The sequence below is a fragment of the Streptomyces sp. RG80 genome, assembly GCF_040446465.1.
Taxonomy (GTDB): Bacteria; Actinomycetota; Actinomycetes; order Streptomycetales; family Streptomycetaceae; genus Streptomyces.
Genome location: NZ_JBEAAJ010000010.1, coordinates 56,432 through 169,718, shown reverse-complemented (window position 1 = coordinate 169,718; position 113,287 = coordinate 56,432). Strand labels below are relative to the sequence as shown.

Here is a 113,287-nt window from a genome sequence, read left to right as displayed (position 1 = left end):
CCATGAATTCGGGGGAATTCACCATGTCGCGATTCAACAAGCGAGCCGCCAAGGCGCAGCCCACCTCGCGTATCACCTCGACGGGTCGTGTACTCCGTACCTTCGAGGGCGGCCGCGGTCACGAGCGGGACAAGCGCTCCGAGCTTTTCCTGCTCGCCGTCGCCAACTTCGTCTCGCAGCAGACCTTCTACGAGACCGGCGCCGACCGCGACGACCGCTTCGCCAAGCTCGTACGTGAGCTCGCCGTCACCGATCCGGAGTGGACGGCCGGTCTGCTCGGCTGGCTGCGCGGCGAGGGCAACCTGCGGACGGCCTCGATCGTGGGTGCCGCCGAGTACGTGCACGCCCGTCTCGAGGCCGGCGCCACCGGTGGTCCGTCCAACCGCCAGGTCGTGGACTCCGTGCTCCGGCGGCCGGACGAGCCCGGCGAGCTGCTCGCGTACTGGACGGCGACGTACGGCCGCGCGGTGCCCAAGCCCGTCAAGCGCGGTGTCGCCGACGCCGTACGGCGTCTCTACAGCGGCAAGTCGCTGCTGAAGTACGACACCGCGTCCAAGGGTTACCGCTTCGGCGACATCCTCAACCTGGTGCACGCGGTGCCGGACCCCGACAAGGCGTGGCAGGGCGAGCTGTTCCGGTACGCCCTCGACCGCCGGCACAATCCGGAGACCGCGGTGCCGCCGGCGTCGAACCGGACGCTGGTCGCGCACCGTGAGCTGATGGCGCTGCCGGTCGAGCAGCGGCGTGCGGTCGTCACGTCCGAGGGCGGCGCCGAGCGGCTCGCCGCGGCCGGGATGACCTGGGAGGCGCTGGCCGGCTGGCTCCAGGGCCCGATGGACAAGGCGGCCTGGGAGGCCGTCATCCCGTCCATGGGTGCCATGGCGCTGGTCCGCAACCTGCGCAACTTCGACCAGGCCGGAGTCTGTGACGAGGTCGCGGCGCAGGTCGCGGCGCGGATCAGCGACCCGGCCGAGGTCGCGCGGTCGCGGCAGTTCCCCTTCCGGTACCTCGCCGCGTACCAGCACGCGCCGTCGCTGCGCTGGGCGTACCCGCTGGAGCAGGCGCTCGGTCACTCGCTGGCCAACGTGCCCGCGCTGCCCGGCCGGACGCTGGTCCTCGTCGACCGTTCGGGCTCCATGTGGGCGCGGCTGTCGGACCGCTCGCAGCTCAACCGGGCGGACGCCGCGGCGATCTTCGGTACCGCGCTGGCGCTGCGGGCCGAGCGGGCGGACCTCGTCGAGTTCGGCACCACGAGCCGGAACCTGGCGTACGACAAGGGCGAGTCGGTGCTGAAGATCCTGGGCCGTTTCGGCGACCTGGGCGGCACCGACACCACCTCGGCGGTCCGGGCGCACTACCGGGGGCAGGACCGGGTGCTGATCGTCACCGACGAGCAGTACGCCTTCAACCACCGCGGTGGTCCGACCGAGCAGGTCCCGGCCCATGTGCCGGTCTACACCTGGAACCTCGCCGGCTACCGCGCGGGCCACGGCCCGTCCGGCAAGGCGAACCGGCACACCTTCGGTGGCCTCTCGGACGCGGCCTTCCGGATGGTCCCGCTGCTGGAGAGCGCTCGCGACGCCGACTGGCCCTGGGCTGCCTGAGCCCTGAAGACGTGGCCCGCACTTTCACGGGGAGTGCGGGCCACACCCCTGTTCACGAACGAGGTTGACATCTAACATTTCAGTTGTGGATGCCATACCGCGTACGTTGCTCAGGGACCGCGCCTACGCATCGATCCGGGACGCCATCGTCGCCGGTGAGCTGGAGCCCGGTGCCGCGGTGCGGGACGCCGATCTCGCCGAGCGGCTCGGGCTGTCCCGGGCGCCGGTGCGGGAGGCGTTCGCGCGGCTCGTGGACGAGGGGCTGCTGGAGAGCAAGCCGCAGAGCTACACGCGGGTGACGCGGGTGCTGGCCGCCGAGGTGCGGGACGCCGCGGCGGTCGTCGGCGCGATGCACGAGCTGGTGACCCGGGTCGCCGTGCCCCGGCTCTTCGCCGCCGACGTCGAGACCATGCGCGCGGCCAACGAGCGGTTCGCGGCGGCGGTCGCCGCGGGGGACGTGGACGCCGCCCTCCAGGCCGACGACGAGCTCCACGACGTCCTGGTCCGGGTCAGCGGCAACCGCGCGGCGGCCGCCACCGCCGCCCGCTACACCCCGCTCATCCGCCGGCTCGAGCGCCGCCGTTTCGGCGAGGGCGGCACCTGCCGTTCCGCCGGGCAGCACGAACGGCTCATCGCGGCCTGCGCGGCCGGTGACGTGGACGAGGCGGTCCGGGTCACCGCGGAGATCTGGCGGGGCCTGGCGGAACTCGCCGACAGCGACTGACCCAGCACCGACCCGGGAGGCTCCTCATGTCCCTTTCCTCGTACGAGCGTTATCCGCTGCTCTTCGGCCCGTCGCCGGTGCACTCGCTGGACCGTCTCACCGCTCGTCTCGGGGGCGCGGCGATCTGGGCCAAGCGTGAGGACTGCAACTCCGGTGTGGCGTACGGCGGGAACAAGACCCGCAAGCTGGAGTACCTGGTCGCCGATGCCCTCGCGCAGGGCTGCGACACGCTGGTCTCGATCGGTGGGGTGCAGTCCAACCACACCCGTCAGGTCGCGGCCTGTGCCGCCCGCGCGGGGCTCAAGTGCGTGCTGGTGCAGGAGAGTTGGGTGGACTGGCCGGACTCCGTGTACGACAAGGTCGGCAACATCCTGATCAGCCGGCTCGCCGGGGCCGATGTGCGGCTCGTGCGGGCCGGGTTCGGGATCGGGTTCAAGGAGAGCTGGGAGCAGGCGCTCAGGGAGGTCGAGGAGTCCGGCGGCAAGCCGTACGCCATCCCGGCCGGCGCCTCCGACCACCCGCTCGGCGGACTCGGCTTCGCCGGATGGGCGTACGAGGTCGCCGAGCAGGAGCGGGACCTGGGCGTCTTCTTCGACACGGTCGTGGTGTGCTCGGTGACCGGCTCCACCCAGGCCGGCATGGTCGCCGGGTTCGCCGCGCTGGAGGAGGCGGGCGGACGGCCGCGCCGGGTGCTCGGCATCGACGCGTCGGCGAAACCCGCCGCCACCCGTGAGCAGATCGCCCGGATCGCGCACAACACCGGTCAACTCATCGGCGTCAAGCGGGAGTTGACCCTGGACGACGTGGAACTGGACGAGCGGTACCACGCGGGCGTCTACGGCATCCCCGACGAGCCCACCCTGGCCGCGATGCGGCTCGCCGCCCGCACCGAGGGCATGGTCACCGACCCCGTGTACGAGGGGAAGTCGATGGCCGGGATGATCGATCTGGTGGAGCGCGGGGAGATCGGCCGGGACTCCACCGTGCTCTACGCACACCTCGGCGGACAGCCGGCGCTGAACGCGTACAGCGCGCTGTTCTAACCTCCGTCGGGCCACAGGAGGTAGAGGCGTAGGGCGGGCCGGCCGGGTGGGAACCCCGGCCGGACCCGATACGGCTACAGCGCCTGGGCGGCGGGCTTCACCATGCCGCGCACCGTGCGGGACTTCACGAAGTCGCCCATCGCAGTCATCTCCCACTCGCCGGAGAACTGCTTGATCAGCTTGGCCATCATCACGCCGGTCTGCGGCTCCGCGCTGGTGAGGTCGAAGCGGACGAGCTCCTCGCCGGTCGTGCCGTCCAGCAGCCGGCAGTAGGCCTTGGCGACCTCGGTGAACTTCTGCCCGGAGAAGGAGTTGACGGTGAACACCAGTCCGGTGACCTCCTGCGGCAGCTGCCCGAGGTCGACGGTGATGACCTCGTCGTCGCCGCCGCCCTCGCCGGTGAGGTTGTCGCCGGAGTGCCGGATGGCGCCGCCCACGATCTGGAGCTTGCCGAAGTAGCAGCTGTCGACGTGGTTGCGCTGCGGGCCGTAGGCGATGACCGAGGCGTCCAGGTCGATGTCCTTGCCGCGGTACGCCGGCTCCCAGCCGAGGCCCATCTTGACCGAGGACAGCAGCGGGCGGCCGCCCTTGACCAGGGACACCGTCTGGTTCTTCTGGAGGCTGACGCGGCCCTTGTCGAGGTTGATCTTCCCGGCGCCGGGGGCGTGCGCGGGCGGCGGGGGAGTGGCCATCGGCGGGGCGGGCGGGGTGACCGGCGTCTGGAGGGTGGGCTGCGGCGGGGCGGCGGCCGGCTGCGGCGGGGCGACGGGGGCCGGAGCCGGTTCCTCGACCGAGACGCCGAAGTCGGTGGCGATGCCTGCCAGGCCGTTGGCGTAGCCCTGGCCCACCGCGCGGGCCTTCCACGCGCCGTTGCGCAGGTAGATCTCCACGATCACCAGCGCCGTCTCGGTGCCGAGCTGCGGGGGCGTGAAGGAGGCCAGGACGGAGTTGTCGGCGGCGTTGCGGATCGTCGCCGTCGGTTCGATGCCCTGGAAGGTCTGGCCCGCGGCGTCCGGGCTGGCCGTGACGACGATCTTCTCGATGCCGGGCGGGATCGCGGCCGTGTCGACGACGATCGCGTCGGGGGCGGAGCCGCCGCCTCCGCGGTAGGTCACGCCCGGGCCGTTGGGCTGGTTGTAGAAGATGAAGTCGTCGTCCGAGCGCACCTTGCCGTCGGCGGTGAGCAGCAGGCTCGATACGTCGAGCCGCACCGGAGCGGCGACGTCCACCGTCACGCGCGCGGCGGAGAGAGGGATGTTCGAGCCGGGGGTCATAGCTGTCATGCCCGGTGAACGAGCGAGCCCGCTTTACCGTTCCCTTACCCGGGATCGTTCGGCTCAGTGGCGGTTGCGGGGGTGGTTGCGGGCCGTGCGTTCGTTGCCGCGCTTGTAGTTTCCGGTCCAGCGGGCCATGACGAGCTGGGGGTCGGGGGCGGTCTCCACCTCGGCGAGGAACTGTTGGGCTCGGGGGCCGTGGAGGGTGGTCGCGGGGCGGTTGTGGTGGGTGATGTGGACGGTTTCGTTCGCGTGGGATTCGTAGTGGAATCCGTTGGGTTTCGGCATGGGGCGAGGACAGCTCTACGGCACCACCACGATCTTGCGGCCCACCCCCGCCGCGAACTGGTCCAGTGCCTCCGGGTACCGGTCCAACGGGATGCGGTCGCTGATGAAGACGGCCGGGTCAAGGACGCCGTTCGCGAAGAGTTCCGCCGCACGTTCGAAGCTGTGGAGGACGGCCATGGAGCCGGTGATCGTGATCTCCTGGTTGTAGATGCGGTACGGGTCGATCGTCACCCGTGTCGCGTAGTCCGCCACGCCGAACTGGAGGAAGGTGCCGGCCTTCGCGACCCGGTCCAGGCCGTCCTGGATCGCCGCCGCGTTGCCCGTGGCGTCGACGACCAGGTCCCAGCCCTGTGGGCGGTCCAGCTCGTCCGGGTTCGCCGCGGACCCGGAGACGCCGAGGTGGCGGGCGGTCTCCAGGCGGGCGGGGTTCACATCGACCACGTCCACGCTCGCCGCGCCGGTCCGCTTGGCGAGCTCCAGCATCATCAGGCCCATCGTTCCGGAGCCGTAGATCAGGACGTGCGCGCCGAGCCGGGACCGCAGCACGTCGTAGCCGCGTACCGCGCACGACAGGGGTTCCACCAGGGCCGCGTCCTCGGTGCGGACGTGCTCGGGGAGCCGTACGCAGTTCGCCACCGGCGCCACCGCGTACTGCGCCGCGCCGCCGGCCGTGGTCACGCCGATCGCCGCCCAGCGTTCACAGAGGTTGTTGTGGCCCGTACGGCAGTAGCGGCACTCGTAGCAGTACAGCGACGGGTCCACCGCCACCCGGTCGCCCACCGACAGCTCCGTGACCTGGGTGCCGACGCCGACCACCTCGCCCGCGAACTCGTGCCCCGGCACGATCGGCAGCTTGGGCGCGAACTCGCCCTGGAGGATGTGCAGGTCGGTGCCGCACAGGCCGCAGGCCGCGACCTCGACCACCACCTCGCGCGGTCCTGGCGTCGGGTCCGGGACCTCGGCCACGACGGCACGGCCCGCGGACTCGATGACGGCGGCCTTCATTTCACGGCTCCCAAGGACAGGCCCTGGACCAGTTTGTCCTGGGCGGCGAACCCCGCGGCGAGCACCGGCAGGGAGATGACGAGCGACGCGGCGCACACCTTCGCCAGGAACAGGCCCTGGCTGGTGATGAAGCCGGTCAGGAAGACAGGGGCGGTCTCGGCCACCACTCCGGTCAGGACCCGGGCGAACAGCAGTTCGTTCCAGCTGAAGATGAAGCAGATCAGGGCCGTCGCCGCGATGCCGGGGAGGGCGATCGGGGCCACCACGCGCGCCAGGATCGTCGGCAGGCGCGCCCCGTCCACCCTCGCCGCCTCGATGATCGCCACCGGGACCTCGGCCAGGAAGGACTGCATCATCCACACCGCGATCGGCAGGTTCATGGAGGTGTAGAGGATGACCAGCAGCCAGATGTTGTCGAGCATGTCCGTGTTCTTCGCGAACAGGTAGATCGGCAGCAGGCCCGCCACCACCGGCAGCATCTTCGTCGACAGGAAGAAGAACAGGACGTCCGTCCACTTGCGGACGCGGTTGATCGACAGCGCGTACGCCGCGGGCAGCGCCAGCAGCAGCACGAACAGCGTCGACGCCAGTGACGCCACCGTCGAGTTGATCAGCGCCGGCCAGGGGCTCGCGCCGCCTCCCGTGCCGAAGAACTCGCGGTAGCCGTCCAGGGTGAGGGCGGCGCCGAAGGAGGGCGGGTTGGTCGCCGCGTCCGTCTCGGAGTGGAAGGACGTCAGGGCCATCCACGCGATGGGGAGGAAGAACACCACTCCCAGCAGCCAGGCCAGCAGACCCAGGCCGACGCCCTTGCGGCGGGCGGTTGTTGCGGTCCTCGTGGTTGTCGTGCTCGTTGCGCTCATGCCCGGCCCGCCTCCTCACGGAACAGGGACGACACCACGCGCAGGGCGAAGGTCGCGATGACGATCGAGCCGATGACCACCAGGACGCCCGCGGCCGAGGCGAGGCCGTTCTCATGGGCCTGGTAGAAGCTCTGGTAGACGGTGTAGGGCAGGTTCGCCGTGCCCAGGCCGCCGGACGTGATCGTGAAGACCGCGTCGAAGTTCTGGACGATGTAGATCGAGCCCAGCAGCGCGCCCAGTTCGAGGTAGCGGCGCAGGTGGGGCAGGGTGAGGTGGCGGAAGATCTGCCAGTCGCTCGCGCCGTCCACCTTGGCGGCCTCGATCTGCTGGGGGTCGCGGCTCTGCAGGCCCGCGAGCAGGATCAGCATCATGAACGGGGTCCACTGCCAGACCAGGGACGCCTCCACCGCGAGCAGTGGGGTGTTGGAGATCCAGTCGGGCTGTGGGCCGCCCACATAGTGCAACAGACCGTTGAGCAGGCCGTATTCGGGGTTGTAGAGCACATGCTTCCAGAGCAGGGCCGCCGCCACGGGGACCACGAGGAAGGGGGCGATCAGGAGGGTGCGGACCACGCCCCGGCCACGGAACCGGCGGTCCAGCAGGAGTGCCAGGACCAGGCCCAGCACCAGGCTGACCAGGACCACCGTCGCGGTCAGCAGGACCGTCGTCCAGACGGAGTGGCGCAGGTCGGCGTCGGTCAGGACCTGCTGGTAGTTGTCCAGGCCGGTGAAGTGGCGGGCCTTGGGGTAGAGGGCGTTCCAGTCGAAGAACGAGATCACCAGCGTGGCCACGAACGGGAGTTGGGTGACCACGATCATGAAGACCAGGGCGGGCAGGAGCGGGGCTCGGGTGGCCCAGTTGCGCAGACGGGCCGACGGTGGGCGGGCGGTGCGTACGTCGGGCGCGGCCACGGGGGCCGTCGTGGTGGCTGTCATCGTCCCTCGTACTCCTCGGCAATCTTCTCGGCGAGCCGCTGGGACTTGTTCAGCGCCGACTCGACGGACTGGCGTCCGGCGATGGCCGCGCTGATCTCCTGGGAGACCTTGGTGCCGAGATCGGTGAACTCGGGGATGCCGACGAACTGGATGCCGGGCGCGGGGCGCGGCTGCACCCCCGGGTCGTCGGGCCGGGCGCCCTCGATGGCCTCCTTGGTCATCTCCTGGAACGCGGCGGCCTCTTTGACGTACGCCGGGTTGGTGTACGTCGACGCGCGCTTGCCGGCCGGGACGTTGGCCCAGCCGATCTCGTCGCCGACCAACTGCTCGTACTGCTTGCCGGAGGCCCAGGAGACGAACTGCCAGGCCTTGTCGGGGTTGCGGGAGGCGTCCTGGATGCCCCAGGCCCAGGTGTAGAGCCAGCCGGAGGACTTCGTCTCCTCGACGGGGGCGGGGGCGTAGCCGACCTTGCCCTTGACCGGGGAGCCGGACGCCTCCAGGGAACCGGCCGCGGAGGTGGCGTCGTACCACATGGCGACCTTGCCCTGGGTCATGTTGTTGAGGCACTCGGCGAAGCCGGACTGGGGGGCGCCGGACTCGCCGTGCTCACGGACGAGGTCGACGTAGAACTTCGTCGCCCTCTCCCACTCGGGAGAGTCCAGCCGGGCCTTCCAGTCCTTGTCGAACCAGGTCCCGCCGAAGGTGTTCACGACTGTGGTGAGCGGGGCCATCACCTCGCCCCAGCCGGGGAGTCCGCGCAGACAGATGCCCTTCATCCCGGACTCGGCGCCGTCCAGTTTCGCGGCCAGATCGGCCACCTGGGTCCAGGTGGGGTGGGCCGGCATGGTCAGACCCGCCTTGGCGAACACGTCCTTGCGGTACATCAGGAAGGACGACTCGCCGTAGAAGGGCTGGCCGTAGAGCTTGCCGTCGTCGCCGGTCAGCGACTGGCGCATGGGCGTGAGGACGTCCCGCTCGTCGTACGCCGGGTCCTTGGCGACGTACGAGTCCATCTCGTGCAGCCAGCCGTTGCGGGCGTAGATCGGGATCTCGTAGTTGGAGAGGGTGGCCACGTCGTACTGGCCCGCCTGGTTGGCGAAGTCCTGGCTGATCTTGTCGCGGACGTCGTTCTCGGGCAGGACGGTGAAGTTGACCTTGATGCCGGTCTCTTCGGTGAAGCGGGGGGCGAGCTTCTGGAGCTCGGTCATCTGGGGGTTGTTGACCATCAGGACGTTGATGGCATCGCCGCCCGATCCCGCCCCGCCGGCTCCGGCCCAGCAGCCGGAGAGCAGCGGGGCGAGCAGCGTCCCTGCGGCGGCCAGGGCGAGCGTCGCTCGCGGTGGTCGCCGTCGGCTCTGGGTTCGCATGGATCGCTCCTGGACGTATGGGGAGACAGACGTATGGGGAGATAAAGGGCGCGTCAAGGCATGGCGTGCCGCATTAAGTGGTGAGTTGGGTTTTCGGACGCGCACCGGCGGGTGCGTTGGTTTTTCAGACGCGGATGACCTGGGGCCCCAGCAGCGAGTAGCGGTGGGCCTCGGACGTGGGGAGCAGGGTGCTCGTGACGATCGTCTCCAGTACGCCGATCTCCGCGAACCGGCAGAAGCTGACCGCCCCGAACTTGGTGTGGACGCCCGCGAACACCGTGCGGCGCGCGGCCCGGATCGCCTGCGCCTTGACCTCGCTGACCGCGGGGTCGGGGGTGGTGAGGCCGTGTTCGCGGGAGATGCCGTTGGCGCCGATGTAGGCGAGGTCGATGACGAAGCCGGCCAGCATCTTCGTCGTCCAGTGGTCGACGGTGGCGAGGGTGCCGGGGCGGACCCGGCCGCCGAGGAGGAGGACGCTGGTGTGCTCGGCCTCGGCGAGGGCGCCCGCGACCGGGAGGGAGGCGGTCACCACCGTCAGGGGGCGGTCCCTGGGCAGGGCCTCGGCGATGAGCTGTGGGGTGAAGCCCTCGTCGACGAAGACCGTCTCGGCGTCCCCGAGCAGGTCCGCCGCCGCGGTGGCGATCCGGCGCTTCTCGGGGACGTGGCTGGTGGCGCGGAAGGCGAGGGTCGTCTCGAAGCCGGCGCTCTCCACGGGGTAGGCGCCGCCATGGGTGCGGCGGACCAGACCGTGGTCCTCCAGGGCGCGGAGGTCCCGTCGGACGGTTTCCTTGGCCACGCCGAGCTGGGCGGCGAGGGTGTTGACGTCGACGGCGCCGGTGGTGCGGGCGGTGTGCACGATGTGCCGGTGGCGTTCTTCCGCGGTGCCGGTCAATGTCGTCACCCGCTTCCTTCGCTGAGCCGCGGTGCCCGTTCGGGCCCTCTGGAGGAAGTTCTACAGCGGGTGGGGGGTGGTGACCAGGTCTGTTGCGTGAGTGATAGTGACCGTGTGTGCCCGTTCGGGCAGGGGGCGCCCAAGAGCTCGGGGGGCGCGGTTGCGTTGCGGCTGCCTGAGCGTCGTGGCTGGTCGCGCAGTTCCCCGCGCCCCTGGAAGGGCGCTCGCGCGCCGCTTCCAGAGCCATGACCGCGTGCCCGAACACCATGACGGGCGGGCCCGTTCGGTGCCCGCCCGTCCTGTGGTCACGTCACGTCAGTACGGCCAGATCGGCGGGTCGCTCACGAAGTGGCCGCCCAGGTGGGCGTGGGCGATGTTGTCGGGGTCCAGTTCGCCCTGTTCGGCGATCAGCTTCTCGGCGTACGGCTCGGAGTCGTCCTGCGGGTCGTAGCCGAGGGCCCGCGCGGTGGTGAGGTCCCACCACAGGCGGGTGTTGGCGGAGGAGCCGTAGACCACGGTGTGCTGGACGTCCTCGGCGGTGAGGGCCGCGTGCAGGAGGCGGGCGCCGTCCGCCGGGCTCATCCACACCGACAGCATGCGGACGCTGGTGGGCTCCGGGAAGCAGGAGCCGATGCGCACCGACACCGTCTCCAGGCCGTGCTTGTCCCAGTAGAGCTGGGCGAGGTCCTCGCCGAAGCACTTGGACAGACCGTAGAAGGTGTCCGGGCGGCGCGGGGTGTCGATCGGGACCAGGGGGTCCCCGTCCTGGGGGCGGGGGGTGAAGCCCACCGCGTGGTTGGAGGAGGCGAAGACGATCCGCGGCACGCCTTCCTCGCGGGCGGCCTCGTACAGGTTGTAGGTGCCCTCGATGTTCGCCTTGAGGATCTTGTCGAAGGACGCTTCCAGGGAGATGCCCGCGAGGTGGATGATCGCGTCGACGCCCCGCACGGCCTCGCGTACGGCGTCCCGGTCGGCGAGGTCGGCGACGATCGCGTCCGGCTCGCCCTCGACGGGGGCCAGGTCGAGCAGACGCAGCTCGTAGCCGTACGCGGGGAGGAGCTCGCGCATCAGGGTGCCGACCCCGCCTGCGGCGCCGGTGAGCAGGACGGTGCGGGGCGCTGGCATCCTCGGTTCTCCTTGGGTCGGCGGCCGCGAGGGCGCACGGCATTCACATTCGTGGACAAGTTAAGGATCATTGCCTCGCCTCGTCAAGGGTGGTGCGACCCTCGTTCATAAATGTAAACTCCGATCATAATTCCGTACGCTGCTACTTGTCCGTACGCTTCCGCTTCTCGTCCCAGGGAGAGCCCGTGACGTCTGCCGACCTCGCCACCCGACTCGGCATCCCCAGCGGCCCGCTGTTCTTCCCCGTCACCGCCTACGCCCCCGACGGCTCGGTCGACCTCGACACCTACCGCACGCACGTGCGCCGCGGGGTCGACGCCGGGGCGGCCGCGGTCTTCGCGTGCTGCGGCACCGGGGAGTTCCACGCGCTGACGCCCGAGGAGTTCGAGCGGTGCGTACGGGCCGCGGTCGAGGCGACGGAGGGGCGGGTGCCGGTCGTCGCGGGCGCCGGGTACGGCACCGCGCTCGCCGTGCGGTACGCGCAGCTCGCCGAGGCGGCCGGCGCGGACGGGCTGCTCGCGCTGCCGCCGTATCTCGTGATCGCCGGGCAGGAGGGGCTGCTGCGGCACTACCGGGAGATCGCGGCGGCCACCGCGCTGCCCGTCATCGTCTACCAGCGTGACAACGCCGTGTTCACGCCGGAGACCGTGGTCGGACTGGCCCGCACCGACGGGATCATCGGCCTCAAGGACGGGCTCGGCGACCTGGACCTCGTCCAGCGGATCGTCAGCGCCGTGCGCACCGAGGTCCCCGGCGACTTCCTCTACTTCAACGGCCTGCCGACCGCCGAGCAGACCCAGCTCGCCTACCGAGCCGTCGGCGTCCCGCTCTACTCCTCCGCCGTGTTCTGCTTCGCCCCCGAGATCGCCCTCGCCTTCCACCGGGCGCTGGAGACCGGCGACTCGGCGACGGCACACCGTCTCCTGGACGGCTTCTACCGTCCGTTCGTCGAACTGCGCGCCCAGGGCCGCGGTTACGCCGTCGCCCTGGTCAAGGCGGGCGTACGGCTGCGCGGACTGGACGTGGGGGAGGTCCGGCCGCCGCTGCACGAGCCGACCGAGGATCATGTCAAGCAGCTCGCTCAGATCATCGAGCACGGGTACACGCTGCTGGAGGAGGGCACCAAGTGAAGGCGTCGACATTCGTCTACCCCTGGGACGTCAACGGGGACCCGGAGGCAGCGACGCGCATCGCCTCCCTCGGCGTCGAGCAGGTGACGCTCGCCGCCGCCTACCACTCCACGCGCGCGTTGACGCCCCGCCACCCGCGCCACCGCATCGTCACCGCCGAGCACGCCTCCGTGCTCTACCCCACCGACGACCGCTGGCAGGGACGCGAACTTCGCCCCTACGCGGCCGGCGACTGGGCACCCGGCGACGCGTTCGGCGAGGCGGCCGGCGCGCTGATCGAGGCCGGCCTGGAGGTGCACACCTGGGTGGTCCTCGCTCACAACTCCCGCCTGGGCGCCGAACACCCGGACACCTCCGTCGTCAACGCCTACGGCGACCGCTACCCCTGGGCCCCGTGCATCGCCCAGCCCGCCACGCGCGCGTACCTCGTCGACCTGGCCGCCGAGGCGGCGGTACGGCCCGGCGCGCGCGGCACCGAACTGGAGTCCCTCGGCTGGTACGGCCTCCAGCATCTGCACGCCCACGACAAGACCGGCGGGGTCGGCCTCGGCGACGCCGGGATGTACCTGATGGCGCTCTGCTTCTGCGTGGTCTGCCGCGAGGGCTACGGCGCCCAGGGCCTGGACGCCGACGAACTGGCGGCCGCCGTGCGGGCCGCGCTGGAGCCGCTGTGGCAGGGGGCGCCGGAGGACGAGGGCTGGGCGGGCGTCGAGAAGCTGCTCGGCCCCGGGACCGCGGCGGCCACGCGCGCGTGGCGCGACGAGACCGCCCGCACGCTCCAGGAGGCGGCGGTCGGGGCGGTGCGTACGGCGGCACCGGAGGGCTTCCAGATCCTGCTGCACGCCGACCCGGTGACCTACCACGTCGGCGCCAACCCGGGAGTGGACCCCGCGCACATCCTGTCCGTGGCGGACGGCGTGGTCGTGCCGTGCGCGGGCGGCCCCGGCCTGCTGACGCCGTTCGCCGAACAGGGACGCGAGGGCGCGGTGATCGCCGCGAACTTCGGAGTCGTCTCCGGGATGGGCGGCAGCCCCGGCACCCTCGCGGCGGACGCGGCACGCGCGCGTGAGCTGGGCGCCACGGAGATGCGGCTGTATCACGCGGGGTTGGCATCGGACGGGGATCTGGCGGCGGTGCGGGTGGCACTCGCCGACCGCTGAAGCGGCGGGACCGGGGAAGGCGACGGGTTCCCTGGCCGGGACGGGCTCCCCGGCCGGGACGGGCTCCCCGGACGGGAACGGGCTCCTGGTCGGGGACGGGTTTCCGGTGGGCCGATGAGTTTCGGGAGCGCCGTGGGTCCACCCCTCGTAGGGAACCCACCCCAAGGAGCGCGCATGAGTCTCGACCTCGGCCCCCAGACCCGCACCGTGGCCCGCCTCGCCCAGGCCGTGCGGGACGAACAGCTGGCGGATCCGACGCCCTGTCCGGACCTGGCGGTCCGCAATCTGCTGGGGCACCTGCTGGGCCTGTCCGTCGCCTTCCGCGACGCGGCCCGCAAGGACCTCGGGCCGACGACCGACACCGATCCGGCGTCGGCCGTACCGGACATCGGCCCCGGCTGGCGCGAGGAGCTGCCCAAGGTCCTCGACGAACTCGCCGAGGCCTGGCGCGACCCGGCCGCCTGGACCGGCATGACCCGCGCGGGCGGCGTCGACCTGCCCGGCGAGATCGCCGGTGCCGTAGCGGTGGACGAGCTGGTCGTCCACGCCTGGGACCTGGCCCGCGCGACCGGCCTCCCGTACGAACCGGACCCGGCGGCGCTCCAGGTCTCGTACGACTTCCTCCTCGCGTCCGCCAAGGAGGACGACCAGGGCGGCGGCATCTTCGGCCCGGTCGTGCCGGTACCGGACGGTGCGCCGCTCCTCGACCGCGCGGTCGGGCTGAGCGGTCGGGACCCGGAATGGCGGCCGTAGACGCTTAAACAGAGGCGTGCCGGTGAGCCGACACCTACGCTCCCCGCATGTCACTCACCCTCACCGTCCTCGGCACCGCCTCTCCGCACCCCGGCCCGGACACCCCGTGCTCCGGCTATCTGGTGCGGGGAGGCGGTGCCGAGGTATGGGTGGACGCCGGAACCGGGACCTTCGCCGAATTGCAGCGGCACACGGATCCGACACGCCTCAGCGCGATCTGGATCTCCCATCTCCACGCCGACCACTACGCCGACCTGACCGCCGCCTTCTACGCCTTCGCGTACGGCGGACTCACCCTCCCCGCGCCCGTCCCCGTGTACGCGCCCCGCGACTGCGCCCAACGGCTCGCCGGGTTCTTCGGGCGGCCTGACACCGCCTTCCTGAGCGGCGTCTTCGACTTCCAGCCCCTGCACAACGGGCATGGTGTCCGGCACGGCGACCTGACGCTCACCGCCCGTGCCGTCGAGCACGACGTCGAGTCCTACGGCCTGTGGGCCGAGAGCGGCGGACGCGCGCTGGCGTACTCCGGGGACACCGGGCCGTGCGACGGGCTGCTGCATCTCGCCGCCGGGGCGGACCTGTTCCTCTGCGAGGCCGATGTCGACGCGCATCGCGAAGGCGAAGTCGATCCGGTGCATCTGACACCGGAGGAGGTCGGCGCCTGCGCCAGCATGGCAGGCGGCGTACGGAAGGTGCTGGTCACCCACGTCGGCCCCACCCTCGCCCCCGAGGACGCCACCGCGCGTGCCGCCGCCGTCTTCGGCGGTCCCACGGCGCTCGCCCGCGTCGGCGAGACGCACACCGTCTGATCGGAAACCTCAACTTCCTTTGCCAGAAGCATTGACGAAACCCTTACCCCCTCCTACCTTCAACGCGTCGTACTTCGTACGTCATATATGAGACGCGATACGCGAGATCCCATACGCGAGATACGCCCGCGAAGATCCGAGAGGCGCGCATGACCTCTGTGCCCACGCCGATCCCCTCCCGCACGCAGTTCGTGCTGGAGGAGATCAAACGCCGCATACTCACCGGCCAGTTGACGCCGGGGCAGGCTCTGGTCGAGACCGAGCTCGCCGCACAGTTCGGGGTGTCCAAGACCCCGGTGCGTGAGGCGCTCAAGACCCTGGCCGGCACCGGGCTCGTCGTGATGAACCAGTACAAGGGCGTCACGGTGCGCATGGTGGACGCGGACATGGCGCGCGAGGTCTACGACGTCCGGCTGCTCCTCGAACCCGAGGCCCTGAAGCGGGCGGTGCAGCGCGGCGCCTCCCTGGACGAGGCCCGCGAGGCGCTCACCCGGGCCGACGGGGCCACCGACACCGCCGAACGCTCCCTGGCCAACCGGGAGTTCCACCGCTCCCTGTACCTGCCGTGCGGCAACCCGCTGCTCGGCCGGATGCTCGACGAGGTCCGCGACCAGGCGGCGCTCGTCTCGGCGGTCGCCTGGGCGGCCTCGCCCTCCTGGGAGCGGGAGGCCGGTGAGCACCGGGAGATCCTGCGGCTCGCCCTCGCCGGAGACGCCGACGGCGCGGCCCGCGCCCTCCACGCGCACATCGCGTCGTTCGTGCAACGGGCCTTCCCGGACGCCGGGTCCGAGGCCCAGGGAGAGGACGGTCAGGCATGACAGCGACGTTCGAGACCCAGCGGGCGGCCCTGGCCGACGTGGTCGCGATCCCGGTGACACCGTTCGCCGAGGACGGCTCCGTCGACCAGGACACCCACCGGGCCCTGTTGCGTCGTCTCCTCGACGGAGGGATCACGACCCTCACTCCCAACGGGAACACCGGCGAGTTCTACGCCCTCACCCCCCAAGAGCGCCAGCTCGTCACCGAGTTGACGATCGACGAGGCCGGCGACCGTGCCGTGATCCTCGTCGGCGTCGGCCACGACGTGCCGACCGCCGTCGCCACCGCCCGGCACGCCCGCGAGCTCGGCGCGCAGATGGTGATGGTCCACCAGCCCGTCCACCCCTACGTCTCCCAGGCCGGCTGGGTCGACTACCACCGTGCGATCGCCGAGGCCGTGCCCGAGCTGGGCGTCGTCCCCTACATCCGCAACGCGCAGCTCACCGGCGCCCGCCTCGCCGAACTCGCCGACGCCTGCCCGAACGTCGTCGGCGTCAAGTACGCGGTGCCGGACGCGGCCAGATTCGCCGCCTTCGCCCGGGACGCGGGCCTCGAGCGGTTCGTCTGGGTCGCGGGGCTCGCCGAGCCCTACGCCCCCTCGTACTTCTCCGCGGGCGCCACCGGCTTCACCTCGGGGCTCGTGAACGTCGCCCCGGCCGTCTCGCTGAACATGATCGAAGCGCTTCGATCTGGCGACTTCCCGGCCGCTATGAAGGTCTGGGAGCAGATTCGCCGCTTCGAGGAACTGCGCGCCGCCAACGGCTCCGCCAACAACGTCACCGTCGTCAAGGAGGCCCTCGCCTCCCTCGGCCTGTGCCGTCGCGACGTCCGGCCGCCCAGCAAGCCGCTGCCCGAGGACGAACGCGCCGAGGTCGCCGAGATAGCCGCCGGGTGGTCGATATGACCGACAGACAGCGCAAGCTCCCCGAGGAACTCCGCAGCCACCAGTGGTACGGCACCGAGGGCCAGCTGCGCACCTGGTCGCACAACGCCCGGATGCGCCAGCTGGGTTACGAGTCCGAGGAGTACCGGGGCCGCCCGGTGATCGCCGTCCTCAACACCTGGTCCGACATCAACCCCTGCCACGTCCACCTGCGCGAACGCGCCGAGGCGGTCAAGCGGGGTGTGTGGCAGGCGGGCGGCTTCCCGCTGGAGTTCCCCGTCTCCACACTCTCGGAGACCTACCAGAAGCCGACCCCGATGCTCTACCGCAACCTCCTCGCGATGGAGACCGAGGAACTGCTGCGGTCGTATCCGATCGACGCGGCGGTGCTGCTCGGCGGCTGCGACAAGTCGACGCCGGCGCTGCTCATGGGCGCGGCCTCGGCCGACGTGGCGTCGATCTTCGTGCCCGCGGGGCCGATGCTGCCCGGTCACTGGCGCGGGGAGACCCTCGGGTCCGGCACCGACATGTGGAAGTACTGGGACGAGCACCGCGCGGGCAACCTCACGGACTGCGAACTCCGTGAACTCCAGGGCGGGTTGGCGCGTTCTCCCGGGCACTGCATGACCATGGGCACCGCGTCCACCATGACCGCGGCGGCGGAAGCCCTCGGTATGACCCTGCCGGGCGCCTCCTCGATCCCGGCCGTGGAGTCCGGGCACGAGCGGATGGCCGCCGCCTCCGGGCGCCGCGCCGTGGAGCTCGCCTGGACGGGGCTCAAGCCCTCCGAGATCCTCACCCGGGACGCCTTCGAGGACGCCGTCACCACGGTGCTCGGGCTCGGCGGCTCCACCAACGCGGTGATCCATCTGATCGCGATGGCGGGCCGGGCCGGGATCAAGCTCACCCTGGACGACTTCGACCGCGTGGCCCGTACCGTCCCGGTGCTGGCGAACGTACGGCCCGGCGGACAGACGTACCTCATGGAGGACTTCTACTTCGCCGGCGGGCTGCCCGCCTTCCTCTCCCGGATCACCGACCTGCTGCACCTGGATCGGCCGACCGTGGGCGGCACCCTCCGGGAACAGCTCGACGGCGCCGTCGTGCACAACGACGACGTCATCCGCACCCGCGAGAACCCGGTCGCCGCCGAGGGCGGGGTCGCCGTCCTGCGCGGCAACCTCTGCCCGGACGGGGCGGTGATCAAGCACATCTCCGCCGAGCCGCATCTGCTCAAGCACACCGGTCCCGCGGTCGTCTTCGACGACTACAAGACCATGCAACGCACCATCAACGACCCGGAGTTGAACATCACCGCCGACAGCGTGGTGGTGCTGCGCAACGCCGGACCCAAGGGCGGCCCGGGCATGCCCGAGTACGGCATGCTGCCCATCCCCGACCATCTGCTCAAGCAGGGCGTGCGGGACATGGTCCGGATCTCCGACGCCCGCATGAGCGGCACGAGTTACGGCGCGTGTGTCCTGCACGTCGCGCCCGAGTCGTACATCGGCGGACCCCTCGCGCTCGTCCGCACCGGCGACCGGATCACCCTGGACGTCGAGGCCCGCTCCCTGCATCTCCACGTGGACGACGAGGAGTTGGAGCAGCGCCGGGCCGAGTGGACGCCGCCGCCCGTCCGTTACGAGCGGGGCTACGGCGCCCTCTACAACGAACAGATCACCCAGGCCGACACCGGCTGCGACTTCGAGTTCTTGGCGAGACAAGGCAAGGTCTCAGATCCGTATGCAGGCTGACTGAACCCACCTGAAGGGGCGCGGGGAACTGCGCGACCAGCCACAACGCACGCCGCACCCGCCACACAACCGTAAGTGGCACGCACGCACATCGAGAAAGCGCTTCCCGTACGACGTAACGAGAACGGAGACCCTGTCATGGCCCAAGCCGCAGCCGTGGCGAAACCGCCCGCGCCAGCCCGGCGGCGTGCCTCAGCCACCCCGCGCAGGCTTCCCTATCTGCTGATCGCACCGGCCGCCCTGCTCATGCTGGGCTTCATCGCCTACCCGGTCATCAGCGTCTTCTACTACAGCCTGCAGAACTACAACCCCACCAAGCCCTGGCGGAACGGATACGCGGGCTTCGACAACTTCGTCCACGCCTTCACCGAGGACCCGGTCTTCTGGGACACGCTGACCTTCAGCGCCAAGTGGGTCTTCGTCGAGGTGGGCCTCCAGCTGCTCTTCGGTCTCGCGCTGGCGCTCATCGTCAACCAGAGCTTCGTGGGACGCGCCATGGGACGCGCCATGGTCTTCTCCCCGTGGGCCGTCTCCGGCGTGCTGACCTCCGCGATCTGGGTGCTCCTCTACAACTCCCAGACCGGCATCACCCGTTACCTCGCGGACATGGGCATCGGCTCGTACGGCACCAGCTGGCTGTCGGACACCTCCACCGTCTTCCCAGCGGCGATCGTCGCCGACCTGTGGCGAGGCGTCCCCTTCTTCGCGATCCTCATCCTCGCCGACCTCCAGTCCGTCTCGAAGGACCTGTACGAGGCCGCCGAGGTCGACGGCGCCAGCCGGATCAAGCAGTTCTGGCACATCACGCTGCCGCACCTGAAGGACGCGATCATCCTGTCCACGCTGCTGCGCGCGGTCTGGGAGTTCAACAACGTCGACCTGCTCTACACCCTCACCGGCGGCGGACCGGCCGGCGAGACGACGACACTCCCGCTCTACATCGCCAACACATCGGTCGACGCCCACAACTTCGGCTACGCATCGGCCCTGACCACGGTGGCGTTCGTGATTCTGCTCTTCTGCTCGATGGTCTATCTGCGCCTGAGCAAGTTCGGAGGCGACGACAAGTGATCACCAAGGAAGCCACCCCGCTCGCCCCCGCCCCGCAGGCGGAGCAGCCCGCACCCCCGCGTCCGAAGAAGCGCCAGCGCTCCTGGGACGAGGTGCCCCGCTGGCACATCTACCTGCCGCTGTCGATCTACCTGCTCTTCACCCTGATCCCGTTCTACTGGATCCTGCTCTTCGCGCTCCGCCCGGCCGGCTCGACCTCGCTCGTGCCCTGGCCGATCACCTTCGACCACTTCGAGAAGGTCTGGACGGAACGGCAGTTCGGCACCTACTTCGAGAACAGCGTCCTGGTCGGTCTCGCCACCCTGGTGATGACCACCCTGGTCGCGCTGGCCGGCGGTTACGCGCTCGCCCGGTTCAACTTCAAGGTCAAGCGGGCCTTCATGCTCGGCCTGCTGTGCTCCCAGTTCGTGCCGGGCGCGCTCCTCCTGGTGCCGCTGTTCGAGATCTTCGCCGAGCTCCAGATGATCAACTCGCTGGGCAGTGTCATCCTCGCCGAGACGGTCTTCCAGCTGCCGCTGTCGATCATCCTGATCAGCAACTTCATCAAGAACGTGCCGTACTCCCTGGAGGAGGCGGCCTGGGTCGACGGCTGCAACCGCTTCACCGCGTTCCGCATCGTCGTCCTCCCGCTGCTGCGGCCGGGTCTGATCGCGGTGGGCTCCTTCGCCTTCGTGCACTCCTGGAACCACTTCCTGTTCGCCCTGATGTTCCTCAACAACCAGGACAAGCAGACCATCCCGGTCGGCCTCAACACCCTGATGGGCGCGGACAGCGTCGACTACGGCGCGCTCGCCGCGGGCGGCATCATCGCGGCCGTACCCGTCGTGATCGTGTTCGCCTTCATCCAGAAGTGGCTGATCACCGGCTTCAGTGCGGGGGCGGTGAAGGGATGAGGCACCGCCGGAGCGTGGTGGGGGGCGCGCGGCCGGATTCCGTCCGGGCATGTGAAGGAAGCGCTGCGCCGGGTCTCTTTCGGTCCGCCGAGCGCGTAGCCGGCCGAGGCATCCGCCGTGGCATCCCGGCGGCAGCCGACCGCCGGTGGGCCGCAGGCGAGAGTGCGGCCGGCGACAGTCCTGCCGAAGCGGCCGTCGACCGGGGCGGCCGGGCCCGGACGAGGGTGACATCCGCTACCAGCACGAAGGCAAGGGGGGTACGAGCATGAGGCTCCGTCATATCGCGGTCGGCGCGGGCGCGTTGGCACTGCTCTGCGTCCCCGCGCACGCCGAGGCCCGGGACATCAGCCGCGACCCGCTGCCCGCGAACGACGGCTGGGCCTCCGAGGGTGCGGGCACCACCGGTGGCGCCGCCGCCGACGAGGCGCACGTCTTCACGGTCACCGACCGCGCCGAACTGGTCGCCGCCCTCGACGCAGGCAGTGCCACCCCGAAGATCATCAAGGTGGCCGGGACGATCGACGCCAACACCGACGCCGACGGCGAGCACCTGGACTGCGCGGACTACGCCACCGACGGGTACTCGACCAAGAAGTACCTCTCCGCCTACGACCCGCGCACCTGGGGCTCCGCCAAGCCCAGCGGCCCGCAGGAGGAGGCCCGCCAGGCCTCCGCCGCCCGGCAGGCCGAGCGGGTCACGCTCACCGTCGGCTCCAACACCACGCTCGTCGGCCTCAAGGGAGCCGTCCTCAAGGGCGCGAGCCTCCAGGTCAGGAACGCCTCCAACGTCATCGTCCGCAACCTCGACCTGCGCGACGCCTACGACTGCTTCCCCGTCTGGCAGCCCAACACCGGCGGCCTCGGCGACTGGAAGACGGCGTACGACAACATCTGGCTGACCGGCTCCCACCACGTCTGGGTCGACCACGTCACCCTCGGCGACAAGGGACACCCGGACGAGAAGGAGCCGACGTACTTCGGCCGCAACTACCTGCGCCACGACGGCCTGCTGGACATCACCAACGGCTCCGACCTGGTCACCGTCTCCTGGAGCCGGTTCACGGGCCACGACAAGGCGATGCTCATCGGCAGCGGCGACGCGGCCACCGGCGACCGCGGCAAGCTCCGGGTGACCCTGCACCACAACGAGTTCGACTCCGTCGTCCAGCGTGCGCCCCGGGTCCGCTTCGGCCAGGTGCACGTCTACAACAACCGCTACGTCGTCCCCGAGGACGCGGCCGACCACCGCTACTCGATCGGCGTCTCCACCGAGTCCGGCGTGTACGCCCAGAACAACGCCTTCGACACGCCCGGCCATGTGGAGGTCGCCGACCTGGTCAAGAGCTGGAACGGCACCGCCCTGCACGACGAGGGCACGCTCTTCAACGGCTTCCCGGTCGACCTGCTGCCCATCTACAACGCCTACAACTCCGGCAGCGAGCGCGACCTCACGGCCGACGTCGGCTGGACGCCTACCCTGCACACAAAGATCGACAGCGCCGAGAGGGCCGACCAAGAGGTGGCACGCGGCGCGGGCGCAGGGAGGATCCCATGAGCACCGTAGACATCGTCCTGGCGGGTGCGCGCGGCCACGGCCGCTGGCACCTGGAGAACATCCGCCGGCTCCAGGACAAGGGCATCGTCCGCCTCGCGGGCATCTGCGAGCTGAACCCGCTGACCAGGGACGAGATCCCCGAGGGGCTCGGCACGCCCGAGCAGTCCGCCGACTTCGGCGCGCTCCTGGACTCCACGGGCGCCCGGATCGCGGTGATCTGCACGCCGATCCCGACCCACACGGACCTGGCGCTCGTCGCGGCGGCCAAGGGCGTGCACATCCTGCTGGAGAAGCCGCCCGCCCCGTCGTACGCCGAGTTCCGGCGCATGGCCGACGGGGTCGCCGCGGCCGGGGTCGTCTGCCAGATCGGCTTCCAGTCGCTCGGCTCGCACGCCGTGCCCGCGATCCGGCAGCTCATCGCCGACGGCGCGATCGGCGAGCTGGTCGGCGTCGGCGGCGCCGGTGCCTGGGCCCGCCCGGAGGCCTACTACACCCGGGCCCCCTGGGCGGGCAAGCGGCGCCTGAACGGCGTCGACGTGATCGACGGCGCGCTCACCAACCCGCTCGCGCACGCCGTCGCCACCGGTCTCGCCCTGAACGGCTCCATCCGCGCCGAGGACGTCACCGGCATCGAGACCGAGCTGCTGCGCGCCAACGACATCGAGTCGGACGACACCTCCTGCGTCCGCGTGACCACCGCTCAGGGCCGCCCGGTCACGGTCGCCGCGACCCTGTGCGCCGAGCACCCGGACGACCCGTACGTCCTGGTGCACGGCACCCGCGGCCGGATCACCTTCTGGTACAAGCAGGACCGCGTCCTGCTCCAGCGCGCGGACCACGGCCCCGAGGAGTACGACCACGGCCGCACCGACCTGCTGGAGAACCTGGTCGACCACCTGACCGACGGCACCGACCTGCTGGTCCCGCCGGACGCGACCGGCGCCTTCATGAAGGTCGTCGAGGCCATCCGGACGGCCCCCGACCCGGCTCCGCTGCCCGAGAACGTCTGGCATCTGATCCCCGGCGAGGACCGCAGGGTCGTGCCCGGCGTCGAAGGGCTCGTCGCGGCCTCCGCGGACACCCTCGCCCTCTACTCCGAGCTCGGCGCGCCCTGGGTCGCGGACGCCCTACCGAAAGAGGTGAGCACCTGATGATGACGACCACCGACTCACCGGTCCTGCGCGTCGCGGGCCGCCCGGTCGGCCGCTATGTCACCCGGCCCGAGCTGCCCGCGCGGCTCTCCCCGCGCCCCTATGTCCACCCCGTCACCACCCTGGCCGGCACCGCTGTGACCGAACTCAGCCCCGCCGACCACCTTCACCACCTCGGCGTCGGTGTCGCTGTTCCCGACGTCGAGGGGTTCAACTTCTGGGGCGGACGCACCTACGTCCGCGACCAGGGCCCGACCGAGCTCGACAACCACGGCGCCCAGCGCCACAGCTCCTTCCAGCTCCGCGACCCCGACGGCTTCGTGGAGGAGCTGCGCTGGATCGCCGCGGGAGCGGAGCTGCTGCGCGAACGCCGTACCGTGGCGGCGACCGAACTCACGGACGCCGCCTGGGCGTTGGACTTCACGTTCTCGCTCACCAACGTCACCTCCGACCCGCTGTCCATCGGCAGCCCGGCCACCAACGGCCGCCCGGGCGCCGCGTACGGCGGCTTCTTCTGGCGGGCCCGCAAGGAGGACCGGTCCCCGGACGTCTTCACCGCGGGCGCCGAAGGCGAGGAGCACGTCCACGGCCACCGCGCCGACTGGCTCGCCCTCGCCGGCTCCACCTGGACGCTGGTCTTCGCCGGCGCCACCGAACAGACCCGCCGCGACCCGTGGTTCGTACGCACCGGCGAATACCCGGGCGTGGGCTCCTCGTTGGCCCACGACGAGCGGGTGCCGATCGCCCCGGGCGACACCCTCGTACGCCGTGTCGTCACCGTCGTCGCCGACGGCCGGCTCGACCGGCACGGGGCCGCGGCCCTGATACGCAAGGCGGTGAGCCTGTGACCGCCGCGACGCACACGAAGACGGCCGCGACGCACCCGAAGAAGGCCGGGACGTACACCAACCCGGTCCTGAACGCCGACTGGTCCGACCCGGACGTGCTCCGCGTCGGCGACGACTTCTACCTCACCGCCTCCAGCTTCGGCCGCGCCCCCGGCCTGCCGCTGCTGCACTCCCGCGACCTCGTCAACTGGACCCTGGTCGGCCACGCGCTCGAACGCCTGGAGCCCGCCGCCGAGTTCAAGGCTCCCAGGCACGACTGCGGGGTCTGGGCCCCGTCGTTGCGCCACCACGACGACCGGTTCTGGATCTTCTGGGGCGACCCCGACCAGGGCATCTTCCAGATCAACGCCCCCGCGATCAGGGGCCCTTGGACCCGCCCGCACCTCCTGAAGGCGGGCAAGGGACTCATCGACGCCTGCCCTCTGTGGGACGAGGAGAGCGGCGAGGCCTATCTGGTGCACGCCTGGGCCAAGTCCCGCTCCGGCGTCAAGAACCGGCTCACCGGCCACCGGATGAACCCCGACGGCACCGAACTCCTCGACGACGGCAAGCTGATCGTCGACGGCGACCGGATCCCCGGCTGGTTCACCCTGGAGGGCCCCAAGCTCTACAAGCACGACGGCTGGTTCTGGATCCTCGCCCCCGCCGGGGGAGTGGAGACCGGCTGGCAGGGCGCCTTCCGCTCCCGCGAGTTCTTCGGGCCGTACGAGGAGCGGATCGTCCTCGAACAGAAGGACACCGACGTCAACGGCCCCCACCAGGGCGGCTGGGTGCGCACCCCGTCCGGCGAGGACTGGTTCCTGCACTTCCAGCAGAAGGGCGCCTACGGCAGGGTCGTCCACCTCCAGCCGATGAGCTGGGGCGAGGACGGCTGGCCGGTGCTCGGCGACGACGGCGCCCCCGTCGCCGTACACACCAGGCCCGGGCTGCCGCCGCAGCCGGACACCGCGCCCGCCACCGACGACGACTTCCCCGGCGGACGGTACGGCCGCCAGTGGAGCTGGACCGCCAACCCGCGCGACGGCTGGGCCACCCACCACTCCGGCGACGGGCTCCGGCTGACCTGCGTCCGCTCGGCCGACGCGCACGACCTGCGCCGACTGCCGAACGTCCTCACCCAGCGGCTGCCCGGCACGCCGTCCGCCGTCGAGGTGGAGCTGCGCCTCGACAGCGAGGAGCCCGGCGCCCGGGCCGGACTCGCGGTCCTCGGGGACGCCTTCGGCTGGATCGGACTCCAGCGGGAGACGGACGGAACGGTCCAGGTCGTGCACCGGTTCGCGGAAGCGGTTGCCGAGCGGGAGCGCGACGCCGCGCACCCCGTACCGGCCCCCGAGGGACGGGTCCGGCTGCGCATCGAGATCGGCGCCGGCGCACGCTGCCGCTTCTTCTACGACGTCGGCGACGGCCCGCGTCCCTCCGGTCCGGTCTTCGCGGCCACCCCGTGGCGCTGGGTCGGTGCCCTGCTCGGCCTCGTCGCCCTCGCACCCAGCGGTCAGGGGCACGCCGGCGCGGCAACCTTCACGCGGTTCAGGATCGACCAGCTGTAACACACCCCTCTCGCCTCTCTCTTGTCACGCCTGTTGGGAGCCGCAATGACGCACCTCCATAGCAAGCGCTTGTCGGGACTCGGTCCCGGCAGAGTCCTGGCCACCGTCGTGGGCCTGCTGGCCGCCCTCGTGCTGGGGTCGGCCGGGGAGGCCGACGCCTCCACCACGGGATCCTCGCCGGTGGCCGCCTCCCGCTGGACCGACCAGCCGCACGGCTTCGCCTCCCTCGCCGGCGGCACCACCGGCGGGGCGGGCGGCAAGGTCGTCACCGTCACCGACCAGGCCTCGCTGGTGCGGTACGCGGCGGCCGAGGAGCCGTACGTCATCCGGGTGTCGGGGGCGATCGCCGTCGAGCCCTTCGGCTCGGACATCGTCGTCGGCTCGAACAAGACGATCATCGGCGTCGGCGACACCGGCGAGATCGTCCACGGCGAGCTGCACCTCAACCCCGGTACCAGCAACGTCGTCATCCGCAACCTGACGATCCGCGACTCCTATGTCGAGGGCGACTGGGACGGCAAGACCACCGACTTCGACGCCATCCAGATGGACACCGTCGACCACGTCTGGATCGACCACAACCGCTTCACGCACATGGGCGACGGGCTGCTCGACATCCGCAAGGACAGCCGCTACATCACCGTCTCCTACAACCGGTTCGACCATCACAACAAGGCGTTCGGGATCGGCTGGACGACGAACGTCCTCACCGAGATCACGATCGACCACAACTGGTTCACGGGCACCAAACAGCGCAACCCGTCCGCCGACAACTGCGCCTACGCGCACCTCTACAACAACTACCTGTCGGCCCAGGTCGCCGACGGCGACCCGACGTGGACGTACGGGAACTGGTCGCGCGGCAGGACCAGGATGGTCATCGAGAACAGCTACTACGACGGCGTCCAGCATCCCTACCAGGCCGATGCCACCGCCGAGTTGGTGCAGCGCGGGTCGATCCTGCGGAACACGAGCGGGCGAACCGACGCGTGGGGTACCGCATTCGACCCCCGGGAGTTCTACGCCTACCGGCTGGACCCGGCCGCCGCCGTGCCGGCGCTGGTGAAGAGGTTCTCCGGGCCGCAGCGGCAGATCGGGGTGACCCTGCACGTCCCGGCCGACCACCCGACCGTGCAGGCCGCCGTGGACGCCGTGCCGGACGGCAACACCGTGCCCGTGACGATCGCCGTCGCTCCCGGGACGTACCGCGCCAAGGTCCACATCCCGGCGACCAAGCCGAACATCGTGCTGCAGGGGACTGGACAAGATCGGTCCGACACCGTCATCGTCTACGACACGCCCGCCGAGTACGGCGGTTCGACCGGCAGCGCCACCGTGCGGATCGCCGCGAACGACGTCACGGCGCGCAACCTCACCTTCAGCAACGACTTCGACGAGGCCGCGGTCGAGCTGAAGGGCGAGCAGGCGCTCGCGATGAAGACGACCGGTGACCGGATCGTCTTCGAGGACACCGCCTTCCTGGGCAACCAGGACACCCTGATGACCGACAGCCCCAAGCTGACCACCGTCAGCCGGGTCTACATCCGGAACTCGTACATCGAGGGCGACGTCGACTTCGTCTACGGCCGGGCGACGACCGTGATCGAGCGGTCGGTCATCAAGGCGCTGAGCCGGGGCTCGGAGACCAACAACGGCTACATCACGGCGGCTTCGACCTGGACCGGGAACCCGTACGGGTTCCTGATCACCGGCTCCAGGATCGTGAGCGACGCGCCGGCCGGGAGCTTCCACCTCGGCAGGCCCTGGCATCCGGGCGGGGAACCGGAGGCCGTCGCGCAGGTCCTGATCCGCGACACGAAGCTGCCGGCCGCGATCAAGGCCTCCCCGTGGACCGACATGAGCGGCTTCTCGTGGAAGGACGCCCGCTTCACCGAGTACCGCAACTACGGGCCCGGCGCCGAAGTCACCACGGACCGGCCGCAGATGAGCGAGGCCGACGCCCGCGACCACACCGTCGCCGACTACCTCCACGGCACGGACGGCTGGGCGCCGTATGCCCGCCACTGACCCCCACAACTTCATATCCAGTGTTTTTGATCCAGAAGAAGAGAGCCGACCAATGAAGATCAGCATCCGTAGAAGCAGGCGCGCCGCCGTGGCCGTCGCCCTGGGTTCCGTGCTCGCGCTGACCGCCACCGCCTGCGGTGACGACGGCAGCGGCAGCGGCGACAAGGGCGACGAGGGCAGCGGCAAGGGCAAGATCGTCTTCTGGGACAACAACGGTGGTGTGCGCACCGACATCTGGAAGGAGATCATCGCCGACTTCGAGAAGGCGAACCCGGACATCGAGGTCGAGTACATCGGCATCGCCTCCACCGACTACCAGTCCAAGGTCGACACCGCCATCCAGGCCAAGAGCCTGCCCGACGTCGGCGGCGTCGGCGCGGCCATGCTCGCGAGCTTCTCCGCGCAGGACGCGCTGGAGCCGCTGGACACCCGGCTCGCCAAGTCCTCCCTCAACGGCAAGCTCAACGAGGACATGGTCGAGTCGCTGACCGCCGCGGGTGGCGGTGACGGCCGGCTGTACTCGATCCCGACCTCCGCGAACAACGGTGTGCTGTACTACCGCACCGACCTGTTCAAGAAGGCGGGCCTGGACGCGCCGACGACCTGGGACAAGTTCTACGACGCCGCTGACAAGCTCACCGACGCCAAGAAGAACGAGTTCGGTTACACCATCCGCGGTGGCGCCGGTTCCATCGCGCAGGCGCTGGACGCGATGTACGGCCAGTCCCAGCTCACGTCGTTCTGGAACGGCGACAAGACCACGGTCAACGACCCGAAGAACGTCGAGGCGCTGGAGAAGTACGCGGCGCTCTTCAAGAAGGACACCCCGTCCGCCGACCTCAACAACGACTTCACCAAAATGGTGGCGCAGTGGGATTCCGGCACGATCGGAATGCTGAACCACAACCTGGGGTCCTACCAGGACCATGTGAAGGCGCTGGGCGTGGAGAAGTTCCGGGGCATTCCGCAGCCGACGGGCGCCGACGGCAAGCGGGTCCAGGTCTCCAACCCCGTGGACGGCCTCGGCCTGTTCAAGAGCTCCAAGAACAAGGACGCGGCCTGGAAGTTCATCGAGTTCGCGCTCTCGCACGCGGAGAACTCGAAGTTCAACGAGTCCGCGGGGCAGGTGCCCGCGAACAACGAGGCCGCGCAGGACCCGTGGATCTCCAAGGCCGAGCCCACGAAGCTGGCGGCCGCGGCGCTGACCGACGGTTCCACGAGCATTGTTCAGCTGCCGTACTACCTGCCTGACTGGGGCACCATCTCGAAGGCCGACAACGAGCCGAACTTCCAGAAGGTGCTGCTCGGGAAGATGAGTGCGAAGGACTTCCTGGACACGTTGGCCGAGCAGCTGAACGAGGCTCAGGCGGAGTGGAAGTCGCAGAACGGCTAAGAGCCGAGAGCACGGGTGGTTCGGGTTTGTGGGGAGCTGCCGGCCGGTTGGGGCTGGTCGCGCAGTTCCCCGCGCCCCTGGGTTGGTCAACGAAAGGCTTTCCTGTGTCACTTACCCGCAGACAGATCACCACAGCGGCCCTCGCCGCTGTTCCCCTCACCTTCGCGGCCACCGGTACCGCTTCCGCCGGTAGCCGTCGCCCCCGGACGGTTTACATCGCCGGTGATTCCACCGCCGCCCAGAAATACGCCGACGCGGCCCCCGAGACCGGGTGGGGTATGGCGTTGCCGTTCTTTCTGCACAAGGAGCGGCCCGTTTCCAATCACGCGGTGAACGGGCGGAGTTCCAAGAGTTTTGTCGACGAGGGTCGGCTCGAGGTGATTCTCGGGGCGATCAAGCCCGGTGACTTCCTGCTCATCCAGTTCGCGCACAACGACGAGAAGGTCGCCGACCCGACCCGGTACACCGAGCCCTGGACGACGTACCAGGACTATCTGCGGCTCTACATCGACGGGGCCCGCGCCCGTGGCGCCCGGCCCGTGCTGGCGACCTCCGTGGAGCGCAGGAAGTTCGACGCGGGCGGCAACGCTCTGCCGACCCACGGCGACTACCCGGCGGCGATGCGCGCGCTCGCCGAGGAGGAGCGGGTCGCGCTGCTCGACGTCCAGGCGCTGTCTCTCGCGCTGTGGCAGAAGCTCGGGGTCGAGGAGACGAAGACCTACTTCAACTGGACCGCGACCGAGCAGGACAACACGCACTTCAATCCGCCCGGCGCGATCGCCGTGGCGCGGCTCGTGGCGCAGGAGCTGCTGCGTACCCGGGTGCTGAGCCCACGGGACGTGCGGCGGATCGACGACGAGATCCCCGTCTCGTGGATCACGTGGCCCGAGGCCACCGCGTAACGACGAATCGACCGCGCAACCCCCCTGAACCGGAAGAGAGAGCCGCACAATGAGCACACAGGTATGGCATGGACATGGCATAGCGAAGGCCGCCGCGCTGATCGGTTGCACCGCGCTCGTCCTCGGCGTCACCGGCACCAGCGCCCAGGCCGGACCCCGTGACCTCGGCCGCCAGGTCCTCGGCGCGAACGACGGCTGGGGCTCCGAAGGGGCCGGGACGACCGGTGGGTCCGCCGCCGACGCCGAGCACGTCTACACCGTCAGCACCTGGGCCGAGTTCAAGGCCGCGCTGAAGGCCGGCGGCGACGCACCCAAGATCATCAGAGTGAACGGCATGATCGACGCCGTCTCCGAGGGCTGCGAGGCCTTCGTCACCGGCGGCTACGACCTCCAGCAGTACCTCAAGGACTACGACCCGGCCGTCTACGGCAACGACAAGGTCGCCATGGGGCCGCAGGAGGACGCGCGGGTCGCCTCCGCCGCCAAGCAGGACACGGAGATCAAGGCCAACGTCCCGAGCAACACCACCATCGTCGGCGTCGGCAAGAAGTCCGGCATCCTCGGCGGCAGCCTCCAGATCAAGGGCGTCTCGAACGTCATCATGCGCAACCTCACCATCGAGGCCCCGCTCGACTGCTTCCCCAAGTGGGACCCGACCGACGACAAGAACACGGGCAACTGGAACTCCGAGTACGACGCCGTGGTCGTCTACGGCACCGACCATGTGTGGCTCGACCACAACACGTTCACCGACGGCCGCTACCCCGACAGCGAGCGGCCGGTCTACTTCGGCAAGGTCTTCCAGCAGCACGACGGACTGACGGACATCGTGCGCGGATCCAACTACGTGACCGTGTCCTGGAACCGCTTCCAGGACCACGACAAGAACATGCTGATCGGCAACGGCGACGGCCTCGCCACCACCGACGGCGGCAAGCTCAAGGTCACCATGCACCACAATCGCTTCGAGGGCATCCTCCAGCGCTCCCCGCGTGTGCGGTTCGGACAGGTCGACGTCTACAACAACCACTACGTGGTCAACGAGGAGCAGAAGGACGACTACTACATCTTCGGTGTCGGCATCTCCTCGCAGCTCCACGCCACCGACAACGCCATCTCGCTGCCGGCCGGCGCCGGCATCGGCAAGGCGCTGAAGAAGTGGAACGAGTCCCCGCTGACGGCCGAGCGCAACTACGTCAACGGCAAGCTGACCGACCTCATCGCGGTGCACAACGCGGAGATCCCCGCCGAGACCCTCCAGTCCGGCGCCGGCTGGACCCCGACCCTGCGCACCAAGGTCGACCGGCCGCAGGCGGTCCCCGGCATCGTGGGCCAGGGCGCGGGCGCCGGCCGCATCTGCTGACACCCGCCCGCTGACCGGCCGGGGCGGCCCGCACCGCACTCACCACCCGGAGTGCGCCCGCCCCGGCCCACACCCCCCACGGCGAGGAAGTACCGCAAGACATCACCGCAGAGCCGCACCTCCAAGGAGCATCCCCATGCCCTCGCCCCACCGCCAACTCCCCCTGTCCAGAAGGGGATTCCTCATCGCGGGGGCCGGCGCCGCCGCCGCGCTCGGCCTCGCCGCCGCCCCCGCCTCGGCCGGCGGTCGGCGGCCCTTCGGCCGGTTCGGTTCACCGGCCGCCCGCCTCACCCCGACCACCCTGTACGTCGACACCCAGGGCCGCGGCGACTTCACCAGCGTCCAGGCCGCGGTCACCACGGTCACCACCACCGGGTACACCCTCGTCATCGCCCCCGGCGAGTACCGGGAGACGGTGGCCGTCGCCGCCACCGCCACCGAGATGACCTGGATCGGCGCGAGCGAGAACCCGCGTGACGTCGTCATCGTCTACGACAACGCGGCCGGCACCCCCAAGCCCGACGGTTCCGGCACCTACGGCACCACCGGCTCGGCCACCACCCTGGTCCGCCCCGCCGGTTTCACCGCCCGCTGGATCACCTTCGCCAACGACTGGCTGCGCGCCGACCACCCCGGCGTCTCCGGCACCCAGGCCGTCGCCATCAAGGTCCTCGGCGACCGCTCGGCCTTCCACCACTGCCGCTTCCTGGGCCACCAGGACACCCTGTACGCGGACTCCGCCGCGCTCACCGTCTTCGCCCGCCAGTACTTCGCGCACTGCTACGTCGAGGGCGACGTCGACTTCGTCTTCGGCCGGGGCACCGCCGTCTTCGAGCACTGCCACTTCCGCACCCTGACCCGCACCGACCTGTCCGGCGCCCCGTACGGTTTCGTCTTCGCGCCGTCCACCGCGGGTGCCAACCCGCTCGGCTACCTGGTCACCAGGAGCCGCGTGAGCAGCGAGGCCCCCGACGCGTACTACAAGCTGGCCCGCCCCTGGGTGCCCAGCTCCGACACCACCGCCCGGCCCAGCCTCACCGTCCGGGACACCTGGATGGGCACCGGCATCGACGCGGTCGCGCCCTACGCCAACATGTCGGACTCCTTCCCCTGGCAGAGCCAGCGCTTCGCCGAGTACCGCAACACCGGCCCCGGCGCCGAGATCACCGTCCCGGCGAACCGGCCCCAACTCACCGACGCACAGGCCGAGTCGGCGACCCGCGCGACCTATCTGGGGGACTGGCGGCCGTGGAAGGAGTCGTGCTGACATGCGCAGACGCACCCTGCTGACCGGGATGGCGGGAATGGCCGGAGGCCTGGTCGTCGCCGGTGCCGCACCGGCCCTCGCGAGCGGTGGCCGCCGGGTCCTGCACGTCCGCCCCGGCGACTCCGTCCAGGCGGCCGTGGACGCGGTGACCGGGCCCGGCTGGACGATCGTCGTGCACCCGGGGACGTACCGCGAGGTCGTCGACATTCCGGCGGACAAGGCGGAGTTGACCGTGCGCGGCGCCTCCTGCGACCCGCGTGACGCCGTGATCGTCTACAACAACGCCAACGGCACGAAGAAGCCCGACGGGACGACCTACGGCACCGCCGGCTCCGCCACCTTCACCTCCGCCGCCCCCGGTCTCACCGTCCGTGATCTGACCCTCGCCAACGACTGGCTGCGCGCCGACCACCCCGACATCACCGGCACCCAGGCGGTCGCGGCGTACACCTACGGCGACCGCACGCACTTCGAGAACGTCCGGCTCCTCGCCCACCAGGACACCCTGTTCGTCGAGACGACCGCGCTCACCTCCTTCGACCGGCAGTACTTCCGCCGCTGCTACATCGAGGGCGACGTCGACTTCGTCTTCGGCCGGGCCACCGCCGTGTTCGAGGAGTGCCACTTCCACACCCTCCAGCGCGATGTCACCTTCACCCCGAAGGGCATGGTCTTCGCCCCGTCCACCGCCCGCGCCAACCCCCACGGCATCCTCGCGGTCCGCTCCCGCATCACCTCCGGCGCCGAGGACTCGGCGTACAAGCTGGCACGGCCGTGGGTGCCCTCGTACGAGACGACCGCCTGGCCGTCCCTCGTCGTACGGGACACCCGGATCGGGTCCGGGATCGACCCGGTGACGCCCTACACCAACATGCGGGAGCAGTACCCCTGGCAGACCATGCGGTTCAGGGAGCACGGGAACAGCGGGCCGGGCGCGGTGATCACCGTTCCGGAGAACCGGCCCCAACTGCCCGCCGACGAAGCCCGGTTGCACACCCGAGCGACCTACCTGGGTGACTGGCGGCCCCGTGCGTAGAGCTGCCGCCGCCCTCCTCGCCGGTGCCTGTCTGCTGCTGGGGACGCCGGACGCCTCCGCCACCGAGCGCGGCCCCGTCGGCTGGGCCGCCACCGGCACCGGTACCACCGGCGGGGCGGGCGGCACCACCTGGACCGTGCGCACCCGCGCCGAGCTCAAGGAGGCACTCGCCAACTCCGGCGACCCCGCCGCGCCCAAGGTGATCCGGGTCGTCGGGGACGTCAACGGCCATGAGGCGGACGACGGTTCACTGCTCGGCGAGCAGGACTACGCGCCCGGATACGACCTCGGCAAGTACATGTCCTGCTTCGGCGAGGACGGCACCACCTGGTCCGACACCCGCCACGACTACTGCAAGCAGCAGCGGCAGCTCCGGCAGACCGGGTCGAACAAGGAGAAGGCACAGATCCAGCTGACCGTGCCGAGCAACACGACCCTCGTCGGGGTCGGCCGTGACGCACGGCTGCTGGGTGTGTTCCTGACGGTCAACACCGGCACGAACATCATCGTGCGGAACCTCCGGCTGGAGGCCCCCGTCGACCACTTCACCAGCTGGTCGCCCGGGGACGGCGCACAGGGCAACTGGAACGCCCGCTTCGACGCGATGACCGTGATCACCGGCAAGCACATCTGGGTCGATCACTGCACCTTCACCGACGGCCGATTCCCGGACCGCGAGGCACCCCTCGGCTTCCACGGCGAGCACGTCCAGCGGCACGACGGGCTGCTCGACATCGAGGACGGCTCGGACTTCGTCACCGTCTCCGACAGCCGGTTCACCGACCACGACAAGGCGCTCCTCATCGGCTCGGGCGACGGACGGGGCGACCGCGACCGGGGGCACCTGAAGGTGACGTTCGCGCGGAACCTGTTCACCGACATCGTGCAGCGCGGGCCACGCGTCCGCTTCGGTCAGGTGCACGTTGTCAACAACGTGTACCGGGGGCGGACCCAGCCGCTCTACGCCCTGGGCGTGGGCATCGAGTCCGCGATCTACTCCGAGCGCAACGTCTTCCGCTACGATCCGAGCTCCGCCCTGGCCGGGTACGGAGGCGAGCACTTCCACGACACCGGGTCCTGGGCCGACGGCCGCCCGGCCCGGCTGAACGCGGTGGCGGCCGGGCTCGGGCTGACCGACGACGTCGGCTGGGATCCGGCCGACGTCTACGACTACCGGGCCCTGAAGTCGCCCGCCGCGGTGGAGCGTCATGTCCTGGCCCACGCCGGCGCGGGGAGGCCGCATGACTGACGCGATCGGCCGCCGGACCTTCATGGTGGGGACAGGAGCGGCGGCCATGACACTCGCGGCCGGAGGCGGCAGCGCGGAGGCGGCCGGGTTGGTCGGCGGCAACCTCCCCGACTTCCACGGCGCGTTGAAGGCCGAGCTGAACTTCCCGGCGGCCTGGGGGAGTTCACCCGTCCGTGACTTCCGGGCCTGGCGGCGAACCGCCCGGGCCAAGGTCGAGGAGCACCTCCTCGTCGACCGCCAGGACGGCACGCCGTACGAGCCGGAGTTCACGCCCGGACCCGAAGGGGAGGGCTACACAAGGGAGTTGGTCACCCTCTCCCTCACTCGCTACGAACGAGTCCGCGGTGCCCTGCTCACCCCGCAGGGGCCAGGGCCCTTCCCCGCGGTGCTTCTGCTCCACGACCACGGGGCCAAGTTCGACATCGGCAAGGAGAAACTGGTCCGGCCCTGGTACGACGAGACCCGGCTCGCCTCCGCACAGGTGTGGGCGGACAAGTACTTCAGCGGCCGGTTCGTCGGCGACGAACTCGCCCGGCGCGGCTATGTCGTGCTGTGCCTGGACGCCCTCGGCTGGGGCGACCGCGGCCCCCTCGTCTACGACCAACAGCAGGCCCTGGCCTCCAACTTCTACAACCTGGGCTCCTCCCTCGCCGGTCTCATGGCCCGCGAGGACGCCCGCGCGGCAGGGTTCCTGGCCGGCCTGGAGCGGGTGGACACCCGGCGGGTCGCGGCGCTCGGCTTCTCCATGGGCGCCTACCGCGCCTGGCAGACGGCGGCGCTCACCGACGCCGTCTGCGCCACCGCCGCCGTCTGCTGGATGACCGGCCTGAAGGACATGATGGTGCCAGGCAACAACACGCTGCGCGGGCAGTCCTCGTACTACATGCTCCACCCCGGGCTCTCCCGGTTCCTCGACTTCCCCGACGTGGCGAGCATCGCCGCACCCAGGCCGATGCTCTTCTTCGACGGCGGGCTCGACCCGCTGTTCCCCGCCGACGGCGTCCAGGTCGCTCACGACAAGCTGCGCGCCGTCTGGCACTCCCGCCACGCCGAGGAGCGGTTGCACCTCAAGACCTGGCCCGAGCTCGGCCATGTCTTCGTCGACCGCATGCAGGACGAGGTCTTCAGCTGGCTCGACCACGTCCTGTGAACCCCCCATCCCCATCCCCGTTCCCCACCCGCACGAGAAGGGACCCGCACTCCATGTCTCGTCGTACCGCTCTGATCACGGCGACCGCCCTGGCCCTCGGCACGGGCATCGCCGTCCTCCCCACCCAGGCGCAGGCCGCGACCGTCGTCGTCAGCAACTCGACCGACCTGTCCAACGCCATCAAGAACGCCACCGCCGGAACCGTCATCCAGGTCCGCGGCGGCACCTACTACCCGACGGCCACCCTCCAGTCCACGGCCAACGGCACCTCGTCCGCGCCCGTCCAGCTCACCGCGTACGGCTCGGAGACCGTCAAGATCGACGGCTCGAACCTCCCCGACGGCGACTGGATCTTCAAGCTGACCGCGGACTACTGGAACGTCTCCAACATCACCTTCCAGAACTCCCCGGACAGCGCGGTCGTCTGCCAGTCCTGCACCGGCACGGTCTGGAACAACATCAAGACCATCAACGGCGGCGACTCCGGCTTCACGCTCACCGGCGACGGCACCGTCAACAACACGGTCAGGAACATCGACTCCTACGGCCACTACGACCCGGCCAACCACGGCGAGAACGCCGACGGCATCGCCGTGAAGTTCGGCTCCGGCACCGGCAACCTGATCACCGGCGCCCGCCTCTACAACAACTCGGACGACGGTCTGGACTTCTGGTCCTTCTCCTCCCCGGTCACCGTCGAGCACACCTGGGCCATGGGCAACGGCGTCAACCGCTGGTCCGACTCGGCCTTCGCGGGCGACGGCAACGGCTACAAGCTGGGCGGCGACGGCGAGGTCGTCGCGCATGTCATCAACAACTCGGCGGCCTGGGGCAACGCCGGCAACGGATTCACCGAGAACTCCAACAAGGGCGCCATCGTCATCAACCGCACCACCTCCTACGCCAACAGCAAGTGGGGCTACTACCTCGCCACCGGCGCGGCCAAGCTCGGCAAGAACCTCGCTGTCGGCAACGGCGGCGGCTCGGTGAACAAGGGCTCCTCGGTCACCTCGTCCGGCAACAACTGGGACTCCGGCATCTCGACACCGTCGTTCGTCTCCACGGACGCCTCGTCGACGTACAACGCCCGCAGCTCCAGCGGCACCCTGCCCACGACGAACTTCCTCAAGACGGGCTCGACGACCATCGGCGCCACGATGGACTGAGCGGGGACCGACTCCCGGGGCGCTTGACCCGTTTTTTGCCCGGTGGGTCTCGCGCTCACCCGGGTGACGCGCGTAGAACGTCTGTCATGCATAAGCCACTGCGCATCGCGGCCATCGCCGCCGCCTGTGCCGTCGCCGGCGCCGGCCTCTACGGCGCCGGCGCGGCCACGGCCGGCCAGTCCACCGCGAACAGCACCCACGAGCCGTACAACATCGGCGTCCTGGTCAAGGACATCGACACCTACTACGGCACCACGCTGGACGCCAACGGCGTCTACCAGGCGTCGGCGAGCAGCCAGTACGCCAAGGACCTCGCGGCCATCGACCGCGCGGCGAGGAAGCAGATCGACAAGGCCGCCAAGAAGGGCCAGAAGAAGGGCCAGAAGGGCCACAAGCCCGCGGTCGTCTTCGACATCGACGACACGCTGCTGCTCAGCCTCGACTACGAGAAGAAGACCAACTACACGTACAACGCCACCACTTGGGCCGACTACGTGAACAAGGCCGACCGCCCGGGCGTCTTCGGAAGCGCCGAACTCGTCCGGTACGCCGAGGCCCGGGGCGTCGAGGTCTTCTACAACTCCGGTCTCTCCGAGGCGCAGCGCACCGCCGCCGTCGAGAACCTGAAGAAGATCGGCGCCGATGTGAACCTCGACGCCGACCACATGTTCCTCAAGGACAAGGCCGCCCCGCCGTCCTACCTGAGCGCGTGCGCCACTCCGGGCACCTGGACCTGCACCACCGTGCAGTACAAGTCCGGCACCCGGAAGCACATCGAGCAGGACCTCGGGTACGACATCGTCGCCAACTTCGGCGACCAGTACTCGGACCTCGAGGGCGGGTACGCGGACAAGACGTACAAGCTCCCGAACCCGACGTACTACGTCAGCTGAGCCCGCTCAGCGGCGTACGGGCTTGATGCCCTCCAGGGTCGGCACCACCGGCAGGATCGATCCGTCGGCCGCGAACTCCATTCGGTCGACGGTCGTCTCCCGGTGCATGCCGTCGCCGCCCGCCCTGCCGGGCCCGTTCAGGGCGAACCGGTGGTAGACGATGTACCAGTCGTCGGTGCCGGGCGTGTTCACCACGGAGTGGTGACCGGTGGCGAGGATGCCGTACTCAGGACGCTTGGACAGGATCGTCCCCTTCTTGGTCCACGGACCGAGCGGGGACGGTCCCGTCGCGTAGGCGACGTGGTAGTTCTCGCTGCGGGTGTCGTCCTCGGACCACATGAAGTAGTACGTGCCCTTCCGCTTGATCACGAAGGACCCCTCGCGGAAGTTGTCCGGGGTGATGTCCCGCACCTTCGAGGCGTCGAACGACACCATGTCGTTGTTCAACGGCACGACGTACCCATGGCCGTTGCCCCAGTAGAGATACGACGTCCCGTCGTCGTCCGTGAAGACGGCCGGGTCGATCATCTGGCCCTGGAACGCTCCGCCCTTGGCCACCAGCGGCTTGCCCAGCGCGTCCTTGAACGGGCCGGCCGGGGAGTCGGCGACCGCGACACCGATCTGCTGCTCGGCGCAGAAGTAGAAGTAGTACTTCCCGTCCCGCTCGGCGATCGCCGGCGCCCACGCGTACTTGTCCGCCCAGCCGACGTCCGCTCCGAGGTCCAGGATCACCCCGTGGTCCTTCCAGTGGACCAGGTCCTTCGACGAGTACGCCTTGAACTTGGTGCCGCCCCAGCCCTGGAAGCCGTCCGTGGTCGGGTAGATCCAGTACTCGCCGTCCAGATAGTGCACATCCGGGTCGGCGTTGAGGCCGGGCAGCACGGGACTGCCGGTGCGCACCGCCTCGACGGTCCAGGCGCGCTTCGTGCCGTCGGCGCCCGTCACGGTGTACGTCTGCGGCTTGCGGAAGTCCCGGCGGGTGCCGGACCTCGGGGTGACGGAGGCGCCTTCACCGAGCGCCAGTCGTGGGGCCAGGCGCGAGAGGTCCGTGCCGGGCCGCATCGGCAGCACGACCTTCGAGGCGGCCTCCGTGACGACGGCGTACCCCTTCTGGTCCTTCGCCGTCGCGTCCACGACCGAGGTGGGGGTCGACGGGTAGGCCGCCAGCAGCCGGTCGTACTCCTTCTGTGTCACCGGAAGTACCGTGCCGTGCCGGGGACTTGCCGGGAGCTGGTAGTTCGTGGACGGGGTCCACTTGCCCGAGTCGAGGTCGGTGGTCTCGAAGGGGACATAGCCCCGGCCGCCGTACTCGTCGATGAACAGGTACCACTTCTCTTCGGTGTTCGACTTGAACACCGTCGGGCCCTCGCCGCGGTCCATCGCGCCGCTGCCCACGCAGTCGGCCACGAAGTCGTACTTGGTCGAGGTCAGGGACGTCGACTTCTCCGCGGTGATGAACTTCGAGCAGGGGCTGGAGGAGCCGGGGTCCCGCTCGTCCTTGGTGTAGCGGTAGTAAGTGCCCTTGTGCTGCACGACAGTCGAGTCGATGACCGAGTAGCCCGGGTCGTCCCAGACCTTCGGCTCACTGAAGGTGCGGAAGTCCTTGGTCGTCGCGTACAGCATCTTGTTGTACGTCGATCCCGTGTGGTCGGGGTCGTCGTCGGCGTACAGCTTCGACGCCCAGAAGACGACGAACTCGCCGAGGGAGTCGTCCCAGTAGGCCTCCGGCGCCCAGGTGTTGCCGGCCGCGTCGGGGGAGACCTTCACCAGCCGCTGGTCGGTCCAGTGGACCAGGTCGGTGGACTCCCAGACCATGATCGACTTGCTGCCGTGCCGCTGGACCTGGTCCCAACTGCCGCTGCTGTTCTTGTACATGCGCAGATCGGTGGCGATCATGTAGAACTTGTCGCCTTCGGGGGAGCGGATCACGAACGGATCGCGCAGCCCCTTCTCGCCGATGGTGGAGCTCAGGACCGGCTTGCCCTGGTTCAGCTCACGCCAGTGCAGCGGGTCGTTGCCGCGGCTGAGGGCGTAGCGGATCTGCTCGCCGTCGGCGGTGCCCTCGCCGGTGAAGTAGGCGAAGAGATAACCGGCGTACTTGGGCTTGTTCACGGGTGGTGCTCCGGAGTTCGCGGTACTGGGCGGGGCGGACAGCAGGCCGAGGAGAAGGGCGATGAGGGGGAGCAGGAGCGTGCGAGCGGTGCGGGGGCGCATGACACATCCTGTGTGAGTGTGGGGGTTTGTGTTCGATCGGAGTGTCATCGGTGGGGCGGGACGCGTCAATCGGTGGGCGGGGGATGGGTGGTACCGAAACTTTCGACGGATCTTCATGGGTTCCGGCAACCTTTTCCGTCCGCGGCGGCGACCTGCTTGCAGAAACGGGCCGGGGCGGCCCCTCCGGCCCGTTTCCTCCTCATCGCCTAGGAAAGGAACGCCCCGTGCGTCAGAGCACCGGACGCCACCGCAGGACCCGCACGCTCTCCATCGCCGCCGCGGTGGCCGTCGCCGCGGGGGCGGGCGGCGTCTACCTCGGACTGTCCAACGGTGGCGCCCAGGCCGCGTCCTCGACGGTGACCGTGACCAGCACCGCGCAGCTGGAGTCGGCCGTGAAGAACGCGGCGGCGGGCACCACCATCCAGCTCCGTGCCGGCACGTACTACCCGACAGCCACCCTCAAGTCGACGGCGAACGGCACGAGTTCGGCGCACATCACGCTCCAGGCGTACGGCGCGGAGAAGGTCAGGATCGACGGCTCCAAGCTGCCCGACGGGTCCTGGCTGGCCGGGATCTACGGCGACCACTGGACCGTGCAGAACCTCACCTTCCAGAACTCCCCGGCCCAGGGCCTCGTCGTGACCTCGTCGGTGGGCGGCGTCTTCAAGAACCTCGTCACCGCGAACAACGGCGACTCCGGGTTCACGCTGCGCGGCGACGGCACGACGAACAACCTCGTGCAGAACCTGGACAGCTACGGCAACTACGACCCGGCCGGACACGGGCAGAACGCCGACGGGATCGCGGTGAAGTTCGGCTCCGGCACCGGCAACAAGATCACCGGCGCCCGCCTCTACAACAACTCGGACGACGGCCTGGACCTCTGGCAGTTCTCCTCGCCGGTCACCATCGAGCACTCCTGGGCCTTCGGCAACGGCAAGAACCGCTGGAACGACTCCGCCTTCGAGGGCAACGGCAACGGCTACAAGCTGGGCGGCGGGGGCGTCACGGTCGCGCACGTCGTCAACAACAACGCGGCCTGGGACAACACCCTCAACGGCTTCACCGAGAACTCCAACCCGGGCGCGATCGTCCTGAACCGCAACACGGCCTACTCCAACGCCGAGGCGGGCTTCTACTTCGCCACCGGCAAGGCCCGGCTGGCGCGGAACCTGTCGGTGAGCAACAAGGGCGGGCTGTCCAAGCTGGGCTCGTCCACGGTGTCCGCGGCGAACAACTGGGACAGCGGGGTCTCGACGCCCTCCTTCAAGTCCAAGGACGCGACGACGGCGTACGGCGCGCGGAAGTCCGACGGTGCACTTCCGGCCACGACCTTCCTCACCACCGGTTCGACCGCCATCGGTTCGACGATGAACTGACTCAACGCGCGAACAAGAACCGCCCCGCCTGTCGTCACAGGCGGGGCGTTCTCGTCGCCGGCCCGAGGGGGGCTCCAGCCGGCGGCTGCTGACCGAGGGGGGCTCAGGTCAGCAGGTCTATGCAGTCGAACGACGCGCCCGGGCTCAGATAGCCCGTACCGCTCGAACCACTGACGATGTCGATCTTCAGCACGTTGTACTGCGAGGTGTCCGTGCGCCACGCACTACTAGGGACGTTGAAGGTGAACGAATGGTTGTTCCCCCGGTACGAACCCGTGGTGAGAGAGCGGGTGTTGGGCTGGGTGGGGGCCGTGGGGACGGCCGAAACCCAGTCGTTCACGGTGACCCTCGGACGGCCGTTGAGGAAGGCGTCCGTGACCCCGACCCTCAGAGTGTGCGCCGCGGCCGCTTGCGCCTTGGTCAACTTGAAGTAGACCAGGATCCCGTCGTTGACGTCCTTCCACAGGTACGCCGGGAAGGACGCCGCCTCGCTCCCGCCGCCGATCGTCACGTTCCCGGTCCACTTCGCCGCGCGGGCGTCGGAGGGATGGGCGTACGTCATCAGCTTGGCGTTCTTGAACTCGCCGGGGGTGCCGTCCCAGTCGCCGAGCCGCCAGACGGCCTTGGCGGTGGCCGGGTCGCCGGTGATGGTGAGGCTGTTGAGGGACGTCGTACCGCCCGCCGTGACCTTCACCGAGGCGGTGTGCACGGCGAGTTCGCCCTTGTAGACGGTCAGCTTGTACGTCCCCGGCAGCATCCCCTTGCAGGAGAAGCCCCCGGTGCCCGCCGCGGCCTTCGCCCAGTACTGGGCGTCCGCGTTGGCGAAGCCCACGGTGTACGCGTACTTGGCGTCCATCCCCTTCAGACCGACGCCGGCCACCTTGCCGCGGCCGGCCGCGCCGACCCAGCCGGTGATGCCGAGGCCGTCCACCCAGGAGGTGTCGAGCCTGGCGTGGGAGAGGGACGAGGAGGGCGCGCCGCCGTCCGTGAAGGAGAGCACGTAGGGGCCCTGGAGGCCGAAGCGCTCCGGCTCGGTCTGGGCCTGGTTGTAGTGCAGGATCTCGTAGAGCCCGGCGCCCTTGTCGTTGGAGTGGCGCAGCAGCGAGCGGTAGAAGGGGCCGCCCGAGGCCTTCTCGTGGTTGGAGCGCACCAGCCACAGACCGACCGAGCCGGTGGTGAAGCCGATGTGGTCGTAGTCGATGACGCGCTTGCCCGAGTAGTGCTTGGAGTGGGTCGTGCCGTCGCCGCGCCGCCAGACGTCACCGGCCTCGATGATCTTGTCCGAGGCCTCGATCCAGGAGTCCGGGCCCTCGTTGGGGAACATCCCGGGCTTGAGGCGGACGAGATAACGGGTCGCGGTGAAGGAGGCGTCCTTCTTGTTCGTCCACAGGTAGACGTTGTTCTGGCCGTTGCGGGCCGCGTACCACTGGGTGATCGCGCCGTGCGCGACCTTCACCAGGATCGTCGCCCCGGACTGCTTGATCGTCACCGTGGAGGCACCCAGGCCGGACTCGACGTGCGAGTGCCTGCCGCCGTAGCCCTCGTACTCCTTGCCCCGGTGGACGAGGGACGTGATGTCGCCCGTCGACTTGGAGACCTTGAAGACGAGCGAGGACCCGGTGTCGATGACGTAGTTCGTGCCGTCGTCCCGGTAGCCGAAGGTGGCGGCGGACGCGGACGACAGCAGACCGGTGCCGCCCGCCACGGCGGCGCCGGTGGCGGCGACGCCGATCGCGGAGGCCCCGAGCACCCGCCTGCGGGTGAGGTGTCTCTTGTGCGTGCTCAAGGGCGGAACTCCGTCATGATTGAAGGTTCACTCACTCGTACGTGATGTCAGAGGAGGTGAACCGGCAGAAGGTTCCGTCCGCCCCGGTACCGATCTGGGTCGGTTCGGCACCGGTGTTGTTGCCCTTGAAGCGGACACAGGTCTTGATCTTCTTGCCGCTGTCGCCGTGGACGCGGACGTTGCGCAGCGCGGCGGTGTCGCCGTAGTTCTGGTTGATGCCCACGATCGAGTTCATCGGCGCGGTGACGTCCACGTCGTTGATGATGATCGTGCGCTTGTACTGCGTGGAGCAGTTGCCGCAACTGCGCACCAGCTTGCCCGAGTTGGCCACCTGGAACTTGGTGACCACCAGCTTGCCGGCGCCGTTGAACTGAAGGACCTTGTCCGAGCCGTTCTTCGCGCCGCCGCCGTAGACCGTGTAGACGGACGAGGAGGACTTGCCCTTGAAGGTGGCCGCGTCCTCGCCGACATCCGTCCACCACACGTTCTGGAGCGTGCAGCTGCCCAGGCAGTGGACGCCGTCCGCGGCCGGTGTGCCGATGATCACGTTCTTCAGGACGGCACCGTCCGCCAGCTGGAAGATCGGGTCCTGGCCCTCCTCCTGGCCGCTGCCGCCGAGCGCGCCACTGCCGTAGAACTGCTTGTAGCCGCCGTTGTAGGTGCCCGTGACCTTGATCGTGCTGCTCACGGCCTGCTTGCCGGTGGCGGTCGGCCAGGAGGACGCGGCGCTCGCGGAGGACAGCATCGTCGTCGTGACGATCGCCGCGCCCGTGATGCCGAGGGCCGAGGCTCCGGCGATCACCGCCCGACGCCTGGTGACCGGACGGCGGTGGCGGACGCGCTGTTCAGCTCGTGCAGTCATGCCCGTTCCTTGCGTGGGAGAGGATCCTTGCGTCTCCTGGTCGCCACGGGGTGGGGAAAGGGTTGCCGCCCCTCCGGATTTTCTTTACGAATCTCCCTCGGACGACCCGTCGTCGCCGTCGTGAGCCGCGAAGTCGCCCTTCACCGCGAGCTGTTCGCCGCCCGCCGTACCGGTCGCGGTGTAGCTGTCGTCCGCCGCGTCACGGCCGCCGCGCTCATGGTCGTACTGCCCCGCGAACACCCACTCGCCCTTGGCGACCTTGCGGCCCTCCTTCAGCGTCCAGGTGTAGACGAGGAAGCCGTCCTTCTCCTCGGTCGTCAGCGTGAAGTCGGCCTCCGGCAGCGAGCGCCAGGCGCCGGCCGAGTTGACCCCGCCGGTCTGCGCGATCCTCAACTGCACGGTGAGCGCGGTCAGTTCCTCGGAGGTCTTGAGGGTGATGTTGCTCTGCGCCCAGAAGTCGTTGCTGTGCGGGTCGACCGAGCCGTCCGACCAGAGCGGGCCGTCCTCCTCGCCGTCGGCGGTGACCGGGGGCTTGGCGGTGGGGGTCGCGGAGGGCCGCTGCGGCGAGGGCGTGCCGCTGGGCTTCCTCGTCTCCCGGTCCTCGCCCGGGGAGGGGTCGGCGGGCTTGATCGGGGCCCGGCTCGTCGCGTCCGGCGAGGGCTCGGGCGTCGCCGTGGTCGCCACGGTCTGCTGCGGGGTGTCGTCCTTGACGGCCGAGGCCACCGCGTAGCCGCCGATGCCGAGCACACACGCGACCGCCGCCGTGGCACTGACCACCCGCACCCAGCCGAACACCGGCGGGCGGGTGGCCCGGTGGTCCGGGCGGGTCTCCTCGGCCATGCCGCGCTCGATCCGTGCCAGGATGCGCGCGCGGTCGGGTTCGTGCTGTCCGGCCGCCTCGTGCAGCCGGGCGCGCAGCTCGTCGTGCACGTCCTGCTGCCTCATCGGGTCCGTCCTCCGCTCTCGCCGCCGCGCGCCATGGCCGCCGCCATCTTCCGGGGTACGCCCTGGGAGCCGAGCAGCCGTTGCAGTTCGGCCATCCCCTTGGACGTCTGGGACTTAACCGTACCCACGGAAACACCCAGGGCGAGAGCGGTGTCCTTTTCCGACAGGTCGAACGCGTGCCGCAGCACCACGCACGCCCGCTTGCGGAACGGCAGCCTGCGCAGCGCGTCCTGGACGTCGACGACACCCGCTATGTCCGGGTTCTCCGTCTTCTCCTCGCGCTGCGACCAGAACAGGGCGATCCGGCGGCGCTCACGGACCGCGCTGCGGATACGGGTGCGGGCCAGATTGGCGACAACACCACGGGCGTACGCTGCCGGGTGGTCGGCCGCGCGCACTCGGTCCCAGCGGTTCCAGAGCGCGAGCAGCGCGTCCGCCGCGAGATCGTCGGCGGCGTCCGACTCGCCGGTCAACAGATGGGCGAGACGGGACAGTTCGGCGTAGTGACGCTCGAAGAAGGCATGGAACTCCACGGAGGCTGCGTCGTCGACGACCGTGCCCACGGGCGAAACCTCCCTGTGACTGTCATGTGAATGACATGTGATCATCCGGAGGTGGCCCGGATGAGATCCGGAAGCGTAGCAGTGATCATCGGCGTGGTTCGTACGGGGCTTCGAACGCAGTCTGGTCCATCGACCCCGATTCCGTAACACGGAGAAAACCTGAAACGCGTTCAACGCGGGAACAATCCAGCCAGCATCCGCACACCGATCAACCAGGCAACAAGGAGCAACAGCCATGTCCGACACGCAGAAGGTGGCCGACCGGCCGAGCGTCCCGCCACCGGCGGCGAACAGCGTCGACCGGTACTTCAAGATCTCCGAACGGGGCTCCACCTTCGCCCGGGAGATACGCGGCGGCTTCGCCACGTTCTTCACGATGGCTTACATCCTTGTCCTGAATCCCATCATCCTGGGCAGCGCCAAGGACAAGTTCGGCGACACCCTCGACCCCGTCCAACTCACCACCGCCACCGCCCTGGTGGCCGCGGTGATGACGATCATCATGGGCGTCGGCGGCAACCTGCCCCTCGCGCTCGCCGCCGGCCTCGGATTGAATGCAGTCGTCGCCTTCCAGATCGCCCCGCTGATGAGCTGGGACGACGCGATGGGCCTGGTCGTCCTCGAAGGACTGCTGATCTGCGTGCTGGTGGTGACCGGGCTGCGCGAGGCGGTCATGCACGCCATCCCGCAACCGCTCAAGCAGGCGATCAGCGTCGGCATCGGCCTGTTCATCGCCTTCATCGGCTTCGTCGACGCCGGCTTCGTGAGCCGGATCCCGGACGCCGCGAACACCACCGTCCCGGTCCAGCTCGGCGGCACCGGCACGCTCTCCGGCTGGCCGATCCTCGTCTTCTGTCTCGGTGTGCTGCTGACGATCGGACTGCTCGCCCGCAAGGTCAAGGGCGCCATCCTGATCAGCATCGTGACCATGACGGTGATCGCGATGATCATCAACTCGGCGGCCGACATCAAGAGTTGGGGTCTGACCACGCCCGCGTGGCCCGACAAGCTCGTCGACACCCCGGACTTCGGGCTGCTCGGTCAGTTCAGCCTGTTCGGGGCGTTCAGCGCGGCCGACGTCGGTGTCATCACCGTCGTCCTGCTGATCTTCACGCTGATCCTGTCCGACTTCTTCGACACCATGGGCACGGTCGTCGGCATCAGCGCCGAGGCCGGCCTGCTCGACGAGGAGGGCAAGGTCCCGAACCTCGGCCGGGTGCTGCTCATCGACGGTGCCGCGGCGGTCGCGGGCGGCGCGGCGTCGGCGTCCTCGGCCACGTCCTACATCGAGTCGGCGGCGGGTGTGGGCGAGGGCTCACGCACGGGCTTCTCGAACCTGATCACCGGCGGACTGTTCGGCCTGGCGCTGTTCCTGGGCCCCCTGCTGACGATCGTGCCGTTGCAGGCCGCGGCCCCCGCCCTGGTCGCCGTCGGCTTCCTGATGATGACCCAGGTCAAGCACATCGACTGGGACAAGTACGAGATCGCGATCCCGGCGTTCCTCACCATCGCCGTGATGCCGTTCACGTACTCGATCACCAACGGCATCGGCGCGGGCTTCCTCGCCTACGTCGTGATCAAGGCGGTTCTCGGCAAGGCGAAGGAGATCCACTGGCTGCTGTGGGGGACCTCGGCGCTGTTCCTGATCTACTTCGCGATCGACCCGATCGAGCAGATCCTCGGCGCGAAGTGACGGACGCTGCGCGACCAGCCGCGGGTTCGTCGTGGCTGGTCGCGCAGTTCCCCGCGCCCCTTTGGGGCGCGTCTACTTCAGTGCCGCTTCCATCATCGCCTTCGCCACCGGCGCCGCCAGACCGTTGCCGCTCACCTCGGAGCGCTCCGCGTCCGACTGCTCGACCAGGACCGCGACGGCGACCTCCTTGCCGTCGGCCTTGCCGTACGAGGTGAACCAGGCGTACGGCGACTCGCTGTTGTTCTCGCCGCGCTGGGCCGTACCCGTCTTGCCGCCGACGGTCGCCCCGTCGATCTTGGCGTTGGTGCCGGTGCCTTCGTTGACGACCGTCTGCATCGCCGACTGGAGCTGCTCGGCGGTCTCGGAGCTGACGACCCGCGTAGTCGACGCCTCGTCGTCGTAGTCCTCCAGGACATCGCCGCCACTGTTGGTGATCTGCGACACCATGTGCGGCGAGACCATCTCGCCGCCGTTGGCAATGGCCGCCGACACCATGGCCATCTGGAGCGGGGTCGCGGTGACATCGAACTGGCCGATGCCGGTCAGGGCCGTCGAGGAGTCGTTCATGTCCGAGGGGTAGACGCTGGTGTACGCCCGCACGGGCACGTCCTGCGACTCGTCGTTGAAGCCGAACTTCTCCGCCATCGCCTTGAGCTTGTCCTGGCCGAGGTTGTACGCCATCTTCGCGAACACGTTGTTGCAGGAGTACTGGAGCGCGGTGCGGATCGAGGCGTTCTCGCAGGGCGCGGACTTGTTCTCGTTCTCCAGATCGGTGACCGTGCCCGGCAGTCGGTACGGGTCGGGGCTCTCGGTCTTCTCGTCCACCGACGAGTACAGCCCGTCCTCCAGTGCGGCCGCCGCCACGACCAGCTTGAACGTCGAACCGGGCGCCACGGGCTGCCGCAGCGCGCGGTTGGTCAGCGGCTTGTCGGAGTCCTTGGTGAGCTTCTTCCAGGCGATACCGGCCGTGTTGGCGTCGGTCAGCGAGGACGGGTCGTACGACGGTGTCGAGACGACCGCCAGGATCTTGCCGGTCTTCGGGTCGATCGCCACGGCCGCGCCCTGCTTGTCACCGAGCGCCTCGAAGGCGGCCTTCTGGACGGCGGGGTCGATCGTCGTGACCACGTTGCCCGGCTCGGCCCGCTGGTTGGTGACCGTGTCCATGACGGACTTCAGCCGGCTGTCCGTGCCGTTGAGCAGGTCGGTGTAGATGCCCTCCAGCTGCGTCGGCGCGTACGCCTGCGAGGCGTAGCCCGTCACCGCGGCGTAGAGCTCGCCGTCCTTGTAGGTGCGCTTGTACTTGAGGTCGCTCCCCGTCGTCTGCGCGGAACCGGTGATCGACTCACCGGCCACGATGATGTTCCCCAGCGGCGACGAGTACGTCTCGATCGCGTTCCGCCGGTTGTCGCTGTCGTCCGCGAGCGCCTGGCCCTCGTAGAACTGCACCCAGGTCGCCCGCAGCAGCAGAGCGAACACCAGGAGCAGCGTGAAGACCGATGCGCGCCTGATCGTCTTGTTCATCCCGCTCAGGTAGACGAGCGGGAAGCCATGAATCGTTCCCCGGGATCCGCTTTCTCATGGCACGTTCATGTGCGCGGCGGCTACCGCTCCAGGGTCAGCACGACCTCGTCGATCTCCTCGCCGCGGGCGTTCGCGAACCCACGCGCGTGTGCCGTCAGCCGGAACCCGCACTTCTCCAGCACCCGCCGGGAACCCGCGTTGTCGGCCGCCGCCCGCGCGTACAGCGGCCGCTCGGGCACCTCCACGAGCAGCTCGCGCAGAGCCGCCGTGGCGATACCGCGCCCCCAGTAGGCGCGGTCGATCCAGTACGTCACCTCGCGCTCGCCCGGCTCCCCGTAGACCGCCGCGCTGCCGACCACGTCACCGTCGGCCAGCACGGTCCGGTTGACGGCGTCGGAGGCCCGGACCCGTTTCCAGTGGGCCTCGAAGGCGTCCCAGTCGGCCGGGTCCCGGGCGATGAAGGCCGCCATGCGGCAGGCCTCCGGGTCGTTCATCTGCCGGAAGAACACCGGCAGATCGCTGTCGTGGACATCGCGCAGTACGACTTCCATCGTGGCCATGGGGTCAGAGCCTACGGGTCGCCAGTGTCAGCCGGTCCCGCGCGTCGAACAGCGCGTCCTTCACCATCTGCTCGTGCGCGGGCGTGAGCCGCGCCACCGGCACCGAGCAGCTGATCGCGTCCCGCGCCGGGGTCCGGTAGGGGATCGCCACCCCGAAGCAGCGCAGCCCCAGGGTGTTCTCCTCGCGGTCCACGGCGAAGCCCTGCTCCCGCACCAGGTGCAGCTCCTCGATGAGCTTCTCCCGGTCGGTGATCGTGTTCTCGGTCAGCGCGGGCAGCGTCTCCGGGAGCATCTTGCGGACCTGCTCGTCGGAGTAGGTGCTGAGCAGCGCCTTGCCGAGGGAGGTGGAGTGGGCCGGGAGCCGGCGGCCGACCCGGGTGAAGGGGCGTAGATAGTGCTGGGACTGCCGGGTGGCGAGATAGACCACGTTGGTGCCGTCCAGCCGCGCCAGGTGGATGGTCTCGGTGGTGTCGTCGGAGAGCCGGTCCAGCGTCGGACGCGCGGCCGCGACGACCTCGTCGCCGTCGATGTACGACGTGCCGACGAGCAGCGCCCGCACCCCGATCCCGTACCGCGTGCCCGTGGCGTCCGTCTCCACCCAGCCCAGCTCCACCAGCGTGCGCAGCAGCATGTAGAGGCTGGACTTGGGGTAACCGACGGCCTCCTGGACCGCCGCGAGGGAGTGCATACCGGGGCGTCCGGCGAAGTATTCGAGCAGTTCAACCGTCCGTACCGCGGACTTGACCTGCGCCCCGCCACCCGTCTCGCCTGCCGACATCGCCCTTGACCCCTTCGTTGGACGGGAAATAGTCTCCAACAGCATATTCACCATCAGAGACAGTGTTCAGTATATCGAACAACCCTGGTGGATGACCTAGGAACTGTGTGGAGGGACCCGCGGTGGCAGCAGCACCAGTCTGGAGTGTCGACCCCCGAACCGGGAAGCCGCGTGAGCAGGTTGCGGTGGAGGCTACAGCCCAGGAGGTGGACGTCACCGTCCGGGCCGCGCACGACGCCCGGGGCGCCCTCGCCGACCGCACGGTCCGCGCCGCGTTCCTGCGCACCGCCGCCGACAAGCTGACGGCCGCCAAGGACCAGCTCGTCGAGGCGGCCGACGCCGAGACCGCGCTCGGCCCGGTCCGGCTCACCGGCGAGCTCGCCCGCACCTGCTACCAGCTGCGGTCCTTCGCCGACATCGTCGACGAGGGCGCCTTCCTCGACGTGGTGATCAACCACCCCGACGACACCGCGACCCCGCCGATCCCGGACCTGCGGCGCTACAAGGTGCCGCTCGGGGTCGTCGCCGTCTACTCGGCCTCCAACTTCCCCTTCGCCTTCTCCGTCGCCGGCGGCGACACCGCGAGCGCGCTGGGCGCGGGCTGCCCCGTCGTGGTCAAGGCCCACCCGGACCACCCGGCCCTGTCCGAGCTGGTCGCGGCCGTCCTGCGGCGGGCCGCCGCCGAGCACGGCATCCCCGAGGGCGTCATCGGTCTCGTCCACGGCTTCGAGGCGGGCGTCGAGCTCATCAAGCACCCGCTGGTCTCCGCGGCCGGCTTCACGGGCTCCATCCGGGGCGGCCGCGCCCTCTTCGACGCCGCCGCCGCCCGTCCCGTCCCGATCCCCTTCCACGGCGAGCTGGGCTCCCTGAACCCCGTCGTGGTCACCGAGGCCGCCGCCGCCGAGCGCGCCGAGGCCATCGGTACCGGGCTCGCGGGCTCCATGACGCTGGGCGTCGGCCAGTTCTGCGTGAAGCCGGGGCTCGTGCTGGTGCCGTCCGGCGCCGCGGGCGACGGTCTGCTGAAGTCCCTGACCGACGCCGTCAGCGACACCGACGCGGGAGTCCTGCTCGACCACCGCATGCGGGACAACTTCATCGCCGGGGTCGCCGAGCGCGCCGAGCTGGCCGACGTGGAGACGCCGGTCACGCCGGGCGCGGGCGGCGAGCACACGGTGAGCCCGGGCTTCCTGACGGTGCCGGCGGACAAGCTGGCGGCCGAGGGCGAGCACGACCTGCTCCTGGAGGAGTGCTTCGGTCCGGTGACGGTCGTCGCGCGCTACGACGACGACGCGCAGGCGCGTGCGGTGCTGTCCCGGCTGCCGGGCAACCTTACGGCCACGGTGCACCTGTCCACGGAGGAGACCGAGGGCAAGGGGCGCGGTACGGAGATCCTCGCGGAGCTGACGCCGCTGGCGGGGCGTGTCCTGGTCAACGGCTGGCCGACCGGGGTCGCCGTGGCGTCGGCCCAGCACCACGGCGGGCCGTACCCGGCCACGACGTCCACGTCGACTTCGGTGGGCGGTACGGCCATCGAGCGGTGGATGCGGCCGGTGGTGTACCAGACCACGCCTGCGGCGCTGCTGCCGCAGGAGTTGCGGGACGAGAACCCGCTCGGCTTGCCCCGTCGTTTCAACGGGCAGTTGGAGCGATAGTGCCATCGGGGCGCGGTGGGCTGTCGGCTGCGGGCTGTTCGTGGCTGGTCGCGCAGTTCCCCGCGCCCCTGAGTTTCTCGATGTCGCCCTGAGATAATCAGTCGATGGACGTCTTGCTTCCCGAACTGCCCTTCTCCCTCCGTACCTACGGGCCCTCGGGCCACTGGTCCTACGAGGACGGTGTGCTCGCCGGGTGGGCCGGGCCTCGGCAGGACCGGTTCGTGCCGCCCACCGCGGAAGGGCTCGACCCCGCCTCCGACGCGCCCCGCCTGCTCGGGGCGCCCGAAGGGGACTTCCAGCTGATCGCCCGGGTCACCGTGGGGTTCAACGCGTCCTTCGACGCGGGGGTGTTGTACGTCCATGTCGGGGAGCGGGCCTGGGCCAAGCTGTGTCTGGAGTACTCCCCGGACGTGGCCACCATCTGCACGGTGGTCACCCGGGGACACTCCGACGACGCCAACTCCTTCACCGTGGAGGGCAAATCGGTCTGGCTGCGGGTGAGCCGGACCGGGCGGGCGTTCGCCTTCCACGCCTCTCGGGACGGTGAACGCTGGATATTCGTCCGGCTGTTCACCCTCGGCGACGAGAAGGAGAGCGATGCCGCACTCGTCGGGTTCATGACGCAGTCGCCGATGGGGGAGGGGTGCGTCGTGACGTACGACCACGTGGAGTTCAGGCCCGAGTGGCCGAAGGACCTCAGAGACGGCAGCTGACGGGCCCCCTCAACCGCCGGTCGCCCGAGCCGAGTTGTAACCGAACAACCACGTCATGGCCTGGCACGCCGGTGTCAGCGTCCGCACCCTCGCCCGCCGCTTCCACGCCGAGAGTGGCGTCAGTCCATGGACCAGGTCGCCCGGGCCTCCGGCCTCGGCACCGCCGACTCGCTCCGCGGCCATCTGGCCCGTCGCACGGGACTGACGCCGAGCGCCTATCGGGCCCGGTTCAGCCGCCTGGGAACCGGGGCCGACGAGGTCACGTCCTCCGTTGCATGATCAGTGACAGAGTCGTCACGGCCCGGGTGATCCGGACCGCCGTACCGGCCGAGGCGGAGGCCCTCACCGCGCTCCACGCCCGGGCCCGGGCCACCTATTACCCCGACGGCGTCCCGGACGACGGCACCGACTGGCTCGCCGTCTGGCGGGCCGCCGTCGCCCGGCCGGACGGGCACGTCCTGTGCGCCGTGGAGGACGGGCGGGTCGTCGCGCTCGCCTCCTTCCGGACCCCGGAGGGCGCCCCGGCGCGGACGGTCAAGCTGTTCCAGTTCCACGTCGACCCCGACCTCTGGCGCTCCGGAGTCGGTACGTCCCTGCACGGGGCCTGCGTCGAGCAGTGGCGGGCCGACGGGAAGCGGACGGCGGCGCTGGACGTGCACGTCGACAACCTGCGGGCGCAGGCCTTCTACGGTCGGCTCGGCTGGACCGCGGACCCGCAGGAGCCGGGGGCTCATCATCTGCGGATGACCTTCGCGCTGGCCGGGGAATGATCCTCGGTCCTTGAACGTTCACCCATTAACCGGAGGGAGTCTCCGTACCCGTTCGACCTGGAGAGAGCCGAGACATGCGCGTCGAGATCTGGAGCGACATCGCCTGCCCCTGGTGCTACGTGGGCAAGGCCCGCTTCGAGAAGGCGCTCGAGGCCTTCCCGCACCGTGACCAGGTCGAGGTGGTGCACCGCTCCTTCGAGCTGGACCCGCGGCACGACAAGGCCGACATCGGGCCCGTCGTCCCGATGATCGCCAAGAAGTACGGCATCAGCGTGGCCCAGGCCCAGGACGCCGAGAACAACCTCGGTACACAGGCCGCCGCCGAGGGCCTGGCCTACCGCACCCACGGCCGCGACCACGGCAACACCTTCGACATGCACCGCCTGCTCCACCTCGCCAAGGCGCGGGGCAGGCAGGACGAGCTCATCCAGATCTTCTACAAGGCCAACTTCGCCGAGGAGCGGTCCGTCTTCTCCGAGGGCGACGACCGTCTCGTGGAGCTCGCCGTCGCCGCGGGACTGGACGCGGACGACGCCCGCAAGGTCCTCGCGGACCCGAACGCCTACGCCGACGACGTCCGCGCCGACGAGCGCGAGGCCGCCGAACTCGGCGCGAGCGGCGTGCCGTTCTTCGTCCTCGACCGCAAGTTCGGCGTCTCCGGCGCCCAGCCCGCCGAAGTCTTCACCCAGGCGCTCACCCAGGCCTGGGGCGAGCGTCCGCCGCTCCAGCTGATCGAGGACGGCGGCGCGGACGCCTGCGGCCCCGACGGGTGCGCGGTGCCGCAGCAGCACTGAGGCGGGCGCGGCAGAGAGACTCCGCAGGTCGGAGCGTACCCATAAGGGTTCCTTAGGGGAACCACGTAAAAATCGTCAATGGACTAATGGCCCGGGCGGCTCCACAGTGGAGCCATGGAGACCTTCGAGAGCCTGGTCCGTGCCGAGTTCGCCCCGAAGAACACCTATCTGAACACCGCGACCAGCGGTCTGCTCCCGGCCCGCGCCGTCACCGCCCTGGCGGCGGCCGCGCGGATCCGTGCCGAGGGCAGGCCGCTGGACCCGCTGTTCGAGGACGTGGAAGCGGCCCGCGCCGCCTTCGCCCGGCTCGCCGGAGTGCCGACGAGCCGGGTCGCGGCCGGCCCCTCCGTCTCCGTCCACAGCGGACTGGTCGCCGCCGCGCTCCCCGCGGGCGCCGAAGTCCTCACCGCCGAGGGCGACTTCACCTCCGTCGTGCACCCTTTCCACGCCCGCGGCGACCTCAAGGTCCGCAGCGTCCCCCTGGAACGGCTGGCCGAGTCCGTCCGCCCGGGGACCGCGCTGGTCGCGGTCAGCGCCGCCCAGTCCGCCGACGGCCGCGTCGCCGACCTCCCGGCCCTGCGCGCGGCCGCACAGCGGCACGGCACCCGCACCTACGTCGACTTCTCGCAGGCCGGCGGCTGGCTGCCGATCGACGCCGCCGCGTACGACTACACCGTCTGCACCGGCTTCAAGTGGCTGCTCGGCCCGCACGGCGCCGCCTTCCTGGTCGTCCCCGCGGAATCGGCCGACTTCGGCGGCCTGACCCCGCTGCTGGCCGGCTGGGTCGCGGGCGAGAACCCCTGGGACAGCTGTTACGGCCCGATCGCCGAACTCGCCCACTCCGCGCGCCGGTTCGACCTCAGCCCGGCCCTGTTCACCTACGCCGGCCTGCGCGCCTCCCTCTCCCTGATCGAGGAACTCGGCGTGCCCGCCGTCCACGCCCACGACCTGGCGCTCGCCGACCGCTTCCGCGCGGGCCTCGCCACCCTCGGCCACGAACCCGTCCCGGCGCCGGGTTCGGCGATCGTCTCCGTGCCCGGACTGGGCGCGAGGCAACGGGAGTTGAGCGCGGCCGGTATCGAGGTCTCCGACCGCGCGGGCCATCTGCGCGCCTCCTTCCACCTCTACAACACCCCCGCCGACGTGGACCGCCTGCTGGACGTCCTGTCCGGCTGACCTACGGCTCGTGAACCATTGGCCATGGCCTGTTGTCGTGAACCGCTGGCGCGGACCCGGCCAGGGCGCTAGGAAGGGCACCAGGGGTGGTGGTGCCGGTGGAACAAGCGGGCGATACGTCAGTGCGGCCTCCCGTCGACACGGAGCTGCACAGGCGGCTCGTGTACGGCGACGAGTCCGCGCTGACCGAGGTGTACGAGGCGTACGGCCCTCTGGTACGGCGGGTCGCCGTGCGGGTCACCCGCAGTCCGGGCGCCGCCGAGGAGGTGGCGCAGGAGGTCTTCGCCCACCTGTGGAGCAGGCCGTACGCCTACGACGCGGGCCGCGGCACCCTGCGCACCTGGCTCTCCATGCTCGCCCACCGGCGGGCCGTGGACTGGGTGCGCGGCGAGGCCAGGCACCGCAAGGCCGCCGGCGCCGACGACTCGGCCCTCCAGGCCATCCCCGAGCCCGGTCCTGGCCCCGACGAGACGGTCGTCGACCGCGAACGCTCTCTCCTGCTGCACTCCGCCCTCGCCGAACTCCCGCAGCCCCAGCGGGAGGTGGTGCATCTGGCCTACTTCGCGGGCCGCACCTACCGGCAGGCCGCGGTCGAACTCGGCATCCCCGAGGGCACCGCCAAGACACGGCTGCGCACAGCGTTACGTACCTTGGCCGAGACTTTGGCCGACCCGCCCGACCCCGCGCTCGAAAGGGGCGCATGATGGAAAGGGATCCGCGAAAGGGGGTGCACGGTGACCACTGAACACGACGGCGTACGCGACCTGCTGGCCGCCTGGGCCTTCGGGGCGCTGGACCCCGCCGACCGCAGGACGGTCCCGCTGCACCTGGCCGAGTGCGAGAGCTGCGCGGCGGAGGCGGAACGGCTGCGCGAGACGGTACGACTCCTCGACGGCCCCGCGTCCAACGGCTCCGACCGCCGCCCCGCCGCCGACATCCTCTCCGGCGCCCTGCGCACCCGCCCCGCCACGCCCCGGGTCGCCCCGCACGCCGCCCCCTACGCGGCCGCGGTCGCGGGCCTCAAGGCGCTGCTGCCGGAGATCGCGGGCCGCTGGTCCACCCCGGTCGTGCACGACTGGGACGTCCACGCGACCATCGCCCACCTCCTCGCCGCCGACGAGCACCTGGCGCGGCTGCTCGGCCAGGACACCCGCCTGCCGCTCTCCCGGATCTCCCCCGACACGCACTGGGGGGACGCCTGGAACGAGCGCACCGCCGAGGTCATCGCCCACGAGTACGGCCGTACGCCCGAGGAGACCGTGGCCGACTGGTCCGCCCAGGCCGGCGCACTGCTCACCGCGCCCGAGGCCCACGATCCCGAACCGGCCGCCCGCGCGGTGATGTTGATGGGCGTCCGGCTGCCGGTCGCCGACCACTACGTGGTGCGTGCCTTCGAGGCGTGGATCCACACCGACGACATCGGCCGCGCCCTCGGCATCGCCGTCCCGCCGCCGCCCGAGCCGCACCTGTGGCAGCTGGTCCGGCTGGCCGTCCGCATCCTCGGACTGGCCCTCGGACCCGACGCCGCGCCGGTGCTGTTCTCCGTCACCGGCGGGGAGCGGTGGGTACTGGGTTCGCAGGACGAACCGGTACGGGCCGAACTCACCCTGGATCCGGTCGACTTCTGCCTGCTCGTCGGCGGACGGTACACCCCGGACGAGGTACCGCGGGCCACCACGGGCGACGCGGCCCCGGTCCAGAACGTACTGGAGAGGGCCGCGTCGCTGGCGTGGCTGTGAGGGTCACTTCACGGGCGTGAAGTCCCGCGCGCCGATGAACTCCGGTCGCCGTATCGGAGCCGCGAAGGGCTCCACGGCCGCGTTCTCCACGCTGTTGAACACGATGAAGACGTTGCTGCGCGGGAACGGCGTGATGTTGTCGCCGGAGCCGTGCATGCAGTTGCAGTCGAACCAGGTCGCCGAACCCGCCTTGCCGGTGAACAGCTTGATGCCGTACTCGCCGGCCATCTTGGTCAGCGCCTCGTCCGAGGGCGTGCCTGCGTCCTGCATCTGGAGCGACTTCTTGTAGTTGTCCTTCGGCGTCGCCCCCGCACAGCCGAGGAACGTGCGGTGCGAGCCCGGCATGATCATGAGGCCGCCGTTGGTGTCGTGGTTCTCCGTCAGCGCGATGGAGACGGACACCGTCCGCATGTTCGGCAGGCCGTCCTCGGCGTGCCAGGTCTCGAAGTCCGAGTGCCAGTAGAAGCCGGAGGCGCCGAAGCCGGGCTTGACGTTGATCCGTGACTGGTGGACGTAGACGTCCGAGCCGAGGATCTGCCGGGCCCGCCCGACCACCCGCTCGTCCCGCACCAGCTCGGCGAACACCTCGCTGATCCGGTGCACTTCGAAGACGGACCGGATCTCCTTGGACTGCGGTTCGATGATCGACCGCTCGTCCGCGCGGATCGCCGGGTCGGCGACGAGCCGCTCCAACTCCGCGTGGTACCGGGCCACTTCGTCCTCGCCGATGAGCTCCTCGATGGCGAGGAAGCCGTCCCGCTCGTAGGAGTGGAGCTCGTCGAGGGAGACCGGCCCGGAAGTGCCGGGCGCGCCCCAGACGACGGGGTCCTGACGCGGGACGGTGACTTCGGCGGGCCCGCGGCTGGGGTACAGGTCGGTGATCGCGGTCGGGTTCGTGGTGGTCATGGTGGTCAGCCCTCCTCCGTCAGCAGGGGATAGACGCCGTTCTCGTCGTGGTCCTCCCGTCCGGTCACGGGCGGGTTGAACACGCACAGACAGCGGAAGTCCTCCTTCACCCGCAGCGTGTGCCGCTCGTGCCCGTCGAGGAGGTACATGGTGCCGGGCGTGATCGTGTGGCTCAGCCCGGTCTCGTGGTCGGTGAGTTCGGCCTCGCCCTCGACGCAGACGACGGCCTCGATGTGGTTCGCGTACCACATGGACGTCTCCGTACCCGCGTACAGGATCGTCTCGTGCAGCGAGAACCCGACGCGCTCCTTGGCGAGCACGATCCGTTTGCTCTCCCAGGTGCCGGACGCCGACCTCACATGCCGGTCGGTTCCTTCGATGTCCTTGAACGAACGGACGATCACGGTGGTACGAGCCTCCTAGATAGGCGGTTGGTCCGACGGTTCGGTCAGACGGTTTCCCGGACGGAACGCGCGAGGACGCTGAGCCCCGCGTCGAGTTCCTCCGGGGTGACGGTGAGAGCGGGGAGGAGTTTGACGACCTCGCTCTCCGGGCCGGACGTCTCGATGAGCAGCCCGAGTTCGAAGGCGCGCCGGGCGATCCGCTCGGCCCGCGCCTTCTCGTGGAACTCCAGCCCCCACACGAGCCCGCGCCCGCGGTACTCCTTCACGTCGGCGAGGTTCTCCTCGGTGATGGAGATCAGGGCCTGCTCGACCTGCTCGCCGCGCGCCCGGGTCTGCTTCTCCATGGCGGACCCGTCGGCCCAGTAGGCCTCCAGCGCGGCGGTGGCGGTGACGAACGCCGGGTTGTTGCCGCGGAAGGTGCCGTTGTGCTCGCCCGGCTCCCAGATGTCCAGCTCGGGCTTGAACAGGCACAGCGACATGGGCAGTCCGTAGCCGCTGATCGACTTGGACACGGTGACGATGTCCGGGGTGATGCCCGCCTCCTCGAAGGAGAAGAAGGCCCCGGTCCGTCCGCACCCCATCTGGATGTCGTCGACGATGAGCAGCATGTCCTGCCGCTCGCACAGCGCGGCGAGCGCCTGCAGCCACTCCTTGCGGGCCACGTTGATGCCGCCCTCGCCCTGCACGGTCTCGACGATCACCGCGGCCGGCTTGTTCAGCCCGGACCCCTGGTCCTCCAGCAGCCGCTCGAACCACAGGAAGTCCTCGACCGTGCCGTCGAAGTAGTTGTCGAACGGCATCGGGGTGCCGTGCACCAGCGGTATCCCGGCCCCGGCCCGCTTGAAGGCGTTGCCGGTGACCGCGAGGGAGCCCAGCGACATCCCGTGGAAGGCGTTGGTGAAGGACACGATCGCCTCGCGCCCCTTCACCTTCCGGGCGAGCTTCAGCGCGGACTCGACGGCGTTGGTGCCGGTCGGGCCCGGGAACATGACCTTGTACGGCAGGTCGCGCGGCCGCAGCACCAGGTCCTGGAAGGTCTGGAGGAAGGACCGCTTGGCGGTGGTCGACATGTCGAGCCCGTGCGTGACGCCGTCGCGCTCCAGGTAGTCGATCAACGCCCGTTTCAGGACGGGGTTGTTGTGCCCGTAGTTCAGGGAACCGGCGCCCGCGAAGAAGTCCAGGTACTCGTGGCCGTCCTCGTCGTACATGCGGCTGCCCTGCGCACGGTCGAAGACGGTGGGCCAGCCGCGGCAGTAGCTGCGCACCTCGGACTCGAGGGTCTCGAAGACACTGAGGTCGGGCTGGGTGATGGTCACGACGAATCGCTCCTCGGGTACGTGGGGGATGGCGAGGGGGTGGAGGGGAGAGGGACTCAGAGGGAGAGGGGACCGATGCGGTAGAGGACCTCGGGTTCGTGCGGCCCGTCGGGGAACAGGTCGTCGTCGAACAGCACCGCACGCTCCAGGCCGGCGTCATGGCGCTCGGCGAAGGCGCCGAAGAGCCGCTCGGAGGCGGTGTTGCCGGGCGTGATGGTGGTCTCGACGGCGGTGATCCGGTGCTCGGCCGAGGCCCGCGCGACCAGAGCGTCGAGCAGCGCCCCGGCGAGCCCGCGCCCACGGTGCGTCTCGTCCACCGCCACCTGCCAGACGAGCAGGGTGCGCGGCCGGTCCGGCCGGAGGTACCCGGTGACGAAGCCGACCGGCTTGCCCTGCCCGTCTCGAGCGACGGCCGACGTGGCCGCGAAGTCGCGGCACCACAGCAGATAGCTGTACGACGAGTTCAGGTCGAGGACCTTCGAGTCCCTCGCAATCCGCCACAACGCGGCGCCGTCGGCCACGTTCGGACGGTCGATTTGCAGTTCTGCTGTCGTGTCTGCTTGTGCGGCAGTCATGCGGATTGAATTTACCCAGGGAAATTAAAAATTGCATCGCCGACAGGGGTTACGGGTCGGCGGTACGTGTGTTATCACGCGGGCGCGGGCGAACGCGTGAGGGAGGCGAGGTATGGGTGTATTTGTGCGGCACAAACTACTTAAATCACCCGCGATGTGTAACGCGTCACAGCCATGTAATCCCCACGGCATCTGCCCGAATTCATCCGGTTGACGTTCGCAGAATCTTTGCGTTTAGGACCCGAAAAAGGGGGCAGAAGAATACGGGAAGCTGCCCCGGGAATGAATTCCGGAATTCCCTTTGAATTAGGCTCCGGTCACCCCGTCGATTCGTTCCCGCAAGATATCGGCATGGCCGTTGTGGCGGGCGTACTCCTCAATCATGTGGATGAGCACCCACCGCACACTGACCTCCATCCCGGGAACAGGCCCCTCCATGACCCGCCCGACATGGTCGAGCGACCGTCCGGCGACGATCTCCCGCCCCCGCGCGATCTCCCGCCGCCAGACGCCGAGCGCCTCGTCGAGCGCGCGATCGGCACGCAGGGCGTACCCGGTCACCTCCTCGTACACCGGCGGCACATCGAGCCCGGCGATCACCCGCTGGAACCAGTTCCGCTCCACCTCAGCGAGATGCTGCACCAGCCCGAGCAACGTCAGCGACGACGGCTCGGCGGCGGCGAGCCGCACCTGCTCGTCGTCCAGCCCCGCACACTTCAGCTCCAAAGTGGCCCGGTGAAAGTCCAACCAGCTCTGCAACATGGGGAGTTCCTCACCGGTGGTGAGGGGGACAGGACGGCCGTCGGGGAGGGTGAACGGTGTGTTGGTGGTCATGGGGCGAGCATGGCATGGCAGGGGCGCCGGCGGTCTACCTCTTCCAGGCGGCCACGTCGTCCGCGACGCGCCGCCACTCGGCGGTCCCGCCCGGCAACGGCCAGGCCCACGTGGGCCGTTGACCCGTGTCCAGCTCCCGAAGCCGACGGGCGAGGGCCGGCCCCGCGAAGGCGGCACCGTCGGGGACCACGGTGCCCTGGACGGCGCGGAGCGCGGCGAAGCGGTCCAACTCGGCCTCGTAGGCGCGCACCGCCTGCTCGGTCCCGGTGCGTACCTCGTCGCTCGGCGCGGTGCGATACAGATCCAGCACCGGGGGCTGGGTCGACTCGGCGATCGCGGCGGCCAGCCGTGCGTGACCGTCGAGGACGAGATGGCAGTCCAGCCCGCTGACCCACCACAACAGGACCGGCGGCAGCGTGCCGTCACGGGCCTGCTTCCGGTACGCCTTGACCCTGCTGTCGTCCGCGTCGGGCATCGGCCGCAACGGAAGGATCTCCCAGGAGCCGGAGTGCATGAACCAGTCGACGTATCCGTCCGGATGCCCCTCGATGAGCATCGAGCCCCAGTACTCCGCCTGCGGCAGACGGCCGTGGTTCCAGCGCGGGAGCGGGCTGTCGGGGGTCAGCAGCCAGCGGCCCTCGTGCAGAGGGCTCTCCGACGAGTCCAGCAGGGACCGGGCGAAGCGGTGGGCCCAGCGGTCCGGGTGCCCGGCCAGGGCCCGCGCCGTGTCCGCACGCAGCGGCGGAACCGGGGAGCGGTAGGCGTCGGTGCGCCAGAACTCCACCCCGCAGTGGTCCTCCTCGACCGCGGCGAGGAGCACGGGCTCCGGCCCCTGGCAGAGAAGAAGCCGCCGCTCGGCACTGAACAGACACAGCCCCGGCCGACCGGACGACGGAACCTGGAGCGACAGCCCCGCCCATGTGCCGTCGTCCCGGGTGAGGTCAGTGCGCCGCATGCCGGAGACCATAAGGGTGTGTGCGGGGGGTCTTCCAGCCCTACCAGCCCGCCTCCGCAGCCCGCAGCGCGCCCGCCACGTCCACGGTCAGTCCCCGCTCACCCAACGCCGCCCCGAGCGCCGCCAGGCTCGCCCGGACCGCCCCAGGGGTCGCGTCCGCCCCGTAGTGGTTGACCCGGATCATCTCCTTGGCCAACGCACCGCCCCCCGCGGCCAGCGGCAGCGCGGGGTCCGAGGCCAGGGCCCGGGCCACTAGCTCGGACGCCACCACCCCCGCCGGCGCCCGCAGGGTCGTGGCAACCGGTGCCGCGTCCCGGGCCACGTGGACGTAGGGCTCGAGGCCGCCGCCCAGCGCCACGGCCCCCGCTCGCGTCGCCGCGGCCGCCGAGGCGTGCCGGGCCATCACCGTGTCGAGCCCGACCGACTCGATCCGCTCGACGCAGGCCTCCAGTGCGAGCATCTCCAACTGGGCCGGTGCGTGCAGCAGGGCCTTGCGGCCGCCGTCCACCCACCGCTCCTTCCAGTCCAGCAGCGACAGGTACGACCGCCGGGGCGCGTGCGGGTTCGCCGCCATCCGGGCCCAGGCCCGCTCGCTGACGGACACCGCCGACACGCCCGCGGGGCCGCCCATCGCCTTCTGCGCCCCGATCACGCACAGGTCGACACCCCACGCGTCCGGCAGCACCGGCTCGGCCCCGACGGAGGCGACGGCGTCCAGGTAGAACAGCGCACCGTGCGAGCGCACCACCTCCCCGATCTCCGCGACCGGGTTGGTGTTGCCCGTCGCCGCCTCCGCGTGCACCAGCGACACGAAGTCGATCGAGGGATGCTCGGCGAAGGCCGCCCGGATCTGCTCGGCGGTCACCGCCGTGTGGAACGGCACCGCCAGATCGATCACCGTCGCCCCGCAGTCCCGCAGCCAGTCCCCGAAGGTCTGCCCGTACGGCCCGGTGATCACGTTCAGCGCCACCGTCCCCGGACCCGCACTCGCCCGGATCGCGCCCTCCAGCGGCAGCAACGCCTCACCCTGCATGATCACGACGTCCTGCGAGGTGCTCAGCAGCCGCGCCACACGGTCCTCGATCGCCGCGAAGTGCGCCGCGTCGAGCGGGGCCAGATCCAGGAAGGGGTGGGTCACGGTGGTGCTCTCTTCGCTCACTGGGGTAGAGGTGATCGAGGGTAACCGCTGCCCGGCAACGCTCCTCGACCGGTGACTTCTTAGGGCCAACGGCGTCATAGCCATCGGTTTGATTTGAGAGACCCAAACCTCTCCTTATAATCGGAACCCACAGTTCCCCCACAGGAGGCCTCCCCGTGAACACCCTCTCCGGTCGCCGCACCCGCGTCCTGGCCGCCACCGCCGCGACCGCCGGGCTTCTACTCGTGGCCGCCTGTTCCTCCGACGACGACGGCGGCAGCGGCACCAAGACCGCCGCCGGCGGTGTCGAGTTGGTCAAGGCGGGGCAGCTCACCACCTGCACCCACCTTCCCTACCCGCCCTTCCAGTCGGAGATCGACGGCAAGGTGCAGGGCTTCGACGTGTCGCTCATCGACCTCGTCGCCAAGGACCTCGGCGTGAAGCAGGAGATCCTCGACACGCCGTTCGAGAACTTCAAGACCGGCGCCTTCCTCAACTCCGGCGAGTGCGACCTGGCCGCCGCCGGCATGACCATCACCGACGAGCGCAAGAAGAACGTCGACTTCTCGGACCCGTACTTCGAGGCCACCCAGGCCCTCCTGGTCGACAAGGGCAGCGGCATCACGTCCCTCGCCGACGCCAAGTCCAAGAAGGTCAAGCTCGGCGCCCAGGCGCAGACCACCGGCGAGGACTACGCCAAGAGCCAGGGCTTCGACCCGGTCTCCTTCGAGTCCTCCGACGCCGTCCTCAACGGCCTGCGCTCCGGCCAGGTCAAGGCCGTCGTCATCGACTACCCGGTCGTCCAGGGCTGGCTGAAGACCAAGGCCAACGCGGACGCCTTCCAGGTCGCCGAGCAGATCAACACCGGTGAGCAGTACGGCTTCACGGTGAAGAAGGGCAACACCAAGCTTCTCGCCGCCGTCAACAAGGCCCTCGCCGACGCCAAGGCGGACGGCACGTACAAGACGCTGTACGAGAAGTGGATCGGCCCGTACGACGAGTCCGCGGCCTCCGCTTCCCCGTCCGCCTCATGACGGGCGCGGACGCACAACTCCAGCCCCGCAAGAAGGGCCTGACCCGGAGTCAGAAACGCAGTCTGTCGCGCGGCGCCCAGTACGTCGTCTTCGTCGGGGCCGTGGTCGCCTTCGCGGCCGCGGCCGACTGGGGGCGGCTGAAGAACCAGTTCGCCCAGTGGGACATCGCCAAGGAGATGTTCCCGGACGTCATCACGCTGGCGCTGAAGAACACCGTGCTCTACACGCTGTCCGGCTTCGCGTTCGGGCTCGTCCTCGGCATGGTCATAGCGCTGATGCGGCTGTCGTCGGTGGGCCCGTACCGCTGGTTCGCCGGGGTCTACATCGAGATCTTCCGCGGTCTGCCGGCCCTGCTGATCTTCATCTTCATCGGGGTCGCCGTACCGCTGGCCTTCCCGGGCACCGAGATCCCCGGCGGCACGTACGGCAAGGTCGCGCTCGCGCTCGGCCTGGTGGCGGCCGCGTACATGGCGGAGACGATCCGCGCGGGCATCCAGGCGGTGCCCAAGGGGCAGCTGGAGGCGGCCCGTTCACTGGGCTTCTCGCCCGCCAGGGCCATGGTCTCGATCATCATCCCGCAGGCCTTCCGGATCATCCTGCCGCCCCTCACCAACGAACTCGTCCTCCTCTTCAAGGACTCCTCGCTGGTGCTCTTCCTCGGGGTCACCCTGGAGGAGCGCGAACTGTCCAAGTACGGCCGCGACCTGGCCAGTACGACCGCCAACTCCACCCCGATCCTCGTCGCCGGCCTGTGCTACCTGCTGGTGACGATCCCGCTCGGGTTCGTGGTGCGCCGCATGGAGGCGAAGGCCCAGGAGGCCGTGAAATGAGCCCTGAAGCGAGCCGGCCGGAGATCCAGGTCCGGGGCCTGCACAAGGCGTTCGGCGACAACGAGGTCCTCAAGGGCATCGACCTGGAGATCGGCCAGGGCGAAGTCGTGTGCGTCATCGGCCCGTCCGGCTCCGGCAAGTCCACCTTGCTGCGGTGCGTGAATCTCCTGGAGGAGCCCACCAAGGGCCAGGTCTTCGTCGGCGGCACCGAGCTGACGGACCCCGACGTCGACATCGACGCCGTACGCCGCCGTATCGGCATGGTCTTCCAGCAGTTCAACCTCTTCCCGCACCTCACGGTGACCGAGAACCTCACGCTGCCGCAGCGCCGGGTGCTCAGGCGGGACAAGGCCTCGGCGGCGAAGGTGGCCGCCGAGAACCTGGAGCGGGTCGGCCTCACCGAGAAGGCGAACGCCTACCCGGCCTCCCTCTCCGGCGGCCAGCAGCAGCGCGTCGCCATCGCCCGCTCCCTGTCGATGGGCCCCGAGGTGATGCTCTTCGACGAACCGACCTCGGCCCTCGACCCCGAGCTGGTCGGGGACGTCCTCGCGGTGATGCGGATGCTCGCGCAGGAGGGCATGACGATGATGGTCGTCACCCACGAGATGACCTTCGCGAGGGAGGTCGCGGACCGCGTGATCTTCATGGACGGGGGAGTGGTGGTGGAGGACGGCACCCCGGCCCAGGTCATCGGCAACCCGGCTCACGAACGCACACGCCACTTCCTGTCACGTCTGCTGGACCCGGCGATGGCGGATGTCGAGGAGGACGACAGGCGCGCCCCCTAAGGGGCGCGGGGAACTGCGCGACCAGCCACAATGCATCCGCAGCCGAAGAACTATCGTGCGTCTCATGAACGATCTGCCGGTGCTGCACGTAAAAGGCCGCGTCCTCGTAGGCCCAGACGACGTCCGAGACGAACTCTGGGTCATCGACGGTCGGATCTCCTACGACCGTCCCGTCGGTGCCTATGACGTCCGTACCGTCGCGGGCTGGGCTCTTCCCGGCCTCGTCGACGCGCACTGCCACGTCGGCCTGGGCCCCCACGGCCCGGTGGACATCGGCGAAGCCAAGACGCAGGCCCTCACCGACCGCGAGGCCGGCACCCTGCTGATCAGAGACGCCGGCTCTCCTTCGGACACTCGCTGGACAGACGACCGCGAGGACCTCCCGAAGATCATCCGCGCCGGAAGGCACATCGCCCGCACCCGCCGCTACATCCGCGGATTCGCCCACGAGATCGAACCGGAGGATCTCGTCGCCTACGTCGCCCAGGAGGCCCGCCGCGGCGACGGCTGGGTCAAGCTGGTCGGCGACTGGATCGACCGCGAGGTCGGCGACCTGGCCCCGAGCTGGCCCCGGGACGCGGCGCAGGCGGCGATCGCGGAGGCCCACAGGCTCGGCGCGCGGGTCACGGCCCACTGCTTCGCGGAGTCCTCCCTCCGGGACCTCGTCGAGGCGGGCATCGACTGCATCGAGCACGCCACGGGCCTCACCGACGACCTGATCCCCCTCTTCGCGGACCGCGGTGTGGCGATCGTCCCCACCCTGGTCAACATCGCCACGTTCCCGAAACTGGCCGAGGGCGGCGAGTCCAGGTTCCCCCGCTGGTCCGCCCACATCCGCCGGCTCCACGAACGCCGCTACGACACGGTCCGCGGCGCCTACGACGCCGGCATCCCGGTCTACGTCGGCACCGACGCGGGCGGCACCCTCCCGCACGGCCTGGTCGCCACCGAGGTCGAGGAACTGACCAAGGCGGGCATTCCCCCGGTCGAGGCCCTGGCGGCGACGACGTGGAAGGCCCGCGAGTGGCTCGGCCGCCCGGGCCTGGACGAGGGCGCCACGGCCGATCTCGTGGTGTACGAGGGGGATCCGCGGGCGGACGTACGGGTACTGGGGGCGCCCCGGAGGGTGGTACTGAACGGGCGAGTCGTGGGATGAACGGACGAGTCGTGGGGTGAACGGGTGACTGTGGAGAACGTGCGTGCCTGGGGAATCGAAGACGTGCACGGAAAAGGCACTTTGGAGTGAACCCTCGTCAGCCTGCTGACCATTCACCCCCAGTGCGTAATTCTTGCCGGGTCCCGAGCAAGTCTCCTCTGAGGGGTCCCCACCTTGAACGGCAAGAACTTCCGCATGCCCGCACGCCGTCTCGCGACCGTCGCGACGGCCACGGCCCTGGTCGCAGCTCCCGCGGTCCTGGCCGGTGCCGGCTCCGCGCACGCGACCGGTGACGAGGGGCGCGCGAGCGCCGTCGTCCTGCGTACCGGGCTCGACGTGTCCCTGCTCAACAAGACCGTGAACGTCCCGCTCGCGGTCTCCCTCAACGAAGTGCAGGCGCCGCAGAGCGCCGAGAAGACCGCGCTGACCGCGAAGTTGGACGGCGTCGACGGCGGGCAGCCCTTCAGCGTGCTCGACGCGCGGGTGGCCTCCGCCAAGGCGGACGTCACGGATGCCAAGGCCGAGGCCTCCACCACCCTCGCCCACGCCAAGCTCCATGTCCCGGGCCTGCCCCTGCTGTCGCTCATCGAGCTCGGCACGGTCACCTCCAAGGCCACCTGCGAGGCGGGGAAGACCCCGACCGCCACCTCCAACCTGCTGGGCTCGGTGACCGTGCTCGGCAAGAAGGTCACGCTCACCGCGGGCGGTCCGACCGAGGTCGAGGTCCCGGGTGTCGGAAAGGTCCGCCTCGACCTCTCCAAGGCCGAGACCACCACCAGGACGGCGGCCGCCACCGCCCTCGAACTCAACGTCTCCATCAACCCGTTGAAGCTCAACGTCGCCGAGGTCGAGGGCACCCTCACCCTCGCGAAGGCCACCTGCGAGGCACCGTCGGCCCCGGTGAACGATGCCGCCGACCCCACGCCGGCCGGTGACGTCAAACCCCAAGGAGGCCCCGCCGAAGCCGGGTTGGCCGAGACCGGCGGCAGCTCCATGACGCCGTACATCGCGGGCGGCGCGCTCGCGCTCGTCGTCGCGGGCGGGGGAGCGGTCGCGTTCGCGCGACGCGGCAGGAACTGACCACCCCAAGAGGTCACCGGTCAACAGTCCTTCTCTGTCAGGGCTGTTGACCGGCCTCTGAAAACGTTTTAACTTCCTCTCACCCAATCAACGCGATGTGAGGGGATCAGTGGAGCGCAAACGTTTTCAATCCCGTGCACTCCTCCTGCTCATGCTCCCCGGTCTCGCCTACTTCCTGCTCTTCCACTACGGCGCCCTCGTCGGCAACGTCATCGCCTTCAAGGAGTACGTCCCCTTCGACGGCATCTGGGGCAGCCCCTGGGTCGGACTGGGCAACTTCCAGCGGATGTTCGAGGACGAGGCGTTCTGGGACTCGGTCCTCAACACCGTCTGGATCGCCCTCCTCCAGCTGGTCTTCTTCTTCCCGGTGCCGCTCGCCCTCGCCCTGCTCCTGCACAGCCTCACCTGGAGCAGCGTCCGACGGTTCGTGCAGTCGGTGGCGTACCTTCCGCACTTCATCTCGTGGGTGATCGTCGTCGCCCTCTTCCAGCAACTCCTCGGCGACACCGGCCTGCTCAACTCCGGCCTGGACGGCGCGGGTCTGCACACCGTCGACATCATCGGCAACCCCGACGCCTTCAAGCCGCTCGTCGTCGCCCAGGTCATCTGGAAGGACGCCGGCTGGGGCACGATCATCTTCCTCGCCGCCCTCGCCCAGGTCGACGAGCAGCAGTACGAGGCCGCCGCGATCGACGGCGCCGGCCCCTGGCGCCGCTTCTGGCACGTCACCCTGCCCGCCATCCGCCCGGTGATCGTGCTGCTGCTGATCATGCGGCTCGGCGAGATCCTCTCCGTCGGCTTCGAGCAGATGCTGCTCCAGCGCGACGCCGTCGGCCCCGAGGCCGCCGAGATCATCGACACCTTCGTCTACTACCAGGGCATCGTCGGCGGCGACTACGGATTCGCCGCCGCCGCGGGCCTGTTCAAGGGCGTCGTCGGCGCCCTCCTCGTCTACGCCGCCAACAAGGTCGCCCACCGCCTCGGCGAACAGGGGGTCTACAAGTGAGCAGTCACCTACGGCCCGGCTGGATGGAGAAGCCCAAGCCGGTCACCCAGGCGGCCAAGGCGCTCGCCCTCGTGGCCGTCGTCCTCCTGGTCTGCGTGCCGTTCCTCGTCATCGTCTCCACCTCGCTGGCCTCCACCGACGAGGTCGTCGAGAACGGCGGCTGGGTGCTGTGGCCGACCGAACCCAGCCTCAAGGCCTACCGGGACATCCTCGACGGCGGCATCGTCACCCACGCCCTCGGCGTCAGCGCCGGCGTCACCGTCGTGGGCACTCTGCTCAGCCTCGCCTGCACGGTCACCCTCGCCTACGCCCTGTCCCGCCCCGGAGTCTTCGGCGGCCGGCCCGTCCTGCTGCTCGTGCTGTTCACGTTCCTCTTCCCGCCCGGCATGATCCCGAGCTTCCTGCTGGTCAAGGAGCTCGGCCTGCTGGACAGTTACGCCTCACTCGTCCTGCCCGTCCTGGTCAACGTCTTCAACCTCGTCGTCCTGCGCGGCTTCTTCCAGGGCATCCCCGAGGAGCTGTACGAGGCCGCGCGCCTGGACGGGGCGGGGGACTGGCGGGTGCTCTTCTCCGTCGTACTGCCGCTGTCCAAGGCCGCGTTGGCGGTCGTAGGACTCTTCTACGCGGTGGCGTACTGGAACTCCTGGTTCTACGCCTCGCTCTATCTGGAGAGCGACCACTGGCCCCTCCAGCAGGTGCTGCGCACCTATGTGGTGGCCGGTTCCGGGCTCACCGACGCCACCACCGGCGAGGCCACGGTCACTGCACCGCAGACCGTGCAGATGGCGGTCCTGGTGATCGCCACCGTGCCGATCCTGGTCGTCTACCCCTTCCTCCAGAAGTACTTCACCAAGGGCGTGCTCACCGGCGCCATCAAGAGCTGACCCCAGCTGGTCCCAGCCGACACGAGGTGATTCACCGTGCCCCGCATGTCCCGCCGCACCCTGCTCGGATCCATGGCCGTCGTCGCTGTCCCGGGCGTACTGACCGCCTGCTCCACCGGCTCCGGCGACAGCGACGTCTCCAACGCCGGGAAGAAGCTCGCGCCCTGGCCGTCCTACAGGCCCGCCACCGGCCCCAAGCCCGACCTGGCCCCCACCGAGGCCGGCGTCCAGGCCGGATACACCTCCTACCCGGCCGAGTTGGCGACCTCGGTGGCCCGCACCCCCGGCGACGGCTCCACGGTGAAGGTCATGTCGGTGTCCTTCGGCACCCCGCCCAAGCCGGCCTCCGCCAACCGGTTCTGGGCGGCCGTGGAGAAGGCGCTCGGCGTGAAGATCGAGTACACGATCATCTCCCAGGCCGACTACCAGAAGAAGATGGCCACGGTCATGGCCGGCGACCCTGACAGCCTGCCGGACATCATCAACATGTTCTCCGGCTTCGTGCTGCCCCGCGAGGCCGAGTTCGTGCAGCGCAGGGCCGAGGACCTCACCCCCTACCTGTCCGGCGAGGCGATCGCCGACCACCCCAACCTCGCGAACATCCCCACCCACGCCTGGCGCGACATGGGCCGTATCGGCGGCCGTATCTACGGCATCCCCCTGGAGCGACCGCTGCCCGGCTCCACCCTCTGGCTCAACCAGGGCATGTTCACGGACGCCGGCATGCGGGAGGGCTGGACCTCCGAGGACTTCGCAACGGTCGCCAAGAAGGCCACCGGCGGGCGCACCTACGCCCTCGGCGCCGCCCAGGGCTCCCTGTTCGGCAACGCCGTGCACTCCGCCGCCCACAACGCGCCCCAGGAGTGGGCCGTCACCAAGTCCGGTACGTTCCAGCCGGGTTGGGCCGACGAACGCTTCAAGGCCGCGATCGCCTTCCAGGCCCGGCTACGGAAGGAAGGCGCGTACCACCCGGACGCGACCTCCATCTCCCAGATCGACCTGACGACCCTCTTCTACAACGGCACCGTCGGCTCCATGCAGGACGGCTTCGGCGCCTACCTGCCCAAGTACCGGGAGACCGTCGGCAAGTTGACCCCGGCCGCGGCCCTCCCGTACAGCGTCGACGGCACCCCCGGCGGGATCGTCGCCGCCCGCCGCTCCTTCGGCTACACCGTGCTGAAGAAGGCGAAGAAGGAGCGCGTACAGCTGCTCCTGAGGATCCTCGACTATCTCGCCGCCCCCTTCGGCAGCAAGGAGTGGGAGCTCGTCCACTACGGCGTCGAGGGCACCCACTTCACCCGCGGCAAGGACGGCTCCCCGCAGCCCACCAGGCTCGGCGAGGTCGAGAACAACACCAACCTGCCGCTGAAGTACCTCGCCGAAGGCCCGCAGGTGCTGTTCGTGCCGGGCCTGCCGGACGCCGTACGGGCCCTGCACGACTGGCAGAGCCACGTGGTGCCGCACGCCGTCCGCAACGCCTCCTACGGTCTTCAGTCCCGTACGAAGAACGCCCAGGGGACGACCCTGAAGGCGATGCTCGACGACACGGTGACCGGGATCGTCGCCGGACGGACCTCCCTGTCGGAATGGGACGCGGCCGTGAAGAAGTGGCGGGCCCGGGGCGGCGACAGAATGGCCGAGGAGTTCGCCAAGGACTACGCGGCCAACACATGACGCTCCGCCGGCCGAACAGCGGACGCGGGGGATGGGGAACGGCATGACAAGCAAGGGACGGGTCACGATCCGCGAGGTCGCCGAGCGGGCGGGTGTGTCGACGGCGACCGCGTCACGTGCGCTCAGCGGCAACCACCCCGTGCCCCCCGCCACCCGGGCCCGCGTGCTGCGTGCCGCCCGTGACCTCGACTACGTCGCCAACGCGCACGCCCGCGCGCTGGTGGGCGGCGGCCGCAAGATGGCCGCGGTCGTCGTCCGCCAGGTCACCAGCCCCTTCTACGCCCAGGTCGCCGAGGGCGTGGAGGCGGAGGCCGCCGACCGGGGCTGGCTGTGCGTGGTCGGTGCCACCGGCGGGGATCCGCAGCGGGAGATGGAGTTCGTGCAGCTCATGCGGGAGGAGGGGGCGCGGCTGGTGATCCTGGTGGGGGGCGTGGTCGAGGACGACGCGTATCGGTCGCGGGTGGCCCACTACGCGCAGGCGCTGGACTCGTCGGGGGCGCGGCTCGTGCTGTGCGGGCGTCCGGCGCCGGATCCCGACATCCCGGCGCTGGTCGTGGAGTTCGACAACGAGGCGGGGGCGCGGGCGATCACCGGGCATCTGCTGTCGGCGGGGCATCGGCGGATCGTCTTCCTCGGCGGGCTGCCCGGGAACACCGCGCTGGACGCCCGGGTCGCCGGGTATCGGGCGGCGCTGGCGGAGCACGGGTTGCCTCCGGCGGCGGGGCGGGTTGTCGACTGTGGGCTGGGGCGGGCGGCGGGATTGCGGGCCATGACCGAACTGCTCAAGGAGACAAGGGAGTTCACCGCGGTGGTCGCCGGTGACGACATGGTGGCGGCGGGGGCGCTGCGGGCCATCGCCGATGCGGGGCTGCGGGTGCCCGAGGATGTCTCCGTCGTCGGTTACAACGACATACCGCTGGCCGAGGACTTCAACCCGCCGCTCACGACTGTTCGTACGCCTGCGGAGGAGTTGGGGCGTGCTGCTGTGCGGATCGCGTTGCGGGATCCGGACAGTGCGGCTGGGAGCCACCATTTGCTGGGCACCCACATTGTCGTGCGCCGAAGTGTGGCGCCGCCGGATCGGCCGTCGTAAGGCTGCGGGCCCGTTGTGGCTGGTCGCGCAGTTCCCCGCGCCCCTTAAAAGCAGGGCGTTCGCATGCCCCCGACTTATGGAGGACCGAACCTCGTATGACCGCGCCGCCCTTGACGCAGCTCCCCGAGTGCGACTTCCTGCTCTCACCCCTCACCGGCTGGACCCGCCCCCACTGGGAAGCCCTCGCCGACCGGCTCCTCGATGGCCTCCTCCCATACGCCACCCCCGGTTTCGCCCAGTACCGTCTCCCCGGTCGCCCCAGCCACTCGGGCCCCTGGTCGGACGGCCTGGAAGGGTTCGCGCGGTCGTTCCTCCTCGCCGCCTTTCGTATCGCGGGTGCCGAAGGGCAGGTCGCCCCCTCCCTCATCGAGCGGTACGCCACCGGGCTCGCCGCCGGGACCGATCCGTACGGGGGCGAGTGCTGGCCGCCGATCACCGACCGGGGTCAGCCGATGGTGGAGGCCGCGTCCATCGCGATCGCTCTGCACGAGTCGCGCCGTTGGCTCTGGGACCGGCTCGACGACACTGTGCGCGGTCAAGTCGCTGACTGGCTCGGCCAGTTCGTCGGTGCCGTCGTCAACGACTCCAACTGGCGGCTCTTCCAGGTCATCACCGAGGAATTCCTGGCCTCCGTCGGCGCCCCGCACAGCCGGGGCGAGATCGACGCCGGGCTCGCACGGCTGGACGACTGGTACCGGGGCGGGGGTTGGTACACGGACGGCGACGGCAGGAAGTTCGACTACTACAACGCCTGGGCGCTGCACCTGTACCCAGTGCTGTGGGCGAGGATCGCGGGCCCGCGCGCGGACGCCGACCTGGTGGAGCGGCACCGCGTCCGACTGCGTGAATTCCTCGCCGTCCACCAGTACTTCTTCGGTTCCGACGGCGCCCCCGTCCACCAGGGCCGCTCCCTCACCTACCGTTTCGCCGCCGCGGCCCCCCTCTGGGCAGGCGCCCTCGCAGGCGCCACTCCGCTGCCGCCCGGCCGTACCCGGCGGCTGGCCTCCGGCGCCCTGAAGCACTTCGCGGAACGGGGCGTACCCGATGAGCGCGGTCTGCTCAGCCTCGGCTGGTACCGGCCCTTCCTCCCCGTCACCCAGCGCTATTCGGGCCCCGCCTCCCCGTACTGGGCGAGCAAGGCCTTCCTGGGCCTCCTGCTGCCCGAGACCCACCCGGTGTGGACGGCCACCGAGGAACCCGGGCCCGTCGACACCGCCGACGCCACCCTCGCCCTGCCCGCCCCGGGCTGGCTGCTGCACTCCACGGCGGCCGACGGGATCGTCCGGCTCGTCAACCACGGCAGCGACCGCCTGCCGCCCCCGCCGGCCGGCGACGAGGACAGCCCGCACTACGCCAAGCTCGCCTACTCCAGCGCCACCGCCCCCGACACCCCGACCGGCCCCGACAACCACATCGCCCTGCTCGCCGTGGACGGCAGCCCGTCCCAGCGTGGCCGTATCCATCCGCTGGGCGTCGAGGGACGCCGTGCCGCGTCCTGGCAGGAAGGGCGCATCGAGACGGTCAGCCTGGTGCACGGCCCCTGGGAGATCCGGGTGCACCGCATCGACGCGCCGCCGAACACGCGGGTACGCGAAGGCGGTTGGGCCGTCGCCGACGACACCGCACCACCCCACGCCGAGACGGGCCCGGGGCGCGCGCTGACCCGCCGCGCCGACGGCCTCACCAGCGCGCTCGTCGGCCTGTACGGCTGGGCCGACGCCGAGGGCACCGTCGTACGGGCCCTCGACGCCAACGCCTACGGACGGCACTCCGCGACACCCGTGCTCGAAGGCACCGGCCCGCTGCTGGTCACCCTCACCGTCCTGACCAGGGACGACACCGTCCTGACGACCGGCGCGAGCGCCACCGTCGATGCCGGGGGCGCCGTCGACATCCGCTTCCCCGACGGCACCCGCGAGCGGGTGGTCAGCTGTCCGCCAGCGTCATCGCCTGGTCCAGGGCCTGGAGGAACCGGTTGACCGTCGCCCGGTCCCGTACCGCGAGACGCAGCCACTCCTCATCGAGCCCCGGGAACGTGTCCCCGCGCCGCACCGCGAAACCGAGGTCGCGCAGATGCCTGCGCACGGCGGCCGCACGGGGCAGGCGTACGAGGACGAAGGGGCCCTCGGCCGGTTCGGCGACCGAGAGTCCGTCCGGGCCGAACTCCCGCAGCCCGGCGACGAGATGGGCCCGGTCGGCGGCGATGCGATGGGCCGCGTGGGCCGCCTCGGCGAGCGCCTGCGGCTCCACGCAGGCCTGGGCCGCCGCGAGGGCCGGGGTCGACACCGGCCACAGGGGCTGGGCGCGCTCGAGGTCCGCGATCGTCTCCGGGGCGGCCAGGACATAGCCGATCCGCAGGCCCGCCAGCCCCCAGGTCTTGGTCAGGCTGCGCAGGACGACCAGCCCGGGCACGTCGGTGCGCCCCGCCAGGGCCTCCCGCTCGCCCGGCACCGCGTCCATGAACGCCTCGTCCACGACCAACGTTCGTCCCGGGCGGGCCAGTCGGGCGATGGTCTCCGCCGGGTGCAGGACCGACGTGGGATTGGTCGGGTTGCCGATCACCACCAGGTCCGCGTCCTCCGGGACGGCCGCCGGGTCGAGACGGAAGCCGTCCTCCTCGCGCAGCAGCAGCCGGTCGACCTCGTGTCCCGCGTCCCGCAGCGCCGCCTCCGGCTCGGTGAACTGCGGGTGCACCACCAGCGCGTGCCGGACCTCCAGGGCGCGGGCGAGCAGCACGAAGGCCTCCGCCGCGCCCGCCGTGAGCAGGACGCGTTCCGCCGGAAGTCCGTGCCGCGCCGCGACCGCCGCCCGCGCCTCCCGGCCGTCCGGGTAGGCGGCCAGGCCCGTCAGCGACCTGGCGATCCGCTCCCGCAGCCACACCGGGGGCGTGTCCGCGCGGACGTTCACCGCGAGGTCGATGAGCGCGGCCCCGTCGTCCCGCACCTCGGCGTCGCCGTGGTGGCGGAGGTCGTGGGCCCCGGTGCGCTCCGCGCTCCCGGCTCTCTCAGTGGGCATGCGAGTGGGCGCCGTGGTGGTGGCCGTGGTGATGGTGGCCGTCGTCGTCGGGGTGGAAGTGCGGCTGCTGCGGCAGACCGACCTTGTCCTCGAAGCCCGGCAGCGCGATGCGGTACACGCACGAGTCGCAGTTCATCCGCAGATCTCCCTTCAGGGCCTCCTGGTAGCGCTCCATGACCAGGTCGAGCAGTTCCGGCTCCGGGCCGATGACGTCCGCCGAGCGCACCTCGACCTCGGGGTGCGCGGCCGCCCAGCCCTCGGTCTGCTGCCGGACCCGCTCCGGGAGGATGCCGGTGAACAGGAAGTAGGGGAGGACGACGATCCGCTTCGCCCCCAGCTTCACGCACCGGTCCAGCCCGCTCGGCACGTCCGGCGCGGCCAGCGACACGAACGCCGTCTCCACGCCCGCGTACCCGCGTCCCTCCCACAGCAGCCGGGCTGCCTTGTACACCTCGGCGTTGGCGTCCGGGTCGGTCGAACCGCGCCCGACGAGCAGCACGGTCACGTCGGCCCGGTCGCCGGGGGAGCGGGAGGTGTCCCCGAGCGCCTCGTCGAGCCGCCGCTCCAGCACCGACAGCAGCGCCGGGTGCGGGCCCAGCGGACGGCCGTAGGTGTACGAGATCCCCGGGTGCCGTTCCTTCTCGCGGGCCAGCGCCGCCGGGATGTCGCCCTTCGCGTGCCCGGCGGAGACCAGCATCAGCGGAACGGCGGCGAACCGTCGTACGCCCTGCTCCACCAGCTCGGCGACGGCCTCGCCCAGCGGCGGCGGGGACAGCTCGATGAAGCCGCCCGCGACCACCAGTTCGGGGTTGCGGCGCCCCAGCTCCCGGACGAAGTCGCGGAAGGCCTCGGCCCCGCCGTCGTCCCGGGTGCCATGTCCGGCGATGAGCAGAGCGGGCTGGGGGGTGGTCACGATTTCTCCTCGGAAGACGAAACAGGGTGGTACAGCAGGGCGTTGAGCGCGGCCGAGGCGACGGCCGACCCGCCCTTCTCGGACACGTTGCTCACGGCGGGCAGCCCGCTCTCGCGCAGTGCCGCCTTGGACTCGACCGCGCCGACGAACCCGACGGGCAGACCGATGACGAGCGCCGGGGCGGCGTCCAGGGTCAGCAACTCCTCCAGAGCGGTCGGCGCGTTGCCGATCACCCAGAGGGCACCGGGCCCGACCTGCTCGTAGGCGAGCCGGATGCCATGGGCGGACCGGGTCAGTCCCGGCCCCGCGGCCGCGTCCCTCAGCCGGCAGACGGTCTGACGCCGGGTGATGCCGGCCCCGACCATCTCCACGTCCACGACGACGGAAGCGCCCGCGTGGAGCGCCGCGTGCGCCTTCTCCAGCGCGCCCTCGTCCATGACGAGATCGTCCGCGTACTCCAGATCGGCGGCGGAGTGGACGACCCGCTCCACCACCGCCCGGGTCAGCTGCGGGAAGTGCGAGGTGTCCAGGCGGGCACGCATCCGCCGGTAGGACTCCACCTCGATCGGATGGACCTCACGGATCACTGGGCGCCCTCCTCTGCCGTCTGCCAGCGGTAGCCGCGCGGTGTCACCATGCGCCCGGCGATGTCACGCGTCGCCGTGTTGCCCACGGTCACCACCGTCATCATGTCGACCGTCGCCGGATCCAGGGAGCCCAGTGACGTGAGCCGACCGGACTCGTCCGGCCGCGACGCGTTCCGTACGACACCGACCGGCGTCGTCGGCTCCCGGTGCTCGGCGAGGATCGCGAGCGCCTTCGGCAGCTGCCAGTCCCGGCCGCGCGAGCGCGGGTTGTAGAAGGTGACCACGATGTCCGCCTCGGCCGCCGCGCGCACCCGCCGCTCGATGACCTCCCACGGAGTGTGCAGGTCGGAGAGGCTGATGGACACGTGGTCGTGCCCGAGGGGCGCGCCGAGAATCGCGGCGGCGGCGAGAGCTGCCGTCACACCCGGTACGCCGATCACGTCGATGTCGTCGGACGCCTCGGCGAGCGCGGGGGAGGCCATGGCGTACACGCCCGCGTCCCCGCTGCCGATCAGCGCGACGGCCTGCCCCTTACGGGCCTCCGCCACCGCGGTCCGGGCCCGCTCCTCCTCGGCCCCGAGCCCCGACTCCAGGATCCGGGTGCCGGGCCGCAGCAGGTCGCGGATCTGGTCGACGTACTGGTCGAGCCCGACGAGCACCGAAGCGCGCTGCAACTCCGCCTTCGCGCGGGGCGTGAGCAGGTCCCGGGCGCCGGGACCCAGCCCGACGACCGCGAGCCGGCCGCGCGCGGGACGCCGTACGACGGCACAGGTCGCCATGGCCGGCAGGCCGTTCGCACGCTCCGACTTCCGCTTGGGGACGAGGAGTTCGCCACCGCGCGCGAGTGCGGCGGCCTCGGCGACCGAGGGGGTGCCCACGGCGGCGAGGGGCGCGTCGGAGGGGTTCGGGACCTCGACGGCGGCCAACTCCTCGGCGGAGTACGTCACCAGGGGCACGCCCAGGCGCTCGGCGGCCTCGACGATGCCGGGCTCCTCGGACTTGGCGTCGACGGTGGCGAGTTCGGCGACCGACTTCGCGGAGAGCCCGGCACCGGCCAGGGAGCTCTCGACCAGCCCGAGCACCTCGTCCACCGGTGCCCCCTTCGAGGCGCCGACGCCGACGACGAGGGACGGCGGCCGCAGCACGACCTCGCGTTCGGCGGCCTCGACGAGCCGGTCGGTCAGGCGGACCACGTAGGCGCCCTCCGCCGTGACCTTCAGCGCGGGCAGCGGCCACGCCAACTCGGCGTCGAGCGCCACCGGTTCACCGTCGAGCAGGGCCCGGGAAACGGCGGCGACATCGCCCTCCACCGGGAAGCCGAGGGTGTCGAGGCCGGGCAGTCCGACGGCGTCCGTGGCCGTCGTGACCACGGGCTCCGCGCCCAGCAACTCCCCCACCTCACGGGCGAGTTCGTTGGCGCCCCCGCCGTGCCCGCCGACCAGCGACACGGCGAACCGCCCGACCTCGTCGACGCACACCACACCCGGGTCGGACGCCTTGTCGCCGAGCAGCGGCGCGACCAGCCGCACCACGGCACCGGTCGCGAGGAAGCACACGAGCTGCTCGCACTCCGCGAACGCGGCCCGTACGGCGTCCCCGACGGGACCCTCGTACACACGCGTCCGCTCCGGCCACGCAGCGGCCAGCCGGTCCCGCGCAGCCGCGCCCGCCGAGGTGGCGGAAATGAGGCCGATCACAGAGCAACTCCTTCATCAGAGACGGGGGTTCGGGACCCCCACAGCAGAAAGACGGGATTGGTCGCCGCGAGCCGGGTGACATCCCCCGGCAGCGGCGCGAGCCGCGACGACTGCAACAGCACCCCGTCACAGCCGAACCCGGCCCCGGTGAGCGCCTCGCGCACCGCCGGCACCCGGTCGAGGGCGGCCATCGCCACGACGACCGTCCGCCGGGCCCGCCGGGCGCACGCGGTGACTATGGCGGGCAGCTCACGCCCCCCGCCCCCGATGAACACGGCGTCCGGATCGTCGAGATCGGACAGCACGGTCGGCGCCGCCCCGTGCACGGCCCGTACGTCGACACCGTGCGCGGCGGCGTTGGCGCGGATCCGCTCGACACCGTCCCGGGTCTTCTCGACCGCGACGACGGCGGCCCCGAGCCGCGCGCACTCGACGGCCACGGATCCGGAACCGGCACCGATGTCCCAGACCAGATCACCGAGCCGGGGACCGAGCCGGGCCAGCGCCAGCGCCCGCACCTCGAACTTGGTGATCATCGAGTCACGGTGGCTGAACTCGCCCTCGTCCAGCGCCCATCGATCGGGCCCGGCAGGAGCCCCGGCGACCGTCCGTACGGCGCCCAGCTCCCGCGTCTCGTCCAGACACAGCACGACACTCACCGACGTACCCCAGTCCCGGCCGGCGGCCTCGGCCGGCGTGACCCGCTCGACGCGCTCCTCCTCGGACCCCAGCGCGGAGGCGACGACGAGGACCCGCTCGTCGGCCTTCAGAGCGGCACCGATCTCGGCGGGCCCGGCCCCGGGCCCGGTCAGCACAGCCACCTTCGGCCGCGCCCGGCACACGTTCACGGCCGTCCGCAGCTTTCGCCCGTGCGCGCTGACGACCACGGCGTCGTCCCACGGCAGCCCGACCCGCGCGAAGGCGGCGGCGACGGAGGAGACCCCGGCGCGCACATCGAGCCGCTCGCTCCCGAACCGCTCGGCCAGCACCCGCACGATCCCGAAGAACCCGGGATCACCGGAGGCCAGCACGACGACCCGGCTCTCCTTCTCCAGATACCGCTCGATGACGTCCAGCGCGGGCGCCAGCGCCCCGAGGACGACCTGCTCGGCGTCCTCCGGCACCGGCGCGGACGCGAGGTGACGCCGGCCGCCGACGACCAGCCGGGCCCCGGCCAGCACCTCGGCGGGGACCGGCGCCCCCGTCCCCGTACCGAAGACCGTGATCATGTACTCGCACCCCGCTGACGCAACGCCCGACGGGCCTCCGGGTCGGCCTTGCGGTACCCGTGGAAGTGCCCGGGGTGGTACAGGTGCGACCGGGTGCCCTCGGCGTCGAGCGCCGGGCCGACCAGGAAGAGGGTGTGCTTCCAGAGCTTGTGCTCCTTGACGGTCTCCTCCAGCGTCTCGATCGTGCACCGCACGATCAGCTCCTCGGGCCAGGTGGCCTGGTAGGCGACCACGACCGGCGTGGACGTCGGATAGCCGCCCTCCAGCAACTCCCGCACGAGCTGCCCGCTCCGGGCGGCCGACAGGAAGATCGCCATGGTGGTCCCGTGCTTGGCGAACTCCCGCACCTCCTCCCCGGGCGGCATCGGCGTCTTGCCGCCGCCGAGCCGGGTCAGCACGACGGACTGCGCGACCTCGGGAATCGTCAGCTCGCGCTGCGCGAGCGCTGCGACGGCGGAGAAGGCGGACACACCGGGGATCACCTCGGTGGCGATCCCCATCCGGGCACACCGGTCGAGCTGCTCCTGGGTACCGCCCCAGAGGGCGGGGTCACCGGAGTGGATACGGGCGACGCGCAGGTTCTCGGCGACGGCCCGCTCGTAGACGGCGACGACGTCCTCGAGGGACATGGTCGCGGAGTCGAGGATCTCCGCGCCCTCGCGCGCGTGCTGGAGGACCTCCTCCTGGACCAGGCTGGCCGCCCAGATCACGACGTCTGCCTCGGCGATCGCGCGCGCGGCACGGAACGTCAGCAGGTCGGCGGCGCCGGGGCCGGCACCGACGAAGGTCACCTTGCCGGTGGAGGCGTCGGCCATGGTTTCGGGTCCTCTCGAACGAAGATTCACGGAGCTTCACAGGGGATCTGGATGTGCGCGCACAGGGGCTGATCGGATACGAAGGGCCCATGGCGGTGTTCGTCGCGCTCGGCGCGTTCCTGATGACGTTGGCCGGCGGCTGGACGGCGCAACGCGTGACGGACCGCCGCCACCTCGTCCTCGGCCTGGCCGGCGGCCTGATGCTGGGCGTGGTCGGCCTGGACCTGCTGCCCGAGGCGCTGGAGGCGGCGGGCACGGAGGTCTTCGGTGTCCCGGCGGCCCTGCTGCTCTTCGTGGCGGGCTTCCTGCTGGCCCATCTGGTGGAACGTCTGCTGGCCGCCCGTCAGGCGGCACACGGCGCCGAGGAGGCCGGTGACGCGGCTTCGGGCGGCGGCCGGGTCCCCGAGGTCGGCCTGACGGCCGCGGCGGCGATGGTCGGCCACAGCGCCATGGACGGCGTGGCGATCGGCGCGGCCTTCCAGGTGGGCGGCGGCATGGCCACGGCGGTGGCCCTGGCGGTGATCGCCCATGACTTCGCGGACGGCTTCAACACGTACACGATCACGAGCCTGTACGGCAACGCCCGCCGCCGAGCCCTCGCGATGCTGTTCGCGGACGCGGCGGCCCCGGTGGTGGGCGCGGCGTCCACCCTGCTCTTCACCATCCCGGAGCATCTGCTCGGCGCCTACCTGGGCTTCTTCGGCGGCGCGCTGCTCTATCTGGCGGCGGCCGAGATCCTCCCCGAGGCACACCACGAACACCCCGCCCGCTCGACCCTGCTGTGCACGGTCGCGGGCGCGGCGTTCATCTGGCTCGTGGTCGGCATCGCCGACTGAGCCGGCTCTCGCGGCTGTCACAGCTTGCCGCCCCGGCCGCCGTCGCGCGGGGCGGGCGCGATGAGCGTGGAGAGATAGGGCAGCGGACCGCCGTCGAGATCGGCGGCGGCCCGCACGGACTCCTCGGGCAGCCCGAGCGCGGACCCCCACACGGCGTCGTCGATCCGCCCGGTCTCCCGCAGCGCCTCGGCGACCTCCCGCGCCTGCCGCCCGAACTTGTACGCCACGACCGTGCCGGGCCCGGCGAGGGCCTCCTTGAGCGCCGCGGCCCCGGCGGTCACGGGCACCAGCGTGAGCGGCTCGGTCCCCTCGGTGAGCACGGCACCGGAACGGGCGGCGAGATCCTGCATGGCCGTGATGCCGGGCACGGTCTCGACGACGGTGCCGGGCACGAGCTCGGTGATCGTCTGGGCGAGGTAGGTGAACGTGGAGTACACGTTCGGATCGCCGATGGTGGCGAAGGCGACGGAGTCGTGTGCGGCGAGCAACTGTGCCACCCGCTCCCCGGCGGCATCCCAAGCGGCTTCCCGCCGCCCCCGGTCACTGCGCTCGTTCAGCGCGAAGACGACCCGTACGACCTTCTCCTGGGGCACGTAATGCAGCACGGTGGCCTCGGCCCGCCCCGGCTCCCCGCCGTCCTTTCCATCAGACGCAGCCATGACCGGGACCACGACGACATCGGCGGCCCGCAAGGCGTTGACGCCCTTGACGGTCACCAGCTCCGGATCCCCGGGACCGACCCCGACTCCGATCAGCTTGCTGCTCATGACGTCCGGCACCTCTCCACGAAACTACGGGCGACACCGGGCTGCGACGCCCAGTGCGTGTGCAGATAACTCGCGTGCACACCTTGCTGTACAAAACCTTCGACCCGCCGTCGAGGGGCGCGCACACCCCAGGCGGGAGCCGCCCCCGAGCCCGGCTCGACGACGGTCCGGTGAAACTCGTGCCCGCGCATCCGCGTCCCGTTGACGGCCAGAACGCTGTCACTGACGGCCACGGCGTCGCGATACCCGAGCGTGAGCCGCTCACTCATCCGCGCCTCGGCATCGAGCACACCGCACATCGGCTGCCCGTCGAGCTCCCGACAGAGATAGAGCAACCCGGCACACTCGGCGGCGATCGGAGCACCGGTTCGAGCGAGCGCGGTGACGGCCTTGCGCAGCGGCTCATTGGCGGACAGCTCGGACGCATACACCTCGGGAAACCCACCACCGACGACCAACCCACGGGTCCCGTCGGGCAGTTGCTCGTCGCGAAGAGGATCGAAGGTGACGACTTCGGCTCCGGCGGCGGCGAGCAACTCGGAGTGCTCGGCATAGGAGAAGGTGAACGCGGGCCCACCGGCAACGGCGACCACGGGCTTTTCGGGGCTGCATGGACGCCGGTTCGAGTCTTTCAGCCCGTCCGGCGTTTGAGGACGAGGCCCGTTCAGGGCCGACAGCGGGGGTCTGGGGGCGGCAGCCCCCAGGGTCGGGACGGGAAGGGGCGGAGGGGGCGAAGAAGCGAGGACCTCACCCGCATCCCACGCCGCACAAGACAACGCACCCGCCCCCCGAGCCAGCCCGACCAACGCCTCCAGATCGCACCCGCCGGCAACCTGCGCAGCCATCGCCGCCACAGCCTCCACCGCGGCAGCCCCCCGCTCGGCGACCGGCACCAACCCCAGATGCCGCGAAGGCGTATCCACCTGAGCCACCCGCCGCAGCACACCCAACACCGGCACCCCGGCCGAGTCCAACGCCTCCCGCAGCAACTCCTCATGCCGATCCGACGCGACCTTGTTGAGGATCACGCCCCCGACCCGCACCTCGGGATCCCACGAGGCGAACCCGTGCACCAGCGCCGCCACCGACCGGGACTGCGACGACGCGTCCACGACGAGCACCACGGGCGCCCGCAGCAGCTTCGCCACATGCGCGGTGGACGCCAGTTCACCTTCCCCCGCGGCTCCGTCGTACATCCCCATCACACCCTCGACAACGGCGATGTCACATCCGCGAGCCCCGTGCAGGAACAGCGGAGCGACCAGCTCCGGCCCACACAGATACGCGTCGAGATTCCGCCCCACCCGCCCGCTCGCGAGCGCGTGATACCCCGGGTCGATGTAGTCCGGCCCCACCTTGTGCGGAGACACGACAAGCCCCCGCGCGGCGAACGCGGCCATCAACCCCGTGGCAACGGTGGTCTTCCCGCTCCCCGACGAGGGCGCGGCGATGACCAGCCGAGGGACGGAAACGGATGAGGACATCACCACTCGATACCCCGCTGCCCCTTCTGCCCGGCGTCCATCGGATGCTTGACCTTGGACATGTCGGTGACGAGATCAGCGAAGTCGACGAGCTTCTCGGGCGCGTTACGCCCGGTGATGACCACGTGCTGGTTCCCGGGCCGCTCCCGCAGCACGTCGAGAACCTCATCCGTGTCGACCCACCCCCAGTGCATGGGATAGGCGAACTCGTCGAGCACGTACAGCTGATACTTCTCGGCGGCGAGGTCCCGCTTGACCTGCTCCCAGCCCTCCCGGGCCTTCTCCTCGTTGTCCATCTGGGCGTCCCGCTGAACCCAGGACCATCCCTCACCCATCTTGTGCCAGTCGACGGACCCGCCCTCGCCGCTGGCGCCGAGCACCCGGAGCGCGTTCTCCTCGCCGACCTTCCACTTCGCCGACTTGACGAACTGGAAGACCCCGATGGGCCACCCTTGATTCCAGGCCCGCAGGGCGAGCCCGAACGCAGCGGTCGACTTGCCCTTCCCGATCCCCGTATGCACAACCACCAAAGGCCGATTACGTCGCTGACGGGTGGTCAGACCGTCATCCGGCACCACACTCGGCTGCCCCTGAGGCATTACGCGGCCCTCCTCTGTACGTCCTTCACGAGCCCGGCGATGGAGTCCGCCCGCAGCTCGTCCAATGTCACGGCGGTACCGCCCAGTTCACCGGCGAGCTGCCCGGCGAGCCCGAGCCGCACGGGCCCGGACTCACAGTCGACGACGACGGAGGCGACCCCCTCCGCGGCAAAGAGCCGAGCCGCCCGCCCCGCGAGCGCGACCGGCTCGGGCCCACCCGTGGCCCGCCCGTCCGTCACCACGACGACCAGCGCCCGCCGAGCCGGATCCCGCAACCGCTCCACCCGAAGCACGTCATGGGCCTTCAGCAGACCGGCGGCAAGCGGCGTGCGCCCACCCGTGGGCAACGTCTCCAGCCGAGCCGCGGCGGCGTCCACGGACGATGTCGGCGGCAACGCCACATCGGCGGCCGACCCCCGGAACGTCACCAACCCCACCTTGTCCCGCCGCTGATACGCGTCGAGCAGCAGCGACAGCACGGCCCCCTTCACCGCGCTCATCCGCTGCCGAGCCGCCATCGACCCGGACGCGTCCACGACGAACAGCACGAGGTTCCCCTCACGCCCCTCCCGTGTCGCCTGCCGCAGATCGTCCCGGCGCAGCACGAGCCCCGTCCCGGACCGGCCGCGCGCCCGCTGATGCGGAGCGGCGGCCTGCACGGTCGCGGCAAGGTGCAGCTTGGTCAGCGCCCCCCGGGGCCGCCGCGCACCCGTCGTCCGCCCGTGCTCGGTCCGCGCCCGCGAACGACGCCCGGCGGCCCCGTCCCCGAGCCCGGGCACGCTGAGCACCTTGGTACGGAAGGGCTCGGCGGCCCGTACGGCCGACTGCTCACCCGCACCGGCACCGGCAGGCTGCGGCTCACCGCCCTCGCCCTCCTCGGGCCGTGCACCCTCGTCGCCACCCTGCGGACCGAAGTCGGGCGACGGCTGCCCGCCACCGCCCCCATCGCCGCCACCGGGCCCGTCGGGATCGGGGTCCTCGTCACCCTCGTTCTCGCCGCTGAACTCCTCCAGCGTCTCGTCGAGCTTGTCCTCGTCAAGTCCCGGCGCGTCGAAGGGATTGCGCCGACGCCGGTGCGGCAGCGCGAGCAGCGCCGCCTGCCGTACGTCCTCGGCGAGCACCTCGGTCCGCCCGGCCCAGGCGGCCAGCGCGGTGGCGGTCCGGGCCATCACGATGTCGGCCCGCATGCCGTCGACCTCGAAGGCCGCACAGGTGGCCGCGATCTGCCGCAGCGCCCCGTCGCCCAGTCGCACCGACGGCAACAACTCCCGCGCGGCGACGACCCGTTGACGTACGGAGGCCTCCTCGTCCGCCCAGCGCGCCGCGAAACCCGCCGGATCGTCGTCGTACGCCAGTCGTCGCCGTACGACCTCCACCCGCTGGTCCGGCTCCCGCGAGGCCGCGACCTCGACGGTCAGCCCGAACCGGTCGAGCAACTGCGGCCGCAGCTCGCCCTCTTCGGGGTTCATGGTGCCGACGAGCAGGAACTTGGAGGCGTGTCGTACGGAGACGCCCTCGCGCTCCACGTACGAGGCGCCCATGGCGGCCGCGTCGAGGAGCAGGTCGACCAAGTGGTCGTGCAGCAGGTTCACTTCGTCGACGTAGAGGATGCCGCGGTGCGCGTCCGCGAGCAGCCCCGGCTCGAAGGCCTTCACGCCCTCCGCGAGCGCCCGCTCGATGTCGAGGGCGCCGACGAGCCGGTCCTCGGAGGCGCCGACGGGGAGTTCGACCATGCGGGACGGGCGTTCAACACCGCTGCTGATCTCGTGCGGGCCGTCCGGGCAGGCGGGGTCCGGCTTCGCCGGGTCGCACGAGAAACGGCACCCGGCGACGACCGGCACCTCCGGCAGCAGCGCCGAAAGCGCCCGTACCGCCGTGGACTTGGCGGTGCCCTTCTCGCCGCGCACCAGCACACCGCCGACCGCCGGCGACACGGCGTTCAGCAGCAGCGCGAGCCGCAGATCGTCCTGGCCGACGACGGCCGTGAACGGAAACGGGGTACTCACTGGTCGTCGCCCTCCAGATCGCCTTCGAGCTCCAGGTACGTGGCGCGCAGCCGCTCCAGCGTGTCCGCGTCCGGCTCCGCCCACAGCCCGCGGTCGGCGGCCTCGAGGAGCCGCTCGGTGATCCCGCGCAGCGCCCACGGGTTGGACTTCTTCATGAAGTCCCGGTTCTCCGGGTCGAAGACGTACTCGGCGCTGAGCTTCTCGTACATCCAGTCGTCCACGACCCCGGCCGTGGCGTCGTACCCGAAGAGGTAGTCGACGGTCGCCGCCATCTCGAAGGCGCCCTTGTAGCCGTGCCGCCGCATGGCCGCCATCCAGCGCGGGTTGACCACCCGCGCCCGGAAGACCCGGTGGGTCTCCTCGCCGAGGGTGCGGGTCTTGACCTGGTCGGGAGTGGCCGAATCGCCCACGTACGCCTCGGGGTTGGTGCCCGTGAGGTGCCGGACCATGGCGACCATGCCGCCGTGGTACTGGAAGTAGTCGTCGGCGTCGACGAGGTCGTGCTCGCGGGTGTCGACGTTCTTCGCGGCGACGTTGATCCGCTTGAACGCGGTCTCCATGTCCCCGCGCGCCGCCCGCCCGTCGAGCCCACGCCCGTAGGCGTAACCGCCCCAGACGGCGTACACCTCGGCGAGGTCGGCGTCCGAACGCCAGTTGCGGGCATCGATCAGCGGCAGCAGCCCCGCCCCGTACGCCCCCGGCTTGGAGCCGAAGATACGGGCCGTCGCCCGCCGTCGGTCACCGTGCTCGGCGGTGTCCTCGTCGGCGTGGGCGCGCACGTAGTTGGCGTCGGCGGGCTCGTCCAGCTCGGCGACCTTGCGCACGGCGTCGTCGATCAGGCCGACCACGTGCGGGAACGCGTCCCGGAAGAAGCCGGAGATCCGGACGGTGACGTCGATACGGGGACGGCCGAGCTCCTCCGGACCGATGACCTCGAAGCCCGTCACCCGCCTCGACGCCTCGTCCCACACCGGACGGCAGCCCAGCAGTGCCAGGATCTCGGCGATGTCGTCGCCCTGGGTGCGCATCGCGGAGGTACCCCAGACCGTCAGACCGACGGACTTCGGGTACTCGCCGGTGTCCTGGAGATACCGCTGGACGAGAGAGTCGGCGAGCGCCTGCCCGACCTCCCAACTCAGCCGGGACGGAATGGCCTTGGGGTCGACCGAGTAGAAGTTCCGGCCGGTCGGAAGCACGTTGACCAGGCCACGCGTCGGCGAACCGGACGGGCCCGCCGGGACGTAACCCCCGTTCAGCGCCTTGAGGATGTGGTCGATCTCGTCGGTGGTCTTCGCCAGGCGCGGCACGACCTCGTTGCACGCGAACTCCAACACGGCGACCGCGTCCGGGAGTTCGGTGCCGAGCACACCGCGTACCAGAGCCGGGACGACCGTGACGTCCCAGTCGCGGGCCTCCATCCCCTCCGCGACCCGTCGGCAGAGCTGCTCCAGCAGGTCGATCGCGTCGGAGGCGGTACGCGACGGGCCCTCGACGAGGTCGGAGAGCTCCACCGGCACCTTCACCGGCGCCCCCGGCTCGGCGAGCAACTCCTTCTCGACGAGCCCGAAATGGGCGGCGAACGAAGCCCGGAGCCCCGGCAGCGCGTTGGCCTGCCCGCCCCACACCTGCGAGGCGCGCAGCACGGCGAGCACGAGGTTGACCCGCGCCTCGTCGACCGGGCCGCCGCCCAGGATGTGCAGTCCGTCGCGGATCTGCACGTCCTTGATCTCGCACAGATAGCCGTCGATGTGCATGACGAACTCGTCGAAGGCGTCGTCGTCCGGCTGGTCCTCGACATGCAGGTCGTGGTGGAGCTCGGCGGCCTTCACCAGCGTCCAGATCTGCGCCCGCACGGCCGGTGCCTTGGTCGGGTCCAGGTCGGAGACGAGCGCGTACTCGTCGAGGAGCTGCTCCAGCTTGGCCAGGTCGCCGTAGGTGTCGGCGCGTGCCATCGGCGGTACGAGGTGGTCGACGACCGTGGCGTGACCGCGCCGCTTGGCCTGGGTGCCCTCGCCGGGGTCGTTGACGATGAAGGGGTAGATCAGAGGGAGCTCACCCAGCACCGCGTCCGGAGCGCAACCGCCGCTGAGACCAAGCCCCTTGCCCGGCAGCCACTCCATCGTGCCGTGCTTGCCCATGTGGACGATCGCGTCCGCACCGAAGCTGTTCTCCAGCCATCGGTAGGCCGCCATGTAGTGATGTGAGGGCGGCATGTCCGGGTCGTGGTAGATCGCGATCGGGTTCTCGCCGAAGCCGCGCGGCGGCTGGATCATCACGACGACGTTCCCGAACTGGAGGGAGGCCAGCACGATGTCGTCCCCGTCGACGTACAGCGAGCCCGGCGGCTCACCCCACGCCTCCAGCATGGCGTCCCGCAGCTCCGGGTCGAGCTTGTCGAACCACGCCCGGTAGTCGGCCAGCGGCACCCGCGCGGGCGCGGCGGCCAGCTGCTCCTCGGTGAGCCACTCGACGTCGTGGCCACCGGCGTTGATGAGCCGGTGGATCAACTCGTCGCCGTTGTCGGGGTGTCCCTCGACGACGTAACCGGCGTCCCGGAGCGCGTCCAGCACCTGAACGGCCGAGGCGGGCGTGTCCAGGCCCACCGCGTTGCCGACCCGCGAGTGCTTGGTCGGGTACGCGGTGAAGACGAGCGCGAGCTTCTTCTCGGCGTTCGGCTTGTGCTTCAACCGGGCGTGCCGCACGGCGATCCCGGCGACGCGCGCGGCCCGCTCGGGGTCGGCGACATAGACCGGGACGTCGTCGGGACCCTGCTCCTTGAAGGAGAACGGGACGGTGATCAGCCGCCCGTCGAACTCCGGGATCGCGACCTGCATCGCCGCGTCCATGGGGGAGAGGGCGGCGTCGGACTCGTCCCAGGCCGCCTTGGACGACGTGAGGCAGAGTCCTTGCAGCACCGGCACGTTCAGGTCGGCCAGCGCCCCGATGTCCCACGCCTCCTCGTCGCCGCCCGCCGAGGCCTGGGAGGCGTGGGTGCCGCCGGCGGCGAGGACGGTGGCGACGAGGGCGTCGGCCTTGGCCAGGAGCTCGTAGAACTCCGCGTCGGCACCGCGCAGCGAACCGCAGTACACGGGCAGGGCGTTGGCGCCGCGTGCCTCGATCGCGTCGCAGAGGGTGTCCACGAAGGCGGTGTTGCCGCTGAGTTCATGGGCCCGGTAGAAGAGCACGCCGATGGTCGGACGGGCCTCCTCGTAGGCGTACGAGCCGTGGACGCCGTACTCCGGCATCTTCTGCGGCTCGACGAATCCCTCACCGGTCAGCAGCACGGTGTCCGACAGGAACCGCGCCAGCTCGGTGAGGTTGGCGGGCCCGCCCTCGACGAGGTATCGCAGCGCCTCGGCCACCACACCGGCGGGGACGGACGACTCGGCCATCAACTCGGCGTCGGGAACGGACTCACCGCCCAGCAGCACGGTCGGGATCCCGGCGGCCTTCAGCGCGGCCAGCCCGTCCTCCCAGGCCCGCTTGCCGCCGAGCAGTCGTACGACGGCGATGTCCGCGCCCGCGACGAGCGCGGGCAGCTCCTCGGCGACGTCCACGCGGGTCGGGTTGCCGATCCGGTAGTCGGCACCGGAAGCGGCGCGGGCCGCCAGCAGGTCCGTGTCGGCGGTCGACAACAACAACACAGTGCTCATGCGGGCGCTCCCGGTGGAATGAAAGGCAGTCCTTGCGGCGCGCCGGACTCGATGAGCCGCCACAGCGCGTCCGTGTCCGCGTGCTGTTCGATCAGGTCGCCGAGCCGGTCGAGCTGCTCCTCGCGCAGCGCGGCGAACGACGTGTCGGGGGCCGGCACGAAACGGCGGCCCGCGGCGGCCGCCACCTCCCGCAGGAACGCCCGCCGGAACCCGTCCGACTCCAGCGACCCGTGCCAGTGCGTCCCCCAGGTCTGGCCGACCCGGCAGCCGTCCAAGAAGGGCTCCCCGCCGCTGATGTCGGCGACCCCGTGATGGATCTCGTACCCCGCGACGTGCTCGCCGAGGGCTTCCCCTTCCGGCCGGGTGAGGGTCTTCTCGCGGGCGAACCGCACCCTCACGGGCAGGACCCCGAGCCCGTCCACATGCCCCCGCCGGCTCTCGACCTCGTCCTCGATGTGCTCGCCGAGGATCTGGAACCCACCGCAGATGCCGAGGACGGGCCGCCCTTCGGCGGCTCTGCGCAGCAGGGCGTCCGCGAGCCCGCGCTCCCGCAGCCACTCCAGGGCCCGTACGGTCCCGCGGGTGCCCGGAACGACGACGAGGTCGGCGTCGGCCAGCTCCTCCGGCCGGTCCACGAACCGCACCACCACACCCGGCTCGGCGGCGAGGGCGTCGACGTCGGTGAAGTTGGACATGAGCGGGATCGCACAGACGGCGACGCGCAGCACGTCCTCCCCGACGGGCGGGGCCGTGTCGGACTCCCGGACCGTCCCGCGCAGGGAGACCCGCAGCCCGTCCTCCTCGTCGATCCCGAGCCCGTGCCGGAAGGGCAGGACGCCGTAGGTGTGTCGTCCGGTGAGCCCGTGGAGCATGTCGAGCCCGGGTTCGAGCAGCGAGACATCCCCCCGGAACTTGTTGACGAGGAACCCGGCGACGAGCGCCTGGTCCTCTTCCGAGAGCAGGGCGACAGTCCCGAAGAAGGAGGCGAAGACGCCACCGCGGTCGATGTCGCCGACGACGAGCACGGGAAGCCCGGCGTTCCGGGCGATCCCCATGTTCACGATGTCGGTCCGCCGGAGGTTGATCTCCGCCGGACTGCCCGCCCCCTCACAGATCACCGCGTCATACGTGCCCCGCAGTTCGGCGAGACACTCCAGCACGGTGCCGAGCAACTGCTGCTGTCGTCCCCCGTGGTAGCCGCGCGCGCTCAGCTCGCCCACCGGCTTCCCGAGCAGCACGACCTGACTGCTCTGCTCGCCACCGGGCTTGAGCAGCACGGGATTCATCAGCGCGGTCGGCTCGACACGGCAGGCCTGCGCCTGCATGGCCTGCGCCCGTCCGATCTCGGCGCCCTCGCGGGTCACGAACGAATTGAGGGACATGTTCTGCGCCTTGAACGGCGCGACCTTGACCCCCTGTCGCACCAGCCACCGGCAGATCCCGGCGGTGACGACACTCTTGCCCGCGTCGGAGGTGGTGCCGGCGACGAGCAGCCCACCGCCGCTCATGAGGCACGCCCCTTGAGGGCGACCCGTGCGGCGACACCGACGCCGAGCGCGAGCAACCCGACCCGGCGCGACAGCCGTACGGCCCGCTCGATGTCCTGGACCTCCACGGAACGCCCCTCCCCATTCAGCACGGGCCGGTGCTCCACCCGCCCCGCGTACGACAACGTCCCGCCCAACCGCACCCCGAGGGCCCCCGCGAACGAGGCCTCCACGGGCCCGGCGTTGGGGCTCGGATGCCGGCCGGCGTCGGCACGCCAGGCTCGTACGGCACCGCGCGGATCCCCACCGGCCACGGTCGCGAGTACGGCGGTGAGCCGCGCCCCCGGCCATCCGGCGACGTCGTCCAGCCGGGCGGAGGCCCAGCCGTAGCGCCGGTATCTGGGGGACTTGTGCCCGACCATGGCGTCCAGCGTGTTGACGGCCCGGAACCCGAGCAGCCCGGGCACGCCCGCGACGGCCCCCCACACCAGGGAGCCCACGACGGCATCGGAGGTGTTCTCGGCGACGGACTCGACCACGGCCCGGGCGATCCCGTCGGCGTCGAGGGCCTGCGGATCCCGCCCGCACAGATGCGGCAGCCGCTCCCGCGCGGCCTCGACGTCCCCGGCCTCCAGGGCCCGCCCGATGACCCGGGCCTCGCGCGCGAGCGAAGTCCCCCCGACGACGGCCCAGGTGGCGACACCGGTCAGGGCGACGGAAGCGGTACGGGACGGGCGTACGGCGTTCTCCGCCACGGCCCCGAGCGCGAGGGCGCCCCCGGCGCACACGACGGTGTGCAGCGCGCCCCACCCGCGGTGGTCCCGCCACAACACCCGTTCCACGGCGGCCGCGGCCCGTCCGAACGCGGCGACCGGATGCCCCCGGCGTGGATCACCGAGCAGCAGGTCACCGAGGAGTCCGGCGGCGGCGCCGTACGCGAAGACGCGATCGGCACGCATCGGCTCAGCCGGCCGTGGGGTCGGGCAGCGACCTGTGGCGGTACCTCAAACGGCAGGCGAGCATGGCGATATGTCCTCACTCAGGGTGTCCACGCCCTGGTTCGACGAGACCGACGACGAGAGTTCCTGGCTCCCGGGGCTACCTACCCCGGTGACAGTGGCGGGACCGCGCCGGACTTCCACCGGCTTCCTCTCCATGCCGTCGTACATGGCCCCGGCAGTCCACCATGGGCCCGGAAGGGCCGTCAACTTGCCGTTGACCTGCGACGGGAGAGTGTGCTGAGGCCCACATGCGGGCGGTCATCGCCGTCACAGACGACGTGGGGTGCGGGACGGAGATCCGTCTCGCACCCCACGAGGTGTCCTGTCGAGCTAGGTCAGGCGACGATCAGATAGATCCCGTACGCCACCGCCGCCGCGCAGGCCGCGAAGCAGGCGTAGGCGCCGGTGACCGCGAGGGCCGCCGAGTCGCCCTGGGCCGTCGCCCGCTCCTGGCGGGAGAGGCCCATGATGCCGAGGGTGAACAGGGCCACGAGGGCCACGGTGACCACGAGGCTGACGCCGAAGACGGAGCCCAGTGCTGCCCAGTCGATTTCCATGCGGGTGCTTCCTTCGTTCCTGGGTGCAGGCGGCTCAGACGGCGGCGGCCGGCGGAGCGGCGGGCTCCGCGGGAGCGATCGGGGCCGGGGCGGGGATCGTGGCGGTGAGGTCCTCGGTCACCGTGCCCGCGGGGGGCGGGGTGACCGCGGCGATCGCCGTGGTGACCACACCGGCCGGCTCCTCGTCGTGGTCGTTGACGTTCGTGTGGTCGATGACCTCGCGGCGCGAGATCTTCCAGATCGCCGCGCTGGAGCCGATGAGGAAGACCGCGACGAGGGCGGTGCCCCAGTCGCCGAGGTCGCACACGGACTCCGCGAGCGCGCCCACCAGGGCCGCGGCCGGGAGCGTCAGGCCCCATGCCACGAACATCCGCGTCGCCGTGGACCAGCGCACCACGCCGCCCTTGCGGCCGAGACCCGCGCCCATCACCGCACCGGAGACCGAGTGCGTGGTGGAGAGGGAGAAGCCGAGGTGCGAGGAGGCCAGGATGACCGTGGCCGCGGAGGTCTGAGCGGCGAAGCCCTGCTGCGGCTGGAGGTCGGTCAGGCCCTTGCCCATCGTGCGGATGATGCGCCAGCCGCCGAGGTAGGTGCCGAGCGCGATGGCGAGACCCGCGGAGAGGATGACCCAGGTGGGCGGGTCGGAGTCGGGGGCGACGGCGCCGCCCGCGACCAGGGCGAGGGTGATGATGCCCATCGTCTTCTGCGCGTCGTTCGTGCCGTGGGCCAGCGAGACCAGACCGGCGGAGGCGATCTGCCCGGCCCGGAAGCCCTTGGCGGATGCCTTGCCGTCGGCCTTCTTGCCCAGGGTGTAGGACAGCCGCGTGGCGAGGAGTGCGGCCAGGCCCGCGACCAGCGGGGCCGCGATCGCCGGGATGAGGACCTTGGTGACAAGCACGTCGCCGTGGACGGCACCCATGCCGGCCGAGGCGATGGTGGCGCCGATCAGACCGCCCATGAGGGCGTGGGACGAGCTGGAGGGGAGTCCGACCAGCCAGGTCAGCAGGTTCCAGAGGATCGCGCCCACCAGGGCCGCGAAGATCACCTCAGGACGTATGCCGCTTTCGTCGACGAGACCCTTGGAGATCGTGTTGGCGACCTCCACGGAGAGAAAGGCGCCCACAAGGTTCAGCACGGCGGACATGGCCACCGCGACCTTGGGCTTGAGTGCACCGGTCGAGATGGTGGTGGCCATCGCGTTGGCGGTGTCGTGGAAACCGTTCGTGAAATCGAACGCAAGTGCGGTTACTACCACAATCGCGAGGATCAGCGAGAAGTTTTCCATTTACCCAGGCAATCGTTCGAGCGTCATTGGCTGGTCGAACGTAAGTAACCAGGGTGAACGGAAGGTGAACTGAGGCGGGCCGCACGGTGTATGGAATCGAGGGTTTCCCCTCCGATCCTCCGGCGCGGCCCGACCGCCGCTCGGTCACGAACCCCGGGCGAACTTCTTCAGCTGCGCCAGGGACCCGTTGAAGAGGTTCTGATCACCCGGCAGACCGCCGCTGTTGTCGTACTGCCAGATCGTCCAGTACCCCCAACCGGCGGGCAGCGCCCCGGCGTCCGCCGCGTTGTAGCGGGCCACCCACAGCGCGTGGTTGGAGGCGAAGGCGCCGCTGCCGCCGGTGCAGGTGTTCCACCAGTGGGCGGTGGTGTAGATCACCGGTCGCCGGCCGGTCAGCCGCTTCACCTCGCCGCTGAAGGACTTGATCCAATCGACCATCGCGGCCTTCTTCAGGCCGTAGCACTTGTGCTTCTTGTCGTACGGGTTGTATTCGATGTCGAGCGCCGGCGGCAGCGTCCAGCCGTCCGCGCTCCAGCCGCCGCCGTTGGCCACGAAGTACCGCGCCTGGGTCTTGCCGGACGACTTGTTCGGCAGGGCGAAGTGGTAGGCGCCGCGGATCAGGCCCGCGTCGCGCGAGCCGTTGTACTGCTGGTTGAAATACGGGTTGCGGTAGCTGTGGGACTCGGTCGCCTTGACGTAGACGAACCTCGCCCCCTTGGACCTGGCCTTCGGCCAGTCGACGTTCTTCTGGTGCGAAGAGACGTCGTGCCCCTTGGGTTTACCGGCCGCCGAAGCCGGTGACTCGGTCAGCGCGGTCCCCGCGAGGGTGAGCGCTGCCACGGACGCCGCCAGGAGGCGGCCTCGGTGGCGTAACGGTTTGCGATCACGGGCCATATTTCCCCCCGGAATGGCGACGTGCACGACAAATCAGGCAGAGATTACTGGAAGATCGGGGCGTCCTCGTCGATCTACGGCCAAGCCGCGGCAGAGGGTGAAGTATCCGCATTTGCGCACTTCCGGACGCCGGGCCTCCGCCCTAAAGTGCCCAGGCCCCGCCACACCGCGCGGCCGCACCTGACAGGATCGCGGCATGGCTGAGCAGCGACGCGACCAGCGGGACGGGCGGGGTGCCGGGGGAGGCGCACAGGATGTGCCGGAGCCGTGGCGGCGGAGTGTGCGCGCCGAGGAGGCGCACGCCTGGGAGGAACTCGTCGCGACCGCCCGCCGCACCGTCGCCGACGGGCTCGTCGTCGGCACCTCCGGCAACGTCTCCGTGCGCGTCGACGACACGGTGCTGGTCACGCCCTCGGGTGTGCCCTACGACCGGCTGACGCCGGACGACGTGACCGGCGTCGACCTCGACGGCCGCCCGGTCCTCGGCCGGCTCGTCCCGACGAGTGAACTCCCCATGCATCTGGCGATCTACCGCGCCACCGACGCCGGCGCCGTCGTCCACACCCACGCCGTGCACGCGACGGCCGTCTCGACGCTCGTCCCCGAGCTCCCGGCGATCCACTACATGTCCGGCGCCCTCGGCGGCGCCGTCCGGGTTGCCCCGTATGCGACGTACGGCACCGAGGAGTTGGCCGAGAACATGCTCCACGCCCTCGACGGCCGCACCGGCTGCCTGCTGCGCAACCACGGCACGGTCACCTACGGCGCCACCCTCGACCAGGCCTACGACCGCTCCGCCCAACTGGAGTGGATGTGCCGCCTGTGGCTGACCGCGTCCTCGGTGCCAGGCCTGTCCCCGACCCTGCTGTCCGAGGAACAGGTGACGGAGGCGGGGGAGCGGCTACGGGGGTACGGGCAGCGCAAGTGACAAGGGCGGCCCGCGTCACTCCGAAGCGCCCTCCCACTGGCCCGTGACCGGGTCCGCCAGGACACTGGACGGGTGCGCACTGTCAAAGCGACGGCCGCCGCCGTCACCGTGGCCCTGGCCGCCGGCGCCGCGAGCGTCGCTGCGGGACGACTCGCCAGCGACGCCGCCCTGAAGGCGCCCCCGGGCCGGCCCCTGCCCGACGAACCCCGGCTCACCGTGCACGCCACGGCCGCCGGGCAGATCGCCCTCACCCGGGACCTGGCCGCCCTGCGCCCCGGCACCTACGGCCTCACCGGAGACGCCGGTCACGCGGTCGTCGGCCCCGTCCTCGACACCGCGTCCCACACCGCCGACACCGTCGTACGCCGCCTGGAACGCGTCACCCACGGCACCCTGAGCCCCGGCGACACGGTCTGGTTCACCCCCAGCACCCACACCGGCGACCCCGGCTCCGCCCTCGGCCTCGACCACGAGGACGTCCGCATCCCGGGCGAACTCGGCGCCCTGCCCGCCTGGTTCGTCCCCGGCATACGGAGCACCTGGGTCATCTGCGTGCACGGCCTCGGCACCACCCGCGAACTTTCCCTGAACGTCATGGAGTTCCTCACCGGCCGCCGCTTCCCCGTCCTCGCCCTCGGCTACCGCGGCGACCTCGGCGCGCCCCGCCCGCCGGACGGGCTGAACCACCTCGGCGAGACCGAGTGGCGCGACCTGGACGCGGCGATCCGTTACGCCGTCCGCAACGGCGCCCGCAAGGTCGTCCTGCACGGCTGGTCCACCGGCGCCACCATGGCCCTGCGCGCCGCCGCCCACTCCGGGCTCCGCGACCGCATCTCCGGGCTGATCCTCGACTCCCCGGTGCTCAGCTGGGAGACCACCCTGCGCGCCCTCGCCACCGCCCGCCGCACCCCGGGCGCCCTGCTGCCGCTCGCCGTCCGCGCCGCGCAGGGCCGCACCGGGCTGCACGCCGACGCCGCCGCCGAGGCCGCCGACCCGGACCTCCTCAAGGTGCCGACCCTGATCCTCCACGGCCCCGACGACACGATCGCCCCCTGGACGCTCTCGCGCCGTCTCGCCGCCGCCCGCCCCGGACTGATCGCCCTCCACACCGTCCCGCACGCCCCCCACGGAGCCATGTGGAACGCCGACCCCGAGGGCTACGAGGAGGCGCTCCGCCGCTTCCTGACACCGCTGATGTAACGGCACCGCGGACCAGCCCGGGAGGGCTGCCCCCGGATTCCGTTTAAGGCCGTACCACTGGCCGATTCCCGTCACACGACCGCCCGCCGGGCCCCGTGCCTTGGCCCTCCCCATCGCCCGCCGTTACATTCCGTTTGGGTTTTCGGACCGTCAACCGGAAGACTGCACCCGTGACGTCCCGTATCCCGCGCGACTCCAGGCTTCGACTCGTCCGACCGCGACCCCTGGCCGCCGCCCCCCGAGCGATGACCGAGCGGCCCTCGCGCCGCCCCGCCCCCCGCCCCCCGGCGGGCACACCGGCCCAGGCCGAGCTGGCCAGAATGGCGCGCTCCCGACTGGCCGGCGCCGCCCGCGTCGCCCACTGGGCCGACGCCGCCCTGGGCCCGGGCCGGGAGGCCGGACAGCCCGACGGCCAGGCCACCCTCTCCGACGCCAGCGCCGAACGGGCCGCCGCCGACCTGGGCCTGACCGTGGCTCAGGTGCGCGCCGACTGGGACACCGCCCGGCTCGCCGGTCTCGTCGAGGTGCACGGCGACAGCGCCCGCCCCGGCTGGCGGCTGCGCGCCTGGGACCGCGACGACAGCGCCGTACTGCGCGGCTGGGTCGCCTTCTTCGACGCCTGGTCGCTCGCCCACCCGGAGCCCGCGGAGCTCGGGGCCGCCACCGTCGCCGAGGTCGTCTCGGCGATGCCGCAGGTCCTCTCCTTCCTCCAGCTCTCCGCCGGCCCCGTGCCCGTGGCCCAGCTGCTGGACCTCCTGGAGCAACGGGTCACCGAACTGCGCACCGAACGCTGCGAGATCCCCTACGGCCCGCAGCCCGCCCCGGACCGCGAACTGGCCGAGGACACCCCGCTCGCCCCCCTCCTCGACTGGGCCCTGCACGCCCTCGCCTCCGTCGGCGCCCTCACCTACGGCGACGCGCAGGCCACGCTCACCCCGCTGGGCAGCTGGGCGGTCTGGGTCAAGCTGGAGCAGATCTGCGTCGCCGCGCAGAGCCCCGCCGGCAACATCGAGGCCGTCGCCGAGGAGATGCTCCGCGGCTGCGCCCAGCTGCGCCCCAAGGCGGCCCGCGACGAGTACCGCGCCTGGCTCGCCGCCCGCCCCGTCGGCAGCGCCGTCACCGAGCTGCTCTCCGCCGCCCGCGGCGAGGACGCCCTGCTGCGCGGCCTCGCCTTCGAGGCGCTCCGCGTCGTCGGCGCCCCCGCCGAGCCCGACGTACGCGCGGTCGTCGACGAGCCGACCCTGCGGCCGTACGCCCTGCTGTGGCTCGCCGTGCACGACGGCGCCGACCCGGAGGACGCCCACGAGGTGCTCACCCGGGAGGAGGCCACCTGGCTGTGGGTCGACACCGCCGCCGCCGTCGCCGACCACGGGGAGGCCCCGCTGCTGGTGCGGCACCTGGAGTCAGCGGTGCAGCCGACCGTCCCCATGCTCCTCGACGAGGTGCGCGCCGTCGGTCACCCCCGCACCGTGCAGGTCCTGGTCGCGCTCGCCGCCGCCCACCCCGACCCCGCGCTCGCCAAGGCGGTCCGCCGGGCCGCCTTCCAGGTGCACACGGGGGGCAGCTGACGGCGGCTCAGCCCTCGAACTCGGGCGTGTACGTCCCGAAGCTCCAGATGTTGCCCTCCAGGTCCCGCGCCATGTAGTCCCGCGCGCCGTAGTCCTGGTCCGTCGGGGGCATCAGGATCTCCGCGCCCTTCTCCACCGCGCGCCGGTGGTGTGCGTCGACGTCGTCCACGGCGACGTACACCCCGGTGGTGCCCGCGTCCTTCATCGCCGCGTCGAAGAGGCCGCCGCGCCCCTTGGAGCCGAGCATGATCGCGCCGTTGCCCTGGACCAGCTCGGCGTGCTGCACCAGGCCGTCCTCCCCCTCGAACACCGCCAGCTCGGTGAAGCCGAAGGCCTCCGTGAGCTGCCGGACGGCCGCCTTGGCGTCCGCGTACAACAGGGTCGGGTAGATGCTGGGACGCCCACCGCTCGTGCCTGCCATGCCGATCACTCCCTTGTGATCCCGTGCCGGAAATCCGAACCTGGCCCCAGTCTCGCAGCGGCCACTGACAACGCCGCTGACCTGCCGAAACACCTGCCCGGGCGGCTCAGCGGAAGGTGTCGCACGCCCCCATGTCACCGGTCTCGAACCCCTCGTGGAACCACCGCTGCCGCTGCGCCGCCGACCCGTGCGTCCACGACTCCGGCGTCACCCGCCCCTGGAACCGCTCCTGGATCCGGTCGTCGCCCACGGCCGCCGCCGCGTCCAGACCGTCGGCGATGTCGGCGTCGGTGAGGCTGGTGATCAGCGGCCGGCCGGTCGACTCGTCCTTCGTCGTGGTCGCGTGGTGCGCCCAGACGCCCGCGTAGCAGTCCGCCTGGAGCTCCACCTTCACGGCGTTGGAGTTCTCGCCCGTGCGCCCGTCCTGGGACCGGCTCAGCGTGCCCGTCAGGTCCTGCACATGGTGGCCGTACTCGTGCGCGACCACGTACGCCTGCGCGAAGGCGCCGCCGCTCGCGCCGAACTGGGAGCGCAGCTCGTCGAAGAAGCCCAGGTCCAGATAGACCTTCCGGTCACCGGGGCAGTAGAACGGCCCGACCGCCGAGGTCGCCGCCCCGCACGCGGTGCCGACCCGCTGACTGAAGAAGACGGTGGGAGAGCGCGCGTACGTCCCGTTGCGCCGCGCGAACTCCTGGTCCCAGTAGTCCTGCACGCTGTTGACCACGGCCACCGTGCGGCAGTCGTCCCTGGTGTTCGCGTCCTGCCCGGTGCGACACGACTGCTGGACCTGGGCCAGCGGGGACGACGTGGCGACGGACTGCCCGCCGCCCTCGTCGGTGAGGCCGAGCTGGTCGGGACCGACTCCGAAAAAGAGCCCCAGCAGCAGCGCGATCAGCCCGGCGATGCCACCGCCGACGGTCGCCCTGCCTCCCGGGATGCGGCTGCCGCGCACGTCCTGGACCTCGGAGGTGTCCAGCTGGGCGTCGTCGTCGAACTGCATGGGGCCATCGTCGCCCGCACCCCGTGGCGAGGCGCCGGCCACTGCTCCGAACAGGCGACGGCCATCGAACAGGCGAACCCAGAAAAAGTGGTTGCATCGCCCCGTTAGACTTGGCCCATGGCCATTCTCCTCGCGCATTAGACGGCGGGAACGTCCTCAGCCGCCCAACCGCCAAACAACCTGCCCTGGAGTCTGTCCGTGATCTCCGCCTCCGGTATCGAGCTGCGCGCCGGCGCCCGAGTCCTCATCGAGTCCGCCACCTTCCGTGTCGCCAAGGGCGACCGCATCGGTCTGGTCGGCCGCAACGGCGCGGGGAAGACCACGCTCACCAAGTGCCTCGCGGGTGAGGGCATCCCCGCGGGCGGCCAGATCACCCGCTCCGGCGAGGTCGGCTACCTCCCGCAGGACCCCCGCACCGGCGACCTAGACGTCCTCGCCCGCGACCGCATCCTGTCCGCGCGCGGGCTCGACGTACTGATGCGCAAGATGCGCGAGAACGAACAGCGGATCGCCAACGGCCAGGGCGGCACCCGCGAGAAGGCGCTGAAGCAGTACGAGCGCCAGGAGACGGAGTTCCTCACCAAGGGCGGGTACGCCGCCGAGGCCGAGGCCGCCACCATCGCCGCCGCGCTGAACCTCCCCGACCGGGTGCTCGGCCAGCCGCTGCACACCCTCTCCGGTGGTCAGCGCCGCCGTATCGAGCTGGCCCGGATCCTGTTCTCGGACGCCGACACCCTGCTGCTCGACGAGCCCACGAACCACCTCGACGCCGACTCGATCGTCTGGCTGCGCGACTACCTCAAGACCTACCGCGGCGGCTTCATCGTGATCTCCCACGACGTCGACCTGGTCGAGACGGTCGTCAACAAGGTCTTCTACCTGGACGCCAACCGCGCCCAGATCGACGTCTACAACATGGGCTGGAAGCTCTACCAGCAGCAGCGCGAGGCCGACGAGAAGCGCCGTAAGCGCGAGCGGCAGAACGCCGAGAAGAAGGCCGCGGCCCTGCACTCGCAGGCCGACAAGATGCGCGCCAAGGCCACCAAGACGGTCGCCGCGCAGAACATGGCCAAGCGCGCCGACCGGCTGCTCGCAGGGCTCGACGCGGTGCGGGTCTCCGACAAGGTCGCCAAGCTCCGCTTCCCCGAGCCCGCGCCCTGCGGCAAGACCCCGCTGACCGCCGAGGGACTGTCGAAGTCCTACGGCTCGCTGGAGATCTTCACCGACGTCGACCTGGCCATCGACAAGGGCTCCCGGGTCGTCATCCTCGGCCTCAACGGCGCCGGCAAGACGACCCTGCTGCGCCTCCTCGCGGGTGCCGAGCAGCCGGACACCGGTGCGGTCGTGCCCGGTCACGGGCTCAAGATCGGCTACTACGCCCAGGAGCACGAGACCCTCGACCCGGAGCGCTCGGTCCTGGAGAACATGCGCTCCTCCGCCCCCGACCTGGACCTGGTCGAGGTCCGCAAGGTGCTGGGCTCCTTCCTGTTCTCCGGCGACGACGTCGACAAGCCCGCGGGAGTCCTCTCCGGCGGTGAGAAGACCCGGCTGGCCCTGGCCACCCTGGTCGTCTCCTCGGCGAACGTGCTCCTCCTGGACGAGCCCACCAACAACCTCGACCCGGCAAGCCGCGAGGAGATCCTCGGCGCGCTGCGCACCTACAAGGGCGCGGTCGTCCTGGTCACCCACGACGAGGGCGCCGTCGAGGCGCTCCAGCCGGAGCGGATCATTCTGCTGCCCGACGGGGTCGAGGATCTGTGGGGTTCCGACTACGCGGATCTCGTCGCCCTCGCTTGATCGAACGGTTGATCAACTAGGTATGGATCATTCGGCCTACCGGTGATCCATCATCTGTGTGAGATCTCCTCGTACCGAGGTGTGTCCTACATCCATTTCGCGGCCGAGCCCTTTATCGACAAGGGCTCGGCCGCTCCGCGTCTCTGACCAGGCGTTTCACAAGTGAACTCGTTCGGCGGTACGAACAGCCTGCAGCGGAATCACAGATTCCGTATGTGGGGATGCGCTCCTGTCGTCACAACCTTGTCTTACGGACCTTGCCGAATGGGTGGCCATGAAGCCCCGGAGGGGTGATCATGAGGGGACCAGAGCGCACTTCCCATGAGGAGGCACGGGTGGCCGAGACTCTGAAGAAGGGCAGCCGGGTAACCGGCGCCGCGCGCGACAAGCTCGCGGCAGACCTGAAGAAGAAGTACGACTCCGGTGCGAGCATCCGAGCGCTGGCCGAGGAGACCGGCCGCTCGTATGGCTTCGTACACCGGATGCTCAGCGAGTCGGGCGTCACGCTTCGTGGGCGTGGCGGCGCGACCCGGGGCAAGAAGGCCGCGTCGTCCTGATTCCGGGCGGCCCCTCGGCTTCGATGGTGGCCACCCGCTCGGTCCTCTGACCGGTCGGGTGGTTACTGTGCAGTCACTTAGTCGTGCCATGTGGCACGGCGGATGACCGCACTCATCGGAGGCGCCCCATGGGCCAGGAACTCGTTCCCCTGCTCGACAAGGACGGCGTACGGCTCACCGTCGACAACGCGCTCGCCACGGTGACGCTGACCAACCCCGCCAAGCGCAACGCGCAGAGCCCCGCTCTGTGGCGCGCGCTCGCCGAGGCCGGTCGGCTCGTGCCCGGCTCCGTCCGTGTCGTCGTGCTGCGTGGTGAAGGCAAGTCCTTCTCCGCGGGGCTCGACCGGCAGATGTTCACGCCGGAGGGGATCGAGGGCGAGCCGTCGTTCATCGACCTCGCCCGCAGTGGCGACGCCGAACTCGACGCCGCCATCGCCGAGTTCCAGGAGGGCTTCACCTGGTGGCGGCGTAGTGACGTCGTGTCCATCGCCGCCGTCCAGGGGCATGCCATCGGGGCGGGCTTCCAGCTCGCGCTCGCCTGCGACTTCCGCGTCGTCGCCGACGACGTGCAGTTCGCCATGCGCGAGACCAGCCTCGGCCTGGTGCCGGACCTCACGGGCACGCATCCGCTCGTCTCGCTGGTCGGCTACGCCCGGGCGCTGGAGATCTGCGCCACCGGGCGCTTCGTACTGGCCGAGGAAGCGGTGAACACCGGCCTGGCCAACATCGCCGTGCCGCTCGACCAGCTCGACGGCGCGGTCCAGGACCTGGCCGGAGCACTGCTCGCCGCGCCCAGGGACGCCGTCATCGAGACGAAGGCCCTGCTGCGCGGTGCCCAGGACCGCACCTACGACGAGCAGCGCGCCGCCGAGCGCGCCGCTCAGACGCGCCGACTGCGGGACCTGGTCGGCGTGGGCGAGTAAGCACTCCGGTCCTCACCCGACGACGGTCACCAGCACCGCCACCGTCGGGTGACCGGGGAGCGCCTTCCCCACCTCTCGACGGACCGCCCGGGCGACATCCACCGCCCGGCGCTCCGCGTCCACCGCCACCTCCACCCGGACATGGCGCCGCGGCAGGGCCGTCTCGCCCTGCCGCTCCTGGGTCTGCACCGCGCGCCCGAGCGCGGCCGTCAGCCCGGTCACGCCGGGCACCGACAGCGCCGCGAGGGCCGCGGGATCCTCGTCCGCCGCCGTGACCGAGGGCGGCTCGGGCCGTCGTACGGGCTCGGGTTCCGGTTCCTCGTCCAGCAGGGACGTCACCCGTAGGTCCACATCCGTCACCTCCAGGCCGAGCCGCTCGGTCGCGGCGGTCGCCAGGGTGGTGCGCAGCAGGGCCGCCGTGGCGGGCAGCGGCTCGTCGGCCGTCGCCGCGAAGTCGGCCGTCACCCGCAGCGGGCCCGGCGGCAGGGCACTGGGCGGGGGCGGTACGGCGGGGTCCCGCGCGTCCTCCGGGTCGGCGAGGGCGATCCGCAGCCCGTCCAGCCGTACGGCGCGTAGATCCCGTACCGCACGCCGTAGCACCGCCTCGGCCGCCTGCTCCGCGATCCACGCGCCGTCGTGCGCGCCGCCCAGCGGCAGCAGCCTGCCGAGACCCAGCTGATGCCGCACTGTCCGCGTCCACCGGTCCGCCGTCATTGCTCCAGCCTGCCGCATCACCGGCGCACCAGGGCGCAACCCCACTTACCGTGGTCGAAGGACGACGACCACGAGGGAGGACGTACGGCGATGACCGACATGACGCAGACCCCTGAGGCGGAGACGGGCGTACAGCCGCGCAAGCCCACCAAGCGCGGCGGCGGGGATCCGGCGACCCGGGGGCGGACCACCATCGCCGACGGCGTCGTGGAGAAGATCGCCGGGCTGGCCGCCCGGGACGTCGTCGGAGTGCACGCGATGGGCAGCGGGCTCTCCCGCACCTTCGGAGCCGTCCGGGACCGGGTGCCGGGCGGATCGAAATCCGTGACGCGAGGTGTGAAGGCCGAGGTCGGCGAGGTGCAGACCGCGCTCGACCTGGAGATCGTCGTCGACTACGGCGTGTCGATCTCAGACGTGGCCCATGCCGTACGGGAGAACGTCATCGCGGCGGTGGAGCGGATGACCGGCCTGGAGGTGGTCGAGGTCAACATCGCCGTGAGCGACGTGAAGTTGCCGGAGGAAGAGGACGAGGAGCCGGAGCCCCGGATCCAGTGAGGACCGCGAGGGCTGAGGGGAGCACACCATGAGCATGGCCGTGGTCGGCATGATCGCCGGCATGGCGCTGGGCTTCGCCGGGTACTTCGGCGGGTTCGGTGCCTTCCTGCTGGTGGCGGCCCTGGGCGCCATCGGGTTCGTCGTCGGCCGGTTCCTGGAGGGGGACCTGGAGGTCGGCGACTTCTTCCGCACGCGCGGCGACCGGCGCGACCGGCGGTGACCTGAGTGACCACCGAGACCGGTGAGCTCCGCAGACCCCCGACCGTCGTACCGCCCGGCGAACGCGGCGCGACCCGGATCGCCGACCGGGTGGTGGCCAAGATCGCCTCCCAGGCGGCACGTGAGGCGATCGGGGAACTCCCCGAGGACGCCGCACCCCCGCATGCCACGGTGGTCGTCCACCACGACATCGCCCGCGTCCGGGTCCATCTCGAACTCGGCTACCCCACCGACATCGGCGCCCGCTGCGCGCGGGTGCGTCGGCATGTGGTGGAGCGGGTAGTCGCGTTGGTGGGAATGGAGGTGCCGGAGGTCGCGGTCCATGTGGAGCGGCTGCACCTGACCCCGGCACACGGCGCGGGACAGGGGAGGACGCGATGAGCGAGCCCCAGGGCTCCGAGGGAACGACACAGCGGCTGCCGGTTCTGGAGAAGGCGACCGAACCGGACCAGGCACCACCACCACCCGTCCCGGAGGTGGGAGGCGAGGGCCGCTTCTGGTCGGCGCGACGCGTCCCGGCGGCCCTTGTCGCGCTGCTGCTCCTGGTGATCGCGGGATTCTTCCTCTACGACGTCACAGCGGTCCGCGCCGAGCAGCCCGCCATGCGCTGGCGCCGCGAGTTGGCCGCACAGCTCGCCGAACGTCCCCTCGACGACGTCTGGGTCCTCGTCGGCGCCGGCATCGCCGCGGCCCTCGGCACCTGGCTGATCGTCCTCGCCGCCACCCCCGGACTGCGCGACGTCCTGCCGATGCGGCGCACCCAGCCCGACGTACGCGCCGGACTCCACCGCGAGGCCGCGGCCCAAGTCCTGCGCGACCGGGCCGTGGAGGTCTCCGGCGTCCAGTCGGTACGCGTCCGTCTGACCCGCACCAAGGCCGACGTCGGCGCCGTCTCGCACTTCCGCGAACTGGACGACGTACACGCCGACCTGGAGGCCACGCTCACCGAGGCGCTCAAAGGGCTGGGTCTGTCCCGGCCGCTCGCGCTGTCGGTGCATGTACGGCGGCCGGGAAAGAAGGGGTGAGGCCGATGCTCCGGATCGTCAACCGTGTCGTGCTCGGTGTGGTCGGGCTGGTCCTGCTCGTCGTGGGCGGCTCGGTGCTCGCCGTCGGCCTGGGGCTGGACCCGCCGTCCTGGTGGATCCACGACGGCCGGCACGACGTACTGCTCGACGACGGCCAACGCACCCGCTGGGAGAACCACGGCTGGTGGTGGCCGACCGTCCTCGCCGTACTGGCCGTCCTCGTCCTGCTCGCCCTGTGGTGGCTGACCGCGAACCTGCGCCGCCACCGGCTGACCGAGGTCCTGGTCGACACCGGCGACGGTGAGGGCGCGCTGCTCCGGGGCCGGGCCCTGGAAGGCGTACTGGCCGACGAGGCGACACGGTTGGACGGCGTCTCCCACGCCCACGTCCAGCTCACCGGCCGGCGCAACGCCCCGGAGACCCGCGTACGACTCCTCCTGGAACCGCACGTGGACCCCGGGACGGCACTGGACCACCTGACGGCCGAGGCACTGACCCACGCGAGGAACTCGGCGGGGCTGGCGGCGCTGCCGTCAGAGGTACGGATGAAGGCAGTCAAGCACCGGGCGGAAAGGGTGAGTTGACCCAGGGTCCTAGAACCCGTGGCGCATGCCGCCGTCCACGGGCACCATGATTCCGGTCAGGTAGGAGGCGGCCGGCGACAGCAGGAACGCCGCCGTTCGTCCGAACTCCTCCGGCCTGCCGTAGCGGCGCAGCGGAATCCGTGACTCGTTGGCCGCTCGTGTCGCCTCCGGGTCCGCCGACAGTCCGTCCAGCTCGCGCACCCGGTCCGTGTCGATACGGGCCGGCAGCAGGCCGACCACGCGGATCCCGCGCGGTCCGAGTTCGTCGGAGATCGACTTGGCGAAACCGGCGAGCCCCGGCCGCAGCCCGTTCGAGATCGTCAGCCCCGGAATCGGCTCGTGCACCGAACCCGAGAGCACGAAACCGATGACCCCGCCCTCCTCCAACTCGGCCGCCGCCGCGCGGGCGAGCCGCACCGCGCCCAGGAAGACCGACGTGTACGCGGCCTCCCACTGCTCGTCCGTGTTGTCCGCGAGGAAGCCCGGCGCCGGACCGCCGACGCTGACGAGGATGCCGTCGAAGCCGCCGAAGGTCTCCCGCGCGGCCGCGATCAGCCGTGCCGGTGCCTCGGGATCGGCGTTGTCGACGGCGACCCCGACCGCGTTCGGCCCCAGCTCGGCCGCCGCGTCCGCGACCCGCTTCTCGTCCCGACCGGTGAGCACGACCTTCGCCCCGTCGGCGACCAACTCGCGCGCGGAGGCGTTGCCCAGGCCACGCGTGGCCCCGGTGACGACGTACACGCGGTCCTTCAGTCCAAGATCCATGGCCCCTATCCTGCCTCCTCGTCGCCGAACAGGGCGAGGGCGGTGTTCACCAGACCGATGTGGCTGAACGCCTGCGGGAAGTTGCCGAGATGCCGCTCGTGCACCGGGTCGTACTCCTCGGACAGCAGCCCCAGGTCGTTCGTCAGGGCCACGAGCCGCTCGAACAGCTCCCGCGCCTCCTTCGTACGGCCGATCATGTGCAGCGCGTCCGCGAGCCAGAACGAGCACACCAGGAAGGTCCCCTCGTCGCCCGGCAGCCCGTCGACCGTGGTGCCGTCGGTGCTGTAGCGGCGCAGGAAGCCGTGGTGGCCCAGCTCGTCGCGGATCGCCTCGACCGTGCCGACCACGCGCGGGTCGTCCGCCGGCAGGAAGCCCACGCGGGGGATGAGCAGCAGCGAGGCATCCAGTTCGCGGGAGCCGTAGGACTGGGTGAAGGTGTTCCGTTCGGCGTCGTAGCCCTTCTCGCACACCTCGCGATGCACCTCGTCGCGCATCGCGCGCCAGCCCTCCAGGTCGCCGCGCATCTTCGGGTTGGCCTCCAGCGCGCGTACGGCACGGTCGGCGGCCACCCACACCATCACCTTGGAGTGGACGAAGTGCCGGCGCCCGCCGCGCACCTCCCACAGCCCCTCGTCGGGCTGCTGCCACGCCGAGCGCAGGAACTCCATCAGGGAGCACTGGATGGACCACATGTGCGGCTTGCTGGGCAGGCCCGAACTCCGGGCGAGCGAGAGGGAGTCCATGACCTCGCCGTACACGTCCAGCTGGAGCTGGTTCACGGCCTCGTTGCCGATCCGTACCGGCTTCGACCCGCCGAACCCGGCCAGCCACGGCACCTCGAACTCGGGCAGCCGGCGCTCGCCCGCCAGGCCGTACATGATCTGGAGGTCCGCCGGATCGCCGGCGACCGCGCGCAGCAGCCAGTCGCGCCAGGCCTCGGCCTCCTCCTGGTAGCCGCAGGACAGCAGCGCGCCGAGCGTGAGGGTGGAGTCGCGCAGCCAGCAGTAGCGGTAGTCCCAGTTGCGGACGCCGCCCAGTTCCTCGGGCAGCGAGGTGGTGGGGGCGGCCACGATGCCGCCGGTGGGGACGTAGGTGAGGGCCTTGAGGGTGATCAGGGAGCGCAGTACGGCGTCCTTGTGCGGGCCGTCGTAGCGGCATCGGGCCGACCACGCCTGCCAGTCCTCGACGCTCGCGCGCAGCGCGTCGTAGGGGTCGATCTGCGGGGGGCGCGGCTCGTGCGAGGGGTGCCAGGTGAGGACGAACGCGACGCTCTCGCCCTCCTTGACGGTGAACTCGGAGTGCGTGCCGTAGTCCTCGCCCCAGGTGCGGACCTGGGGTTCGCTGCGCAACCACACCGAGTCCGGTCCCGCGACGGCCACCCGGTGGCCGTCCGACCTGCGCACCCACGGCATGACCGAGCCGTAGTCGAAGCGGAGCCGGAGCGTGCTGCGGACGGTGACCTCGCCGCGCAGGCCCTCGACGACGCGGACCAGGTCGGGCGCGCGGTCGCGCTGCGGCATCAGGTCGGTGACGCGCACCGCCCCCTCGTCCGTCTCCCACTCGGTGTCCAGCACCAGGGTGCCGGGGCGGTAGGCGCGGCGGCTGCACTCGCCCTCGGCGCCTTTGGGCGCGATGCGCCAGTGACCGCTGTCCTCGTCGCCGAGGAGTCTGGCGAAGCAGGACGCGGAGTCGAAGCGGGGCAGGCACAACCAGTCGACGCTGCCGTCCTTGCCGACCAGGGCCGCTGTCTGTTCGTCGCCGATAAGGGCGTAATCCTCGATACGGGGCACGCAAGTGCGGGTTCCCGGCGGACCCCGGGGGCAATCAGGGCGTCGGCCGGGGGAGTGACGCCGGGGTGCCGGAGAAGATGACGCCGGGGTCCGCGGGCGCCTGGTTCAGCACCCACAGGCCGATCAGCGTCGCCAGCGCGAAGACGACCGCGACGAGCACGGCGAGGACGAGCCGGCGCCGGCGTTCGCGGCGCAGCCACTCGCCGCGGGCCGTGCGGTAGGCGTCGGGGGCCGCGTGCACGCCGCCCGCCAACGCGGCCAGGGCTTCCTGGAGTTCGCGCTCGGTGCGGTCCGGACTGGTGTCGTTCGTCATCGACGGGCCTCCATCGCCTGGGTCAGGGCGGCGAGGCCGCGTGCGGTGTGGGTCTTCACGGAGCCGCAGGAGATCCCCATCGCGGAGGCGATCTCGCTCTCCTTCAGTCCGAGCCAGTGCCGCAGCACCAGCGCCTCGCGCTGCCGGGCCGGCAGCTGCTGGAGGGCGTCGATGAGGACGCGCTGGTCGTCGTGGAGGAGGGCGGTGCTCTCGGCGGAGGCGACGAGTTCGTCCAGCGAGGCCGGGGGGTTCTCGGCGTGTCTGCGGGCGACCTGGAGGTGGCGTATCCGCATCCGGGTCAGATTGCAGACGGTGGAGCGCAGATAGGCCTCCGCCGCCTCGGTGTCCCTGAGGCGCCGCCACTTGCGGTAGATCTGGTAGTAGGCCTCGGCGACCACGTTCTCCGGGTCGTCGGCGCCGAGCAGGACGGCGAGCCGCAGCATCGAGGCGTAGTGCTGCTCGAAGAGCCGGGCCACGCCGGCCTCGCGTTCCAGCTCGGCCGGGTCGGCGGCCGCCGGGTTGAGCGGCAACGGCACGGGGGTGGTGTGTCTCAGGTGCTGTCTCACGGGTTGTTCGCTCCCGTCTCCGGGCGTCGGCCGAGGGCCAGGCGCGACGGCAGATCGGTCAGGTCGGCGCCGCGCGGGACGCCGAGACGTTCGAGGACCGCGGTGCCGGCGACGGCGACCGTCAGGTTCAGCAGGAGGGCGGTGAGCCCCGCGTAGATCTGGAAGGGGCCGGCGCCGACCGACGAGAACCCCTCGCGTACGACCAGGTAGGTGCCGGACAGCATCCCGGCGCCCCAGCCGGCGAGCAGCGCCCGTGGATGCAGCCGACCGGTGAACAGGCCCACGGCGACGGCCGGGAAGACCTGGAGGATCCAGACCCCACCGAGCAGCTGGAGATTGACGGCGTCCTGGTCGCGCAGCCCGAACACGAACGCGACCGCGCCGACCTTCGCCGTCAGCGACACCGCCTTGGCGATGCGCACCTGCCGCTTGGGCGTGGCGGTGGGGTGCACGTACTCGACGTAGACGTTGCGGACGAAGCTGGTGGCCGCCGCGATCGACATCACCGCGGCCGGGACCAGCGCCCCCACGGTGATCGCGCCGAACACCAGCCCCGCCAGCGGCCCCGGCATCAGCCGGTCCACCAGCATCGGTACCGCCGTCTCAGCGCCGCCCTCCGGCGCCCGCACCCCCGCCGCGAGCGCCGCGATCCCGAGGAACCCGAACAGGGCGAGCAGCCCCGTCCAGGCGGGCAGGGCCACGGCGACCTTGCGCAGGGTGCGCGGGCCGTCGGCGGCGAAGGCCGCGGTCAGGACGTGCGGGTACATCAGCAGGGCGAGCGCGGAGCCGAGGGCGAGGGTGGCGTAGGCGGGCTGCTGCTCGGGGGAGAGCAGGAGAGCCGGGCCGCCGAGGCGTTCGGCGGCGCCGTCGAAGACCGCGCCGGGACCGCCGAGCCGCTCCAGGACCAGCCAGGTGACGGCGGTGAGCGAGACGAAGACGGCGACCGCCTTGAGCGCGGAGATCACCGTGGGTGCCCGCAGCCCGTGCCGGTAGGTGGCCACCGCGAGGCCGGCGAACAGCGCCACCATCACCAGATCACCGCTCGCGCCCCGCGGATACAGACCCCCGGCGGTCAGCACCGCCCGGATCCCCAGCAGCTGCAACGCCAGATACGGCATCGTCGCCAGGATCCCGGTCAGCGCGACCACCAGCGCCAGCGGCGCCGAGCCGTAGCGGCCGCGCACGAAGTCGGCGGCGGTGATGTAGCCGTGCCGACGGGCCACGTCACCCAGTCTGCTGAGCAGCACGAAGGCGATCGGGCAGACGATCACCGTGTACGGCACTGCGAAGAAGGCCGCCGCGCCGTTGCCGTACGCCAGTCCGGGGACGGCGGTGAAGGTGTACGCGGTGAAGATCGTGCCGCCGAGCAGCAGCCAGGTCCAGACCGGGCCGAGGCTGCGGTCGGCGAGCGCCCAGCCCTCCAGGGACGGCAGCCGGTCGGCGGGGCGCAGCCGGCGCGCGGTCACGGCGAGCAGCGACGCTCCGCCGATCACGGCGAGGAACGTCGCGGTCATGGCGCTGTCGGCCATGGTCACCGTCCTTGGTGTGCCCGAGGTGTGTGTCCGAAGGTGTGGCTGGACCCTCGAGCAGGAGTTGCGCGGGCGGCCGGTTCGGAGGACAGGGAACCGGCGGGAAATCTTCTGGACATTCGCTGTCAACCGTCTGCGGCGGGTGGGCAACTCTTGCACAGACCCACAGCGAAGGGGAGAGGAGCGCAGGTCATGGCACGGACCGGTCATCACCGGCTACGGCGCGTCGCGATCGCCGTACTGCTTCTCGCACCCGCCGCGGGACTGCTGTGGGTCCCGTTGTACGCCGGTGCGGAGCCGCGTCTGGCGGGCACGCCGTTCTTCTACTGGTACCAGCTCGCCTGGGTGCCGGGGTGCGGCCTGTGCCTGCTCGCCGCGTACGCGCTGACCGACCGACATCGCCGCTGAGCCCTGCCCTCCCTTTTCCTTCCTTGTCGTAGTCGCACCGTTGTAGTCGCACCGTTTCCGGTGAGGAGCCGCCATGCCCGAAACCGCCCTTCAGGCTGCCCAAGAGACGCCTGAAAAATCACGTATGTCACCTAGGTCGATCCTTGTGTGGACCGCCGTCGCGCTGCTCGGCGCGGTCGCCTGGGGCGTTCTCGCGCTGGCCCGGGGCGAGAAGATCTCCGCGGTCTGGCTGGTCGTCGCCGCGCTCGGCTCGTACGCGATCGCCTACCGCTTCTACTCCCGGTTCATCGTCCGCCGGGTCCTGAAGCCGGACGACCGGCGGGCCACCCCGGCCGAGCGTCTGGAGGACGGGGTCGACTTCCACCCCACCGACCGCCGGGTGCTCCTCGGCCACCACTTCGCGGCGATCGCGGGCGCCGGACCACTGGTCGGCCCGGTCCTCGCGGCCCAGATGGGATACCTGCCCGGCACGCTGTGGATCGTCGCCGGAGTGATCTTCGCGGGCGCGGTGCAGGACATGGTCGTGCTGTTCCTGTCCATGCGCCGGGACGGCAAGTCGCTCGGGCAGATGGCCCGTGACGAGATCGGCAGGGCGGGCGGCGCGGCCGCGCTGATCGCCGTGTTCGCCATCATGATCATCCTGCTGGGCGTGCTGGCCCTGGTCGTCGTGAACGCCCTCGCGCACTCCCCGTGGGGCACCTTCTCCGTCGCGATGACCATCCCGATCGCCCTGTTCATGGGCTTCTGGCTGCACCGCATCCGCCCGGGCCGGGTCGTCGAGACCAGCCTCATCGGCGTCGCGCTGCTGCTGCTCGCGATCATCGGCGGCAGCTGGGTCCAGGAGT

Annotated in this window: 106 protein-coding genes, 1 pseudogene and 1 riboswitch (1 of these 108 only partly in view); of the genes and pseudogenes, 60 read left to right on the top strand and 47 right to left on the bottom strand. The window is 70.8% G+C overall.

What is annotated here, in order from left to right:
* Nucleotides 1-23 precede the first annotated feature (23 nt).
* The 3 genes from ABKA17_RS33085 to ABKA17_RS33075 all read left to right on the top strand — a co-directional run bounded on the left by ABKA17_RS33085 (nucleotide 24) and on the right by ABKA17_RS33075 (nucleotide 3,371).
* Nucleotides 24-1,604, top strand: coding sequence for a TROVE domain-containing protein (locus tag ABKA17_RS33085; RefSeq protein ID WP_353696001.1), 1,581 nt, complete (start codon nucleotides 24-26; stop codon nucleotides 1,602-1,604).
* Nucleotides 1,605-1,698: 94 nt separating this feature from the next.
* Entirely contained in the window at nucleotides 1,699-2,328 is a 630-nt protein-coding gene (locus tag ABKA17_RS33080; RefSeq protein WP_502994460.1) for a GntR family transcriptional regulator, read from the top strand.
* A 26-nt stretch (nucleotides 2,329-2,354) separates the two neighbouring features.
* Nucleotides 2,355-3,371 carry a 1-aminocyclopropane-1-carboxylate deaminase gene (locus ABKA17_RS33075; RefSeq protein ID WP_353696000.1) on the top strand — a complete coding sequence of 339 codons (1,017 nt, stop codon included), beginning with the start codon at nucleotides 2,355-2,357 and terminating at the stop codon, nucleotides 3,369-3,371.
* Between the two features lie 74 nt (nucleotides 3,372-3,445).
* On the opposite strand, the gene ABKA17_RS33070 is transcribed toward ABKA17_RS33075, so the two are convergent.
* The 8 genes from ABKA17_RS33070 to ABKA17_RS33035 all read right to left on the bottom strand — a co-directional run bounded on the left by ABKA17_RS33070 (nucleotide 3,446) and on the right by ABKA17_RS33035 (nucleotide 11,117).
* Nucleotides 3,446-4,645 carry a TerD family protein gene (locus ABKA17_RS33070; RefSeq protein ID WP_353696306.1) on the bottom strand — a complete coding sequence of 400 codons (1,200 nt, stop codon included), beginning with the start codon at nucleotides 4,643-4,645 and terminating at the stop codon, nucleotides 3,446-3,448.
* A 63-nt stretch (nucleotides 4,646-4,708) separates the two neighbouring features.
* Nucleotides 4,709-4,933, bottom strand: a complete 225-nt coding sequence (locus tag ABKA17_RS33065) for a hypothetical protein (RefSeq protein ID WP_353695999.1) — start codon at nucleotides 4,931-4,933, stop codon at nucleotides 4,709-4,711.
* 15 nt (nucleotides 4,934-4,948) lie between these two features.
* Nucleotides 4,949-5,938 (bottom strand): zinc-dependent alcohol dehydrogenase family protein, encoded by a 990-nt coding sequence (locus tag ABKA17_RS33060; RefSeq protein WP_353695998.1) that lies wholly within the window; start codon nucleotides 5,936-5,938, stop codon nucleotides 4,949-4,951.
* Nucleotides 5,935-6,798, bottom strand: a complete 864-nt coding sequence (locus ABKA17_RS33055; protein ID WP_353695997.1) for a carbohydrate ABC transporter permease — start codon at nucleotides 6,796-6,798, stop codon at nucleotides 5,935-5,937. Before ABKA17_RS33055 ends, ABKA17_RS33060 begins: the two co-directional genes overlap by 4 nt.
* Nucleotides 6,795-7,733, bottom strand: coding sequence for a carbohydrate ABC transporter permease (locus ABKA17_RS33050; RefSeq protein ID WP_353695996.1), 939 nt, complete (start codon nucleotides 7,731-7,733; stop codon nucleotides 6,795-6,797). The genes ABKA17_RS33055 and ABKA17_RS33050 overlap by 4 nt, the downstream gene beginning before the upstream one ends.
* Complete coding sequence (locus ABKA17_RS33045; protein WP_353695995.1) at nucleotides 7,730-9,100, bottom strand: ABC transporter substrate-binding protein; 1,371 nt, start codon at nucleotides 9,098-9,100, stop codon at nucleotides 7,730-7,732. Before ABKA17_RS33045 ends, ABKA17_RS33050 begins: the two co-directional genes overlap by 4 nt.
* A 124-nt stretch (nucleotides 9,101-9,224) precedes the next feature.
* Nucleotides 9,225-9,992 (bottom strand): DeoR/GlpR family DNA-binding transcription regulator, encoded by a 768-nt coding sequence (locus tag ABKA17_RS33040; protein WP_353696305.1) that lies wholly within the window; start codon nucleotides 9,990-9,992, stop codon nucleotides 9,225-9,227.
* Nucleotides 9,993-10,307: 315 nt separating this feature from the next.
* Nucleotides 10,308-11,117, bottom strand: coding sequence for an NAD-dependent epimerase/dehydratase family protein (locus ABKA17_RS33035; protein WP_353695994.1), 810 nt, complete (start codon nucleotides 11,115-11,117; stop codon nucleotides 10,308-10,310).
* A gap of 185 nt (nucleotides 11,118-11,302) precedes the next feature.
* Here ABKA17_RS33035 and ABKA17_RS33030 point away from each other — a divergent pair, with 185 nt between their 5' ends.
* The 23 genes from ABKA17_RS33030 to ABKA17_RS32920 all read left to right on the top strand — a co-directional run bounded on the left by ABKA17_RS33030 (nucleotide 11,303) and on the right by ABKA17_RS32920 (nucleotide 37,937).
* Entirely contained in the window at nucleotides 11,303-12,247 is a 945-nt protein-coding gene (locus ABKA17_RS33030) for a 5-dehydro-4-deoxyglucarate dehydratase (protein WP_353695993.1), read from the top strand.
* Nucleotides 12,244-13,407, top strand: a complete 1,164-nt coding sequence (locus ABKA17_RS33025) for a hypothetical protein (protein WP_353695992.1) — start codon at nucleotides 12,244-12,246, stop codon at nucleotides 13,405-13,407. Before ABKA17_RS33030 ends, ABKA17_RS33025 begins: the two co-directional genes overlap by 4 nt.
* A gap of 174 nt (nucleotides 13,408-13,581) precedes the next feature.
* Nucleotides 13,582-14,160, top strand: coding sequence for a TIGR03086 family metal-binding protein (locus tag ABKA17_RS33020; RefSeq protein WP_353695991.1), 579 nt, complete (start codon nucleotides 13,582-13,584; stop codon nucleotides 14,158-14,160).
* A 47-nt stretch (nucleotides 14,161-14,207) separates the two neighbouring features.
* Nucleotides 14,208-14,969 carry an MBL fold metallo-hydrolase gene (locus tag ABKA17_RS33015; RefSeq protein ID WP_353695990.1) on the top strand — a complete coding sequence of 254 codons (762 nt, stop codon included), beginning with the start codon at nucleotides 14,208-14,210 and terminating at the stop codon, nucleotides 14,967-14,969.
* Nucleotides 14,970-15,118: 149 nt separating this feature from the next.
* The gene (locus tag ABKA17_RS33010) at nucleotides 15,119-15,787 is read left to right on the top strand and encodes a GntR family transcriptional regulator (RefSeq protein WP_353695989.1); all 669 of its coding nucleotides are present in this window, start codon (nucleotides 15,119-15,121) and stop codon (nucleotides 15,785-15,787) included.
* Nucleotides 15,784-16,692 (top strand): dihydrodipicolinate synthase family protein, encoded by a 909-nt coding sequence (locus tag ABKA17_RS33005; RefSeq protein WP_353695988.1) that lies wholly within the window; start codon nucleotides 15,784-15,786, stop codon nucleotides 16,690-16,692. Before ABKA17_RS33010 ends, ABKA17_RS33005 begins: the two co-directional genes overlap by 4 nt.
* Nucleotides 16,689-18,425 carry an L-arabinonate dehydratase gene (gene araD / locus ABKA17_RS33000; RefSeq protein ID WP_353695987.1) on the top strand — a complete coding sequence of 579 codons (1,737 nt, stop codon included), beginning with the start codon at nucleotides 16,689-16,691 and terminating at the stop codon, nucleotides 18,423-18,425. Before ABKA17_RS33005 ends, araD begins: the two co-directional genes overlap by 4 nt.
* A gap of 138 nt (nucleotides 18,426-18,563) precedes the next feature.
* On the top strand, nucleotides 18,564-19,496 hold the full coding sequence (locus ABKA17_RS32995; protein WP_353695986.1) for a carbohydrate ABC transporter permease: 933 nt from the start codon (nucleotides 18,564-18,566) through the stop codon (nucleotides 19,494-19,496).
* Entirely contained in the window at nucleotides 19,493-20,389 is an 897-nt protein-coding gene (locus ABKA17_RS32990) for a carbohydrate ABC transporter permease (RefSeq protein WP_353695985.1), read from the top strand. Before ABKA17_RS32995 ends, ABKA17_RS32990 begins: the two co-directional genes overlap by 4 nt.
* A gap of 265 nt (nucleotides 20,390-20,654) precedes the next feature.
* Nucleotides 20,655-21,944 carry a pectate lyase family protein gene (locus tag ABKA17_RS32985; protein ID WP_353695984.1) on the top strand — a complete coding sequence of 430 codons (1,290 nt, stop codon included), beginning with the start codon at nucleotides 20,655-20,657 and terminating at the stop codon, nucleotides 21,942-21,944.
* On the top strand, nucleotides 21,941-23,095 hold the full coding sequence (locus ABKA17_RS32980) for a Gfo/Idh/MocA family protein (protein ID WP_353695983.1): 1,155 nt from the start codon (nucleotides 21,941-21,943) through the stop codon (nucleotides 23,093-23,095). Before ABKA17_RS32985 ends, ABKA17_RS32980 begins: the two co-directional genes overlap by 4 nt.
* Nucleotides 23,096-23,097: 2 nt before the next feature.
* Complete coding sequence (locus tag ABKA17_RS32975) at nucleotides 23,098-23,943, top strand: DUF6807 domain-containing protein (protein WP_353696304.1); 846 nt, start codon at nucleotides 23,098-23,100, stop codon at nucleotides 23,941-23,943.
* Nucleotides 23,940-25,490 (top strand): glycoside hydrolase family 43 protein, encoded by a 1,551-nt coding sequence (locus ABKA17_RS32970; RefSeq protein WP_353695982.1) that lies wholly within the window; start codon nucleotides 23,940-23,942, stop codon nucleotides 25,488-25,490. The genes ABKA17_RS32975 and ABKA17_RS32970 overlap by 4 nt, the downstream gene beginning before the upstream one ends.
* Nucleotides 25,491-25,535: 45 nt before the next feature.
* Entirely contained in the window at nucleotides 25,536-27,518 is a 1,983-nt protein-coding gene (locus ABKA17_RS32965) for a pectinesterase family protein (protein WP_353695981.1), read from the top strand.
* 52 nt (nucleotides 27,519-27,570) lie between these two features.
* Nucleotides 27,571-28,911, top strand: a complete 1,341-nt coding sequence (locus tag ABKA17_RS32960; RefSeq protein ID WP_353695980.1) for an ABC transporter substrate-binding protein — start codon at nucleotides 27,571-27,573, stop codon at nucleotides 28,909-28,911.
* A gap of 104 nt (nucleotides 28,912-29,015) precedes the next feature.
* A complete protein-coding gene (locus ABKA17_RS32955) occupies nucleotides 29,016-29,813 on the top strand; it encodes a rhamnogalacturonan acetylesterase (protein ID WP_353695979.1) in 798 nt (265 codons plus the stop codon).
* Nucleotides 29,814-29,862: 49 nt separating this feature from the next.
* Nucleotides 29,863-31,176, top strand: coding sequence for a pectate lyase family protein (locus ABKA17_RS32950; RefSeq protein ID WP_353695978.1), 1,314 nt, complete (start codon nucleotides 29,863-29,865; stop codon nucleotides 31,174-31,176).
* Between the two features lie 136 nt (nucleotides 31,177-31,312).
* A complete protein-coding gene (locus tag ABKA17_RS32945; protein WP_353695977.1) occupies nucleotides 31,313-32,443 on the top strand; it encodes a pectinesterase family protein in 1,131 nt (376 codons plus the stop codon).
* 1 nt (nucleotide 32,444) lies between these two features.
* Entirely contained in the window at nucleotides 32,445-33,479 is a 1,035-nt protein-coding gene (locus ABKA17_RS32940) for a pectinesterase family protein (protein WP_353695976.1), read from the top strand.
* Nucleotides 33,472-34,728, top strand: coding sequence for a pectate lyase family protein (locus ABKA17_RS32935; RefSeq protein ID WP_353695975.1), 1,257 nt, complete (start codon nucleotides 33,472-33,474; stop codon nucleotides 34,726-34,728). Before ABKA17_RS32940 ends, ABKA17_RS32935 begins: the two co-directional genes overlap by 8 nt.
* A complete protein-coding gene (locus tag ABKA17_RS32930; RefSeq protein ID WP_353695974.1) occupies nucleotides 34,721-35,878 on the top strand; it encodes a dienelactone hydrolase family protein in 1,158 nt (385 codons plus the stop codon). Before ABKA17_RS32935 ends, ABKA17_RS32930 begins: the two co-directional genes overlap by 8 nt.
* A 53-nt stretch (nucleotides 35,879-35,931) precedes the next feature.
* Entirely contained in the window at nucleotides 35,932-37,044 is a 1,113-nt protein-coding gene (locus tag ABKA17_RS32925; protein ID WP_353695973.1) for a right-handed parallel beta-helix repeat-containing protein, read from the top strand.
* Between the two features lie 86 nt (nucleotides 37,045-37,130).
* A complete protein-coding gene (locus tag ABKA17_RS32920) occupies nucleotides 37,131-37,937 on the top strand; it encodes an HAD family acid phosphatase (RefSeq protein ID WP_353695972.1) in 807 nt (268 codons plus the stop codon).
* 6 nt (nucleotides 37,938-37,943) lie between these two features.
* Here ABKA17_RS32920 and ABKA17_RS32915 read toward each other — a convergent pair whose 3' ends face one another.
* The gene (locus tag ABKA17_RS32915) at nucleotides 37,944-40,151 is read right to left on the bottom strand and encodes a glycoside hydrolase family 43 protein (protein ID WP_353695971.1); all 2,208 of its coding nucleotides are present in this window, start codon (nucleotides 40,149-40,151) and stop codon (nucleotides 37,944-37,946) included.
* Nucleotides 40,152-40,375: 224 nt separating this feature from the next.
* On the opposite strand from ABKA17_RS32915, the gene ABKA17_RS32910 reads away from it, so the two are divergent.
* A complete protein-coding gene (locus ABKA17_RS32910; RefSeq protein ID WP_353695970.1) occupies nucleotides 40,376-41,530 on the top strand; it encodes a right-handed parallel beta-helix repeat-containing protein in 1,155 nt (384 codons plus the stop codon).
* 103 nt (nucleotides 41,531-41,633) lie between these two features.
* Here the strand turns inward: ABKA17_RS32910 and ABKA17_RS32905 are convergent, their stop codons facing one another.
* The 4 genes from ABKA17_RS32905 to ABKA17_RS32890 form a co-directional block, all read right to left on the bottom strand.
* A complete protein-coding gene (locus ABKA17_RS32905) occupies nucleotides 41,634-43,316 on the bottom strand; it encodes a rhamnogalacturonan lyase B N-terminal domain-containing protein (RefSeq protein WP_353695969.1) in 1,683 nt (560 codons plus the stop codon).
* Between the two features lie 31 nt (nucleotides 43,317-43,347).
* The gene (locus ABKA17_RS32900; protein WP_353695968.1) at nucleotides 43,348-44,178 is read right to left on the bottom strand and encodes a pectate lyase; all 831 of its coding nucleotides are present in this window, start codon (nucleotides 44,176-44,178) and stop codon (nucleotides 43,348-43,350) included.
* 84 nt (nucleotides 44,179-44,262) lie between these two features.
* The gene (locus ABKA17_RS32895; protein WP_353695967.1) at nucleotides 44,263-45,123 is read right to left on the bottom strand and encodes a hypothetical protein; all 861 of its coding nucleotides are present in this window, start codon (nucleotides 45,121-45,123) and stop codon (nucleotides 44,263-44,265) included.
* Nucleotides 45,120-45,686, bottom strand: a complete 567-nt coding sequence (locus tag ABKA17_RS32890; RefSeq protein WP_353695966.1) for a SigE family RNA polymerase sigma factor — start codon at nucleotides 45,684-45,686, stop codon at nucleotides 45,120-45,122. The genes ABKA17_RS32895 and ABKA17_RS32890 overlap by 4 nt, the downstream gene beginning before the upstream one ends.
* Nucleotides 45,687-45,921: 235 nt before the next feature.
* On the opposite strand from ABKA17_RS32890, the gene ABKA17_RS32885 reads away from it, so the two are divergent.
* Nucleotides 45,922-47,379: an NCS2 family permease gene (locus tag ABKA17_RS32885; protein ID WP_353695965.1), complete on the top strand. Its 1,458-nt coding sequence runs from the start codon at nucleotides 45,922-45,924 to the stop codon at nucleotides 47,377-47,379.
* Between the two features lie 72 nt (nucleotides 47,380-47,451).
* On the opposite strand, the gene ABKA17_RS32880 is transcribed toward ABKA17_RS32885, so the two are convergent.
* The 3 genes from ABKA17_RS32880 to ABKA17_RS32870 form a co-directional block, all read right to left on the bottom strand.
* Nucleotides 47,452-48,900, bottom strand: coding sequence for a peptidoglycan D,D-transpeptidase FtsI family protein (locus ABKA17_RS32880; RefSeq protein WP_353695964.1), 1,449 nt, complete (start codon nucleotides 48,898-48,900; stop codon nucleotides 47,452-47,454).
* An 80-nt stretch (nucleotides 48,901-48,980) separates the two neighbouring features.
* The gene (locus ABKA17_RS32875; protein ID WP_353696303.1) at nucleotides 48,981-49,451 is read right to left on the bottom strand and encodes a GNAT family N-acetyltransferase; all 471 of its coding nucleotides are present in this window, start codon (nucleotides 49,449-49,451) and stop codon (nucleotides 48,981-48,983) included.
* A gap of 13 nt (nucleotides 49,452-49,464) precedes the next feature.
* A complete protein-coding gene (locus tag ABKA17_RS32870) occupies nucleotides 49,465-50,238 on the bottom strand; it encodes an IclR family transcriptional regulator (RefSeq protein ID WP_190161842.1) in 774 nt (257 codons plus the stop codon).
* Between the two features lie 122 nt (nucleotides 50,239-50,360).
* Here ABKA17_RS32870 and ABKA17_RS32865 point away from each other — a divergent pair, with 122 nt between their 5' ends.
* The 8 genes and pseudogenes from ABKA17_RS32865 to ABKA17_RS32830 all read left to right on the top strand — a co-directional run bounded on the left by ABKA17_RS32865 (nucleotide 50,361) and on the right by ABKA17_RS32830 (nucleotide 57,082).
* Nucleotides 50,361-51,890, top strand: coding sequence for an aldehyde dehydrogenase (NADP(+)) (locus tag ABKA17_RS32865; protein WP_353695963.1), 1,530 nt, complete (start codon nucleotides 50,361-50,363; stop codon nucleotides 51,888-51,890).
* 104 nt (nucleotides 51,891-51,994) lie between these two features.
* Nucleotides 51,995-52,603 carry a DUF1349 domain-containing protein gene (locus ABKA17_RS32860; RefSeq protein ID WP_353695962.1) on the top strand — a complete coding sequence of 203 codons (609 nt, stop codon included), beginning with the start codon at nucleotides 51,995-51,997 and terminating at the stop codon, nucleotides 52,601-52,603.
* Between the two features lie 55 nt (nucleotides 52,604-52,658).
* Nucleotides 52,659-52,882, top strand: a pseudogene (locus ABKA17_RS32855) (AraC family transcriptional regulator); the annotation flags it as partial.
* The gene (locus ABKA17_RS32850; RefSeq protein WP_353695961.1) at nucleotides 52,879-53,373 is read left to right on the top strand and encodes a GNAT family N-acetyltransferase; all 495 of its coding nucleotides are present in this window, start codon (nucleotides 52,879-52,881) and stop codon (nucleotides 53,371-53,373) included. The pseudogene ABKA17_RS32855 and the gene ABKA17_RS32850, both read left to right, overlap by 4 nt.
* A 74-nt stretch (nucleotides 53,374-53,447) precedes the next feature.
* Nucleotides 53,448-54,167 carry a DsbA family oxidoreductase gene (locus ABKA17_RS32845; RefSeq protein ID WP_353695960.1) on the top strand — a complete coding sequence of 240 codons (720 nt, stop codon included), beginning with the start codon at nucleotides 53,448-53,450 and terminating at the stop codon, nucleotides 54,165-54,167.
* A 114-nt stretch (nucleotides 54,168-54,281) separates the two neighbouring features.
* Entirely contained in the window at nucleotides 54,282-55,343 is a 1,062-nt protein-coding gene (locus tag ABKA17_RS32840; protein ID WP_353695959.1) for an aminotransferase class V-fold PLP-dependent enzyme, read from the top strand.
* An 86-nt stretch (nucleotides 55,344-55,429) separates the two neighbouring features.
* Nucleotides 55,430-56,047, top strand: a complete 618-nt coding sequence (locus tag ABKA17_RS32835) for an RNA polymerase sigma factor (protein WP_353695958.1) — start codon at nucleotides 55,430-55,432, stop codon at nucleotides 56,045-56,047.
* A gap of 30 nt (nucleotides 56,048-56,077) precedes the next feature.
* A complete protein-coding gene (locus ABKA17_RS32830; protein WP_353695957.1) occupies nucleotides 56,078-57,082 on the top strand; it encodes a maleylpyruvate isomerase family mycothiol-dependent enzyme in 1,005 nt (334 codons plus the stop codon).
* A 3-nt stretch (nucleotides 57,083-57,085) separates the two neighbouring features.
* On the opposite strand, the gene thpD is transcribed toward ABKA17_RS32830, so the two are convergent.
* The 7 genes from thpD to ABKA17_RS32795 form a co-directional block, all read right to left on the bottom strand.
* On the bottom strand, nucleotides 57,086-57,988 hold the full coding sequence (thpD, locus tag ABKA17_RS32825) for an ectoine hydroxylase (protein ID WP_353695956.1): 903 nt from the start codon (nucleotides 57,986-57,988) through the stop codon (nucleotides 57,086-57,088).
* A 5-nt stretch (nucleotides 57,989-57,993) separates the two neighbouring features.
* Entirely contained in the window at nucleotides 57,994-58,392 is a 399-nt protein-coding gene (locus tag ABKA17_RS32820; protein WP_353695955.1) for an ectoine synthase, read from the bottom strand.
* 44 nt (nucleotides 58,393-58,436) lie between these two features.
* Nucleotides 58,437-59,708 carry a diaminobutyrate--2-oxoglutarate transaminase gene (gene ectB / locus ABKA17_RS32815; RefSeq protein ID WP_353695954.1) on the bottom strand — a complete coding sequence of 424 codons (1,272 nt, stop codon included), beginning with the start codon at nucleotides 59,706-59,708 and terminating at the stop codon, nucleotides 58,437-58,439.
* A 56-nt stretch (nucleotides 59,709-59,764) separates the two neighbouring features.
* Nucleotides 59,765-60,283, bottom strand: coding sequence for a diaminobutyrate acetyltransferase (ectA, locus tag ABKA17_RS32810; protein WP_353695953.1), 519 nt, complete (start codon nucleotides 60,281-60,283; stop codon nucleotides 59,765-59,767).
* Between the two features lie 306 nt (nucleotides 60,284-60,589).
* The gene (locus ABKA17_RS32805) at nucleotides 60,590-61,117 is read right to left on the bottom strand and encodes a DinB family protein (protein WP_353695952.1); all 528 of its coding nucleotides are present in this window, start codon (nucleotides 61,115-61,117) and stop codon (nucleotides 60,590-60,592) included.
* Nucleotides 61,118-61,151: 34 nt separating this feature from the next.
* Nucleotides 61,152-62,072 carry a hypothetical protein gene (locus ABKA17_RS32800; protein ID WP_353695951.1) on the bottom strand — a complete coding sequence of 307 codons (921 nt, stop codon included), beginning with the start codon at nucleotides 62,070-62,072 and terminating at the stop codon, nucleotides 61,152-61,154.
* A gap of 40 nt (nucleotides 62,073-62,112) precedes the next feature.
* Nucleotides 62,113-63,210 (bottom strand): pyridoxal-phosphate-dependent aminotransferase family protein, encoded by a 1,098-nt coding sequence (locus ABKA17_RS32795; RefSeq protein WP_353696302.1) that lies wholly within the window; start codon nucleotides 63,208-63,210, stop codon nucleotides 62,113-62,115.
* Between the two features lie 176 nt (nucleotides 63,211-63,386).
* Between ABKA17_RS32795 and ABKA17_RS32790 the strand changes: the two genes are divergently transcribed.
* The 10 genes from ABKA17_RS32790 (at nucleotide 63,387) to ABKA17_RS32745 (ending at nucleotide 74,734) form a co-directional block, all read left to right on the top strand.
* Nucleotides 63,387-64,244, top strand: a complete 858-nt coding sequence (locus tag ABKA17_RS32790) for a transporter substrate-binding domain-containing protein (RefSeq protein WP_353695950.1) — start codon at nucleotides 63,387-63,389, stop codon at nucleotides 64,242-64,244.
* Entirely contained in the window at nucleotides 64,241-65,074 is an 834-nt protein-coding gene (locus tag ABKA17_RS32785; RefSeq protein WP_353695949.1) for an amino acid ABC transporter permease, read from the top strand. Before ABKA17_RS32790 ends, ABKA17_RS32785 begins: the two co-directional genes overlap by 4 nt.
* Nucleotides 65,071-65,862 (top strand): amino acid ABC transporter ATP-binding protein, encoded by a 792-nt coding sequence (locus tag ABKA17_RS32780; RefSeq protein ID WP_353695948.1) that lies wholly within the window; start codon nucleotides 65,071-65,073, stop codon nucleotides 65,860-65,862. Before ABKA17_RS32785 ends, ABKA17_RS32780 begins: the two co-directional genes overlap by 4 nt.
* A gap of 64 nt (nucleotides 65,863-65,926) precedes the next feature.
* Entirely contained in the window at nucleotides 65,927-67,018 is a 1,092-nt protein-coding gene (locus ABKA17_RS32775; RefSeq protein ID WP_353695947.1) for an amidohydrolase family protein, read from the top strand.
* A gap of 174 nt (nucleotides 67,019-67,192) precedes the next feature.
* Complete coding sequence (locus ABKA17_RS32770; protein ID WP_353695946.1) at nucleotides 67,193-68,098, top strand: SCO1860 family LAETG-anchored protein; 906 nt, start codon at nucleotides 67,193-67,195, stop codon at nucleotides 68,096-68,098.
* 151 nt (nucleotides 68,099-68,249) lie between these two features.
* Nucleotides 68,250-69,104, top strand: a complete 855-nt coding sequence (locus tag ABKA17_RS32765) for an ABC transporter permease (RefSeq protein ID WP_353695945.1) — start codon at nucleotides 68,250-68,252, stop codon at nucleotides 69,102-69,104.
* Entirely contained in the window at nucleotides 69,101-69,988 is an 888-nt protein-coding gene (locus ABKA17_RS32760; RefSeq protein WP_353695944.1) for a carbohydrate ABC transporter permease, read from the top strand. The genes ABKA17_RS32765 and ABKA17_RS32760 overlap by 4 nt, the downstream gene beginning before the upstream one ends.
* A 36-nt stretch (nucleotides 69,989-70,024) precedes the next feature.
* On the top strand, nucleotides 70,025-71,662 hold the full coding sequence (locus ABKA17_RS32755) for an extracellular solute-binding protein (protein ID WP_353695943.1): 1,638 nt from the start codon (nucleotides 70,025-70,027) through the stop codon (nucleotides 71,660-71,662).
* A 43-nt stretch (nucleotides 71,663-71,705) separates the two neighbouring features.
* On the top strand, nucleotides 71,706-72,755 hold the full coding sequence (locus ABKA17_RS32750) for a LacI family DNA-binding transcriptional regulator (RefSeq protein WP_353695942.1): 1,050 nt from the start codon (nucleotides 71,706-71,708) through the stop codon (nucleotides 72,753-72,755).
* 95 nt (nucleotides 72,756-72,850) lie between these two features.
* Nucleotides 72,851-74,734, top strand: coding sequence for a DUF2264 domain-containing protein (locus ABKA17_RS32745; protein ID WP_353695941.1), 1,884 nt, complete (start codon nucleotides 72,851-72,853; stop codon nucleotides 74,732-74,734).
* Here ABKA17_RS32745 and cobC read toward each other — a convergent pair.
* The 6 genes from cobC to cobM are packed head-to-tail and all read right to left on the bottom strand — an operon-like array spanning nucleotide 74,682 to nucleotide 81,011.
* Nucleotides 74,682-75,770, bottom strand: coding sequence for an Rv2231c family histidinol phosphate aminotransferase CobC (gene cobC, locus ABKA17_RS32740; protein WP_353695940.1), 1,089 nt, complete (start codon nucleotides 75,768-75,770; stop codon nucleotides 74,682-74,684). The genes ABKA17_RS32745 and cobC overlap by 53 nt on opposite strands.
* Nucleotides 75,760-76,683, bottom strand: coding sequence for a sirohydrochlorin chelatase (locus ABKA17_RS32735; protein WP_353695939.1), 924 nt, complete (start codon nucleotides 76,681-76,683; stop codon nucleotides 75,760-75,762). The genes cobC and ABKA17_RS32735 overlap by 11 nt, the downstream gene beginning before the upstream one ends.
* Nucleotides 76,680-77,270, bottom strand: coding sequence for a precorrin-8X methylmutase (locus tag ABKA17_RS32730; RefSeq protein ID WP_353695938.1), 591 nt, complete (start codon nucleotides 77,268-77,270; stop codon nucleotides 76,680-76,682). Before ABKA17_RS32730 ends, ABKA17_RS32735 begins: the two co-directional genes overlap by 4 nt.
* The gene (gene cobJ, locus ABKA17_RS32725) at nucleotides 77,267-78,967 is read right to left on the bottom strand and encodes a precorrin-3B C(17)-methyltransferase (protein ID WP_353695937.1); all 1,701 of its coding nucleotides are present in this window, start codon (nucleotides 78,965-78,967) and stop codon (nucleotides 77,267-77,269) included. Before cobJ ends, ABKA17_RS32730 begins: the two co-directional genes overlap by 4 nt.
* Entirely contained in the window at nucleotides 78,964-80,196 is a 1,233-nt protein-coding gene (cbiE, locus tag ABKA17_RS32720; protein ID WP_353695936.1) for a precorrin-6y C5,15-methyltransferase (decarboxylating) subunit CbiE, read from the bottom strand. The genes cobJ and cbiE overlap by 4 nt, the downstream gene beginning before the upstream one ends.
* On the bottom strand, nucleotides 80,193-81,011 hold the full coding sequence (gene cobM, locus ABKA17_RS32715; protein WP_353695935.1) for a precorrin-4 C(11)-methyltransferase: 819 nt from the start codon (nucleotides 81,009-81,011) through the stop codon (nucleotides 80,193-80,195). Before cobM ends, cbiE begins: the two co-directional genes overlap by 4 nt.
* Before the next feature lie 89 nt (nucleotides 81,012-81,100).
* Between cobM and ABKA17_RS32710 the strand changes: the two genes are divergently transcribed.
* Complete coding sequence (locus tag ABKA17_RS32710; RefSeq protein WP_353695934.1) at nucleotides 81,101-81,847, top strand: ZIP family metal transporter; 747 nt, start codon at nucleotides 81,101-81,103, stop codon at nucleotides 81,845-81,847.
* A 17-nt stretch (nucleotides 81,848-81,864) separates the two neighbouring features.
* Here ABKA17_RS32710 and cobI read toward each other — a convergent pair whose 3' ends face one another.
* The 10 genes from cobI to ABKA17_RS32660 all read right to left on the bottom strand — a co-directional run bounded on the left by cobI (nucleotide 81,865) and on the right by ABKA17_RS32660 (nucleotide 95,580).
* Nucleotides 81,865-82,614: a precorrin-2 C(20)-methyltransferase gene (gene cobI, locus ABKA17_RS32705; RefSeq protein WP_353695933.1), complete on the bottom strand. Its 750-nt coding sequence runs from the start codon at nucleotides 82,612-82,614 to the stop codon at nucleotides 81,865-81,867.
* Complete coding sequence (locus ABKA17_RS32700) at nucleotides 82,611-84,098, bottom strand: cobyrinic acid a,c-diamide synthase CobB (protein ID WP_353695932.1); 1,488 nt, start codon at nucleotides 84,096-84,098, stop codon at nucleotides 82,611-82,613. Before ABKA17_RS32700 ends, cobI begins: the two co-directional genes overlap by 4 nt.
* Nucleotides 84,098-84,697, bottom strand: coding sequence for a cob(I)yrinic acid a,c-diamide adenosyltransferase (gene cobO / locus ABKA17_RS32695; RefSeq protein WP_353695931.1), 600 nt, complete (start codon nucleotides 84,695-84,697; stop codon nucleotides 84,098-84,100). Before cobO ends, ABKA17_RS32700 begins: the two co-directional genes overlap by 1 nt.
* Entirely contained in the window at nucleotides 84,697-86,703 is a 2,007-nt protein-coding gene (locus ABKA17_RS32690) for a putative cobaltochelatase (RefSeq protein WP_353695930.1), read from the bottom strand. Before ABKA17_RS32690 ends, cobO begins: the two co-directional genes overlap by 1 nt.
* A complete protein-coding gene (cobN, locus tag ABKA17_RS32685; RefSeq protein ID WP_353695929.1) occupies nucleotides 86,700-90,356 on the bottom strand; it encodes a cobaltochelatase subunit CobN in 3,657 nt (1,218 codons plus the stop codon). The genes ABKA17_RS32690 and cobN overlap by 4 nt, the downstream gene beginning before the upstream one ends.
* Nucleotides 90,353-91,864 (bottom strand): cobyric acid synthase, encoded by a 1,512-nt coding sequence (locus ABKA17_RS32680; RefSeq protein WP_353695928.1) that lies wholly within the window; start codon nucleotides 91,862-91,864, stop codon nucleotides 90,353-90,355. Before ABKA17_RS32680 ends, cobN begins: the two co-directional genes overlap by 4 nt.
* The gene (locus ABKA17_RS32675; RefSeq protein ID WP_353695927.1) at nucleotides 91,861-92,802 is read right to left on the bottom strand and encodes a cobalamin biosynthesis protein; all 942 of its coding nucleotides are present in this window, start codon (nucleotides 92,800-92,802) and stop codon (nucleotides 91,861-91,863) included. Before ABKA17_RS32675 ends, ABKA17_RS32680 begins: the two co-directional genes overlap by 4 nt.
* A 101-nt stretch (nucleotides 92,803-92,903) precedes the next feature.
* Nucleotides 92,904-93,044, bottom strand: a riboswitch (cobalamin riboswitch).
* Between the two features lie 135 nt (nucleotides 93,045-93,179).
* Nucleotides 93,180-93,401, bottom strand: coding sequence for a hypothetical protein (locus tag ABKA17_RS32670; protein ID WP_353695926.1), 222 nt, complete (start codon nucleotides 93,399-93,401; stop codon nucleotides 93,180-93,182).
* Nucleotides 93,402-93,435: 34 nt separating this feature from the next.
* Entirely contained in the window at nucleotides 93,436-94,686 is a 1,251-nt protein-coding gene (locus ABKA17_RS32665; RefSeq protein WP_353695925.1) for an inorganic phosphate transporter, read from the bottom strand.
* A gap of 144 nt (nucleotides 94,687-94,830) precedes the next feature.
* A complete protein-coding gene (locus ABKA17_RS32660) occupies nucleotides 94,831-95,580 on the bottom strand; it encodes a lysozyme (protein ID WP_353695924.1) in 750 nt (249 codons plus the stop codon).
* Between the two features lie 196 nt (nucleotides 95,581-95,776).
* On the opposite strand from ABKA17_RS32660, the gene ABKA17_RS32655 reads away from it, so the two are divergent.
* The 3 genes from ABKA17_RS32655 (at nucleotide 95,777) to ABKA17_RS32645 (ending at nucleotide 99,276) form a co-directional block, all read left to right on the top strand.
* Nucleotides 95,777-96,508 (top strand): class II aldolase/adducin family protein, encoded by a 732-nt coding sequence (locus ABKA17_RS32655; RefSeq protein ID WP_353695923.1) that lies wholly within the window; start codon nucleotides 95,777-95,779, stop codon nucleotides 96,506-96,508.
* A gap of 72 nt (nucleotides 96,509-96,580) precedes the next feature.
* The gene (locus tag ABKA17_RS32650; protein ID WP_353695922.1) at nucleotides 96,581-97,708 is read left to right on the top strand and encodes an alpha/beta hydrolase; all 1,128 of its coding nucleotides are present in this window, start codon (nucleotides 96,581-96,583) and stop codon (nucleotides 97,706-97,708) included.
* Nucleotides 97,709-97,878: 170 nt separating this feature from the next.
* A complete protein-coding gene (locus tag ABKA17_RS32645) occupies nucleotides 97,879-99,276 on the top strand; it encodes a hypothetical protein (protein WP_353695921.1) in 1,398 nt (465 codons plus the stop codon).
* 7 nt (nucleotides 99,277-99,283) lie between these two features.
* On the opposite strand, the gene ABKA17_RS32640 is transcribed toward ABKA17_RS32645, so the two are convergent.
* Complete coding sequence (locus ABKA17_RS32640) at nucleotides 99,284-99,697, bottom strand: VOC family protein (protein WP_353695920.1); 414 nt, start codon at nucleotides 99,695-99,697, stop codon at nucleotides 99,284-99,286.
* A gap of 106 nt (nucleotides 99,698-99,803) precedes the next feature.
* Nucleotides 99,804-100,697 (bottom strand): KPN_02809 family neutral zinc metallopeptidase, encoded by an 894-nt coding sequence (gene ypfJ / locus ABKA17_RS32635; protein WP_353695919.1) that lies wholly within the window; start codon nucleotides 100,695-100,697, stop codon nucleotides 99,804-99,806.
* A gap of 198 nt (nucleotides 100,698-100,895) precedes the next feature.
* Between ypfJ and ABKA17_RS32630 the strand changes: the two genes are divergently transcribed.
* From ABKA17_RS32630 to ABKA17_RS32620, 3 genes are all read left to right on the top strand, one after another.
* The gene (locus ABKA17_RS32630; RefSeq protein WP_353695918.1) at nucleotides 100,896-102,494 is read left to right on the top strand and encodes an ABC-F family ATP-binding cassette domain-containing protein; all 1,599 of its coding nucleotides are present in this window, start codon (nucleotides 100,896-100,898) and stop codon (nucleotides 102,492-102,494) included.
* Nucleotides 102,495-102,829: 335 nt separating this feature from the next.
* Nucleotides 102,830-103,051 (top strand): helix-turn-helix domain-containing protein, encoded by a 222-nt coding sequence (locus ABKA17_RS32625; RefSeq protein WP_004002281.1) that lies wholly within the window; start codon nucleotides 102,830-102,832, stop codon nucleotides 103,049-103,051.
* 128 nt (nucleotides 103,052-103,179) lie between these two features.
* Nucleotides 103,180-103,974 (top strand): enoyl-CoA hydratase/isomerase family protein, encoded by a 795-nt coding sequence (locus ABKA17_RS32620; protein WP_353695917.1) that lies wholly within the window; start codon nucleotides 103,180-103,182, stop codon nucleotides 103,972-103,974.
* Nucleotides 103,975-103,986: 12 nt separating this feature from the next.
* On the opposite strand, the gene ABKA17_RS32615 is transcribed toward ABKA17_RS32620, so the two are convergent.
* Nucleotides 103,987-104,688, bottom strand: a complete 702-nt coding sequence (locus tag ABKA17_RS32615) for a nucleopolyhedrovirus P10 family protein (RefSeq protein ID WP_353695916.1) — start codon at nucleotides 104,686-104,688, stop codon at nucleotides 103,987-103,989.
* 90 nt (nucleotides 104,689-104,778) lie between these two features.
* On the opposite strand from ABKA17_RS32615, the gene ABKA17_RS32610 reads away from it, so the two are divergent.
* The 5 genes from ABKA17_RS32610 to amaP are packed head-to-tail and all read left to right on the top strand — an operon-like array spanning nucleotide 104,779 to nucleotide 107,071.
* Nucleotides 104,779-105,243, top strand: coding sequence for an Asp23/Gls24 family envelope stress response protein (locus tag ABKA17_RS32610; RefSeq protein ID WP_353695915.1), 465 nt, complete (start codon nucleotides 104,779-104,781; stop codon nucleotides 105,241-105,243).
* A gap of 28 nt (nucleotides 105,244-105,271) precedes the next feature.
* Complete coding sequence (locus ABKA17_RS32605; RefSeq protein ID WP_353695914.1) at nucleotides 105,272-105,463, top strand: hypothetical protein; 192 nt, start codon at nucleotides 105,272-105,274, stop codon at nucleotides 105,461-105,463.
* Nucleotides 105,464-105,468: 5 nt separating this feature from the next.
* Complete coding sequence (locus tag ABKA17_RS32600; RefSeq protein WP_353695913.1) at nucleotides 105,469-105,843, top strand: Asp23/Gls24 family envelope stress response protein; 375 nt, start codon at nucleotides 105,469-105,471, stop codon at nucleotides 105,841-105,843.
* Nucleotides 105,840-106,487 carry a DUF6286 domain-containing protein gene (locus tag ABKA17_RS32595; RefSeq protein ID WP_353695912.1) on the top strand — a complete coding sequence of 216 codons (648 nt, stop codon included), beginning with the start codon at nucleotides 105,840-105,842 and terminating at the stop codon, nucleotides 106,485-106,487. Before ABKA17_RS32600 ends, ABKA17_RS32595 begins: the two co-directional genes overlap by 4 nt.
* Before the next feature lie 5 nt (nucleotides 106,488-106,492).
* Complete coding sequence (gene amaP / locus ABKA17_RS32590) at nucleotides 106,493-107,071, top strand: alkaline shock response membrane anchor protein AmaP (protein WP_353695911.1); 579 nt, start codon at nucleotides 106,493-106,495, stop codon at nucleotides 107,069-107,071.
* Nucleotides 107,072-107,080: 9 nt separating this feature from the next.
* Here the strand turns inward: amaP and ABKA17_RS32585 are convergent, their stop codons facing one another.
* The 5 genes from ABKA17_RS32585 to ABKA17_RS32565 are packed head-to-tail and all read right to left on the bottom strand — an operon-like array spanning nucleotide 107,081 to nucleotide 112,034.
* The gene (locus tag ABKA17_RS32585; RefSeq protein ID WP_353695910.1) at nucleotides 107,081-107,836 is read right to left on the bottom strand and encodes an SDR family oxidoreductase; all 756 of its coding nucleotides are present in this window, start codon (nucleotides 107,834-107,836) and stop codon (nucleotides 107,081-107,083) included.
* A 5-nt stretch (nucleotides 107,837-107,841) separates the two neighbouring features.
* Nucleotides 107,842-109,626 carry a glycoside hydrolase family 15 protein gene (locus ABKA17_RS32580; RefSeq protein WP_353695909.1) on the bottom strand — a complete coding sequence of 595 codons (1,785 nt, stop codon included), beginning with the start codon at nucleotides 109,624-109,626 and terminating at the stop codon, nucleotides 107,842-107,844.
* A gap of 34 nt (nucleotides 109,627-109,660) precedes the next feature.
* Nucleotides 109,661-109,939, bottom strand: coding sequence for a hypothetical protein (locus ABKA17_RS32575; RefSeq protein WP_353695908.1), 279 nt, complete (start codon nucleotides 109,937-109,939; stop codon nucleotides 109,661-109,663).
* Nucleotides 109,936-110,505, bottom strand: coding sequence for a sigma-70 family RNA polymerase sigma factor (locus ABKA17_RS32570; protein WP_353695907.1), 570 nt, complete (start codon nucleotides 110,503-110,505; stop codon nucleotides 109,936-109,938). Before ABKA17_RS32570 ends, ABKA17_RS32575 begins: the two co-directional genes overlap by 4 nt.
* On the bottom strand, nucleotides 110,502-112,034 hold the full coding sequence (locus ABKA17_RS32565; protein ID WP_353695906.1) for a sodium:solute symporter family protein: 1,533 nt from the start codon (nucleotides 112,032-112,034) through the stop codon (nucleotides 110,502-110,504). Before ABKA17_RS32565 ends, ABKA17_RS32570 begins: the two co-directional genes overlap by 4 nt.
* Nucleotides 112,035-112,226: 192 nt before the next feature.
* On the opposite strand from ABKA17_RS32565, the gene ABKA17_RS32560 reads away from it, so the two are divergent.
* Nucleotides 112,227-112,442, top strand: a complete 216-nt coding sequence (locus tag ABKA17_RS32560) for a DUF3311 domain-containing protein (RefSeq protein WP_266829048.1) — start codon at nucleotides 112,227-112,229, stop codon at nucleotides 112,440-112,442.
* Nucleotides 112,443-112,566: 124 nt separating this feature from the next.
* Nucleotides 112,567-113,287, top strand: partial view of a carbon starvation CstA family protein gene (locus tag ABKA17_RS32555; protein WP_353695905.1) — the 5' end (the start) only. Its footprint extends 1,379 nt past the window's final position; only the first 721 of its 2,100 coding nucleotides appear in the window; it begins with the start codon at nucleotides 112,567-112,569; the stop codon falls past the right edge of the window.

Excerpts from the sequence above, each read along its gene's own strand:
- ABKA17_RS32925 (WP_353695973.1), top strand. The coding sequence starts at position 35,932 with ATGTCTCGTCGTACCGCTCTGATCACGGCGACCGCCCTGGCCCTCGGC.
- ABKA17_RS33085 (WP_353696001.1), top strand. The coding sequence starts at position 24 with ATGTCGCGATTCAACAAGCGAGCCGCCAAGGCGCAGCCCACCTCGCGT.
- ABKA17_RS33060 (WP_353695998.1), bottom strand. The coding sequence starts at position 5,938 with ATGAAGGCCGCCGTCATCGAGTCCGCGGGCCGTGCCGTCGTGGCCGAG.
- ABKA17_RS32840 (WP_353695959.1), top strand. The coding sequence starts at position 54,282 with ATGGAGACCTTCGAGAGCCTGGTCCGTGCCGAGTTCGCCCCGAAGAAC.
- ABKA17_RS32640 (WP_353695920.1), bottom strand. The coding sequence starts at position 99,697 with ATGGCAGGCACGAGCGGTGGGCGTCCCAGCATCTACCCGACCCTGTTG.
- ABKA17_RS32765 (WP_353695945.1), top strand. The coding sequence starts at position 68,250 with ATGCTCCCCGGTCTCGCCTACTTCCTGCTCTTCCACTACGGCGCCCTC.
- ABKA17_RS32915 (WP_353695971.1), bottom strand. The coding sequence starts at position 40,151 with ATGCGCCCCCGCACCGCTCGCACGCTCCTGCTCCCCCTCATCGCCCTT.
- ABKA17_RS32780 (WP_353695948.1), top strand. The coding sequence starts at position 65,071 with ATGAGCCCTGAAGCGAGCCGGCCGGAGATCCAGGTCCGGGGCCTGCAC.
- ABKA17_RS32700 (WP_353695932.1), bottom strand. The coding sequence starts at position 84,098 with ATGTCCTCATCCGTTTCCGTCCCTCGGCTGGTCATCGCCGCGCCCTCG.
- ABKA17_RS32750 (WP_353695942.1), top strand. The coding sequence starts at position 71,706 with ATGACAAGCAAGGGACGGGTCACGATCCGCGAGGTCGCCGAGCGGGCG.
- cobI (WP_353695933.1), bottom strand. The coding sequence starts at position 82,614 with ATGAGCAGCAAGCTGATCGGAGTCGGGGTCGGTCCCGGGGATCCGGAG.
- cbiE (WP_353695936.1), bottom strand. The coding sequence starts at position 80,196 with ATGATCACGGTCTTCGGTACGGGGACGGGGGCGCCGGTCCCCGCCGAG.
- amaP (WP_353695911.1), top strand. The coding sequence starts at position 106,493 with ATGCTCCGGATCGTCAACCGTGTCGTGCTCGGTGTGGTCGGGCTGGTC.
- ABKA17_RS32605 (WP_353695914.1), top strand. The coding sequence starts at position 105,272 with ATGAGCATGGCCGTGGTCGGCATGATCGCCGGCATGGCGCTGGGCTTC.
- ABKA17_RS32885 (WP_353695965.1), top strand. The coding sequence starts at position 45,922 with ATGTCCGACACGCAGAAGGTGGCCGACCGGCCGAGCGTCCCGCCACCG.
- ABKA17_RS32945 (WP_353695977.1), top strand. The coding sequence starts at position 31,313 with ATGCCCTCGCCCCACCGCCAACTCCCCCTGTCCAGAAGGGGATTCCTC.
- ABKA17_RS32710 (WP_353695934.1), top strand. The coding sequence starts at position 81,101 with ATGGCGGTGTTCGTCGCGCTCGGCGCGTTCCTGATGACGTTGGCCGGC.
- ABKA17_RS32850 (WP_353695961.1), top strand. The coding sequence starts at position 52,879 with ATGATCAGTGACAGAGTCGTCACGGCCCGGGTGATCCGGACCGCCGTA.
- ABKA17_RS32575 (WP_353695908.1), bottom strand. The coding sequence starts at position 109,939 with ATGACGAACGACACCAGTCCGGACCGCACCGAGCGCGAACTCCAGGAA.
- ABKA17_RS32860 (WP_353695962.1), top strand. The coding sequence starts at position 51,995 with ATGGACGTCTTGCTTCCCGAACTGCCCTTCTCCCTCCGTACCTACGGG.
- ABKA17_RS33075 (WP_353696000.1), top strand. The coding sequence starts at position 2,355 with ATGTCCCTTTCCTCGTACGAGCGTTATCCGCTGCTCTTCGGCCCGTCG.
- ABKA17_RS33015 (WP_353695990.1), top strand. The coding sequence starts at position 14,208 with ATGTCACTCACCCTCACCGTCCTCGGCACCGCCTCTCCGCACCCCGGC.
- ABKA17_RS32975 (WP_353696304.1), top strand. The coding sequence starts at position 23,098 with ATGACGACCACCGACTCACCGGTCCTGCGCGTCGCGGGCCGCCCGGTC.
- ABKA17_RS32680 (WP_353695928.1), bottom strand. The coding sequence starts at position 91,864 with ATGAGCGGCGGTGGGCTGCTCGTCGCCGGCACCACCTCCGACGCGGGC.
- araD (WP_353695987.1), top strand. The coding sequence starts at position 16,689 with ATGACCGACAGACAGCGCAAGCTCCCCGAGGAACTCCGCAGCCACCAG.
- ABKA17_RS32745 (WP_353695941.1), top strand. The coding sequence starts at position 72,851 with ATGACCGCGCCGCCCTTGACGCAGCTCCCCGAGTGCGACTTCCTGCTC.
- ABKA17_RS33035 (WP_353695994.1), bottom strand. The coding sequence starts at position 11,117 with ATGCCAGCGCCCCGCACCGTCCTGCTCACCGGCGCCGCAGGCGGGGTC.
- ABKA17_RS32585 (WP_353695910.1), bottom strand. The coding sequence starts at position 107,836 with ATGGATCTTGGACTGAAGGACCGCGTGTACGTCGTCACCGGGGCCACG.
- ABKA17_RS32900 (WP_353695968.1), bottom strand. The coding sequence starts at position 44,178 with ATGACTGCACGAGCTGAACAGCGCGTCCGCCACCGCCGTCCGGTCACC.
- ABKA17_RS32920 (WP_353695972.1), top strand. The coding sequence starts at position 37,131 with ATGCATAAGCCACTGCGCATCGCGGCCATCGCCGCCGCCTGTGCCGTC.
- ABKA17_RS32665 (WP_353695925.1), bottom strand. The coding sequence starts at position 94,686 with ATGGAAAACTTCTCGCTGATCCTCGCGATTGTGGTAGTAACCGCACTT.
- ABKA17_RS32965 (WP_353695981.1), top strand. The coding sequence starts at position 25,536 with ATGACGCACCTCCATAGCAAGCGCTTGTCGGGACTCGGTCCCGGCAGA.
- ABKA17_RS33005 (WP_353695988.1), top strand. The coding sequence starts at position 15,784 with ATGACAGCGACGTTCGAGACCCAGCGGGCGGCCCTGGCCGACGTGGTC.
- ABKA17_RS32870 (WP_190161842.1), bottom strand. The coding sequence starts at position 50,238 with ATGTCGGCAGGCGAGACGGGTGGCGGGGCGCAGGTCAAGTCCGCGGTA.
- ectA (WP_353695953.1), bottom strand. The coding sequence starts at position 60,283 with ATGACTGCCGCACAAGCAGACACGACAGCAGAACTGCAAATCGACCGT.
- ABKA17_RS33050 (WP_353695996.1), bottom strand. The coding sequence starts at position 7,733 with ATGACAGCCACCACGACGGCCCCCGTGGCCGCGCCCGACGTACGCACC.
- ABKA17_RS32845 (WP_353695960.1), top strand. The coding sequence starts at position 53,448 with ATGCGCGTCGAGATCTGGAGCGACATCGCCTGCCCCTGGTGCTACGTG.
- ABKA17_RS32895 (WP_353695967.1), bottom strand. The coding sequence starts at position 45,123 with ATGAGGCAGCAGGACGTGCACGACGAGCTGCGCGCCCGGCTGCACGAG.
- cobC (WP_353695940.1), bottom strand. The coding sequence starts at position 75,770 with ATGCCCACTGAGAGAGCCGGGAGCGCGGAGCGCACCGGGGCCCACGAC.
- cobM (WP_353695935.1), bottom strand. The coding sequence starts at position 81,011 with ATGGCCGACGCCTCCACCGGCAAGGTGACCTTCGTCGGTGCCGGCCCC.
- cobN (WP_353695929.1), bottom strand. The coding sequence starts at position 90,356 with ATGAGCACTGTGTTGTTGTTGTCGACCGCCGACACGGACCTGCTGGCG.
- ABKA17_RS32775 (WP_353695947.1), top strand. The coding sequence starts at position 65,927 with ATGAACGATCTGCCGGTGCTGCACGTAAAAGGCCGCGTCCTCGTAGGC.
- ABKA17_RS33010 (WP_353695989.1), top strand. The coding sequence starts at position 15,119 with ATGACCTCTGTGCCCACGCCGATCCCCTCCCGCACGCAGTTCGTGCTG.
- ABKA17_RS32995 (WP_353695986.1), top strand. The coding sequence starts at position 18,564 with ATGGCCCAAGCCGCAGCCGTGGCGAAACCGCCCGCGCCAGCCCGGCGG.
- ABKA17_RS32660 (WP_353695924.1), bottom strand. The coding sequence starts at position 95,580 with ATGGCCCGTGATCGCAAACCGTTACGCCACCGAGGCCGCCTCCTGGCG.
- ABKA17_RS33070 (WP_353696306.1), bottom strand. The coding sequence starts at position 4,645 with ATGACCCCCGGCTCGAACATCCCTCTCTCCGCCGCGCGCGTGACGGTG.
- ABKA17_RS32615 (WP_353695916.1), bottom strand. The coding sequence starts at position 104,688 with ATGACGGCGGACCGGTGGACGCGGACAGTGCGGCATCAGCTGGGTCTC.
- ypfJ (WP_353695919.1), bottom strand. The coding sequence starts at position 100,697 with ATGCAGTTCGACGACGACGCCCAGCTGGACACCTCCGAGGTCCAGGAC.
- ABKA17_RS32610 (WP_353695915.1), top strand. The coding sequence starts at position 104,779 with ATGACCGACATGACGCAGACCCCTGAGGCGGAGACGGGCGTACAGCCG.
- ABKA17_RS33020 (WP_353695991.1), top strand. The coding sequence starts at position 13,582 with ATGAGTCTCGACCTCGGCCCCCAGACCCGCACCGTGGCCCGCCTCGCC.
- ABKA17_RS32560 (WP_266829048.1), top strand. The coding sequence starts at position 112,227 with ATGGCACGGACCGGTCATCACCGGCTACGGCGCGTCGCGATCGCCGTA.
- ABKA17_RS33055 (WP_353695997.1), bottom strand. The coding sequence starts at position 6,798 with ATGAGCGCAACGAGCACGACAACCACGAGGACCGCAACAACCGCCCGC.
- thpD (WP_353695956.1), bottom strand. The coding sequence starts at position 57,988 with ATGACCACCACGAACCCGACCGCGATCACCGACCTGTACCCCAGCCGC.
- ABKA17_RS32655 (WP_353695923.1), top strand. The coding sequence starts at position 95,777 with ATGGCTGAGCAGCGACGCGACCAGCGGGACGGGCGGGGTGCCGGGGGA.
- ABKA17_RS32565 (WP_353695906.1), bottom strand. The coding sequence starts at position 112,034 with ATGGCCGACAGCGCCATGACCGCGACGTTCCTCGCCGTGATCGGCGGA.
- ABKA17_RS32800 (WP_353695951.1), bottom strand. The coding sequence starts at position 62,072 with ATGCGGCGCACTGACCTCACCCGGGACGACGGCACATGGGCGGGGCTG.
- ABKA17_RS32875 (WP_353696303.1), bottom strand. The coding sequence starts at position 49,451 with ATGGAAGTCGTACTGCGCGATGTCCACGACAGCGATCTGCCGGTGTTC.
- ABKA17_RS32950 (WP_353695978.1), top strand. The coding sequence starts at position 29,863 with ATGAGCACACAGGTATGGCATGGACATGGCATAGCGAAGGCCGCCGCG.
- ABKA17_RS32960 (WP_353695980.1), top strand. The coding sequence starts at position 27,571 with ATGAAGATCAGCATCCGTAGAAGCAGGCGCGCCGCCGTGGCCGTCGCC.
- ABKA17_RS32805 (WP_353695952.1), bottom strand. The coding sequence starts at position 61,117 with ATGACCACCAACACACCGTTCACCCTCCCCGACGGCCGTCCTGTCCCC.
- cobO (WP_353695931.1), bottom strand. The coding sequence starts at position 84,697 with ATGCCTCAGGGGCAGCCGAGTGTGGTGCCGGATGACGGTCTGACCACC.
- ABKA17_RS33045 (WP_353695995.1), bottom strand. The coding sequence starts at position 9,100 with ATGCGAACCCAGAGCCGACGGCGACCACCGCGAGCGACGCTCGCCCTG.
- ABKA17_RS32785 (WP_353695949.1), top strand. The coding sequence starts at position 64,241 with ATGACGGGCGCGGACGCACAACTCCAGCCCCGCAAGAAGGGCCTGACC.
- ABKA17_RS32985 (WP_353695984.1), top strand. The coding sequence starts at position 20,655 with ATGAGGCTCCGTCATATCGCGGTCGGCGCGGGCGCGTTGGCACTGCTC.
- ABKA17_RS32675 (WP_353695927.1), bottom strand. The coding sequence starts at position 92,802 with ATGCGTGCCGATCGCGTCTTCGCGTACGGCGCCGCCGCCGGACTCCTC.
- ABKA17_RS32880 (WP_353695964.1), bottom strand. The coding sequence starts at position 48,900 with ATGAACAAGACGATCAGGCGCGCATCGGTCTTCACGCTGCTCCTGGTG.
- ABKA17_RS32595 (WP_353695912.1), top strand. The coding sequence starts at position 105,840 with ATGAGCGAGCCCCAGGGCTCCGAGGGAACGACACAGCGGCTGCCGGTT.
- ABKA17_RS32940 (WP_353695976.1), top strand. The coding sequence starts at position 32,445 with ATGCGCAGACGCACCCTGCTGACCGGGATGGCGGGAATGGCCGGAGGC.
- ABKA17_RS32980 (WP_353695983.1), top strand. The coding sequence starts at position 21,941 with ATGAGCACCGTAGACATCGTCCTGGCGGGTGCGCGCGGCCACGGCCGC.
- ABKA17_RS32670 (WP_353695926.1), bottom strand. The coding sequence starts at position 93,401 with ATGGAAATCGACTGGGCAGCACTGGGCTCCGTCTTCGGCGTCAGCCTC.
- ABKA17_RS32620 (WP_353695917.1), top strand. The coding sequence starts at position 103,180 with ATGGGCCAGGAACTCGTTCCCCTGCTCGACAAGGACGGCGTACGGCTC.
- ABKA17_RS32930 (WP_353695974.1), top strand. The coding sequence starts at position 34,721 with ATGACTGACGCGATCGGCCGCCGGACCTTCATGGTGGGGACAGGAGCG.
- ABKA17_RS33065 (WP_353695999.1), bottom strand. The coding sequence starts at position 4,933 with ATGCCGAAACCCAACGGATTCCACTACGAATCCCACGCGAACGAAACC.